Origin of the sequence: Corynebacterium sp. NML140438, from assembly GCF_001875725.1 — a bacterium.
Classification (GTDB): domain Bacteria; phylum Actinomycetota; class Actinomycetes; order Mycobacteriales; family Mycobacteriaceae; genus Corynebacterium.
Genome location: NZ_MLCQ01000003.1, coordinates 1 through 114,699, shown reverse-complemented (window position 1 = coordinate 114,699; position 114,699 = coordinate 1). Strand labels below are relative to the sequence as shown.

The 114,699-nt window shown below is 63.7% G+C and carries 107 protein-coding genes and 3 tRNA genes (1 of these 110 only partly in view); 44 read left to right on the top strand and 66 right to left on the bottom strand.

The features are described 5' to 3' along the window. Positions 1–608: the 5' portion of a DNA primase gene (dnaG, locus tag BJP08_RS00790; RefSeq protein ID WP_071567742.1), read on the bottom strand. Its footprint begins 1,306 nt before the window's first position; 608 of the gene's 1,914 nt are visible here — the first part of the coding sequence; the start codon lies at positions 606–608; its stop codon lies beyond the left edge, outside the window. A 36-nt stretch (positions 609–644) separates the two neighbouring features. On the opposite strand from dnaG, the gene BJP08_RS00785 reads away from it, so the two are divergent. From BJP08_RS00785 to BJP08_RS00765, 5 genes are all read left to right on the top strand, one after another. Beyond that, on the top strand, positions 645–1,040 hold the full coding sequence (locus BJP08_RS00785; protein ID WP_071567740.1) for a ribonuclease domain-containing protein: 396 nt from the start codon (positions 645–647) through the stop codon (positions 1,038–1,040). A gap of 77 nt (positions 1,041–1,117) precedes the next feature. Then, complete coding sequence (locus tag BJP08_RS00780; protein ID WP_143109959.1) at positions 1,118–2,119, top strand: hypothetical protein; 1,002 nt, start codon at positions 1,118–1,120, stop codon at positions 2,117–2,119. 241 nt (positions 2,120–2,360) lie between these two features. Continuing rightward, on the top strand, positions 2,361–4,055 hold the full coding sequence (locus BJP08_RS00775; RefSeq protein WP_071567737.1) for a carbon starvation protein A: 1,695 nt from the start codon (positions 2,361–2,363) through the stop codon (positions 4,053–4,055). Then, a complete protein-coding gene (locus BJP08_RS00770) occupies positions 4,039–4,302 on the top strand; it encodes a cory-CC-star protein (protein WP_071567736.1) in 264 nt (87 codons plus the stop codon). The genes BJP08_RS00775 and BJP08_RS00770 overlap by 17 nt, the downstream gene beginning before the upstream one ends. Further along, positions 4,293–5,234, top strand: a complete 942-nt coding sequence (locus BJP08_RS00765; protein WP_177221690.1) for an ArsA family ATPase — start codon at positions 4,293–4,295, stop codon at positions 5,232–5,234. Before BJP08_RS00770 ends, BJP08_RS00765 begins: the two co-directional genes overlap by 10 nt. A 119-nt stretch (positions 5,235–5,353) precedes the next feature. Here the strand turns inward: BJP08_RS00765 and BJP08_RS00760 are convergent, their stop codons facing one another. Further along, positions 5,354–6,667 carry a deoxyguanosinetriphosphate triphosphohydrolase gene (locus BJP08_RS00760; protein ID WP_071567763.1) on the bottom strand — a complete coding sequence of 438 codons (1,314 nt, stop codon included), beginning with the start codon at positions 6,665–6,667 and terminating at the stop codon, positions 5,354–5,356. Between the two features lie 4 nt (positions 6,668–6,671). On the opposite strand from BJP08_RS00760, the gene BJP08_RS00755 reads away from it, so the two are divergent. Beyond that, complete coding sequence (locus tag BJP08_RS00755; RefSeq protein WP_071567734.1) at positions 6,672–8,696, top strand: TPM domain-containing protein; 2,025 nt, start codon at positions 6,672–6,674, stop codon at positions 8,694–8,696. A 25-nt stretch (positions 8,697–8,721) separates the two neighbouring features. Here BJP08_RS00755 and BJP08_RS00750 read toward each other — a convergent pair whose 3' ends face one another. Genes BJP08_RS00750 through BJP08_RS00740 form a run of 3 tightly spaced genes read right to left on the bottom strand, consistent with a single transcriptional unit; the run spans position 8,722 to position 11,048 of the window. Then, on the bottom strand, positions 8,722–9,147 hold the full coding sequence (locus BJP08_RS00750; RefSeq protein WP_071567733.1) for a hypothetical protein: 426 nt from the start codon (positions 9,145–9,147) through the stop codon (positions 8,722–8,724). Beyond that, entirely contained in the window at positions 9,147–9,653 is a 507-nt protein-coding gene (locus BJP08_RS00745) for a hypothetical protein (RefSeq protein WP_071567731.1), read from the bottom strand. The genes BJP08_RS00750 and BJP08_RS00745 overlap by 1 nt, the downstream gene beginning before the upstream one ends. 12 nt (positions 9,654–9,665) lie before the next feature. Next, positions 9,666–11,048, bottom strand: coding sequence for a glycine--tRNA ligase (locus BJP08_RS00740; RefSeq protein ID WP_071567730.1), 1,383 nt, complete (start codon positions 11,046–11,048; stop codon positions 9,666–9,668). Between the two features lie 114 nt (positions 11,049–11,162). On the opposite strand from BJP08_RS00740, the gene BJP08_RS00735 reads away from it, so the two are divergent. Beyond that, the gene (locus BJP08_RS00735; protein WP_071567729.1) at positions 11,163–11,579 is read left to right on the top strand and encodes a Fur family transcriptional regulator; all 417 of its coding nucleotides are present in this window, start codon (positions 11,163–11,165) and stop codon (positions 11,577–11,579) included. Between the two features lie 7 nt (positions 11,580–11,586). Here the strand turns inward: BJP08_RS00735 and BJP08_RS00730 are convergent, their stop codons facing one another. Genes BJP08_RS00730 through era form a run of 3 tightly spaced genes read right to left on the bottom strand, consistent with a single transcriptional unit; the run spans position 11,587 to position 14,060 of the window. Continuing rightward, positions 11,587–12,327: an isoprenyl transferase gene (locus tag BJP08_RS00730; protein WP_071567727.1), complete on the bottom strand. Its 741-nt coding sequence runs from the start codon at positions 12,325–12,327 to the stop codon at positions 11,587–11,589. Between the two features lie 7 nt (positions 12,328–12,334). After that, on the bottom strand, positions 12,335–13,072 hold the full coding sequence (recO, locus tag BJP08_RS00725; RefSeq protein ID WP_071567725.1) for a DNA repair protein RecO: 738 nt from the start codon (positions 13,070–13,072) through the stop codon (positions 12,335–12,337). Next, positions 13,062–14,060: a GTPase Era gene (era, locus tag BJP08_RS00720; protein ID WP_083428321.1), complete on the bottom strand. Its 999-nt coding sequence runs from the start codon at positions 14,058–14,060 to the stop codon at positions 13,062–13,064. Before era ends, recO begins: the two co-directional genes overlap by 11 nt. Positions 14,061–14,182: 122 nt before the next feature. Here era and BJP08_RS00715 point away from each other — a divergent pair, with 122 nt between their 5' ends. Beyond that, positions 14,183–15,367 (top strand): ATP-binding protein, encoded by a 1,185-nt coding sequence (locus tag BJP08_RS00715; RefSeq protein ID WP_071567724.1) that lies wholly within the window; start codon positions 14,183–14,185, stop codon positions 15,365–15,367. Between the two features lie 46 nt (positions 15,368–15,413). On the opposite strand, the gene pdxY is transcribed toward BJP08_RS00715, so the two are convergent. From pdxY to BJP08_RS00665, 10 genes are all read right to left on the bottom strand, one after another. Beyond that, positions 15,414–16,265 carry a pyridoxal kinase PdxY gene (pdxY, locus tag BJP08_RS00710; protein WP_071567722.1) on the bottom strand — a complete coding sequence of 284 codons (852 nt, stop codon included), beginning with the start codon at positions 16,263–16,265 and terminating at the stop codon, positions 15,414–15,416. A gap of 25 nt (positions 16,266–16,290) precedes the next feature. Beyond that, complete coding sequence (locus BJP08_RS00705) at positions 16,291–17,631, bottom strand: hemolysin family protein (RefSeq protein WP_071567720.1); 1,341 nt, start codon at positions 17,629–17,631, stop codon at positions 16,291–16,293. Next, positions 17,632–18,198, bottom strand: coding sequence for an rRNA maturation RNase YbeY (gene ybeY / locus BJP08_RS00700; RefSeq protein ID WP_070478011.1), 567 nt, complete (start codon positions 18,196–18,198; stop codon positions 17,632–17,634). Further along, complete coding sequence (locus BJP08_RS00695) at positions 18,195–19,199, bottom strand: PhoH family protein (protein WP_071567718.1); 1,005 nt, start codon at positions 19,197–19,199, stop codon at positions 18,195–18,197. The genes ybeY and BJP08_RS00695 overlap by 4 nt, the downstream gene beginning before the upstream one ends. 11 nt (positions 19,200–19,210) lie before the next feature. Beyond that, positions 19,211–19,930, bottom strand: a complete 720-nt coding sequence (locus BJP08_RS00690; protein WP_071567716.1) for a 16S rRNA (uracil(1498)-N(3))-methyltransferase — start codon at positions 19,928–19,930, stop codon at positions 19,211–19,213. Next, on the bottom strand, positions 19,931–21,061 hold the full coding sequence (dnaJ, locus tag BJP08_RS00685; RefSeq protein WP_071567714.1) for a molecular chaperone DnaJ: 1,131 nt from the start codon (positions 21,059–21,061) through the stop codon (positions 19,931–19,933). It lies immediately after the preceding gene. A gap of 28 nt (positions 21,062–21,089) precedes the next feature. Next, the gene (hrcA, locus tag BJP08_RS00680; protein WP_071567712.1) at positions 21,090–22,106 is read right to left on the bottom strand and encodes a heat-inducible transcriptional repressor HrcA; all 1,017 of its coding nucleotides are present in this window, start codon (positions 22,104–22,106) and stop codon (positions 21,090–21,092) included. A 32-nt stretch (positions 22,107–22,138) separates the two neighbouring features. Further along, positions 22,139–23,290 (bottom strand): radical SAM family heme chaperone HemW, encoded by a 1,152-nt coding sequence (gene hemW / locus BJP08_RS00675; protein ID WP_071567759.1) that lies wholly within the window; start codon positions 23,288–23,290, stop codon positions 22,139–22,141. 244 nt (positions 23,291–23,534) lie between these two features. Continuing rightward, positions 23,535–24,203, bottom strand: coding sequence for a hypothetical protein (locus BJP08_RS00670; RefSeq protein WP_071567710.1), 669 nt, complete (start codon positions 24,201–24,203; stop codon positions 23,535–23,537). 96 nt (positions 24,204–24,299) lie between these two features. Beyond that, on the bottom strand, positions 24,300–26,138 hold the full coding sequence (locus tag BJP08_RS00665) for a long-chain fatty acid--CoA ligase (RefSeq protein WP_071567708.1): 1,839 nt from the start codon (positions 26,136–26,138) through the stop codon (positions 24,300–24,302). Positions 26,139–26,222: 84 nt separating this feature from the next. Between BJP08_RS00665 and malQ the strand changes: the two genes are divergently transcribed. Then, complete coding sequence (malQ, locus tag BJP08_RS00660; protein WP_177221689.1) at positions 26,223–28,361, top strand: 4-alpha-glucanotransferase; 2,139 nt, start codon at positions 26,223–26,225, stop codon at positions 28,359–28,361. A gap of 4 nt (positions 28,362–28,365) precedes the next feature. On the opposite strand, the gene BJP08_RS11275 is transcribed toward malQ, so the two are convergent. Genes BJP08_RS11275 through BJP08_RS00650 form a run of 4 tightly spaced genes read right to left on the bottom strand, consistent with a single transcriptional unit; the run spans position 28,366 to position 31,383 of the window. Next, positions 28,366–28,506: a hypothetical protein gene (locus BJP08_RS11275; protein ID WP_143109958.1), complete on the bottom strand. Its 141-nt coding sequence runs from the start codon at positions 28,504–28,506 to the stop codon at positions 28,366–28,368. 11 nt (positions 28,507–28,517) lie between these two features. Continuing rightward, positions 28,518–28,646 (bottom strand): hypothetical protein, encoded by a 129-nt coding sequence (locus BJP08_RS11805; RefSeq protein ID WP_255364707.1) that lies wholly within the window; start codon positions 28,644–28,646, stop codon positions 28,518–28,520. Next, the gene (locus tag BJP08_RS00655) at positions 28,639–30,615 is read right to left on the bottom strand and encodes a M3 family metallopeptidase (RefSeq protein WP_071567706.1); all 1,977 of its coding nucleotides are present in this window, start codon (positions 30,613–30,615) and stop codon (positions 28,639–28,641) included. The genes BJP08_RS11805 and BJP08_RS00655 overlap by 8 nt, the downstream gene beginning before the upstream one ends. Before the next feature lie 27 nt (positions 30,616–30,642). After that, on the bottom strand, positions 30,643–31,383 hold the full coding sequence (locus BJP08_RS00650) for a class I SAM-dependent methyltransferase (RefSeq protein WP_071567704.1): 741 nt from the start codon (positions 31,381–31,383) through the stop codon (positions 30,643–30,645). Between the two features lie 107 nt (positions 31,384–31,490). On the opposite strand from BJP08_RS00650, the gene BJP08_RS00645 reads away from it, so the two are divergent. Then, entirely contained in the window at positions 31,491–32,735 is a 1,245-nt protein-coding gene (locus BJP08_RS00645; protein WP_071567702.1) for an alpha/beta fold hydrolase, read from the top strand. Between the two features lies 1 nt (position 32,736). Here the strand turns inward: BJP08_RS00645 and idi are convergent, their stop codons facing one another. Then, entirely contained in the window at positions 32,737–33,294 is a 558-nt protein-coding gene (idi, locus tag BJP08_RS00640; RefSeq protein ID WP_071567700.1) for an isopentenyl-diphosphate Delta-isomerase, read from the bottom strand. Then, on the bottom strand, positions 33,294–33,764 hold the full coding sequence (locus tag BJP08_RS00635; RefSeq protein ID WP_143109957.1) for a hypothetical protein: 471 nt from the start codon (positions 33,762–33,764) through the stop codon (positions 33,294–33,296). The genes idi and BJP08_RS00635 overlap by 1 nt, the downstream gene beginning before the upstream one ends. A 149-nt stretch (positions 33,765–33,913) precedes the next feature. On the opposite strand from BJP08_RS00635, the gene BJP08_RS00630 reads away from it, so the two are divergent. The 10 genes from BJP08_RS00630 (at position 33,914) to BJP08_RS00585 (ending at position 46,540) form a co-directional block, all read left to right on the top strand. Beyond that, positions 33,914–35,776: an ABC transporter ATP-binding protein gene (locus tag BJP08_RS00630; RefSeq protein WP_071567697.1), complete on the top strand. Its 1,863-nt coding sequence runs from the start codon at positions 33,914–33,916 to the stop codon at positions 35,774–35,776. Between the two features lie 113 nt (positions 35,777–35,889). Next, complete coding sequence (gene treS, locus BJP08_RS00625; protein WP_071567696.1) at positions 35,890–37,599, top strand: maltose alpha-D-glucosyltransferase; 1,710 nt, start codon at positions 35,890–35,892, stop codon at positions 37,597–37,599. A 10-nt stretch (positions 37,600–37,609) separates the two neighbouring features. Beyond that, on the top strand, positions 37,610–38,740 hold the full coding sequence (locus BJP08_RS00620; RefSeq protein WP_071567695.1) for a phosphotransferase: 1,131 nt from the start codon (positions 37,610–37,612) through the stop codon (positions 38,738–38,740). A 59-nt stretch (positions 38,741–38,799) separates the two neighbouring features. After that, positions 38,800–40,164: a branched-chain amino acid transport system II carrier protein gene (brnQ, locus tag BJP08_RS00615; protein ID WP_071567694.1), complete on the top strand. Its 1,365-nt coding sequence runs from the start codon at positions 38,800–38,802 to the stop codon at positions 40,162–40,164. 9 nt (positions 40,165–40,173) lie between these two features. After that, complete coding sequence (locus BJP08_RS00610; protein ID WP_071567693.1) at positions 40,174–41,160, top strand: LLM class flavin-dependent oxidoreductase; 987 nt, start codon at positions 40,174–40,176, stop codon at positions 41,158–41,160. Positions 41,161–41,171: 11 nt separating this feature from the next. Further along, the gene (locus BJP08_RS00605) at positions 41,172–42,617 is read left to right on the top strand and encodes an ABC transporter substrate-binding protein (protein WP_071567692.1); all 1,446 of its coding nucleotides are present in this window, start codon (positions 41,172–41,174) and stop codon (positions 42,615–42,617) included. Further along, positions 42,614–43,522: an ABC transporter permease gene (locus BJP08_RS00600; RefSeq protein ID WP_071567691.1), complete on the top strand. Its 909-nt coding sequence runs from the start codon at positions 42,614–42,616 to the stop codon at positions 43,520–43,522. The genes BJP08_RS00605 and BJP08_RS00600 overlap by 4 nt, the downstream gene beginning before the upstream one ends. Next, complete coding sequence (locus BJP08_RS00595) at positions 43,519–44,304, top strand: ABC transporter permease (RefSeq protein WP_071567690.1); 786 nt, start codon at positions 43,519–43,521, stop codon at positions 44,302–44,304. Before BJP08_RS00600 ends, BJP08_RS00595 begins: the two co-directional genes overlap by 4 nt. Continuing rightward, entirely contained in the window at positions 44,288–45,613 is a 1,326-nt protein-coding gene (locus BJP08_RS00590) for an ABC transporter ATP-binding protein (RefSeq protein ID WP_071567689.1), read from the top strand. The genes BJP08_RS00595 and BJP08_RS00590 overlap by 17 nt, the downstream gene beginning before the upstream one ends. An 18-nt stretch (positions 45,614–45,631) precedes the next feature. Continuing rightward, positions 45,632–46,540 carry a ribokinase gene (locus BJP08_RS00585; RefSeq protein WP_071567688.1) on the top strand — a complete coding sequence of 303 codons (909 nt, stop codon included), beginning with the start codon at positions 45,632–45,634 and terminating at the stop codon, positions 46,538–46,540. On the opposite strand, the gene BJP08_RS00580 is transcribed toward BJP08_RS00585, so the two are convergent. Further along, positions 46,520–47,734 (bottom strand): alpha/beta fold hydrolase, encoded by a 1,215-nt coding sequence (locus BJP08_RS00580; protein WP_143109956.1) that lies wholly within the window; start codon positions 47,732–47,734, stop codon positions 46,520–46,522. The two genes, BJP08_RS00585 and BJP08_RS00580, sit on opposite strands and share 21 nt — an antisense overlap. Positions 47,735–47,770: 36 nt before the next feature. On the opposite strand from BJP08_RS00580, the gene BJP08_RS00575 reads away from it, so the two are divergent. Genes BJP08_RS00575 through BJP08_RS00565 form a run of 3 tightly spaced genes read left to right on the top strand, consistent with a single transcriptional unit; the run spans position 47,771 to position 51,077 of the window. After that, on the top strand, positions 47,771–48,430 hold the full coding sequence (locus tag BJP08_RS00575) for a hypothetical protein (protein WP_071567686.1): 660 nt from the start codon (positions 47,771–47,773) through the stop codon (positions 48,428–48,430). Then, positions 48,414–49,187, top strand: coding sequence for a CPBP family intramembrane glutamic endopeptidase (locus BJP08_RS00570; RefSeq protein ID WP_071567685.1), 774 nt, complete (start codon positions 48,414–48,416; stop codon positions 49,185–49,187). Before BJP08_RS00575 ends, BJP08_RS00570 begins: the two co-directional genes overlap by 17 nt. Before the next feature lie 27 nt (positions 49,188–49,214). After that, on the top strand, positions 49,215–51,077 hold the full coding sequence (locus BJP08_RS00565; protein WP_071567684.1) for a BCCT family transporter: 1,863 nt from the start codon (positions 49,215–49,217) through the stop codon (positions 51,075–51,077). A gap of 153 nt (positions 51,078–51,230) precedes the next feature. On the opposite strand, the gene BJP08_RS00560 is transcribed toward BJP08_RS00565, so the two are convergent. Both BJP08_RS00560 and lepA read right to left on the bottom strand, forming a co-directional pair. Continuing rightward, positions 51,231–53,942: a Rib/alpha-like domain-containing protein gene (locus BJP08_RS00560; protein ID WP_071567683.1), complete on the bottom strand. Its 2,712-nt coding sequence runs from the start codon at positions 53,940–53,942 to the stop codon at positions 51,231–51,233. Between the two features lie 342 nt (positions 53,943–54,284). Next, the gene (gene lepA / locus BJP08_RS00555) at positions 54,285–56,141 is read right to left on the bottom strand and encodes a translation elongation factor 4 (protein WP_071567682.1); all 1,857 of its coding nucleotides are present in this window, start codon (positions 56,139–56,141) and stop codon (positions 54,285–54,287) included. 81 nt (positions 56,142–56,222) lie between these two features. Here lepA and BJP08_RS00550 point away from each other — a divergent pair, with 81 nt between their 5' ends. The 3 genes from BJP08_RS00550 to BJP08_RS00540 all read left to right on the top strand — a co-directional run bounded on the left by BJP08_RS00550 (position 56,223) and on the right by BJP08_RS00540 (position 58,319). Continuing rightward, entirely contained in the window at positions 56,223–56,738 is a 516-nt protein-coding gene (locus tag BJP08_RS00550) for a type II toxin-antitoxin system PemK/MazF family toxin (RefSeq protein ID WP_071567681.1), read from the top strand. A 199-nt stretch (positions 56,739–56,937) separates the two neighbouring features. Further along, entirely contained in the window at positions 56,938–57,201 is a 264-nt protein-coding gene (rpsT, locus tag BJP08_RS00545) for a 30S ribosomal protein S20 (protein WP_070362056.1), read from the top strand. A gap of 98 nt (positions 57,202–57,299) precedes the next feature. Then, positions 57,300–58,319 carry a PHB depolymerase family esterase gene (locus BJP08_RS00540; RefSeq protein WP_143109954.1) on the top strand — a complete coding sequence of 340 codons (1,020 nt, stop codon included), beginning with the start codon at positions 57,300–57,302 and terminating at the stop codon, positions 58,317–58,319. On the opposite strand, the gene BJP08_RS00535 is transcribed toward BJP08_RS00540, so the two are convergent. From BJP08_RS00535 to ndk, 19 genes are all read right to left on the bottom strand, one after another. After that, positions 58,306–58,950, bottom strand: a complete 645-nt coding sequence (locus BJP08_RS00535; protein WP_071567755.1) for a LysE family translocator — start codon at positions 58,948–58,950, stop codon at positions 58,306–58,308. The genes BJP08_RS00540 and BJP08_RS00535 overlap by 14 nt on opposite strands. After that, positions 58,950–59,357: an ankyrin repeat domain-containing protein gene (locus tag BJP08_RS00530; protein ID WP_071567679.1), complete on the bottom strand. Its 408-nt coding sequence runs from the start codon at positions 59,355–59,357 to the stop codon at positions 58,950–58,952. Before BJP08_RS00530 ends, BJP08_RS00535 begins: the two co-directional genes overlap by 1 nt. 15 nt (positions 59,358–59,372) lie before the next feature. After that, on the bottom strand, positions 59,373–60,299 hold the full coding sequence (gene holA / locus BJP08_RS00525) for a DNA polymerase III subunit delta (protein WP_071567678.1): 927 nt from the start codon (positions 60,297–60,299) through the stop codon (positions 59,373–59,375). Positions 60,300–60,304: 5 nt separating this feature from the next. Further along, entirely contained in the window at positions 60,305–61,939 is a 1,635-nt protein-coding gene (locus BJP08_RS00520) for a ComEC/Rec2 family competence protein (protein ID WP_071567677.1), read from the bottom strand. Positions 61,940–61,942: 3 nt separating this feature from the next. Continuing rightward, entirely contained in the window at positions 61,943–62,614 is a 672-nt protein-coding gene (locus tag BJP08_RS00515) for a ComEA family DNA-binding protein (RefSeq protein ID WP_177221688.1), read from the bottom strand. A 140-nt stretch (positions 62,615–62,754) separates the two neighbouring features. Continuing rightward, positions 62,755–63,552: a DegV family protein gene (locus BJP08_RS00510; RefSeq protein WP_071567675.1), complete on the bottom strand. Its 798-nt coding sequence runs from the start codon at positions 63,550–63,552 to the stop codon at positions 62,755–62,757. Beyond that, positions 63,553–64,191 (bottom strand): histidine phosphatase family protein, encoded by a 639-nt coding sequence (locus BJP08_RS00505; protein WP_071567674.1) that lies wholly within the window; start codon positions 64,189–64,191, stop codon positions 63,553–63,555. A 4-nt stretch (positions 64,192–64,195) separates the two neighbouring features. Next, a complete protein-coding gene (gene rsfS / locus BJP08_RS00500) occupies positions 64,196–64,666 on the bottom strand; it encodes a ribosome silencing factor (RefSeq protein WP_071567673.1) in 471 nt (156 codons plus the stop codon). A gap of 56 nt (positions 64,667–64,722) precedes the next feature. Further along, positions 64,723–65,364 (bottom strand): nicotinate-nucleotide adenylyltransferase, encoded by a 642-nt coding sequence (nadD, locus tag BJP08_RS00495; protein WP_369816361.1) that lies wholly within the window; start codon positions 65,362–65,364, stop codon positions 64,723–64,725. Positions 65,365–65,368: 4 nt separating this feature from the next. Continuing rightward, positions 65,369–65,785 (bottom strand): hypothetical protein, encoded by a 417-nt coding sequence (locus tag BJP08_RS00490; protein WP_071567671.1) that lies wholly within the window; start codon positions 65,783–65,785, stop codon positions 65,369–65,371. Between the two features lie 27 nt (positions 65,786–65,812). Next, the gene (locus BJP08_RS00485; protein WP_071567751.1) at positions 65,813–66,742 is read right to left on the bottom strand and encodes a cutinase family protein; all 930 of its coding nucleotides are present in this window, start codon (positions 66,740–66,742) and stop codon (positions 65,813–65,815) included. 97 nt (positions 66,743–66,839) lie between these two features. Continuing rightward, positions 66,840–68,105, bottom strand: coding sequence for a glutamate-5-semialdehyde dehydrogenase (locus tag BJP08_RS00480; protein WP_071567670.1), 1,266 nt, complete (start codon positions 68,103–68,105; stop codon positions 66,840–66,842). Next, positions 68,105–69,013, bottom strand: coding sequence for a D-isomer specific 2-hydroxyacid dehydrogenase family protein (locus BJP08_RS00475; protein WP_071567669.1), 909 nt, complete (start codon positions 69,011–69,013; stop codon positions 68,105–68,107). The genes BJP08_RS00480 and BJP08_RS00475 overlap by 1 nt, the downstream gene beginning before the upstream one ends. 21 nt (positions 69,014–69,034) lie before the next feature. Continuing rightward, positions 69,035–70,171, bottom strand: a complete 1,137-nt coding sequence (gene proB, locus BJP08_RS00470; RefSeq protein ID WP_071567668.1) for a glutamate 5-kinase — start codon at positions 70,169–70,171, stop codon at positions 69,035–69,037. 17 nt (positions 70,172–70,188) lie between these two features. Beyond that, positions 70,189–71,709 (bottom strand): GTPase ObgE, encoded by a 1,521-nt coding sequence (obgE, locus tag BJP08_RS00465; protein ID WP_071567667.1) that lies wholly within the window; start codon positions 71,707–71,709, stop codon positions 70,189–70,191. Between the two features lie 112 nt (positions 71,710–71,821). Continuing rightward, entirely contained in the window at positions 71,822–72,142 is a 321-nt protein-coding gene (gene rpmA, locus BJP08_RS00460) for a 50S ribosomal protein L27 (protein WP_071567666.1), read from the bottom strand. A 25-nt stretch (positions 72,143–72,167) separates the two neighbouring features. Continuing rightward, positions 72,168–72,473 (bottom strand): 50S ribosomal protein L21, encoded by a 306-nt coding sequence (gene rplU, locus BJP08_RS00455; RefSeq protein WP_071567665.1) that lies wholly within the window; start codon positions 72,471–72,473, stop codon positions 72,168–72,170. A 198-nt stretch (positions 72,474–72,671) separates the two neighbouring features. Next, on the bottom strand, positions 72,672–75,368 hold the full coding sequence (locus BJP08_RS00450; protein WP_255364709.1) for a translation initiation factor IF-2 N-terminal domain-containing protein: 2,697 nt from the start codon (positions 75,366–75,368) through the stop codon (positions 72,672–72,674). A gap of 464 nt (positions 75,369–75,832) precedes the next feature. Further along, positions 75,833–76,243: a nucleoside-diphosphate kinase gene (ndk, locus tag BJP08_RS00445; RefSeq protein WP_071566515.1), complete on the bottom strand. Its 411-nt coding sequence runs from the start codon at positions 76,241–76,243 to the stop codon at positions 75,833–75,835. A gap of 72 nt (positions 76,244–76,315) precedes the next feature. Here ndk and BJP08_RS00440 point away from each other — a divergent pair, with 72 nt between their 5' ends. After that, entirely contained in the window at positions 76,316–77,782 is a 1,467-nt protein-coding gene (locus tag BJP08_RS00440; protein WP_071567663.1) for an AMP-binding protein, read from the top strand. On the opposite strand, the gene BJP08_RS00435 is transcribed toward BJP08_RS00440, so the two are convergent. Genes BJP08_RS00435 through BJP08_RS00420 form a run of 4 tightly spaced genes read right to left on the bottom strand, consistent with a single transcriptional unit; the run spans position 77,779 to position 83,444 of the window. Beyond that, a complete protein-coding gene (locus BJP08_RS00435) occupies positions 77,779–78,213 on the bottom strand; it encodes a DUF4233 domain-containing protein (protein ID WP_071567662.1) in 435 nt (144 codons plus the stop codon). The genes BJP08_RS00440 and BJP08_RS00435 overlap by 4 nt on opposite strands. Further along, on the bottom strand, positions 78,210–79,706 hold the full coding sequence (locus tag BJP08_RS00430) for a folylpolyglutamate synthase/dihydrofolate synthase family protein (protein WP_071567661.1): 1,497 nt from the start codon (positions 79,704–79,706) through the stop codon (positions 78,210–78,212). The genes BJP08_RS00435 and BJP08_RS00430 overlap by 4 nt, the downstream gene beginning before the upstream one ends. Beyond that, complete coding sequence (locus BJP08_RS00425; protein ID WP_071567660.1) at positions 79,707–82,415, bottom strand: valine--tRNA ligase; 2,709 nt, start codon at positions 82,413–82,415, stop codon at positions 79,707–79,709. It lies immediately after the preceding gene. Positions 82,416–82,457: 42 nt separating this feature from the next. Next, positions 82,458–83,444: a malate dehydrogenase gene (locus BJP08_RS00420; protein WP_071567659.1), complete on the bottom strand. Its 987-nt coding sequence runs from the start codon at positions 83,442–83,444 to the stop codon at positions 82,458–82,460. Between the two features lie 241 nt (positions 83,445–83,685). On the opposite strand from BJP08_RS00420, the gene BJP08_RS00415 reads away from it, so the two are divergent. Continuing rightward, on the top strand, positions 83,686–84,435 hold the full coding sequence (locus BJP08_RS00415) for a TetR/AcrR family transcriptional regulator (RefSeq protein ID WP_071567658.1): 750 nt from the start codon (positions 83,686–83,688) through the stop codon (positions 84,433–84,435). Between the two features lie 16 nt (positions 84,436–84,451). Here the strand turns inward: BJP08_RS00415 and clpX are convergent, their stop codons facing one another. Further along, positions 84,452–85,729: an ATP-dependent Clp protease ATP-binding subunit ClpX gene (clpX, locus tag BJP08_RS00410; protein ID WP_071567657.1), complete on the bottom strand. Its 1,278-nt coding sequence runs from the start codon at positions 85,727–85,729 to the stop codon at positions 84,452–84,454. 116 nt (positions 85,730–85,845) lie between these two features. On the opposite strand from clpX, the gene BJP08_RS00405 reads away from it, so the two are divergent. Together BJP08_RS00405 and BJP08_RS00400 are read left to right on the top strand one after the other, a co-directional pair. After that, positions 85,846–86,616: an alpha/beta fold hydrolase gene (locus BJP08_RS00405; protein ID WP_071567656.1), complete on the top strand. Its 771-nt coding sequence runs from the start codon at positions 85,846–85,848 to the stop codon at positions 86,614–86,616. Positions 86,617–86,667: 51 nt separating this feature from the next. Further along, positions 86,668–87,246 (top strand): hypothetical protein, encoded by a 579-nt coding sequence (locus BJP08_RS00400; protein WP_071567655.1) that lies wholly within the window; start codon positions 86,668–86,670, stop codon positions 87,244–87,246. Here the strand turns inward: BJP08_RS00400 and BJP08_RS00395 are convergent. From BJP08_RS00395 to BJP08_RS00370, 7 genes are all read right to left on the bottom strand, one after another. Then, positions 87,243–88,319, bottom strand: coding sequence for an MFS transporter (locus BJP08_RS00395; protein ID WP_255364706.1), 1,077 nt, complete (start codon positions 88,317–88,319; stop codon positions 87,243–87,245). The genes BJP08_RS00400 and BJP08_RS00395 overlap by 4 nt on opposite strands. Further along, a complete protein-coding gene (locus tag BJP08_RS11800) occupies positions 88,294–88,572 on the bottom strand; it encodes a hypothetical protein (protein WP_255364705.1) in 279 nt (92 codons plus the stop codon). The genes BJP08_RS00395 and BJP08_RS11800 overlap by 26 nt, the downstream gene beginning before the upstream one ends. Positions 88,573–88,729: 157 nt before the next feature. Continuing rightward, positions 88,730–89,350 (bottom strand): ATP-dependent Clp protease proteolytic subunit, encoded by a 621-nt coding sequence (locus BJP08_RS00390; protein WP_070362028.1) that lies wholly within the window; start codon positions 89,348–89,350, stop codon positions 88,730–88,732. A 20-nt stretch (positions 89,351–89,370) separates the two neighbouring features. Continuing rightward, positions 89,371–89,952, bottom strand: a complete 582-nt coding sequence (locus tag BJP08_RS00385) for an ATP-dependent Clp protease proteolytic subunit (protein ID WP_071567654.1) — start codon at positions 89,950–89,952, stop codon at positions 89,371–89,373. A gap of 191 nt (positions 89,953–90,143) precedes the next feature. After that, a complete protein-coding gene (gene tig / locus BJP08_RS00380) occupies positions 90,144–91,496 on the bottom strand; it encodes a trigger factor (RefSeq protein ID WP_071567653.1) in 1,353 nt (450 codons plus the stop codon). A gap of 77 nt (positions 91,497–91,573) precedes the next feature. Then, positions 91,574–91,647 (bottom strand) — tRNA-Pro (locus BJP08_RS00375). 149 nt (positions 91,648–91,796) lie between these two features. After that, positions 91,797–91,871 (bottom strand) — tRNA-Gly (locus BJP08_RS00370). Between the two features lie 153 nt (positions 91,872–92,024). On the opposite strand from BJP08_RS00370, the gene BJP08_RS00365 reads away from it, so the two are divergent. From BJP08_RS00365 to BJP08_RS00345, 5 genes are read left to right on the top strand one after another with little or no spacing between them, the layout of a single operon-like run. Further along, complete coding sequence (locus tag BJP08_RS00365; RefSeq protein WP_071567652.1) at positions 92,025–92,834, top strand: hypothetical protein; 810 nt, start codon at positions 92,025–92,027, stop codon at positions 92,832–92,834. A gap of 60 nt (positions 92,835–92,894) precedes the next feature. Further along, positions 92,895–93,674, top strand: a complete 780-nt coding sequence (locus BJP08_RS00360; RefSeq protein WP_071567651.1) for an electron transfer flavoprotein subunit beta/FixA family protein — start codon at positions 92,895–92,897, stop codon at positions 93,672–93,674. Positions 93,675–93,720: 46 nt separating this feature from the next. Beyond that, the gene (locus BJP08_RS00355; protein WP_071567650.1) at positions 93,721–94,701 is read left to right on the top strand and encodes an electron transfer flavoprotein subunit alpha/FixB family protein; all 981 of its coding nucleotides are present in this window, start codon (positions 93,721–93,723) and stop codon (positions 94,699–94,701) included. Then, a complete protein-coding gene (locus BJP08_RS00350; RefSeq protein ID WP_071567649.1) occupies positions 94,701–96,143 on the top strand; it encodes a cytochrome b/b6 domain-containing protein in 1,443 nt (480 codons plus the stop codon). Before BJP08_RS00355 ends, BJP08_RS00350 begins: the two co-directional genes overlap by 1 nt. A gap of 10 nt (positions 96,144–96,153) precedes the next feature. Beyond that, the gene (locus tag BJP08_RS00345; RefSeq protein WP_071567746.1) at positions 96,154–96,987 is read left to right on the top strand and encodes an aldo/keto reductase; all 834 of its coding nucleotides are present in this window, start codon (positions 96,154–96,156) and stop codon (positions 96,985–96,987) included. On the opposite strand, the gene BJP08_RS00340 is transcribed toward BJP08_RS00345, so the two are convergent. Next, on the bottom strand, positions 96,984–97,448 hold the full coding sequence (locus BJP08_RS00340) for a ribose-5-phosphate isomerase (RefSeq protein ID WP_071567648.1): 465 nt from the start codon (positions 97,446–97,448) through the stop codon (positions 96,984–96,986). The two genes, BJP08_RS00345 and BJP08_RS00340, sit on opposite strands and share 4 nt — an antisense overlap. 21 nt (positions 97,449–97,469) lie before the next feature. Further along, entirely contained in the window at positions 97,470–98,087 is a 618-nt protein-coding gene (locus BJP08_RS00335) for a DsbA family protein (protein WP_071567647.1), read from the bottom strand. An 82-nt stretch (positions 98,088–98,169) separates the two neighbouring features. Here BJP08_RS00335 and pepN point away from each other — a divergent pair, with 82 nt between their 5' ends. Then, positions 98,170–100,578: an aminopeptidase N gene (pepN, locus tag BJP08_RS00330; RefSeq protein WP_071567745.1), complete on the top strand. Its 2,409-nt coding sequence runs from the start codon at positions 98,170–98,172 to the stop codon at positions 100,576–100,578. A gap of 3 nt (positions 100,579–100,581) precedes the next feature. Here the strand turns inward: pepN and BJP08_RS11535 are convergent, their stop codons facing one another. Further along, positions 100,582–101,295 (bottom strand): GntR family transcriptional regulator, encoded by a 714-nt coding sequence (locus tag BJP08_RS11535; RefSeq protein WP_071567646.1) that lies wholly within the window; start codon positions 101,293–101,295, stop codon positions 100,582–100,584. Positions 101,296–101,630: 335 nt separating this feature from the next. Here BJP08_RS11535 and BJP08_RS00320 point away from each other — a divergent pair, with 335 nt between their 5' ends. Further along, entirely contained in the window at positions 101,631–102,659 is a 1,029-nt protein-coding gene (locus BJP08_RS00320; protein ID WP_071567645.1) for a mechanosensitive ion channel family protein, read from the top strand. Then, positions 102,643–103,065: a globin gene (locus BJP08_RS00315; RefSeq protein ID WP_071567644.1), complete on the top strand. Its 423-nt coding sequence runs from the start codon at positions 102,643–102,645 to the stop codon at positions 103,063–103,065. Before BJP08_RS00320 ends, BJP08_RS00315 begins: the two co-directional genes overlap by 17 nt. On the opposite strand, the gene BJP08_RS00310 is transcribed toward BJP08_RS00315, so the two are convergent. The 5 genes from BJP08_RS00310 to BJP08_RS00290 form a co-directional block, all read right to left on the bottom strand. Then, positions 103,054–103,701, bottom strand: a complete 648-nt coding sequence (locus BJP08_RS00310) for a hypothetical protein (protein WP_071567643.1) — start codon at positions 103,699–103,701, stop codon at positions 103,054–103,056. The genes BJP08_RS00315 and BJP08_RS00310 overlap by 12 nt on opposite strands. Next, positions 103,702–104,154 (bottom strand): thioesterase family protein, encoded by a 453-nt coding sequence (locus tag BJP08_RS00305; protein WP_071567642.1) that lies wholly within the window; start codon positions 104,152–104,154, stop codon positions 103,702–103,704. Positions 104,155–104,178: 24 nt separating this feature from the next. Beyond that, positions 104,179–105,849 carry an energy-dependent translational throttle protein EttA gene (gene ettA, locus BJP08_RS00300; RefSeq protein WP_071567641.1) on the bottom strand — a complete coding sequence of 557 codons (1,671 nt, stop codon included), beginning with the start codon at positions 105,847–105,849 and terminating at the stop codon, positions 104,179–104,181. 104 nt (positions 105,850–105,953) lie between these two features. Next, entirely contained in the window at positions 105,954–106,580 is a 627-nt protein-coding gene (locus BJP08_RS00295) for a single-stranded DNA-binding protein (protein ID WP_083428318.1), read from the bottom strand. A 134-nt stretch (positions 106,581–106,714) separates the two neighbouring features. Then, complete coding sequence (locus tag BJP08_RS00290) at positions 106,715–108,733, bottom strand: cytochrome c oxidase assembly protein (protein ID WP_071567639.1); 2,019 nt, start codon at positions 108,731–108,733, stop codon at positions 106,715–106,717. 150 nt (positions 108,734–108,883) lie between these two features. On the opposite strand from BJP08_RS00290, the gene BJP08_RS00285 reads away from it, so the two are divergent. The 6 genes from BJP08_RS00285 (at position 108,884) to BJP08_RS00260 (ending at position 114,570) form a co-directional block, all read left to right on the top strand. Further along, positions 108,884–109,828 carry a sugar-binding transcriptional regulator gene (locus BJP08_RS00285; protein ID WP_071567638.1) on the top strand — a complete coding sequence of 315 codons (945 nt, stop codon included), beginning with the start codon at positions 108,884–108,886 and terminating at the stop codon, positions 109,826–109,828. Positions 109,829–109,967: 139 nt separating this feature from the next. Then, positions 109,968–110,687 (top strand): purine-nucleoside phosphorylase, encoded by a 720-nt coding sequence (gene deoD / locus BJP08_RS00280; protein ID WP_071567637.1) that lies wholly within the window; start codon positions 109,968–109,970, stop codon positions 110,685–110,687. A gap of 36 nt (positions 110,688–110,723) precedes the next feature. After that, complete coding sequence (locus BJP08_RS00275; protein WP_071567636.1) at positions 110,724–112,088, top strand: MFS transporter; 1,365 nt, start codon at positions 110,724–110,726, stop codon at positions 112,086–112,088. A 36-nt stretch (positions 112,089–112,124) separates the two neighbouring features. Next, positions 112,125–112,775 (top strand): deoxyribose-phosphate aldolase, encoded by a 651-nt coding sequence (gene deoC, locus BJP08_RS00270; RefSeq protein ID WP_071567635.1) that lies wholly within the window; start codon positions 112,125–112,127, stop codon positions 112,773–112,775. A gap of 2 nt (positions 112,776–112,777) precedes the next feature. Continuing rightward, positions 112,778–114,445, top strand: coding sequence for a phospho-sugar mutase (locus BJP08_RS00265; RefSeq protein ID WP_071567634.1), 1,668 nt, complete (start codon positions 112,778–112,780; stop codon positions 114,443–114,445). Positions 114,446–114,496: 51 nt separating this feature from the next. Continuing rightward, a tRNA-Arg gene (locus tag BJP08_RS00260) sits at positions 114,497–114,570 on the top strand. Positions 114,571–114,699 lie beyond the last annotated feature (129 nt).

Below are 114,699 nucleotides of genomic sequence, written 5' to 3'. Positions count from 1 at the left end.
CGAAACTTATCAATCGGCCCGCGACGCCCCATACTCGAAATTCCGGCGTCCTGGAGCTCCTGGGCGTCGAAACCCTTGCGAAGCAAGTGCTTCGTCAACGTGTCCCAACCATCCGGGGCGTACCCGCACTCGAAGTGATAAATCAGCTCCTTCGAAAACCCTCGCTCCAGCAAGAAATTCCTACCGACCTCCGCCTCCGGGGTCTCCAACTGCTCACGGTAAAACTCGTGCGCCGCCTTATTCGCCGCCAACAAGCGCGCACGAGTCCCCGGCTTCACATCACGCCCACCAGTCGTCCCACCCTGGTAATTGATGTGGTAGCCAATCTCCTGAGCAACCGCCTCCACCGCCTCCGGGAAGGACATCTGCTCCATCTCCATCAGGAACGAAAAAACATCCCCGCCCTTACCCGTCGAAAAGCAGTGGTAGTAGCCGCGCGCTGGACGCACGTGGAACGACGGCGTCTTCTCGTCCTTAAACGGGCTCAAGCCCTTCAGCGAGTCGTACCCAGCCGGTTTCAGCTGCACATACTCGCCAACGATGTCCTCGATCGCCGCGCGCTCACGAATAGCCTCAATGTCACTATCCGGAATTCTGCCCCTAGCCATACGCACATCGTAGCGCCTGTGCCACAATGACTCAGCGTGAGCCGAAGATCGAAGAACACCGCCGTCGGCGCCGTCGTTGTCGCCGCGGCGCTCCTCCTCAACACGTTCCTGCCCGACAATGACAAGGGCGCCACGTCGGAGGACCCCGCCTCCTGCCCCAACCTCCCCGCAGAGGCCTGGGAGACCATCGACCTCATCGAATCCGGCGGGCCCTACCGGCACCCAGAGGACGATTCGCGCTTCGGCAACTACGAAGGCACCCTTCCAGAGGAACCGCTCGGCTACTACCGCGAATACACCGTAGATACGCCGGGCGTGCACCACCGGGGCCTGCGGCGCATCGTCACCGGCGGCGGCGCCGACGGCGTCGTCGACGAGTGGTACTACACCGACAACCACTACGAATCCTTCTGCGAAGTCCAACCGCGGTAGCTTCCTAGGCTCGAGGAGAAGGTGTCGCCTCGAGCGGAGTCGGGAATTTGTGAACAGAATTGCTACACTCACCGCACATGGGGGAATTCGCAGCGCTTCGCGCACACATTCACAGTCTTCGGGGACGCACAGCACAAGCACAACGGCACAAACAGGCCGTTGCCGACGGCAGCATGTTGCGGATTGGGAGGTATGGGGCCGTCGAAAAGCGGTGGTGGGGCACGCTTGACCCCGACACCCGCCGCATCGTGCGGGCCCTCGTCCACGGCCGCGAAAACCGCAAAGCCGTCATCGTTGGTCGCACCGCCGCGCGCCTCCACCGCCTCCCCGTGCCGCACCTCGGCCGCCAGCCCGAACTCACCGAAGTAGCGCTGCCCAACGGCACCTCCATCACCCGCAGCAAATGGCGCCCCGGCCTCCACTATCGACGCCAAACCCTCCACACCACCGACACCATCGCGGGAGTACGCGTCGCACCCCTGCCCGAAACCATCGCGGGCATCTTCAAATGGGAACCGCGCGCGCAGCTCTACCCCGTCCTCAACCACCTCAAACACGTTGGCGACCACGACGACACCCTCACCAAAGCCATCTGGGCCCTGCCCCGCCAACGCGACCGCAACGCCCTCCAACTCTGCTGGGAACACGCCACCCACCACCCAATCGCGCCCGAGCTCAGCTACCTCGCCACCGCGCTCATCTCGCACCCTGCACTCCCCGCGCACTACTGGCACATCCAGCCACACCGCGTCATGTACGGCACCCACTTCGCCCTCGCGCTCACCGACGCCCCACTTTTCGACGACCACTGCGCCCCAACCGAAACCAGCTGGGTCCGCACATTGCGCATCCCCGTGGAGGCACTCCACCGCGACCTGCAGGGCACGATGAACTTCATCGCCGACACCGTGCGCGCCACCTACCGCGGCCGTCCACATTGCGACATCTGCCGGGGACCGCGCGAGCCACTGCAATACGCTGACGACCTCGTTTGCGACACGAGCATTGAAGCCTTCATCGCGCAATTGACCCGATTCCCCGACGATGAGCGGCCCGAAGGCTTTCTTCCCGCGTGGTGATTTTTTGGGGGGTGGCATGTGTGATCTCGAGCGGAGTCGGGAATTTGTGAACAGAATTGCTTGTGTGTGGAGTCACAAAATGCGCAATTCTGTTCACGATTTCTCTAAGCGAATTTTTCAAGACATATCCCAACCCCCGCGGGCCTGACAACGCGAACTTTATAAAACCCTAGAAATACGCTGTGAGTTGTGGCATACTTTCCGAAGTTGTGACTCAAAACACGGAAAGAGAGGCGACCGCATGAACTCGCTCTTCCTGGTACTCCTCGGACTGGCGATGCTGGTTACTGGGTACCTGCTGTACTCAAAGTTCCTCGCGCAGCGGGTCTATAAGCTATCGGAAAGCTACGAGACCCCGGCGCACACCATGGAGGACGGTGTGGACTACGTCCCCACTAACAAGTACGTGCTGTGGGGCCACCACTTCACCTCCGTGGCGGGTGCCGCGCCGATTATCGGCCCGGCGGTCGCTGTGATTTGGGGTTGGCTCCCGGCGTTCTTGTGGGTGACCCTCGGTACCGTTTTCTTTGCTGGGATGCACGACTTGGGGGCGTTGTGGGCGTCGCAAAGGCATAGGGGCCAGTCGATTGGCACGTTGTCGGGGCGCTACATCGGCGCGCGGGGGCGCAACCTCTTCCTCGTGGTAATTTTCCTGCTGCTGCTGATGGTGAATACTGCGTTCGCGGTGGTGATTTCGAACCTGCTGATCGCGACGCCATCAGCGGTGATTCCGACGTGGGGCGCGATCCTGGTCGCCGTGCTGATTGGTCAGGCGATTTACCGTTTGAAGTGGAATCTGCCGCTGGTGTCGGTGGTTGGCGTCGTGGCGCTGTACGCGCTGATGGTGCTTGGCGACCGCGTGCCGCTCGCACTACCGGAAACCGTGATGGGCATTCCAGACCGTGGCATCTGGATTATTTTGCTGTTCGTGTACGCCTTCATCGCGTCGATGCTGCCGGTGTGGGTGCTGCTACAGCCGCGTGATTACATCAATGGTCTGCAACTGTTCGTTGGCCTGATTATTCTGTACGCTTCGTTCTTCATCGTGCGTCCGGAGGTTGTAGCGCCGACGCTGAATGAGTCTGTACCGGAGGGTACGCCGAGCATCTTCCCGCTGCTCTTCGTGACAATTGCGTGTGGTGCGGTGTCTGGCTTCCACGGCATTGTTGCTTCAGGTACGTCGGCCAAGCAGTTGGACAAGGAGACGGACGCGCGCTTCGTTGGGTACTTCGGCGCGGTTGGTGAGGGCCTGCTGGCGCTCGGCACGATTGTGGCGACGACCGGTGGCTACAAGACCGTCGCAGACTGGGAGAACGTGTACAACGAGTGGAACGCCGGCGGCGTCAACGCCTTCGTAGAGGGCGGCGGCTCCCTGATGAACCAGGGCCTGGGTATCCCGACGTCCCTGTCGGCCACCATCCTGGCCACCATGGCAGTCCTCTTCGCGGCTACCACAATGGACTCTGGTGTGCGTCTGCAGCGCATGGTCGTCGGCGAGATCGGCCAGATTATGGGTGTCAAGCTCTCCGGCCTGGTGGCTACGCTCATCGCGGTTGGCGCTGCGCTTGGCTTGACCTTCTCGACGGGCCTGGACGGCTCCGGCGGCATGATCATTTGGCCGCTGTTCGGTACTACGAACCAGCTGATGGCCGGGCTGACCCTGGCAGTCCTGGTGGTCATCCTGACGAAGCTGCGCCGCCCGACCCTGCCGTTGCTGATCCCGCTGGCGTTCGTCACGCTGATGTCGCTGTGGGCGGCGGTGCTGCAGCTGCGCACCCTGTACGCTGCGGGCAACTGGCTGCTGCTGGTGATCGACGTCGTCATTATTATCTGCGCGATCTGGGTCACCGTCGAGGCGATCACCGCGATCAACAAGGCGCGCCGCGAGCCAGCCATGCAGTGGGAGGACACCCCAGCCCATGAGCCTGCGCAGTAGGTTGGCCGCGCTCGGCGCGGGCCTCAACGAGTTCTACCAGGCTCCCTACCGGCGCGAATTCGCCCGCGCCGCGCGCGAGGAGGACGACCTGTTCACCCTGCTAGTCGCCTCCGAAATGCTCGGCATCCCCAACCCCGCCAGCTACTACACGCTCGAACTCCTGCCCCTGCTGTACGACGACTTCCACGCCTGGCACACCCGCATGGGCATGGAGCGCTCACCACTCGATGGGATCTCATGTTGCTAGACGCCCCAGTCATGTTCTTCGGCGGGAAAGGTGGCGTCGGCAAGACGACGATCTCCGCCGCCACGGCCGTGCGCCTCGCCGCGCGCGGCGGCCGCGTCCTGTTGGTCTCGACGGACCCCGCGCACAACCTCGGGCACATTTGGGGCACCACGCTTGACGACGCCCCCATCGCCCTCGAACCGAACCTCCACGCCATCGAGCTCGACCCGGCAACCATTACGTCACAGCACCTGCGAGCGGTCGGCGAATCAATGCGCGCCATGATGCCCGAGCGACTCCACCGCGAAGTGGACCGCCACCTGGAGATGTCGCGGCACTCCCCCGGCATGCACGAGGCCGCACTCCTCGAGCGCATCGCCGACCTTGTCGCCGACCGCGGCGACTACGACCACATCATCTTCGACACCGCCCCCTCCGGCCACACCTCCCGCCTCATGGCGCTCCCCGAGGTCATGGCCGCCTACACCGACGGCCTCTTGGCCCGGCGCGACAAGTCCGACAAGTTCAGCGAACTCATCCGAGGGATGGGCGGCACTTCCGGGAACAGCGGCTCCCCCGTCGACCGCCGCAACCAGCAGATCCGCTCCACGCTGCTGAAGCGCCGCCGCAAGTTCGAGCACCTCCGCGCCGTGCTCACCGATCCCGCCCAGTGCGTCTTCCACATCGTGCTGACCGCCGAACGCCTGCCGGTCATGGAGTCGATGGAGTTCTACGAGGAGCTCACCTCCCACGGCGTGCACGTCGGCGGGGCCGTGGTGAACCGCCGCACGCCAGATGAGGCCGGCTCATTTTTGGCGGGACGGCGCGAGGTGGAAGCGCGAGCGCTGGAGCTACTGGACCTGCCAGTGCCGATCCTTGAGCTTCCGTGGCTTCCTGGCGAAATTGGCACGCGGGATGCGCTCGAGCAGATCGCTGGATTCCTCTCCTCGTGATGGTGGGAGTACTGCTCTCAAGTTGAGTCGGGATTTTGTGAACAGATTTGCTTGTGTGCTGAGTCACAAAAACTGCACTTTTGTTCACGATTTCCCGAATAATCTCGCGAGGCATACCTCTAGTAGAAGCCGTCGAATGCGGCGGCCTTCTTCGCGGTGCGCTCGAGGCGCGACTCCGTCATCGAAGCGATCTGGTCCACGATGACGCGCTCGCGCTCCAGATCTGTCTCGGCGGCCTCGAACCACTGCTGGAACATCGTGTCCAGGGTGCCCGGCGCGCCGGCGCGCAGGTACTCGTGGACGTGGAAGATGCGGTCGCGTTGCCGGTCCTGGCGAGCGAGGTGCGCGGGCTCGTCCATCACATAGAGCACGGCGACGGTCTTGAGAAGACGGACCTCTGCCTCCACGTCAGGCGGGACCACGAGGTTGCCGTGCTGTCTGCCCAGCACGTTGTTTGCTTCGTCGGTGAGCGTGGCCTGCGTGACCCCACCGACGTAACGGCCCACCAGCTCCGAGGTCAGCGCTTTGAGTTGGGTCCAGGACTGGAGAGTGAAGTCGAAGTCGGCGGCTGCGGCGATGGCTGGCAAGGCGCGGAGGCGGTCGGCGGCGTCGATGAGGGAGTCGGCGGTGCCGCCAAACGCGGCGGCACCTTTCTCGGCGAGGGCGGCGAGCTCGACGAAGTCCCAAAGGACCTGCAGTGACACGCGCGAGGAGACGATGCCGTCCTCGACGTCGTGGACGGAGTAGGCGATGTCGTCGGAAAAGTCCATGACTTGGGCTTCCATGGGTGGGCGCGAATCGGTGTGTCCGGCGCGTGCCCAGGCGAGTATGTCGGCGTCTTCGTCGTAGGCGGAGTATTTGCGGTTGACTGTGCCGTCGGGGTTGGTGCGGGTCCACGGGTATTTGGTGGCGGCGTCGAGGCTGGCGCGGGTGAGGTTGAGGCCGTAGGTGGTGGCGTCGATAATTATTTTTGGTTCGAGGCGCGCGAGGATGCGCAGGGTTTGCGCGTTGCCTTCGAAGCCGCAGGGGGCGGCTTCGTTGAGGGCGTTTTCGCCGTTGTGGCCGTAGGGCGGGTGGCCGATGTCGTGGGTGAGGCCGGCCATTTCGCATAGGTCGGGGTGGAGGCCGAGTCCGGTGCCGATGCCACGCGCGATCTGCGCGACTTCCAGCGAGTGGGTGAGGCGTGTGCGTGGTGTGTCGCCGTCGCGGGGGCCGACGACTTGGGTTTTGTCGGCGAGGCGTCGTAGCGCCGCGGAGTGGAGGACGCGGGCGCGGTCGCGGGCGAAGGCGTCGCGGGTGTCTGCGTGGGGCGCGGTTTGGGCCCCTTTGGGGGCTTCGGGGGCGCGGCGTTCGACGTCTGCGGCGTTATAGGTGTACACGCCTTCTGAGCGTAAACGGTTCCGGCACGTTTCTGTGTGAGCGACTACCCTCATTGGCATGACTAAGCGCAACTACCGTCTCTTGGCTGCTGCCCCGTTGTTCGTTGGGGGCGCGTTGCTGGCCGTCGCCCCGGTGGCGCAGGCTGCAGCGCCGTCCGTGTCTGTGCAGGCACTTCAGCCCAGCTTATTGACGACGCCAGTCACCGACGAAGCCGGCGTCCTGACCGCTGGGGAAATTTCCCAGGTTGAGGACGCTATCGCTCAGGTCAGCGCGCAGAAGGGCCGTTCGGTGCGGGTGGTGTTCCTGGATTCTTTTGCGGGCACACCGCCGTCGGAGTGGACGGAGGATGCGGTGCGGGCCAACGGGCCGAATACGGCCGTCATCGCGATTTCGCCGAATGAGCGCGCCTACAGCGTGACTACTGGCGAGCAGTGGTCGTCAGCGGAGGCGGACGCGATTGACCAGGCGGCGTACGCGAGGTTGGTGCAGTCTGACTGGGCGGGTGCCGCGCTGGCCGCGGTTGAGGCGGCCGGCAGCGCTAGTGCTGGTTCGGGTGGCACGGGTTCGGGCTCAGGCGGCGGCGAGGCAACTGGCCTGATTGCCGGCGGTGCCGGGCTCGCCGCGGTTGCCGGTGGCGGGTACTGGGCTGTGTCACGCCGAAAGAATAAGCAGCACCGGGAGGCCCAGGTGGCGTCGGCACGCGAGCTTGCACCCGGCGATGCGGATTCACTGAACCGCCTGCCTACCACCACCCTGGACGCGGTGGCGCAGGAGGCGCTCGTCGCTGCCGATGAGTCAGTACAGCAGGGCCAGGAGGAGCTGCGCTTGGCCACCTCTGAGTTCGGCGCAGACCGCGTGCGCCCGTTTACCGCCGCGATGAACTCGGCGACCACTGCCCTGCAGCGCGCGTTTCGCACCCAGCAGGCGCTGCACGACGCCATCCCGGAGACCGAGCCGGAGCGCCGCGCCATGCTCATCGACATCATTACGTCTGCCCGCACCGCCGAGGCGTCGCTGCGCGCGAAGACGGAGGAGTTCAACTCGATGCGCGGTGTGCTAATGCGCGCGCCGGAGGAGATCGAGAAGGTCATGCAGCGCACCGTGGATCTGCGCTCGCGGCTGGAGCCTGCGAAGCAGCAGCTGGTGGCGCTGCGGGAGCAGTACCCCGCCCAGATGCTGCACTCCATCGACGGCAACGTGGAGCTCGCCGCCGAGTCTCTCGACGAGGCCGAGGCGCAGTTGGACAAGTCCCGCGGTCTTGCCGCGCGCCCGGCCGGTGAGCAAGGCCCGCTTCTCGACGTCCTCTCCGCCGCCACCCGCGCCGTCGAACTTTCCGACCACAACTTGTCCGCCATCGAGCACGCCGACGCGAACATCCGCACGGCGAAGGAGAACCTCTCCTCGCTGATCCAGGAAATCCGCGACGAGATCGAGCAGATTACGCAGCTCAAGAGTGCACGCGCGCAGGGCGCCGACATCGACGTGGCTGCCCTCGATCGGGTTTCCGCGACCGCCCGCGATGCCATCGCCAACATCGGCGACCGCGACACCACCGACCCACTGAGCCTGTACGCCGACTTGAGCGACGTGGACGCCCAGCTCGACGCCGAGATCGAACGCGCCGAGGGCGCCGCCCACGACCAGTCGCGGGCGCTGACCATGTTCGACCAGCAGATGCAGGTGGCGACCACCCAGATCCAGTCCGCCGAGGACATGATTCGTTCCCGCGGCAGGATTATCAGCTCGCAGCCACGCACCCTGCTGGCCCAGGCGCAGCGCGAGTACGCGGAAGCCCAACAGCGTCGCACCAGCAACACCCGCGAGGCAATCGAGTACGCCCGCCAGGCGACCACCACCGCGCGCCGCGCGATCCAGGCCGCCAAGGACGACTTGGATCAGTACCGCCGCGCCCAAGCCCGCGATACTGCGAACTCCATGGCGCAGGCCGTGCTGTGGGGCTCGATCCTGTCCGGCGGCGGCAACCGCGGGGGCGGCTTCGGGGGTGGCGGCTTCGGTGGAGGCGGCGGCTTCTCCGGTGGCGGGGGTGGCGGCGGGATGACCACCCGCGGCGGTACCTTCTAGCCTCGCCCTAACCGCGCGAACTGCCCTAGTAGCGCAGCCTACGCGTGGGCGTATCCACGTACGTGAGCGCCCACGTTATAAACAACAGATCCCCCACGAGCGCCTCGGAGGCGCAGTCCCCTAGAACGGTCACCTCCAACTCACCGTTGAGGTGGCCGTTTGTCGTTGCGACGGTGGTGCCGCGGGCGTCGATAATGTCGCGGCGACGCCCCCGGGTCCTGCGCACCGTGTATGGCCTGCCGCCGCATTCGGCGGTGTAGCGCGCCACGGTCAGGCTGGTCTTGCGCAGCAGATAGCGCTGGCCGAGCTCGTCGACCCCGCGCAGGGACGCGGGGGACGTCGACACCATCGTGATGCGGTGGCCGTCCGCGGTGATCGTGGCGCCCTCCACGGTTGCCACCGCCGCATCGGTTCCTTCGAGCGCCGCACCGCGCCACCACAACGTGGTCATTAGAGCAACGTCACCAGCACGATAACTGCCGAGAACAACAACAGCGTGCCGATCAGCGCATTCGAAATCCCGAGCTTCTTCGCCTCCAGGACCTCGCGGCTCACCCACGCCAGCCCGGCCACGTCGGTGGCAGGCAGGGTGGTTTCGCCCTCGAACTCGAGGATTGCTTTGCGCACCCCGTTGTGGTCCTGGGTGAACTGCGCGACCTTCTCGCCGGCGGCGTCGTTGACCACCCAGTTCTTGCCCCACTCGTTGACCAGCACGTAGGAGCGCTCCCCGATGTGCACAGGGATCTCCTTCGCGCGTGCCAAGGAAGCGGTGGCTTCCACCACTGTCTCACCGTTACACTTCGCCACCGCGCCGGACTCAGGGGCGACCAGTAGGTCCCACTGCTGCCCGCCCACCGTTGCGGACTCGTGCGTGAACTCGCCGAGTACCTCCGGGCCGGCCTCAGCCAACAGCTTCGGGGCGTCGCGCTGCGTGCGGTCCCAGCTTACGTAATGCATGGCGAGTGCCTCCTAGCAGCCGATCAGGCGGGTCGCCAGGTATGCCTCGAGCTCGTCGATCTTGACGCGCTCCTGCTCCATCGTGTCGCGCTCACGGACGGTCACGGCGCCGTCCTCGAGCGAGTCGAAGTCGAAGGTCACGCAGAACGGCGTACCGGTCTCGTCCTGGCGACGGTAGCGACGGCCAATCGCGCCGGAGGTGTCGTAGTCCACGTTCCAGTGCTGGCGCAGCTTCGCGGCGAGCTCCTCAGCGGGCTCGGCAAGCTCGGCCTTCTTGGACAGTGGCAGCACGGCAACCTTCACCGGCGCGAGGCGACGATCCAGCTTCAGCACCACACGGGTATCCGTGCCACCCTTGGCGTTCGGGGCCTCTTCCTCGTGGTAGGCGTCGACAAGGAAGGCCATCAGTGCGCGACCAAGGCCAGCAGCTGGCTCGATGCAGTACGGCGTCCAGCGCTCGTTTGCTGCCTGGTCGAAGTAGGACAGGTCCTCGCCGGACTTCTCGGAGTGCGTGCGCAGGTCGTAATCCGTGCGGTTCGCGATGCCCTCGAGCTCGCCCCACTTGGAGCCGGTGAAGTTGTAGGCGTACTCGATGTCGACGGTGCGCTTCGAGTAGTGCGACAGCTTCTCCTTCGGGTGCTCGTACAGGCGCAGGTTGTCCGGGTTCACACCCAGGTCGATGTACCACTGCAGACGGTTATCGATCCAGTACTGGTGCCACTCTTCGTCCTCACCCGGCTTGACGAAGAACTCCATCTCCATCTGCTCAAACTCACGGGTACGGAAAATGAAGTTGCCCGGCGTGATCTCGTTACGGAAGGACTTACCGATGTTCGCGATACCGAACGGCGGCTTCAGACGCGCCGACGTCATCACGTTCTTGAAGTTCACGAAGATGCCCTGCGCCGTCTCCGGGCGCATGTAGTGCAAGCCTTCCTTGTCGTCGACCGGGCCAAGGTACGTCTTCATCAGACCCGAGAACTCACGCGGCTCAGTCCAGTTGCCCGGCTGGCCGGTCTCGGGGTCCTTGATGTCAGCCAAGCCGTTTACCGGCGGGTGGCCGTGCTTCTCTTCGTAGGCCTCCAGCAGGTGGTCGGCACGGTAACGCTTGTTGGTGTACAGCGACTCCACCAGCGGGTCCGTGAACACCTCCACGTGGCCCGACGCCTCCCACACCTGGCGTGGCAGAATAATCGACGTATCCACGCCGACCGTGTCCTTACGGGACTGCACCATGTGCTTCCACCACTGGCGCTTAATGTTTTCCTTCAGCTCGACGCCGAGCGGGCCGTAATCCCATGCAGAACGCGTACCGCCGTAAATTTCACCGGCCGGGTACACAAGGCCACGGCGCTTGCAAAGGTTAACAACGGTATCGATCTTGCTGGCTGACATGAACACTCCTCATAGATGGGTGATGCAAAAACTACCCGCTTAGTGTAGCCAATCACCCAGACACTTAGCACCTGGCCCACCACATCGGCGCAGTCGGCTAGTCTGGTACGCACTATGCCAAGCTCGAAGAACCCCGTCAGGAAACTCGGCCCGCGCATGACACGCCAGCGCCAGGCCGTCGTGGATACGCTGCAGGCCATCGACAAGTTCAGCCCCGCCAAGGACATCCACGCGGCGCTACTCGCCCGCGATGAGCAAGTCGGGCTTACCACCGTCTACCGCACGTTGCAGGGGCTCGCGGAGATCGGCGCCGTCGACGTTATCCAAAGCCCAGATGGCGAAACCCTCTACCGGCACTGCCTCACTGAGCACCACCACCATCACCTCGTGTGCGTCAAGTGCGGCACCAGCGAGGAGATCGAGGGTGGCCCCGTCGAGTCCTGGGCTGAGGCCACCGCCAAGGAGCACGGCTTCACGCTCGTCGCCCACGAGGCAGAAATCTACGGCGTCTGCCGCGACTGCCAGGCCTAATCAGGGCCTAGTCAAACTTATCGACGGCCCCTCCGAACCTCCTGTCACGCTTCGCGTACTCGTAGACGGCGTCGAACATATCGTCCTTGGTGAAGTCCGGGAAGAGCTTGTCCTGGTAGACCATCTCCGCGTACGCCGACTGCCACAGCAGGAAGTTCGACGTCCGCTTCTCCCCACTTGGCCGCAAGAACAGGTCCACGTCCGGCATATCCGGGCGATACATATACTTCGCGAACGTTTTCTCCGTAATATCCCCAGGCGCAATCTTGCCGTCCCGAGCGTCCTTGGCGAGCTGGCGGGCACCGTCGATAATTTCGGCGCGACCACCGTAATTAATACACATCGCCAGCGTCAGCCCCGTGTTGTCCTGCGTGAGCTCCTCGGCGGCCTCAAGCTCGCGAAGCACCGAGCGCCACAGGCGCGGGCGGCGACCCGCCCACACAATGCGCACGTTCTTCTCGTGCAGCTCCTCGCGCTGTCGGTGCAGCACATCGCGCGAAAAGCCCATGATGAACCGCACCTCTGAGGCCGCGCGGCGCCAGTTCTCCGTCGAAAACGCGTACGCCGACAGCCACTCCACCGTCCCCATCTCGATGCAGGCGTCCACGCAGTCCAGCAGCACCGCCTCGCCACGCTTGTGGCCCTCCGTGCGCTTCATGCCGCGCTCCTGCGCCCACCTGCCGTTGCCGTCCATCACCAACGCGATATGACGAGGAATAAACTCCGGGGAAATCTGCGGTCTGCTCATGGCATCATTATGCCTGTTTCATCACGCGCAGACTCGTTAACCCCGCCCCCAAATAAAACTGCAGGTGAGCAGACGTCGCCCGGTGCACCTGCTCCGCGAACTCCTCCGAACACACATGATCGTGCTCCAACAGCCACATCGAATGCAGCACCTCCGGGTCCACATCCATCGCCCCCGGCGGGCGACACAGCGTGCACACCGCGCCACCTGCCGCCGCATGAAACGCCTTATGTGGCCCCGGCGCCTGGCAGTTCGCGCAGTGAAACAGGCTCATCTTCCAGCCCGCGTGCGCCGCCGCCTTCAACAAAAACGCGTCCAGCACAAGGGTCGGGTGCGTCGGCGCCTGCAAACGCTCAAAGCCCTCCTGCAGCAGCGCAAACAACTCCGGATCCCCCTGGTCAAAGGACAGCTTCTCCGCAGCCTCCAACATCGCGCAGCCCGCCGCATACCTATCGAAGTCATCAATGATCACGTGCCCGTAAAACGCGACGGTGTCGGCGCTAGTGATCGTCGATAAGCCTCTGCCCGGGTAGACCTGCACATCCACCTCAACGAACGGCTGCAACCGCGACCCAAACCGCGACCTCGCCTTGCGCACCCCCTTCGCCACACCGCGCACCAGGCCATGATCGCGCGTCAACAACACAACAACGCGATCCGCCTCCCCAAAATCGTACGTACGCACCACAAACGCACGATCCCGCCACGACGGCCTCCCCGCCCCACGGCCCCGCCTAGAAGCCAAGACGCCCCAACGCCTTCGGATCCTCCTGCCAGTTCTTCAACACCTTCAAACGCACATCCAGGTACACATTCTGGCCCACAAGCTCCATAATCTGCTTCCGCGATCGGTGCACAATCCCACTCAAACGACGCCCACCAGGCCCCTCAATAATCCGCTTCTGGCCAGGACGCTCCAAAAACATCACCGCATAAATCATCATCCGATCCGGGCGCTCCGGATCCGGATGCATCTCATCAATCTGCACCGCCACCGAGTGTGGCAACTCCTCACGCAAACCACTCAGCGCCTCCTCACGGATCAACTCCTCAATCCGAGCCTCCACGCCCTCATCCGTCACCTGATCAACCGGATAAAAACGCGGCCCCTCCGGAAGCTTGCTCACCAGCACATCCAGCAACACGTCCAACTGCACCCGGTCCTTCGCAGACACCGGCACCAACTCCACGTCCTGCCCCAAGTACTCGTGCATCTCCAACAAACGCTCCCCCACCACGTCCTTCGGCACCTTGTCCAACTTCGTCACGATGCCCACAATCGGCGTCTTCGGCTTCGCCGCCCGAATCTCCTCCAAAATGAAGCGATCCCCCGGCCCCAACTTCTCATCCGCAGGCACCGTGAACCCAATCACGTCCACATCCTGGTACGTATCCTTCACGATCTCATTCAGCCGCTGCCCCAACAACGTCCGCGGCCGGTGCACCCCCGGCGTATCCACCACAATCACCTGCGCATCTTCCCGATTCACCACCCCGCGAATCGGACGACGCGTGGTCTCTGGCTGATCCGCCATAATCGCGATCTTCTCCCCCACCAACGCGTTCATCAGCGTCGACTTGCCCGTATTCGGCCTGCCCACAAAGCTCACAAAGCCGGAACGGAACCCCTCCGGGGTCTGCGTGAAGCCCGCGTAATCGGTGGTGCTCGCGTTTGCGTCTGTTTCTGCTGGTGCGTTGGACAGGTCCGGGAACTCCGGGAAGTTTTCGCTCATGGTGCAGAAGTCTACCCTGTGCGGTTGGCAGTGCCGTGTTGTCGCTGTTCAAACTTCAAAACAATTCACAAACTTCATAACTTTCAAAAGAATTCACAAGTTCCCTCGGCTACAGTGTGTGCATGGCCCTCAAACAAACCAATCCCTTTAAAGCCACCCTCGGAGCCACCCCGCCTCTCCTCGTTGGACGAAGCGACGCAATCGATGACTTCGGATTTGCCCTCGACGAAGGCCCCGGCGCCCACGAACGAATCTCCCTCATTATTGGGCCTCGCGGTATCGGCAAAACGGTCCTCCTCAATGCCTTCGAAGATGAAGCACTCGAGCGAGGCTGGCTCACCCTCAGCGAAACCGCAACAGCCGGCTTCGTTGAACGTCTGCGCAGCGATATCATCCAACGCCTTTCGCAAGACAGAAAGCAGCTTCAGGGCCTGAACGTGTCCATCCTTGGTGTAGGAGGTGGACTGAACTGGGACACGCAAGCAATCGCAGAGTCCACATACTCACTCCGCAATGCACTCAAAGACCTTCTCGCGTACAAACGCGAACTCGACCGACGCGCCCTTCAGGCACCAGGTGGAGTGCTCATAACGCTTGATGAAATGCACCACCAACACAGTCAGGAACTCATTGAATTCGGCGCTACAGTACAACACCTCGTTCGAGAGGGTGAGGACATTTCAGTCGTCATGGCGGGGATCCCTTCGTCCATTCGACCACTGCTTTCTGGCAAGCTCAGCGGTAGCGGTGATGCAAACCCAGTCACGTTCCTGCGCCGCGCGAATCGGATTGAACTAGGAAGAGTTTCAGATTCTGACGTACGAGAGGCCCTCGAAGAGCCCCTCCGTAACACCGCAACACCCTGGGAAGAAGATGCGCTGGATATCGCTGTGGAGGCCTGCCACGGTTACCCTTTTATGATTCAGCTCGTCGGCCAATGCTCGTTTCGGGAGAACGCTCGCGCAACAAACACCAGCGCCGCTATCTCGACCGACGCTGCCCAGCGCGGAGTCGCAACCGCTCAACGCAAGCTCGGGCAACTCGTTCACGAGCCCGCGCTGTCCGATCTGTCCAACGTTGATAGGACATTCCTGGTTCACATGGCTCAAGACGACGGCCCATCCAAAATGTCGGATCTTAAAGCTCGATTCAACCAGACCGATTCCTACGTTGGCAATTATCGACGCCGCCTCCTCGACGCCGAAATGATTATGACTACTGGCCACGGTGAAGTCGACTTCGCTCTGCCATATTTGCGGGATTACCTCCGCGAACACGCGGCTAGCCTCATTGCTGAGGGCTTCTAGCCGCGAGCCAACACCCAAATGTCCGCGCTCCCATTTGCGCAAACGGCTAGAGCGCCTCGACCTCGAACTGCAGCTGCGGGTTGGCGTAGGCGTCCTGGGACTCGACGAGCAGGAGCTCGGCGGAGTCGGCGTCGTAGGTGCGCTTGAGCAGGTCGTAGACGGAGCTGGCGGTCTTGGCCAGGGCGTCGGCGGCGTTGCCGCCGCGCAGGTAGTGGCCGGTGAACAGGGCCGCGGTGACGTCGCCGGAGCCGTTGCGCTTGAATGGCAGGCGTGGGGTGCGCACGATCCACTTGCCGTGGTTGTCGACGGCGATCATTTCGATGGTGTCGGCGGGGGCGTCGGCGCGCTCAACCGAGGTGACCAGGACGGTAGACGGGCCCATTTCGCGGGCGGCGTCGACGGCGCGGAGTGTGGAGTCCAGATCGGTGACGTCTTGTTCTACCAGGTAGCCAAGTTCGAACTGGTTGGGGGTGATGAGGTCGGCGACGGGGACGACGCGATCGCGCAGGAGGGGCGGGATGTTGTCGGAGACGAAGCAGCCGGACTTGGCGCTGCCCATGACTGGGTCGCAGGCGTAGATGGCGTCGGGGTTGACGGCTTTGACGCGGGCGACGGTGTCGATGATGACGTCGGCGATGTCGTCGCCGCCTTGGTAGCCGGAGAGGATGGCGTCGACACGCGGGAGGGCCCCGCGCTCCTCGATGCCGTCGATGATGGCCGCAACCTCCGTGGCTGGGATCATTGGGCCTTTCCAGGAGCCGTACCCGGTGTGGTTGGAGTAGTTGACGGTGTATACGGGCCACACTTCGTGGCCGATGCGCTGCAGTGGGAAGACGGCGGCGGAGTTGCCTACGTGGCCGTAGGAGACGGCGGACTGGATCGACAAGATATTGCTCATGAGGATAAGCGTACAAACCTGTCGGCTACTTGTCTTCAGAACCCCCGTCTGAATCTTCCATGGGTGCTTCGGCGGGTTCGGGGACCTCGATGAGCACGCTGCGGGTCTTGATGCGTCCGCGCCGGTCGCGGCCGCCTTCCGCGGTGTAGCGTAGGCCGTCGTGAACGATTGCGGAGCCCGGTAGCGGCACGCGGCCCAGCTCGTAGGACAGCAGGCCTGCCACGGTGTCGACGGAGTCGGTGACGTCCTCCTCGAAGGCGAGCTCGTAGTCGAGGTTGTCGGCGAGGAAGTCGACGAGGTCGTCGAGAGGCAGGCGTGCCTGGGCGCGCAGGGTGCGCGCGGCGACGAACTCGATTGGGGCGTCTTCGTCGTCGTCGTATTCGTCGGTGATTTCGCCGACGATTTCCTCGAGGAGGTCCTCCATCGTGAGCAGGCCGGCGACGTTGCCGAACTCGTCGATCACGATGGCGATGTGCGTGTTCACCCGCTGCATCTCTTGCAGCAGCACGTCGAGTGGCTTGGAGTCCGGGATGAACAGCGGGTCGCGCATCAGGGTGGACAGCACGGTGTCCGGCGCCACTGGGGTACCGCTGGGCCCGAACATGTCCTTCAAATATGCGACGCCCACAATCTCATCGACGTTCTCCCCGATCACGGGCACGCGGGAGTGCCCGGAGCGCACCATCAGCGTGGTTGCCTGGCGGGCCGTCTTCTCCCCTTCAATCCAGATCATTTCGGGGCGCGGCACCATGATTTGACGGGCGTGGGTGGAGGCAAGGTCGAAGATGTTTTGGATCATGCGGCCCTCGGCGGTTTCCACCACGCCTTTCTCCTGGGCGATGTCGACCATCTCGCGCAGCTCCACTTCGGTGGAGTACGGGCCGTCGCGGAAGTCTTCGCCGGGGTGGAACAGGTTGCCCACCCAGATGAGCAGGCGCGATACCGGCCCGAGGACACGGTTGACGATGACCAGCCACGGCGCCGCCTTCAACGAGATCGTGTAGGGGTTGCGACGCCCAGCGGTGCGGGCGAACACACCGATGATGCTGAACTGCAGCAGCGTCACCGACGCGACTGCGGCGATGATCGCCCACGCGTCGGAGGAGAGCAGGTCCATCGCCAGCATGGCGGCGAACACGGCTGCGACGGCGTCAAGGATGGTGCGCAACATGACCAGCATGTTGATCTGGTTCGCGCGGGCCTCGACAACTCGGGAGAGCGCCTTAGCCCCGGAAACCTCATCCTTGACCATGGTCTCGACACGCGCGCGCGAAATCGGCGTCAGCGCGGACTCCAGCGTGCCGAACAGACCGGAAAGCAGCAGCGCAATCACGGCGACGACGCCGTAGGCGATGGTGAACTCCATTTAGTCGCGGCCCTTCATCATGCGATCAAGTTCCTCGCGGTCAGCAGCGGAGGGGAACGCATGGGCGCCGGTCGGCTTGGGCTGATACTCGATGCCGCGTGCCGCCAGCGAGTCGTACCAGTCCGCGAGCAGCTCGTTTTGCAGCGAGAACATCTCGCGTTCCTCGTCCGGCATGACGTGGTCGTAGCCGAGCAGGTGCAGCACACCGTGGACGGTGAGCAGGGCGAGCTCGTGGCCGAGGTCGTGGCCTGCCATCTCCGCCTGCTTGCGGTCGAAGGCCGGGCACAGGATGATGTCGCCGAGCATCGCCGCGCCGAACGGGGACGCGTCCGGGCGCCCGCCGCCTGGGGTGAGCTCGTCCATCGGGAAGCTCATGACGTCCGTGGGCCCTTCCAGATCCATCCACCGGACGTGGAGGTCAGCCATGGTGGCTTCGTCGACAAGCGTGATGGTTGCCTCCGTGTCTGGGTGCACATCCATGGCTTGCAGGGCGAAGGAGCAGACATCGACGAGCATTTCCTCGTTGACGTCCGCCTCCCCCGATTCGTTGAGGACTTCAATACTCACTGTCTTGCCTCTTCTTCGCGTTGTTTTCGTTCGTAGCGTGCGGCGTTGCGCGCGTCGTGCTCGTCGTAGGCCGCGACGATCCGGGAGATCAGGTGGTGGCGCACGACGTCTTCTGCGCGCAGGTCCTGGAAGGAAATGCCCTCAATGTCGCCGAGGATGCGGCGGGCGACGCGCAGGCCGGAGACCGTGCCTCGTGGAAGGTCAACCTGGGAAATATCGCCAGTGACCACCATCTTCGACCCAAAGCCCAGGCGGGTGAGGAACATCTTCATCTGGGAGCCAGAGGTGTTCTGGGCCTCGTCGAGGATGACGAACGCGTCCGAGAGGGTGCGCCCGCGCATGTACGCCAGCGGGGCGACTTCGATAATGCCGGCCTCGATGAGCTTCGGGATGGCTTCCGGGTCCATCATGTCGCGCAGCGCGTCGTAGAGCGGGCGCAGGTAGGGGTCGATCTTGTCGCTGAGTGTGCCCGGCAGGAAGCCGAGCTTCTCTCCTGCCTCGACGGCGGGGCGGGTCAAAATGATGCGCTTGACCTCTTTATTGTGCAGCGCCTGCACCGCCTTCGCCACGGCCAGGTACGTCTTGCCGGAGCCCGCAGGCCCAATGCCGAACGTGATGGTGTTGTCGTCGATCGCGTCGACGTAGGCCCGCTGGCCTGCCGTCTTCGGACGGATGACCTTGCCGCGCCGCGAGATGATCTCCGCGCCGAGCAGCTCCGCCACCGACTCCGGTGACTCCACCTCCATCAGCGAAATCGCGTGCGTGACGGTATCCGCGGTAATGGGAACGCCGCGCCGCGCCATCGACTCGAGCTCGTCGAGCACCCGCAGCGCGTGCGCGACCACCACGGCCGGGCCCCGCACGGTCACCGCGTTGCCGCGGGCGTGCACGTCGGCGCCGAGGTGTTGGTTGAGCACCCGCAGGTTCGTGTCATTAATACCGAGCACGTCCTGCGTGTACGCGGAGTCAAGCTCAATGTTGCGCGTGACCAAAGGTTCCATGTCGCCTAACCCTACCAGCGCGTCGTCAGCGCGCCGATTGCGCATAGTGCAGCAAAACCGGCGCTGGCGGTGCGTAACACTTCCGGCCCGAGGGTGACAGCGCGGGCGCCGATGAGCTCGAGCTCATCCTCGCCGATGCCGCCTTCCGGCCCCACGATGAGCCAGATGTCCCGCCCGAACTCGACGGTGGTCAGCGGCACGGCCGCGTCTTCGTGAAGCACCAACGCCTGCTTTTCGACGCCCCCTTCGCCCACCTCGGCAAGCAGGTCCTTCAGCTGGTTCGTGGTCACCGGATCTGCGACCTGCGGCACCCAGGCCCGGCGCGCCTGCTTCGCGGACGCGATCGCCTGGTGCTGCCACTTCTCCACCTGCTTGGCCTGCTTGGCGGCGGGCCAGCGCGCGATGGTGCGGTGCGAGATCCAGGGGACGATGGCGTCGACACCTCCTTGCACGGCGAGGTCGACGGCGAGCTCCGCGCGTTCCGACTTCGGCACTGCCTGCACCAGAGTGACGCGCTGCTCGGGCGCGGGCACGGTGCGGACTTCGGTGACGTCGCCGCGCAGCTGCTGCTTGTCGCTGTGGCGGACAATGACGTCCGCGACGGTGCCGGAGCCGTCGGTCAGCGCGATGCGCTCGCCGGGCTCGATGCGTTTGACGAAGGCGTGCTTCGCCTCGTCGCCGTCGAGGGTGCCGCTGGCGGGGTTCGGGGTGAGGAAGTACGGGACGCTCATTTAGCGGCGGAACCTGTCGCGCATGCGGGAGAAGAAGCCTTCGTCGCGCTCGTCGTCGTGGTGGACGCCGGTGGCGTCGCCGCGGGCGTCGCGAAGCTGCTCGAGGCTGCGGCGCTCCTCGCCACTGAGGTGCGTCGGCACGACGACCTGGATGTGGGCGATCATGTCGCCGTGTCCCTCGGCGCGCAGGCGTGGCATGCCCTCGCCCTCGAGGCGGACCTCGTCGCCCGGCTGGGTGCCCGCCGGGATCTCGATGGTGGTCGTGTCACCGGCAAGGTTTTCGACGTCGATGCTGGTGCCCAGCGCGGCGTCGTACATCGGCACGTTCAGGCGCAGGTGCAAGTCGTTGCCGTCGCGCACGAAAATCTTGTGTGGCGCGGTCTGTACCTCCACGTAGAGGTCACCGGCGGGACCGCCACCGTGGCCGACCTCGCCCTGCCCCGCCATGCGGATGCGCATCCCGTTGGCGATACCCGCCGGGATCTTTACCTTCAGGTCGCGGGTGGCGCGCACCCGACCGTCGCCGGCGCACTGGCGGCACGGATCCTGGATCACTTCGCCGTAGCCGTGGCACTTCGGGCAGTCGTGCGTGGTCATCACGTTGCCCAGGAAGGACTGCTGCACTTCCTGCACCACGCCCTGGCCCGCGCAGTAGTCACACTGCACGGCCTTCGCCTCAGACTCGGAGCCGGTGCCGTGGCACTTCTGGCACAGCACCGCGGTATCCACGGTGACCTCCTTGGTCACGCCCGCATAGGCGTCCTCCAGGGTGATCTGGGTGCGCAGCAGGGCGTCGTTGCCCGGCTGGACGCGCGAGCGCGGCTCGTGGCTGCGCCCGCCACCGCCGAAGAAGGCGTCGAAAATGTCGCCGAAGCCGCCGAAGCCACCGCCACCGGCGCCGCCCATGCCGCCTTGCTCCATCGGGTCGCCACCGCGGTCCACGATGCTGCGCTTCGCCGGATCAAGCAGCACCTCCTGCGCCAACGAGATCTCGGCGAACTTCTCAGCCGCCTCATCAGACGGGTTCACATCCGGGTGATACTTTCGGGCGAGCTTCCGGTACGCCCTCTTAATTTCCTGCTCGGTCGCCTCTCGGTCAACGCCGAGGATGCCGTAATAATCACGAGCCACTAGTTAGTTCCCTTTCAACACTTCGAAGTTATTCGCCCCGCAAAATGCGACTGATGTACTGAGCCACGGTGGCAACCTTTTGCATGGTACCCGGATAGTCCATATGTGTCGGACCGACCACCCCAAGGCCACCCAGCGCTTCATCGCCAGCTCCATATGCAGTACTAACAATGGAGGCCTGAGAAAATTCCTTCTCCTCATTCTCGTTGCCAATACTGACCGAGACGTGCTCCAACTGTTGCGCGTTCGCCAACAGCTTCAGCACAATCACCTGCTGCTCCAGCGCCTCAATCACGCTGTGCAGATCCACCATCCGGTTCACGCTCAAGTTGCCGGCACCCGCGATGAGCAGCCGATCGGTCGTGGTCTCCACCAACGTCTCGATGAGCACCGCCGTCGCCCGCTCCACCGCATCCGCAATGACCGGCGGCGCCTGCGCGTGCAGCATCTTCAACACGGCGGAGGCATCACGCATCGTCTTGCCCACCAACACCGTATTGAGCAGGTCCCGCAGCAGGAACACCCCATCGGTGCCCAACGGCGCGGCGAGCTCCACGTTGCGCTGGTCCACACGCCCCGTATCCGTGATCAGCACCAGCAGCAGCCGCGTGGGGGCCAGCGCCACCACCTCGCAGTGTTTCACGCGAGACACGTTCAGTGTCGGCAGCTGCACCACCGCGGCCTGGTTCGTCAGCTGGGCCAGCAGCTGCACGCTGCGGCGCAGCACGTCCTCCATGTCCACGCCGTGTTCGAGGAAGTCCAAAATGGCGTGGCGTTCAGCGGTGGACAGCGGTTTGACGTCATGGAGGGCGTCGACAAACGCGCGGTACCCCGCCTCCGTCGGGATGCGCCCCGAGGACGCATGCGTCTGCGTGATGTAGCCCTCGCGCTCCAGTACGCTCATGTCGTTGCGGATGGTCGCCGAGCTCACTTTCAGCCCGTGGCGCTCCACCAACACCTTCGATCCGACGGGTTCCTGCCGCGCAATATAGTCGGCGACGATTGCGCGCAGCACCCGCTGTCTGCGATCATTCGCTGCACTCATTAGCACTCTCCTTCGTCGACTGCTAACTCATACTACTCTGCTTCCTCGGCAGCCAAAATGTCCGTCACAATCCCGTCCGCCAACAAGCGCCCGGCATCAGTCACGGTCACGCGCTCGCCCGCGGTCAAAAGACCCGCCGCCACATACTTCTCGACGACCCCCTCCGCCCCCTCACCAATCATCCCCCGAGGCACGCCTTCCTTCAGCCGCAGCCCCAGCATCACCTGCTCCTCGTGCCGCTCCTGAGGTGTGAGCGTCTCCCCACCGTCAATCGGCAGCGTGCCTTCGGCGAGCAACTGACTGTAGCGCTCCGGCCGCTTCACGTTCCAGAACCGGCGGTCCCCAATAAACGAGTGCGCCCCCGGACCCGCGCCCCACCAGTGCGCACCACGCCAGTACAGCAGATTGTGCTGGCACTCTCCACCCGGCCGCGCCCAGTTCGACACCTCATACCAACCGAAGCCGGCCGCCTCCAGGGTGGCGGCGATCATCTCGTAGCGGTCCGCGTACACGTCCTCCTGCGGGGCGGGCAGCTCACCACGACGGACCTTGCGCGCCATGGCGGTACCATCCTCCACAATCAGCGAATAGGCGCTCACATGGTCGACGCCCGTCGACAGGATGGCATCCAGGGTGCGGCGTACGTCGTCGTCAGTTTCCGTCGGCGTGCCATAAATCATGTCCAGGTTTACGTGCTCAAACCCGGCGTCGAGCGCCTCTTTGGCCGCCGCGACCACCCTCCCCGGCGTGTGCTTCCGGTCCAACACCTTGAGCACCGACGCCGACGCCGACTGCATCCCCAACGACACCCTCGTAAACCCGTGCTCCAGCAGCCCCGCGAAGTACGCCGGATCCGTCGACTCCGGATTCGATTCCGTCGTCACCTCCGCCCCTGCCCGGATACCGAAGGTCCCCCGCACCATCGACAACACCCTGCCAAGCCCATCCGCCCCCAACAACGACGGCGTCCCTCCCCCAATAAACACCGTGGACACCTCCCCCACGCCCGGCTGCTGCGCCGCCAGCTCCAGCTCCCTTTCCAGCGCCACCAGGTACTCCGCGTGGGAGCTCTCCACCTCCGACGGCGTATAGGTATTGAAGTCACAGTACCCACACCGCGTTGCGCAGAACGGCACGTGGATATAGACGCCGAAGTCGGGCTGTGATTGCTGCGCTGTGTTCATACCTCGCAATTGCAGCAGACCCGGGCCCAGTTTGCGAATTCCGCACGGCCGCAGCTGAAATTGTTCCCGAGCCCGGGAACGATTTTGCGTTCGGGGGCGGTTCCGGTCGACCAGCACTTGCATTCCCCCAGCTCGCGACGTGTGTCAACGAAGAACGTTCCTGCGATCACCATTGTGCCGGGAACTTTTTGCGTGCAGGAGGCGGCAGGAGGGGCTTCAGGGTTCCGGCTCCGTCCATTTGAACCTACGCTCCGCGGCGGCGGCGCTTCGCGGCCACCTTCGCCACGATGGCATCCACCCGGGCGCGCTCCTCGAGGAACTGCGGCGGGGCGACACCGCGCATCGTGCGCACGAACGCCGGGTGGTCGATGCAGACGGTTTCCATCCAGCCGTCGACGGCGGCCTCCACAAGCTCGCCGACCCTCGCGTAGAGGTGTGGCAGGCTCACGGCGCCCAGTTCCCTGGCAACCATCTCGGTCTGCTCGAGCGTGTACTGCACGATTTCGCCGAGGTGCTGCACCGTCAGGTCCGTGCGGCCGACAAGGGCGTCCTGCATGGTCTGCACAGAAAACGGTGCCTGGAGCGGGAAGAGGTCTTCGAGGCCGGCGGCGTCGAGAAACTCGGGCTCGGGGATCTTCTCCTCCGGCCGGTAGGAGGCGGAGAGTACCCCGGCGCGCATCCCGGTCGTCAGCGCCTGGCGAAGCCCGATGAGTTCGCCGACGATGCGGCGGGCATCGTTGCGGGCATCGTCGACGATTTCGACGAATTCGGCGAGGCAGTCGTCGGTAAGTTCGCCGTCATAGTCTGCGACTGCTTCGGCGAGGTGCTCCGTGTATTCAGCGACTTCGTCGCCGATGTTGTAAATCTCCTGTGTCAGCTCACGGTGGCGTAGCATCGCTGCAGTTTTATGCACGAATAGCCCCCTTCTGGCTCACAGGAAGTACGGATCAAAAGTCGATGGAAATGTTAAGCCATGGGCGCGCCCCACGGGTTGAGGCGCGCCGGGGGCTTAGCGCTCGTAGAGCTTGTCGATGTCCTCACGGAAGCGCTCGAACACCACATTGCGCTTCACCTTGAGGGTTGGCGTCATCTCGTTTGCCTGCTCGCTCAGGTCACGGTCGAGGATGCGGAACTTCTTGATCGCCTCGGCGTGCGAGACGGTCCCGTTGGCAACGTTGATGGCGTCTTGCACCTCGGCACGCAGGACGGGGTCGCCGGCGAGGTCGCTGAGTTTGCGGTTCTCCGGGATGTTGTGGGTGGACTTCCAGCGCTGCAGCTCCTCCTCGTCGAGCGTGACCAGCACGCCGACGAACGGCTTGCCGTCGCCGACGACGAGCGCGTTGGAGATCAGCGGGTCCTGGCGGATGATGTCCTCCATCGGCCCCGGTGAGATGTTTTTGCCGCCGGCAGTGACGATGAGGTCTTTCTTGCGGCCGGTGATGCGCACGTAGCCTTCGTCGTCAACCTCGCCAAGGTCGCCGGTGTTGAACCAGCCTTCGGTGAAGGCTTCTTCGGTGGCGGCTTTGTTATTCCAGTAGCGGTCGAAGACGCCGGGGCCCTTGAATTCGATTTCGCCGTCGTCGTTGGTGCGGACTTGGTAGCCGTTGACCGGGCGCCCGACGGTGCCAATCTTGTTGGCGTTCTTGTTATTGACACAGGATGCGGCGCAGGTTTCGGTGAGCCCGTAGCCCTCGTAGATTGGGATGCCGATGCCGCGGAAGAAGTGCAGCAAGTCGGCGCTCATGGCGGAGCCGCCGGTGATGCCGTACTTCACGGAGCCGCCGATGGCCTCCTTGATCTTGGAGTAGACGACGCGCTCGAAGACGCGGCGCTTCGCCTTGAGTATCCGGCTCGGCCCCTCGGGGGTGTCCATGGCCTTGGAGTACTCGATGGCGGTCTTCTCCGCCTCAAGGAACGCAGCCTTGCCGATGGCGGAACCGTCCGCGGCCTTGTTATAGGCCGCATTGCGGACCTTCTCGAAGACGCGCGGCACGCCGAGCACCATGTTCGGCTGGGCGCGTTGCAGCTCCACGGTCAGGGTGTGGGTATCGGCCCAGTGGGACTGGGTAGCGCCCGCCATCGTCAGCGCGAGGCTGACTGCGCGCTGCAGCACGTGCGCCAGCGGCAAGAAAGTAACGACGCGCTTGCCGGGGCGGGCCACCTCACCGATGTCGTTCTTGATCAGCGCCCAGGTCTGGTGCGCCCAGTTGCCGTGGGTTAAGGCCACGCCCTTCGGGCGGCCGGTGGTGCCGGAGGTATACACGATGGACCCGAGGTCGTCGTGGGTGAGGGAGGCGGAGCGGGCGTCGACAAGCGATTGCTCGACGTCCCTGCCCTCGAACTTGATGGTTTCGACCCCGGCGGCATTGAATTCGTAGATCTTGCGCAGCTTCGAGCTCGAGTCCTTCAGGCGCGGCTTGCCGTCTTCCTGGAGGAGGAAGGCGCTCAACAGCTGGGTGTGGTCGCGCGACTCGGTGAAGGCGATCTCGGCGCCGGAGTCCTCGAGGATCCACTGGATCTGGTGCATGGAGCTCGACGGGTAGATCGGGACGCTGACCGCTCCCGCTGCCCAGATGGCGAAGTCAACGAGGGACCACTCATAACGGGTGGAGGAAAGCACCGCGATGCGGTCGCCCGGCTCGACGCCGTTTGCGATGAGCCCCTTGGCCGTTTCGTAGACCTCTTCGAGGAACTCCCCCGCCGTCACGTTGACCCAGTCGTAATTACGTGGGCGGGAAAACAGCACGATGTGAGGCTTTTTCGTGCAGATATCCACGAGCGCCGACAGGCAGGTGTCAGTGGAACTCAGCTTGAATCCGAGCGGAGTTGTGTACGTTTCTGAAGCCATGGTTGGCAAGGTTACCTGACAGAAACTACCTTTTGCGTGAGCTCCACTCTGCAAAACATCAGTTCTTTGGCACAATGGGTTGATGTGACCAACGTAGAACTACTCCATTCGTTAGCTTCCGCGTACGGGTTCGGCACAAGCTACCGCGCTTCCAACGGTGCGATGACCACCCCGCCGCCGGAATCGTTCATCTCTCTGCTGCAGGCCCTGGGCGTCAACATTAGCGACGCCCCCTCCGACGAGGAGCTGCACCACCTCATTCACGCCAGGCACCAGTACTGGGCAACCCGCCCGCTGCCGCCCTGCGTTGTGGCCACGGCCGGGCAGGAGCGCCACTTCAACGTCCACGTGCACGACGGCCACCCAGCCCACACTTGGATCCAGCTTGAGGACGGCACCCCGCGCGAGACCTACCAGGACGAAAACTGGGCGCCACCAACTGCCGACGTCGCCGGCGTGGTCTGGGGCGAGGCCACCTTCCACGTGCCGGGCAACCTGCCCCCGGGCTACCACACGCTGCACCTGGAGTCCGACAACTTTAAGGACTCCTGCCCGCTGCTGGTCGTTCCGGCCCGTCTAGAGAGCAACCAGCGCTACATCGACAATCCGGTCTTCGGCGTGATGGCGCAGCTGTACTCGGTGCGCTCCGAGCAGTCCTGGGGCATCGGCGACTTCGAAGACCTCGGTACGCTCGCGGTGCTGCTGGCTGAGCAGGGCGCTGATTACCTGCTGATCAACCCGGTGCACGCCGCGCAGCCAATCCCGCCGATCGAGGACTCCCCGTACCTGCCGACGTCGCGCCGCTTCGTCAACCCCATCTACATCTCTGTTGAAGCGGTTGATGAGTACTACAAGTTGGACAAGGACGCGAAGGCCCAGATTGAGCGCATGGTCGCTCCACTGAAGGCGCGCAACCGTAGTGCGGAGCCGCTGCGTCGCAACGAAATCTTCGAGACGAAGCTCGCCGTACTTCGCGAGCTGTTCTTCATCGCCTGCGCCGATGAGCGCCGCACCCACGACTTCGAGCTCTTCTGCCTCGACGAGGGCGAAGGCCTCGAGGAGTTCGCCCGCTGGTGCGCAGTGGAGGCGATGGAGACCGCGCCGTCGCGCCACGAGCTCGACGAGGAACTCGAGGAACTCACACGCTTCTACATGTGGCTGCAGTTCATCGCCGACGAGCAGCGTCGCCGCGCCCAGGACAAAGCGCTGGCAGCGGGCATGAAGGTCGGCATCATGACCGACCTCGCCGTGGGTATCCACCCCGATGGTGCCGACGCCAACACGCTCGCCAACGTGCTCGTCCCCGAGGCGTCCGTCGGTGCCCCGCCGGACCAGTACTCCCAGCAGGGCCAGGACTGGTCGCAGCCGCCATGGCACCCGCAGGCGCTCGCCGAGGCCGGCTACGAGCCGTGGCGTGAGCTGCTGCGCACTGTGCTGCGCCACTCCGGCGGTATCCGCGTCGACCACATCCTTGGTCTCTTCCGCCTGTTCTGGATGCCACGAAACGTCTCCCCGATGTTCGGCACCTACATGAATTACGACCACGAGGCCATGGTGGGCACCCTGGTGCTCGAGGCGCAGCGTGCGAACGCCGTGGTGGTAGGCGAAGACCTGGGCACGTTTGAGCCGTGGGTCCAGGACGTCCTGCAGGACAAGGGCATCCTTGGCACGACGGTGCTGTGGTTCGAGTCGTACGACGACGGCTCCCCGCTCCACACCTGGGATTACCGCCGCTTGGCGTTGTCGGCCGTCGGCACGCATGACCTGCCGCCGACCGCTGGCTACCTGCGGTTCGCGCACAACATTCTGCGCGACGAGCTCGGCCTGATCGAAGAGCCCCTCGAAGAGCTCAACGAGAACGACCACCAGTGGCAGGCCCGCGTGCTTGACCGCGTGCGCGAGGACGGCCACTTCCACGGCACCTCCCTCGAGCACACCGAGTTCACGCACCTGAGCGCAGAGGAATTCGCGCGCGACGTCGACGTGGAGGACCTGCTCGTCGGCCTTACCCGCTTCATCGCCGCTACCCCATCGGCGATGACGGTGACGAACCTGGTGGATATGGTCGGCGATACCCGCATCCAGAACCAGCCGGGTACCAACGCGGAGCAGTACTCCAACTGGTGCATCCCGCTGACGGACAACAACGGCAAGGCGGTCCTCATCGAGGACCTGCCGAGTATCGAGCTGTTCGGTCGGGTCGCGGAGGCGTCGAAACGCTAGAGCGCTAGAACAGCCCGGCCAGGGCCGCGACGACGACCAGCGCAATCATCACCCACAGTGCCTGTGTAACGCGGGACTGTGGGTATTTGCGTTTCTGCTTCGGAAGCTGCTGATCGCGTCTGCGGAGTTCTTCAGGGTTGGCCATAGTTGACCACCTTACTTCTTCGAAATTTTGTACGCGATCCAGTCACTCAAACGCAGCATCGCCCACGAGGCCACCCCCGCGAGCGGCAGCGCCACCAGCAGGATCAGTGGCGTCTGCAGCCACGGCGACAGATCAAACATCGCTGCCCTCGAGCCCGCGGCGGACCAGCAGGGCGCGGGTGTCCTTGTCGCGGCCGCGGAAGGCGCGGTAGGCCTCGGCGTAGTCGCGCGCGGCACCAACCGAGAGCACCGTGTCGCGGAAGCGCTGGCCGCTGTCCCGGTTGATACCGGATTCCTCGATGAACTGGTAGCCGTCGGCGTCCAACGCCTCCGCCCACAGGTAGGAGTAGTAGCCCGCCGAGTACCCGCCCGCGAAGATGTGGTTAAACCACGTTGAGCGGTAGCGCGGCTCGAGACCCTCGACGTCTAGGCCAACCTTCTCGAGTGCGCGCTGCTCGAAGGCGTCAATGTCCTCGGGCACCTCGCCGTCGAGTGAGTGCCAGGCCAGGTCAATCGCGCAGGCCGCCAGGTATTCCGCGGTGGCGAAGCCTTGCCCGAAAGTCCGGGACTGGCGCACGGCCTCCAACAGAGCGTCGGGGATGACTTCCCCGGTGTCCACGTGGCGCGCGTAATTACGGATAATCTCGGGCGCGAACGCGTAGTTCTCATTGATCTGGGAGGGGAACTCCACCCAGTCGCGCGGCACGTTGGTGCCGGAGAGCGTCGGGTAGCGCACGTTGGACAGCAGCCCGTGCAGCGCGTGGCCGAACTCGTGGAAGACGGTCGTGACCTCGTCGATCGTGAGCAGGTCGGAAGTCAGCGACATCACGTTGACCACTACTGGCTTCGTGCCGGTCAGCGTCGATTGGTCCACAAAGGAGCTCATCCACGCTCCCCCGCGTTTCGACGTCCGCGCCCTGTAATCCGTCAGCAGCAGGCCAATGCCGGTGCCGTCTTCCTCTTTGACCTCCCACACCTGGACGTCGTCGCGGTAGCCGTGCAGGTCTTCGCGCTGCGTCACCGTGATACCGTAGAGCAAGTTTGCGGCGTAGAAGACGCCGTCGCGCAGCACCTGCTGCAGCGGGAAGTACTTGCGCAGCTCCGCGTCGTTGACGGAGAAGGCCTCTTCCCTGCGGCGCGCTTCCCAGTATGGCCAGTCGGCGCCGTCGAGCTCCATGCCTGCCAGCTCGCCTGCGAGCTTGCGTTCCGCGGCGGCGTTTGACGCGGCGGCCGGTGCGAGGTCGCTGATAAGTTTGCGGGCCGCGGCGGCGCTGCCCGCGGTTTCCTCCGCGATGACGTAATCGGCATGCGTGGCGAAGCCGAGCAGCTTCGCGCGCTCCTGGCGCAGCCGCACCGACTCGATCACGAGCGCACTGTTGGTGTCGCGGCCGCGCTGGCGGGAGGCGTCGAACAGCTTGTGGCGCGCGCTGCTGGACTCAAGCTCGGCCTGCAGCGACTGGGTCGTCGGCAGCTCGATCGGCACGACGTAGGCGTCTGGGTTGCCTGGGTCCTCTGCGTCGCGGTAGGCGGCGAGCTGCTCTTCGCTCAGGCCCGCCAGCTCGTCGCGGGTCATGCGCACCGCGAGCTTCGTCGTGTCCGCGAGCAGGTTGCGGCCGAACTGCTCGGAAAGCTCTGAAAGGCGCTGATTCAGCTCGCGCAGGCGCTGTTTGCCTGCCTCGTCGAGCTCCGCGCCACGGCGGGTGAACCGGCGCAGCAGCAGGTCGTAGAGGCGGCGCGACTCCTCGTCCGCCGGGGCCTCCACCGCACGCAGGCGGCCATAAAGTTCTTGGTTCTGGTAGATCGCGTCCGTATGCGCGGACAGGCGCGGCACGATCGCGTCCGCGACCTGGTCAAACTCAGGCGAACCGTCGGTGCCCTGCAGGTTGAAAAACCATGCCAAGACTCGCTCTAAGTCGCTGCCCGCGCGCTCCAGCGCCTCGACGGTGTTCTCCCACGTCGGGGTGTCCTCGGCGCAAATGCGGGCAATTTCTTCTTCATGCAGCACGAGCGCCCGCTCGAAAGCGGGCAGTACGTGTTCAAGGCGGATCGCCTGGAAATCAGGCAGCCCATAAGGCAGTTCGGACGGGTGCAACAACGGATTGTCAGTCATGGCACCCCATCCTACTTGGAGTGCGAGTTAGGCCGACTTGCGGCCAATCACCAGGAAGGTCGGGCGCGACTCATGTCCCTGCGGCGCGCCGAACTCCTCGTCGATCTTGGCAATCTCCGGCAGCTCAACAACCTCGACGTCCTCCAGGCCAGCAACGCGGAAGACCTCTGCGTATGCCTCCGGGGAGTCGGCCGTCGCCAACGGCAGCTCCTCGAGTACGTCCTCGGTGTAGGTCAGCACGAAGGAGTCCGGTCCATTATCGGAAATGACCTGCGTGTCCTTCGAGATCCCGTTCGGGAACCAGGTCGCGTCCGCTGCGATGACCAGACCGCCGGGCTTCAGTGCCTCGGTCCAACCGCGGATCGCTTCCGTCGGCTCGCGCAGGGTCCACAGCAGGTAGCGGCTGACAACGACGTCGAAGTCGTAGAAGGACGGGGGCAGGTCCGTCACGTCGACCTCGGCAAACAGTGGGGTGTTGATGCCTTCCTCCTGGCGGAGCTCCGCTTCGTCGCGGGCCTCATCGAGCATTGGTTCGCACGCATCCACGCCGACGACCGCGTAGCCGAGCTCCGCAATGATGTGCGCAATGTAGCCGTCACCCGTGCCCATGTCCAACACGCGAACCGCGTCCTGCGGCATGTAGCGCTTGAAGATGTCAGTCCACGCTGCGCGGTCTGCCTTGGCGCGCTCTGCTGTCCTGTGTTCGCGATGGTATGCCTCAGCCCGGCCTGCCCAGTACTCGGTGATGCGTGCTTGGGTATCTGTCATTTGGGACAACTCATTCCTACAGAAGAAAGACAATAATCACTCACTAGCATAAGTCACCTTCGGCAGCTCGTCGAGGAACTTGGCGGAAGCGTTTAGACTGGCCTGTCATGGACGTCACCATCACCTGCCCCGCCGGCGCGATCACCGGCACCGCCACCACAGCCACCCGCGAGTTCTACTCCATCCCCTACTCGCGTATCGACGTCCCCTTCGATCCCCCACGCCCCGCCCCCGAGGGTCATCTCATCGACGCCACCACGCCGCACCCAGACACCATCGGACTGAGCATCACCACCCCGGCGACGGCGCGGGCCCTCGACGACTACCCGGTGATGGTCTATCTGCACGGCGGCCGCTTCGAGGAAGGCAACCACTGCGAGACCACCTCCCAGCCGGAGGCGTTTGCGCAGCAGGGCGTCGTGCAGGTGCGGGTGGGGTATCGTCGAAAATTCCCTGGGCTGCTCCCCTTCCCTAACGACACGTCGTTCCGTGCGGTGGAAGACTGCCAGGAGGCGCTGCGGTGGGTGCTGCGCAACATCGAGCACTTCGGCGGCGATCCAACCAACGTCACCCTGGTCGGGCACTCGGCGGGGGCGGCGCTGGCGCTCTGGCTGGCGCGCCGCGACCACTTCCAGGGAGCGTTCCGGCGCGTGCTGGCGCTGTCCCCCGCGTTTCCGCGCGTGCCCTTTGCTAAGCGCAAGTGGGCGGCGCGCGGGGCGCTCGGCACGCCGCTGACGCGCCTCGACCTCAACTGGTTGGCCGAGCGCCGCCCGGACGCCATTGAGCGCGCCTACCAGCGCTTCCGCACCCAGTACTTCCACGACATCGCCCTTGGCCCGGCACCCTTCGAGCCTGCGGAGCTCGCCGACGTACCAATCGTGGTCACCTCCACCCGCGAGGAGTTCCACCAGTCCGGCGAGGGCTTCAACGCCTTTGGTGCCACGTTCATCCGCTGCTTCGGCCGATTCTTCGGCGCCAAAAGCGCGGCGGCCCGGCGCAACTACATCGAGGCCGCACGAACCACGGACCCCGGCAAACTCGCGGGCAGGTTCCTATCGGACGCACTGATCCGTCGCTGGGTCGACGACGCCTGCGAGCACGGCCCCGCCGACATCCGCCAGATCGAGTTCTGCGCGGACACCCCGCTCGGCCACAGCTACGAGCTCGAGGCACTCTTCGGGGAGCCCACGACCTACATCGGCCAGCTCATCTACGGCTACATCTGCAGCGGGCAGGCCGACTGGCCCACCTACCGGCCGGATCGCCAGGTCCTGCGCGCCTCGCTCAGCGCCGACACGACGACGGTTGTGGAGGATCCGCTGCGCCACGTGCGGGCGGCGTTCAACCAGTAGGTTAGCGCCCGGCGCGCTCCAGCACAGCGCGCAGCCGCTTATCCGCCAGCTCTTCGACCAGCCACGGCGAAAACGCGAACGGGGTGGCGTCCGCCGCGCGGACAACGTCGGCGGGGTCCGCCCAGTGCCACGAGTCCACCTCGTCCGGGTTCGGGTCCAAGGCCTCGTGCCCCGGCGCCAGGCACGCTGAGTAGACCGGGCAGACCTCGTACTCGACGATGCCGGAAGAGTCCACCGCGCGGTAGCGGAACTCCGGGAGCACCGGCGTCACGTCCAGCACGGCGCCCTCCGGAAGGCGCAGCTCCTCTATGGAGCGGCGCAGGATCGCCGCCGGCACGTCCTCGCCGGGGCCGGGATGGCCGCAAAACGAGTTCGTCCACACCCCTGGCCACGTCTTCTTTCCTAATGCGCGCCGGGTGAGCAGCAGCTGACCAGCCTCGTTAAACAGCCAGCAAGAAAACGCCAGGTGCAGCGGGGTGTCTCCAGTGTGGACTTCGGCCTTGTCCGCGGCCCCGATCGGAGCCCCGTCGTCGCCGAGCAGGATTACTTCTTCGCGCATTAGTTATTCAGGTTCCCCTTGAACGTGACGTTACCGATCGTGAACTCCGCGTCCCAGAGGCCGTCCGGGGTCACGTCGAAGGCGTACTTCGCGTTCGTGGTCGCCCCCGGACCCAACGGGCGGTCGACGCCGAGGATGTCGACCCCGGCCTGCTCGGCGCTGATGGGGTTGGCGTCGACAAACTTGTTGTTGCCGGTGTTGTAGCGCAGCTTCGGCTTGAGCACATCAACTGGCATTGGAACGTCGCTCTTGTTCGTCACCGCAACGACAATGATGCCGCCGGAGCCGGCGCCGTAGCTGCTGCCCTGCCACTTGTAGGACAGCTTCATCTTCGGGTCATCGACGCGCTTGCCGGTGATCTCCTTGGACACCACCGGGTCCACGAATTCTTGGTGAAACTCGGGTTGTGGGGCGCCAGTGGGCGTCGTCACCTCGATGTCAGTGGGGGTTGCAGTGTCATCCTCTGACACGCACCCGCCCAGCGTGAGAGTAGTAACGAGCAGCAAGGCCGCAGCTGACAGTGTGTGGTGGCGCATCAGTGCCCTTTCGTATGGTTCAAGCGAAAACAATTGGTCACTATTGTACGAGTATCTCCCGGTCGCGCTACGCTGGGCCACCTATGCAATCTCTCACCCGTGTGTTAAAAAGCGCTTCTGCCCTGTGGCCGTTCTACCTCGCCATCGTTGTGATCTCGACGATTGTGGCAGGCCTCGGGCTCATTTCGCCATTCATCGTGCGCGAGGCCACCGACACCATTGTCGACGCCATCAACGAGTCAGCCGCCGCTCCCGCCGACCCAGTGCGCACCGTCCTGTGGCTCGCGTTCGCGCTGTTCATCGCAACCTCGCTCAGCGAGCTGGCGAAGAACGTCTCCGGCTACCTCGGCGACGTCATGGCGGCGAGGATCCGGCAGATCCTGTCCACCCGCTACTTCGCCAAGCTGCTTTCGCTGCCACAGCGCTACTTCGACACCCAGGTCACCGGCACCATCATTGCCAGGCTGGACCGCTCGATTGCTACGGTGACGCAGTTCATACAGTCCTTCTCCAACAACTTCCTGCCGATGATCATCCAGATCATCGCCATCCTCATCATCACGTCCTTCTACTACTGGCCGCTGACCCTGCTGTTGCTGGCACTCTTCCCCATCTACACGTGGCTGACGGCGCTGACCTCGAAGCGGTGGCAGAAGTGGGAAGCAGAAAAGAACGCGCAGATCGACGAAGCGAACGGGCGCTTCGCGGAGGTCGTCGGCCAGGTCAAGGTCACAAAGTCGTACGTGGCCGAGGTGCGCGAGCTGGACAAATTCGGCAACCACTACAACAACACGGTGAGCATCACCCGCCCGCAGTCGCGCTGGTGGCACTCCATGGACGCCCTGCGCGGGCTGGCGATGTCGCTGATCTTCATGGGGATCTACATGATCCTGTTCGTGCGCACCATCCAGGGCCACTTCAGTATCGGTGACATGGTCATGCTCATCCAACTGGTCACGATGGCCCGCCAGCCGGTGATGATGCTGAGCTGGATCGTCGACAGCGCGCAGCGCGCCGTCGCAGGTTCCCGCGACTACTTCCAGGTCATGGACGAGCTGGTGGAGCCGACCGCGAACCGCGAGCTCGTCGCCGCAACCCAGACCTCAGGTGTGCCGGAGCTTACCGTTGAGGAGCACCGCCCGCTGCCGGTCCGCGAACCTGTCGTGGAGTTCGACTCGGTCATCTTCGAGTACGAGCCCGGCGAGACCGTCATCCACGACATGAGTTTCAGCGCCCACGCCGGGGAGAAGATCGCCCTGGTCGGCGAGTCCGGCGGCGGCAAGTCCACCATCGTCAACCTGCTGCTGGGCCTCTACCCCATCCAGGAGGGCACGCTGAAGGTGTGTGGGAAGGACTTGGCGGAGCTGGGCGTCGAAAAGCTACGCGCGACCACGGGCGTGGTGTTCCAGGAGGCAGCGCTGTTCTCTGGCACCGTGTTTGAAAACATCGCCTACGGCAAGCCGGACGCGACGATGGACGAGGTAGTCGCGGTGGCCAAACGTGCCAACGCGCACGGCTTCATCATGAAGTTCACCGACGGCTACGACACCGTCATCGGCGAGCGCGGCCTGCGTTTGTCCGGCGGGCAGCGCCAGCGCGTCGCCGTCGCACGGGCAATGCTCAAGGACGCCCCAATCTTGATTCTCGACGAAGCCACCTCCGCCCTCGACACGAAGGCGGAGCGCGCCGTGCAAGCCGGACTCGACGCGTTGATGGAGAACCGCACCACCATCATGATCGCGCACCGGCTGTCCACCATCGCGGACGTCGATACCATTATCACGTTGCGCGACGGCCGCATCGACGAAATTGGAACCCCTGCGGAGCTCGCGGTCTCTGGCGGTATTTATTCAGAGCTGCTACAGCTCACCGCTTCCTCGTCTGCGGCGGATCGCGCCAGGTTACAGGCGTTCGGCTTCCACTCCGACGACAACGAGGAGGAGTAGCAACCCTGCGAGCCTGTGGCGAGTGAGGGCAGCCTGACTTCGCCACCTCGCCCGAGATCCTGCAGGAGGCCGTCCGGCGCATGGCTGAGGCAATCAAGCTACTGTGAGGAGGCATGGACGAAAACGCGAAACTCCCTACCCCGCAAGCCACCGACTTCTCCACGCCGACCCCTGCCGCCGAGCCGTGGGAGCGCCCTGACCCAGAGTGGTACAAGGACGCGGTGTTCTACGAGGTGCTGGTCCGCGCCTTCTTCGACCCGAACGGCACCGGCTCCGGCACGCTGCAGGGCCTCGAGTCCAAGCTGGACTACCTGCAGTGGCTCGGCGTCGACTGCCTCTGGATCCCACCGTTCTACGACTCACCGCTGAAGGACGGCGGCTACGACATCCGGGACTTCCGCAAGGTGTTGCCGGAGTTCGGCACGGTGGAAGACTTCGTCTCCCTGATCGACGCCGCCCACCGCCGCGGCATCCGCATCATCACCGACTTTCCGATCAACCACACCTCCGACCAGCACCCCTGGTTCCAAGAGTCCCGCCGCGACCCCTCCGGCCCGTACGGGGACTACTACGTGTGGTCGGATGACCCGGAGAAGTACGCCGGCACCCGCATCATCTTCATCGACACCGAGGAGTCCAACTGGACCTTCGACCCGGTGCGCAAGCAGTACTTCTGGCACCGCTTCTTCTCCCACCAGCCGGACCTAAACTACGACAACCCGGCGGTCCAGGAAGAGATTTTGGACGTCATCCGCTTCTGGCTGGACTTGGGGATGGACGGTATCCGCCTCGACGCTATCCCGTATCTCTTCGAGCGCGAGGGCACGTCGTCGGAGAACCTGCCGGAGACGCACGGGTTCATTAAGAAGGTCCGCGCGATGTTTGATGAGGAGTACCCGGGGCGCTTCCTGCTTGCGGAGGCAAACCAGCTCCCGGAGGAGGTCGTCGCCTACTTCGGTGAGGGCGAGGGTGACGAGTGCCAGATGGCGTTCCACTTCCCAGTCATGCCGCGCATCTTCATGGGGATCCGCCAGGAGTTGGCGCAGCCGATCGTCGATATCCTGCGTGAGACGCCTCCGATTCCGGAGTCCGCGCAGTGGGGTATGTTCTTGCGCAACCACGACGAGCTCACGCTCGAGATGGTGTCGGACCAGGAGCGCGAGTTCATGTACCAAAACTATGCGTTCGAGCCACGGATGCGGGCGAACGTGGGTATCCGCAGGCGGCTTGCGCCGTTGCTGGGTGGGCACCGCGGCCGTCTGGAGCTTGCGCACGCGCTGCTGCTGTCCCTGCCTGGGTCGCCGTTTTTGTACTACGGCGACGAGATCGGGATGGGCGACAACATCTGGCTGCCGGACCGCGACGGTGTGCGTACCCCGATGCAGTGGTCGAACGACCGCAACGGTGGCTTTTCCAAGGCGGACCCGGAGCGTCTCTACCTGCCGCCGGTGCGCAACGACCAGTACGGCTACGACATCGTCAACGTAGAGTCCCAGATGAAGCTGGAGAACTCGCTGCTGCAGTGGGTGCGCCAGATGATCATGATCCGCAAACAGTACCGCGCGTTCGGGCGCGGCTCCTACATCGAGGTTGATCACGAGAACCCGCAGGTGTTGGCGTTTATCCGCGAGTACGAGGGAGAGCGGATCCTGTGCGTGCACAACATGTCCTCGCGCCCGCAGGCCGTCGAGATGGATCTGTCGCGCTACAACGGTGTGGTGCCCCGCGAGCTGACCGGCGGCGAGGAGTTCCCGGCCATCGGCGAGTTACCGTGGCTGAGCACACTCGCGCCTCATGGCTTCTTCTGGTTCGATATCTCCTAACATTGGTCACATGATTGATATTGCTGCGCAGCGCTTCTACGGCGCGAAGTCCGAGCCGGTTGACGCCATCGATGTCGTCGCCGCGGAAGATGTCACCTCCCCCACAACCGGGGAACGCTTCACCTGGCAGATTCTCGCGGTGCACCACGGCGGCACGGTCGACCACTACCAAGTGTTTGTCGACGCCACCGGCACCCGCGACGTCCTGCACACCCCAGAGGGCGCCGAGGCCTACCTGGCCAACGTCGCAAAGTTTGGCGCGGTGGAGGGCGCCATCGACTCCGCCGGAGCCCGTCCGCTCGGTGCCGAGCAGTCAAACACCTCGCTGGTGGTTGGCGAGCACATTGTGAAGGTGTTCCGCCGCCTCGAGGACGGACTCAACCCGGATGTGGAGCTTTTGAGCCAGATCGCGGACTGCCCTGCCGTCGCCGCAGTGCGCGGCTACGCGACCCGCGATGGCCAAACCCTGGCGATGCAGCAGGACTGCATCGTAGGCGGCACTGACGGGTTCGTGCTTGCTACGGAAGGCAAGCTCGACGCACACGATACGAAGGCGCTCGGTACCGCGATCCGCCAGGTACACACCGCGCTCGCCGACGCCTTCCCCACCGAGACTGCCAGCCCGTCGGCGCTGCGCACGCGGCTCACGCGGCACCTTGACTCCTACATTCAGCGCGCCCCGGTGCTCGAGCAGTACCGCGAGCGCATCCTGAAGCTCTACTCGCTTCTCGACGCCAGCTCCGCCAGCACCGCCGCTACATCCCTGACCACGCAGCGCGTCCACGGCGACCTCCACCTTGGGCAGACACTGAAGACGGACTCGCAGTGGTTCCTCATCGACTTCGAGGGCGAGCCCGCGCGTCCCCTGCAGGAGCGCCGCCTGCCCGATCACCCGCTGCGCGATGTCGCCGGGATGATCCGCTCCTACGGGTATGCCGCGGCTGTGGGCAACTTTGACGCTGCCTGGGAGCGGGAGCACGTCGAAAAGCTGCTGGAAGGCTACGGCACTGCCCCCGCGAGTGAGGATCCAGTTCTCGCTGCGTACGTGGTGGACAAGGCGGCGTACGAGGTGGTGTACGAGGCGAACAACCGCCCTGATTGGGTGGAGATTCCGCTAAGGGCGATCGAAACACTCGTATAAACGTCTCACAGAATGGAAAAGATTTCCCATTTTTTCGCTGTGTGTTGTACTGTGTGGCAATGGACCACACACAGAACGCTCACACGGGCACGAAACAGGGGAACTCCACCCAGGCGGTCATCGTCACCGCGCTGGCGCTGTTCTCCATGTTCTTCGGAGCCGGCAACCTGATTTTCCCACCAACCCTGGCCGTACTGGCAGGCGATAACTTCTGGCCTGCTATCCTCGGCTTCCTCAGCACCGGCGCGCTGCTGCCGGTGCTGGCGGTCATCGCGATTGCGCTGTCCGGCGCGAACGTGCGCGACCTCGCGCAGCGCGCCGGCAGCATCTTCGGCGTCGCATTCCCTGTGCTCGCCTACTTGTCCATCGGTGCGTTCTACGCGCTGCCACGTACCGGCGCGGTCTCGATGGAAACGGCCATCACCCCGTTGTTCAACGTCTCTGGGCTCTTCGCCTCCGGCGTGTTTAACGTCATCTTCTTCGGCATCGCCCTGGCGCTGAGCTGGAACCCGAACACCATTATGGAAAAGCTCGGCAAGTTCCTCACCCCGGCGCTGGTCATCCTGCTGGTCGTGATGATCGCCGTCTCCCTGTCACGCTGGAGCGCTGAGCCATCCGCCCCTTCGGAGCAGTACCAGTCCGGCCCGTACCCGACCGGCCTGCTGGAGGGCTACCTGACGATGGACTCCATCGCCGCGCTGGCCTTTTCCATTGTCGTAATTTCCACACTGCGCTCGAAGGGCTTCCCTGAGGGCAAGAAGCTGGTCAACGGTACGATCGCAGCGGGCGTCGGCGCAGGCGCGCTGCTGGCGGTGATTTATGTCGGCCTGGGCATGATCGGCCGCATCATGCCGGATGCCACCCGGTTCGACAATGGTGCCGGCTTATTGGCAGAGGCGGCTCACTTAACAATGGGCCAGGCAGGCCAGGTCATCTTCTCGCTGATCGTGTTGCTGGCATGCCTGACTACCGCGGTTGGCCTGATTACTGCGACGGCGGAGTACTTCTCTACTGAGTTTGGCGGTGCCTACCGCACGTGGGCGGTAATCTTCACTATCACCTCGATGGTCATCGCGACCCAGGGTCTGGACTTCGTGATGACGATCGCAGCCCCAGTCATCGGCTTCCTGTATCCGCCGGCCATCGCCCTGATCTTTGTCACCCTGGTCGAGCCAGCGTTCAAGCGCCGCATGGCCTTCCGTTGGGCGTTTTTCCTGCCGATCTGGGTTGCTGTGGTCTGGTCCGCAATCGAGACGTTCATTTCCCTGGGCTGGGGTGCCGACGCCCTGCGACCGCTGGTGAGCTGGGCTCCACTCGACGCGGTAGGCCTTGGCTGGGTCCTGCCGGTGGCGATCGCGTTCGTAATTGGTCTAGTAGTGGACCTGGCCCGTCCGAAAAAACACGCGGAGACCATCAGCGCGTAGTGTGGGGCCATGCCTCTTCCACTCTCACTGATTGATTTTTGCACCCGATACTCCGGCGAGTCCGTCGCCGACGCAATGCAGCGCTCCGTTGCATTCGCACAGAAGGCGGAATCGCTGGAGTATTCGCGTATTTGGTACTCCGAGCACCACAACATGCACAGCATTGTCTCTTCGGTGCCCTCGGTCCTCATCGCCCACATCGGGGCGAAAACCGAGCGCATCCGGCTCGGCGCGGGCGGCGTGATGCTGCCGAACCACTCGCCGTACGTGGTTGCAGAGCAGTTCGGGATGCTCGAGGAGCTCTACCCCAACCGCATCGACCTCGGCCTTGGCCGCGCCCCGGGCACCGACCAGCAAACGCTCGGCCGCGCCCTGCGGCGCGACCCGCGGGCGGCCGAGCACTTCCCGGAGGACGTGCTGGAGCTGCAGGCCTGGCTCAGCGACAACTCCCCGCTCGCCGGGGTGAACGCGGTACCGGGCGCAGGCACCAACGTGCCGCTGTATATCCTCGGCTCCTCCATGTTCGGCGCCTCGCTGGCAGCGAAGCTCGGCCTGCCGTACTCCTTTGCCTCCCACTTCGCCCCCAACATGCTGGAGCAGGCCACGGCGTACTACAAGGAAAACTACGAGCCGTCCGAGCGCTACCCGGAGCCCTACTGCATCGCGGCCGTCAACGTCACCGCGGCAGACACCGCCGAGGACGCCGAGCGCCAGACCCACCTGGTGCACCGCAACCGAGTGCGCGCCATGATCGGGCGCCGTGGCACCATGCTCAACGACGAGCAACTCGACGAGGTGATGCGTTCCCCGCAGGGCCAGCAGATTATCGGCATGCTGCGCTACACCGCGGCTGGCACCAGTGAGCAGGTCCGCGGCTACCTCACCGACTTCGCCGCCACCGCGCACGCGGACGAACTGATGATTTCCCTGCAGGCCCCGACGCACGAAGAGGCGCTGCGTTCGATGGAAATTCTCGCAGGAGTCTGGGACCGCTAGACTCTACACCCATGCATTTCAGCACCCTGTCGCGCGGGCTGGTGGCGTCGACGCTCGGCGCCGCGCTTGGGATGAGCCTCGCCGCGTGCGGTCCTGCGGCGCCGCGGGAGGATGTGGTCGTCGCAACGCAAGGGCCCCCTGCGGGTCTCGACTTCACCTCCATCGGCGGTGCCGCGGCACCCCAGGCGCTGATGGGCAATATCTATGAGACGCTCGTGCGTATCGACGCCCACGGCCAGCCCCAGCCGTGGTTGGCGACCTCGTGGCGCGTAAGCGACGACGGCACCGTCTACACCTTCGACCTGCGCGACGGCGTAACATTTTCCGACGGCTCCCCCTTCGACGCCAGCGACGCCGTCTTCTCCATCAACTACGTGAAAGACTCCTGGGTCAACGGCATCAAGGAAAACATGGACCCGGTCGCATCCGCGCGTGCCGTAGACCCGCTCACGCTCGAAGTGACGCTAAAGGCGCCGAGCGAGCAGTGGCTGTGGTCCATGGGCACGATGACAGGCGCGATGATGACGCCCGACTCCGTGGGAAGGCTTGCGCGCGACCCGCTGGGCACCGGGCCGTACACGCTGCGCGCCTTTGAGCTCGGCCACTCGATTGCCTTCGACCCACGGCCCGATTACTGGGGCACCCAGCCGGAAAGCGGCGCGATGATCCGCTACTTCGGCGACGCCATCGCCGCGGTCAACGCGCTGCGCGTCGGCGATGTGGACGTCGTGTGGGCGATGCAGGCGCCACAGCTCCTCGACGCCCTGCCAGACGACATCACCACCGCAGTCGGCACCACCAACGGCGAGGTGATCTTCAGCATGAACAACAAGGCCGCACCCTTCGACGACGTCACCGTGCGGCAGGCCGCTGCCTACGCCATCGACCGCGATGCACTGAACGCCGTGGTCTACAACGGGCTGGCCACCGACACCGGCGGCGCGCCCGTTCCACCGACCGACCCATGGTTTAACGGTACCAACTACTACCCCTTCGACCACGACAAAGCCCGCGAGCTGCTCGCTGGGCGCACCCCTGAGGTCACCATCGAGGTGCCCAGCCTGCCGTACGCGCAGACCGCCAGCGAGCTCATCTACTCCCAGCTCCGCAGCGTCGGCTTCCGCGTCACACTGCACACCGTGGAGTTCCCGGCGGTGTGGCTGAACAAGGTGCACAAGCAGCACGACTATCAGGCGTCGATTATCTCGCACGTGGAGCCGCGCGACATGGTGCACATGTTCGGCAACCCGGACTACTACTTCGGCTACGACTCGGCGCACGCCCGCGAGCTCATGGCCCAGGGCGACCTGCGGGCCACGGTGGACACCATCATGGCCGACGCCGGGGCGCTCACCCTGGTCAACGCGCCGAACATCGTGCTCTACGCGCCGGGCGTGCACGGGCTCGACCCGAACGTAGTCACCGACTCCCTGCCACTCAACGAGGTGCGCCGATGAAACACGTTGCATCAACGCTGCTGCGGCTGCTCGCGCTGCTGGCCGCCGCCAGCGTGGTGATCTTCCTGCTGCTGCGAGCCATCCCGGGCGACCCGGCGCGCATCGCGCTCGGTCTGAACGCCTCGGATGAGGCGGTGGCGGAGCTGTCGCACACGTTGGGGACGGACCGCCCGCTGGTGGCCCAGTACGTGAGCTGGATGGTCGCGATGCTGCGCGGTGATTTCGGGGTGTCGCTGGCAAGCGGCGCGGACTTGGGCCCGGTGATCTGGCAGCGCGCTGGGGTCTCACTGGTGTTGGCGGTCGCCGCGATGGCGCTCTCGCTTGCTCTCGCGCTCCCGGCCGGGATCTGGTTGGCGCGGCGAAACAGTACAGTGCTGTCCGGACTGACGCAGCTGGGCATAGCGGTGCCGAGCTTCGTTGTCGGCATTGTGGCCGTGGCGGTGTTTTCTGTGCACTTGGGCTGGTTGCCAGCCAACGGGTGGGGCACGGTCGCGCACGCGGTGCTGCCGGTGCTGTCGCTGACCGCAGTGCAAACCGCGATTCTGGCGAGGTATATCCGCACCGCGGTGTCCGAGGAGCTCGGGCGCGACTACGTGCGCACGGCCCGTGCGACGGGCGCGAGCATGCCACAGGTGGTGCGCGAGCACGTGCTTCGCAACGCCGCGCTGCCGGTGCTCACCGTTGTGGGCATCCAGCTGTCCGCGCTGGTGGTCAGCGCCGTGGTGGTTGAGCAGGTCTTCGCCATCCCCGGCCTGGGCTCTTTCCTGCTGGACTCGGTGCGCAACCGCGATATCACGGCGGTGCAGTCCACGATGATGCTGCTGGTGGCGTTCACGCTGCTGGTCAACGCGCTTGTTGACATCGCCTACGGGGTCGTTGACCCGCGTGTCAGGAGGGCGAAGTGAACCCGAAACGAATAGCTGGGTGGGCGACGCTGGGGGCGATCGCGTTCGTGGCGGTGCTCTCACTGGTGTGGACGCCCTACGACCCGCTGCAGGCGATGCCCGCCGACCGCCTCGCCGCGCCGAGCGCCACGCACCTGCTCGGCACCGACGAGCTGGGCCGCGACCTACTCTCGCGCATCATGATGGGCGCGCGCTACACCGTTGCTGCGAGCGCAGGTGCCGCGGCGCTCTCCCTGCTTGTGGGCGTACCACTCGGGGTGCTCGCGGGCATGCGCCGCTCCTGGACGGAGCGCGCGGTCATGGGCGGCAGCGACGTGCTCATGGCGTTTCCGGCGCTGCTGCTGGCCATCGCGTTGACCGCTGCGTTCGGCGCCAGCATGTGGATCGTGGTGCTCGCCCTTGGCATCGCGGGTATCCCCGGGTTCGTCCGGGTCTCGCGGGTGGCCACGCTTCGCGTGATGTCCCAGGACTACATCCTGGCCGCGCGCCTGAACAAGGTACCTGGGATTATGGTGGCGTGGCGCCACGTGCTGCCGAACATCCTGCCGGTGGTCATCACCCAGATCGCGGTCGCGTTTTCCATGGCGGTGCTGGCCGAGTCGGGCCTGTCCTTCCTCGGCTTCGGCGTGCAGGCGCCCTACGCGTCCTGGGGCCGGATGCTGCAGGCCAGCCAGCCCTACCTGGCCACCGCCCCGCACCTTGCGCTGTGGCCGGCGCTGGCCATCGCGCTGACGATTCTCGCGTGCAACGTAGCAGGAGGCCACCGTGATCAACGTTTCTAACCTCCGCATCGAGGGCCTGCTGCACGGCATCAGTTTCACGCTCGAGCGCGGCCAGCGCCTCGGCATCATCGGCGAGTCCGGCTCCGGCAAGTCACTCACGGCGCTGTCCATCATGGGGCTCACGGGCCTCCCGGCCGAAGGTTCCATCACCGTCGACGGCGTCGAAATGGTCGGCACCTCCGAGCGGACCCGCCGCCGCGTGCGCGGTTCCCGCGTCGCGATGGTCTTCCAAGAGCCCATGACGGCACTCGACCCGCTGACAAAAATCGGCAAGGTCGTGCCGCGGCACCTGCTGCAGGAAGTCGGCGTCGACCGCCCCGAGGCCTACCCGCACGAACTCTCCGGCGGGCAGCGCCAACGCGTGCTCATCGCTCTCGCCCTCGCCGGCGACCCCGACTTCTTACTTTGCGACGAGCCCACCACCGCCCTCGACGTCACCGTCCAACGCCAAATCCTGGACCTCATCGACACCGTGGTACGCCGCCGCGACATGGGCCTGCTGTTCATCTCCCACGACATGCCCGTGGTCAACCACATGACGCAGGAAGTCCTGGTGTTTCGCGCCGGGGCGATCGAACCGGCGGACAGTGCCTACTCGCGCGCGCTACTCAACCCGGCGCTGCCCACGCTCGCGACTGCGCCGCGCGAGGTGGGCGTGCCCGTGGTCACGCTTTGCGACGTCTCCGTCACCCGCGGCACCACTCAAGCCCTTCGCAACGTGAACCTGGAGGTCCGCCGGGGCGAGCGTATCGGCATCGTGGGCGGTTCTGGCTCCGGAAAGACCACCCTCCTGCACGTCATCGCTGGCCTGCGCGACGTCGACTCCGGGGAGGTGCGCGTTGGCGGCGGCTGCCAGATGGTGTTCCAGGACCCTTATTCCTCACTCGACCCACGGATGCGGGTCGGGGCGTCAGTCGAGGAGGCGGGCGTCGATACGCGGCGGGCCAGCGAGATGCTTGCCGCGGTCGGTCTCGAGGGCACCGAGCGGCGCTTGCCCCGCGAGTTCTCCGGCGGGCAGCGCCAACGTATCTCCATTGCGCGCGCCACCGCCGCCACCCCCGAAATCCTGCTTGCGGACGAGCCCGTCTCCGCCCTCGACGCCACCCTGCGCAACCAGGTGATCACCCTGCTCGACGAGCTTTCCTCCACCCTCGTGTTCGTCTCCCACGATCTTGGCGTGGTGCGCGCGCTGTGCCCCCGCACCGTCGTGATGCACGAAGGGCGCATCGTGGAGGAGGGCCGCACCCAGGACGTCCTGCACAATCCGCAGCACGAATACACGCGGCGCCTCATCGACAGCATGTTTTAGGCGCTACTGTGGGTGGGTATGAAGATCGTAGTAGTTGGTTCCATTAACGCAGACCTCACCGTCAACGTTGCCCGCCACCCTAACCCGGGCGAAACCCTACTGGGCGAAGGCGGCGGGCTCACCGCCGGCGGCAAGGGCGCCAACCAGGCGTGCGCAGCCGCGAAGCTGGGCGCGCATGTGGCGCTGGTCGGCGCGGTTGGTAAGGACTCGAACGCGGCGCCGGCGCTCGCGCTCCTGGAGGTCGCGGGCGTGGACCTCACCCACGTCGAGCAGAAAGAGGAGGTCACCGGCCTGGCCGTGATCACCGTGGCGGCCGACGGCGAGAACACCGTCCTGGTCGTGCCCGGCGCGAACGCCGAGGTGGACGCGAACCACGTTGAGCGCCACGTCGCTGCCATCGAGGACGCCTCGCTCGTGTTGCTGCAGGGCGAGATCCCCGCGGACGGCTTCGCCAAGGCGGTCGAGTTGGCACAGGCCCACGGTGCGCGCGTCGTCATCAATCTGGCACCAGTCGTGGAGGTGGATCGGGAGGCGTTGCTCGCCGCCGACCCGCTGCTCGCCAACGAGCACGAGGCCGGCCTCATCCTCGAGCAGCTCAGCGTCTCCCCGCAGGAGACCCCGGAGCAGCTGGCCCAGCAGCTTCTCGACGCCGGCTTCGCCTCCGTCGTGCTCACCCTCGGCGCGGCCGGGGCGCTCATCGCCGACGCGGAGGGCTTGCGCCCGGTGGATACGCCGCGTGTGGAGGCCGTCGACACCGTCGGCGCTGGCGACGCGTTCGCCGGCGCGCTGTGCCACCGCCTGGTTGAGGGCGACACCCTGGATGAGGCCGCGAAGGTCGCGGCGAAGGTTGGCGCGATCGCTGTGACGAAGCCCGGCGCGCAGCCCTCCTACCCGAGCGCCGCCGAGCTAGACGCCTACGATTTCTAGCAACTTGCCCAGCACGGCCTCGCCGTGTTTACGCAGCCCGTCGTGCTGCATGTGCTCGTTTTCCCACACGTTGATGCCGAGTGCCTCGGCGGTCTCGAGGGAGAACTGGCGCGGCACGTACATGTCCTGCGTATAGACGGCCGCCGCGGTCCGAATCCCGTGGTCGACTGCGTTGAACCCCGCAGCGCCTGCGTAGAGGTTGGGCCAGTCGTCCTTGGCCGCCAGCTCGTGCGCCGCCTCCTTGAAGGGGCGCAGTGCCGGGTCCTCGTCGAATTGGAACGGGAAGACGTGCTCACCGGTGAGCAGCCCTTCGTCGGCGCCGAAGCCGGGAGTGCGCTCGGCGACGCGCTGCGCCGACCACGCGGTCGCGCCCGGTACGGTACCGCCGTAGATGGATTCGTGGATCACCCCGTAGAGCGGGCCGGACTCGTAGCTGACCAGCGCGCCGATCTGCGCCAGCACGTCCGTGCGCATCGCACCGTTCGGGTGGAAGGGGTCCTCGAGCAGCGCCGCGATCGTGCCTGCGCCGCCCTCCTGCCCCAGTAGCGTGCCGATGGTCCGGAAACGCCGCGCGCTCAGCCGCTCCCCGGTTGGCAGGAACTCCTCGCGCTGCTCGAGGTGCTCGCACACCTCCGCGATGCGCTCCTGCGCCCACGGCACTGCGTTGAAGAGCTCCTCGTGGCGGGCCCGCACGGTGGCGAACGTTGCCTCGTACACCTCGTCCACTCCCCTGCTGATCGAGGGCAACCCACCCGTAAACAGCGCCGCACGCAGCGACTCCGGGTAGCGCAGCATGTAGTGCACCAGGCAGAACCCGCCGAAGGACTGGCCCAGCGCGTCCCACTTCGCCAGCCCCAGCGTGCGGCGCAGCGCTTCCGCGTCGTCCACGATGGCGTCGGCGCGCAGGCGGGTGAAGTCGATGGTGGCGTCGCCAAGCATGGCGCGATCGATGCGGGAGGAGCGGCCCGTGCCACGCTGATCCAGCAGCACCACTTGGTAGCCGCGCTTGGTGGCGTACTCGATCCACTCGAAGCGCTCGCGCGGGCTCGGGAAGCCCGGGCCTCCCTGGAGGAAGAGCAGCGCCGACGCGTCCTTCGCGGTTGTGGCGCCGCGCACGATGCGCGCGAACAGCTGCACCCCCTCGCGCTCGAAGGGAACATCAACGCAGTGGAGAGAGGAAGCAAACAGAGACATGGCCCTCATGCTATACCCCCACTAGCATTGGGAGCCGTGACACAACCACTGTTTTTTCATTCCCAGCACAATCCGGCCCACGGAGGCATCCCAGTTGTCGCCCCGTGGTTCGCACAGACCCTCGGCGAGCAGATGCACGGCTGGGCAACCAGCCTCGAGTGGCAACACGACGGCGACACGATGCGCGTGAGCCACGACAACTTCCACCTCGTCTTCCGCACCCAGCTTGACGACGCCCGCTCGCGCTTCGAACTGACCATCACCAACGGCGCGTCCACCCCGCGGCCCGTCCAGATCGCACTGCACCCCTACTGGGCCTGCGACGCGGCGACAGCGGAACTCTCGGGTGTCGACGGCTCCCGCTTCCTCGACAAAACCGACGGCGAGTTGAAGACGGTGGAGGGATCGCTACGCTTTGGCAAGGAGACCGACGCCGTGATTGCCGGGGCGACCAGCGCCGTCCTCCGCGACGCCACCCGCGAGCTCACGTTTACCTGCACCGGCACCGACCACCTCGTGGTGTGGAACCCGAGCCCCGACGTCTGCCGCGTAGCCGAGGACCTCGGCGACGACGACTGGGCGCACTTCGTGTGCGTGGAGCCAGCGCTGCTCGGCGAAGACCGCCGCGGCGTGACCCTGATCCCGGGTGCTTCCGCGAGCATCGCGCTGGAGGTCGCCGTTGCAGCCCTACCCTGAGTACCACCTCCTCGCCGCTGAACGGCCGTGGTGGCGCGGGCTCGTGGAGGCGCTGCTACTCGTCGCGTTCTTCCTCGCGTTCACCCTTGCAGCCGTCGCGTTTCTGGACGTAACCGGCGACATGGACTCCCAGCTGGCCATCGTGCTCAGCCTCGCGCTGACACTACCGGCGGCGTTTCTCGCAGCTCGAGCGGCCGGGCGCGATCCGGCGGTGCTCGTCAGCGTGGCGGGCCGCGTACGCTGGCCAATCGTGTTTCGCAGCAGCCTCGTCATGCTGGTGCTGTTCGGCCTGACCACGCCGTGGGAAGACATCGACCTCACGCCAATCCTGCTGATGTACGTGCTCATCACGCCGTTTCAGGCGGCTTCGGAAGAGTTCATATTCCGCGGCGCTATCCCCCAAATCGTCGGCACGTGGGTGCGCTCGCCGTGGGTGGCGTACGCGGTACCCGTCATCCCCTTCGTCGCTTTGCACGAATACAACTGGATCGGGCTCACCGACATCCTCGTATTCGCCCTCTGCGTCTCAGTCCTGGTCTGGTACACCGGCGGACTCGAAGCCGCAGTAGTGATGCACGCGTTTAATAATATCTCTGTCTTCTTCATCGAACCCGACGCCAGCCCCACCGACATTGGGTGGGTTGACCTGGCGTTTTCCTCCGCGTTCACCATCGGCACAACGTTGCTCCTCCTCGCCGTGAACCGTCGAAAACGTCCGGACCCAACTAGCCATATCGTCCAGGATGCGGTTAACTAAGAGACTCACAATCTCAAGGAGAACCTCATGTCCAGCACCAATGCTGCACCCGCCTACCCCGACGACATGCACCCCGGACTCGTCCCGGGAATCAGCGTAGAAGAACAACGCAACCGATTCGGGGTGGACAAACTCGTCTTCGGTGTCACAGCGGTGCTCATCGTCGCGTTCATCATTTGGGGCATCAGCGCCCCGGACACCGTCGGCGAGGTCGCCGGCAGCGCATTGAACTGGGGCATGTACAACTTCGGTTGGCTGTTTAACATCATCATGTCCGGCTGCGTCGTCCTGATGCTCGTCATCGCGTTCTCGCGCTTCGGCACCATCAAGCTCGGCAAGGACGACGAGGAGCCGGAGTACTCCTTCTTCTCGTGGATCGCCATGATGTTCGCCGCAGGTATTGGCGTCGGTATCTTCTTCTTCGGCCCCTCCGAACCCCTCAACCACTACATCACCCCACCACCACTAACTGTCGACGCCGAAACCCCCGAAGCCCTGCACCAAGCCATGGCGCAGTCCCACTTCCACTGGGGCGTTTCACCATGGTCGGCCTACGCGCTCGTCGGCGGCGCACTCGCCTACTCAACGTATCGACGCGGCCGAGTCTCCCTCCTGTCCTCCATCTTCACCCCACTGACCAAGGGTGGGGCGACATGGACCAGTAAGATCGTTGACATCCTCGCGATTGTCGCCACCCTCTTCGGCACCGCAGCATCCCTCGGCATTGCCGCGCTGCAAATCACCGAAGGCGTTTCCATCGTCGGCGGCATCGAAGTATCCACCGGCGTGCTCATCGCCATCGTCATGCTGCTGTCCACCGGCTTCATGATCTCCGCCGTCTCCGGCGTGTCCAAGGGCGTGCGCATCCTCTCCAACATCAACATCACGCTGACACTCGGCGCGATCTTCTTCGTCTTCGTCACCGGCCCGACCCTGTTCCTCACGAACCTGATCCCATCCGGCACCATCGCGTACGTCGACAAGTACATGGACATGGCGTCCCGCTCCCTGACCTGGGGCACGGAAACCCTCGACTTCCAAGCAGCGTGGACAGCCTTCTACTGGGCATGGTGGATCGCCTGGACCCCATTCGTCGGCATGTTCATCGCCCGCATCTCCCGCGGTCGCACGCTCCGCCAGTTCGTCATCGTCACCATCGTCGTACCGACGACCGTGCTCATCCTCGCGTTCACCATCTTCGGCGGCACCGCCATCTCCTTCAACCGGGACAACATCCTAGGTTTCGACGGCACCAGCTCCACCGAAAGCGTCCTCTACGCCATGTTCGAGCAACTGCCCTTCTACGGCCTGACGTCCGCCCTCCTGATCGTCATCCTGTCCATCTTCTTCATCACCTCAGCCGACTCCGCCTCCGTCGTCATGGGCACCATGTCCTCCAAGGGCGACCCTGCACCGAAGAAGCTGATCGTGCTGTTCTGGGGCGCGTGCATGATGGGCATCGCCGTCGTCATGCTCCTGACCGGCGGCGAAGACGCCCTCTCCGGCCTGCAGTCCCTGACGATCCTCTCCGCGCTGCCCTTCTCCGTCATCCTGATCTTCATCGGCGTCGCATTCCTCCGAGACCTGTCCACCGACCCACTCGCGATCCGCAACACCTACGCGCGCTCCGCCATGCGCGCCGCCGTCATCAAGGGCCTCGAAGAATACGGCGACGACTTCGAACTCACCGTCAACCAAGCCGACGAAGGCAAAGGCGCCGGCGCCGACTTCGACTCCACCGCCGCCCACGTCACCGATTGGTACCAGCGCACCAACGAAGACGGCGAAAACGTCGGCTACGACTACGAAACCGGCACCTGGGCCGACGGCTACGAGCCAGAGACCGACGACGCCGATTCGGAGTCTGGTTCAGATTCCAAGAAGGACTAGTTGAGCGGGGTGATCAACGGCGTGGGTGGCGCCCCAACACCTCAGAAGCGCAAATGGTAGTAACAGGATGGTAGTAATCCGAAAAATGTCCCCCTAAATCCGGATTGCTACCATCCTGTTACTACCTTTTAGGTTTTATCGCCGAGTCTCACCTCATCGGTGCAGCACCCCGGGCAGCTTCAACATACCCGTGTGCAGTCCAAACGCGACCGCACCACCGATCAGCACCGCCAAAATTCCGAGCACGATGCCCACAATGCTGCCCGCTGAAGAACCTGGTGCAGGTTCTGTGGTCGGTTTCGCCTGAACAGTCGTTTTCGTTTCGTTGCCCGCAGCATCACGAACCTTCACGACGTCCCCCGCGCGCAGTGGCTGCGCTAACTGCACACTCCAGCGACGGTTCTTGTCGCTTCGCACCGTAACTTCCTTCTGCCCAGTTACCGATACTGTCAGCGTTTGGTTCACACCATCGGCGCTGCCACGAAGCATTGTTTCGCCTTCGATGAGTGCTTCCAGGGTCGGCGCCTTCGCCTTGCGCGGAGTAGTCGAAGGTTTCTCCGAGGTGGATGGCTTCGCCGACGGGCTCGGCTTCACCGACGGGTTCGGCTTCACCGACGGGCTTGGCTTCTTCGCCGAAGTCGATGGCTTCACCGGCGGGTTCGGCTTCACCGACGGGTTCGGCTTCACCGGTGGACTTGGCTTCTTCGCCGAAGTCGATGGCTTGGCCGACGGACTCGGCTTCACCGGCGGGTTCGGCTTCACCGACGGGCTCGGCTTCTTCGCCGAAGTCGATGGTTTCGCCGACGGGCTCGGCTTCACCGGCGGGTTCGGCTTCTTCGCCGACGGGCTTGGCTTCGCCGGGACCGAAGGTTTGTCCGAAGGCGATGGCTTCACCGGCGGGTTCGGCTTCTTCGCCGACGTTGACGGCTTAGCCGAGGTGGACGGCACCACGCTTGGCGGCGCCGTGACCGTTACGGCAACGTTCACGGTCTCCGTCGACGTATCTGGGTACGTCACGTTCACGGGGACGCTGTGCTTCCCTGGTTTCGTTCCGGCTGGCGGGTTGACGGTCAGCGAACCGTCCTCGGCGATGGTGACCCAGTCTGGAGTTTTCGCATCGCGGGCGAATGCTACGTCCTGACTTGGGGTGAGGCGCTCGTTGATCTTGGAGCGGGCGTCGTCAAGTGTAGGTGCAGGAGCGGTGGCTTGCTTGCCTGCTTCAACCGTGATGTTGTCCCATTGTGGTTGGTAGTCTTCTGCGAGTGTGTTCGTGCCAACTTCGAACTGCGCCGAGGCCACAATCTGTGCCTCAACCATCAGTCTGGCTTGGAACATGTCGCCGTCTTTGGCGTCTTCGGGGACGGTGAAGGAGCAAGCGTTCAAGTTGTCCTCGTTGCATCTGGCGTAGGTGACACCATCGGCGTTGGTCCATTCGATGTCTGCGGATTGGCCGAGCGCTGCCACCATTTCGATGAATGGGTGAACCACGTCGCCGGGTTTCGCGCGGTGCGTGCCAACGGAAGCGCTGATGCTCAGCATGGGGTCCGTGGCGTCGGGGACGAGGGCGAAGTCTACACCGTCGGCTGCGTAGGTACCAGTTGTATGGTACCTAGCTGCTGGAAGCACGGAGTGTTCACCGGCGGGGCCGAATTCCGGCACAGCCCAGCCGGAGAACGCAGGAAGTACTTGCTGTGTCGGGCCGGAGTTCTTTGTACCTGCGACAACGAATCCATAGAGCGAGTCTTCGGTTACGCGTCCTTTGAAGCGCAGGGTGTAATTACCGTCTACGACTTTGCCAATCACAGTCTCGGCAATAGTTTCCGGGTGTTCCTTCAGGTAGGCAGCCTGAGCCTGGGAGCGCTGAACAGGGTCCACGATCTGCCCGACGGCTTCTTTCAGCTTTTCGACGCCCTCTTCGCTCAACCGGCTCATTACTACGTAGTTGCCGTCACCATCCTGTCCTTCAGTTTTCTGTGGGAACCCGCCAAGGTGGTCGATGCTGGACCAGTACACCTTGCCCGAAACTGAGTACTGTGGTCGCTCAGTGGATGGGCCTTGTTCGTCGAGACGCCATTCGTTGCGTGGTCGAGTAAATGGGAAGGGCGTGTCGGTGGCCAGGGGCTGTTCTGCTGCGTAAATGGTAGCGTGTGTGAGAGCGGAGCCCTCAATCACCTTGGAGCCGCCTGGCCCATCAAAGTCGGGGTTCATAAACCCGACCCCGGAGCCGGGTGCTTGGCGCAGCGTGACTAGGGGGTTGCCAGCGGGACCTTGCTGGTTGGGACGCAACCACATCTTGTAGCGGGTGTGTTCACCATCCGACTCCGGGTTGAAGTGGTGCAGGGTGCCCTTCGCGTCAATCCAGTTGAGGTTGTCGAACGCGAAATAGCCTTCACCGGGAGGGGTGCCGTCTGCAAGGGTGTGAGTTTTGGCCGAGAAGATAGGCGACGCAGGCGATGTGTTGTCCATCCATTGCAGGTACACGGTGTAGCCGTTACCAAGCTCGCGCTGTGCTGCACTGAGTGAGTGCGCATCGGTAGCTAGCACGACACGGCCCTGTACAACGCCTTTGGCGTGTCCCTCTTCGATTTGTTCGAGGGAAGTGACGCGCCCGGCTGCGATTGCGTCGCGTTCAATGACTTGGCGTGCGTCTTCCGTGTCTTCGGGGCTGACTGCGGGGGTGACGGTGCCTTTACTGTCACGCCAGTTCTGGTTTTCACCGAGTTGCTCAGCGGCTCGCTCGGGATTGGTCGCGTAGTGCGGGGTGGTTGCATTCGCGTGCACTGTGTTGAGTGCGAGCGAGCAGATGATCGTTCCGGCGATAAGCGCACGGCGGTGCGCAGCGGGAACCGGTCCAACGTTTCGCATCAGGGGTGTCCTTTCGGAGGTAACTAATTCACCCTGATGCTACGACAGAGTTTCCCGCAAATTAACACCGTACTTTGCGAAACAAAAATATACGACACGCGATAGACAATTCTCCTACCTGCACGTTTGCCAGATACAGAAGTTTTAGAAACCGCATATTTACGCTCCTTTTATCTCTTCTATTCCTACTGGAGTTGTTTGAGTATTTTTCTTCCGCCCAACAATCGGAAGGAAAACTACAAGGTCATAAAAAAATCCACCGCACACACGCGCGGTGGATTTTCTTGCGGAATTCATTCCCTAAAAACATGCGGTGATTTCCACCACATACAGGGGTAAAAGCTACGCCTCGTCGGTCGACAGCGCCGCCACGAACGCCTCCTGTGGCACGGTAACCGAGCCAATCGCCTTCATACGCTTCTTACCGGCCTTCTGCTTCTCAAGCAGCTTGCGCTTACGCGAAATGTCACCGCCGTAGCACTTGGACAGCACGTCCTTGCGCAGCGCACGGATGTTTTCGCGCGAGATGATCTTCGAGCCGATCGCCGCCTGGACGGGGACCTCGAACTGCTGGCGTGGGATGAGTTCCTTGAGCTTCTTAGTCATCTTGTTGCCGTACCACTGCGCGGAGTCCTTGTGCACGATCGCGGAGAACGCGTCCACGGGGTCGCCCTGCAGCAGGATGTCCACCTTGACCAGGTCCGCTTCCTGCTCGCCGGCGTCCTCGTAGTTCAGCGAGGCGTAGCCCTTGGTGCGAGACTTCAGCATGTCGAAGAAATCGAAGATGATCTCACCGAGCGGCATGTGGTAGCGCAGCTCCACGCGGTCCTCCGAGAGGTACTCCATGTTCTTCATGGTGCCGCGCTTCGACTGGCACAGCTCCATCGTGGAGCCGACGAACTCCTGCGGGACGATGATCGTCATGTTGACGATCGGCTCGTACACCGCCTGCAGCTTACCACCTGGCCAGTCGGATGGGTTGTGCACCATCTGCTCCGTGCCGTCCTCGGCGATCACGCGGTAGGTGACCGACGGCGCGGTGGAAATCAGGTCCAGGTCAAACTCACGCTCGAGACGGTCGCGGGTGATCTCCATGTGCAACAGGCCCAGGAAGCCACAGCGGAAACCGAAACCCAGCGCCACGGAGGTCTCGGGCTCCCAGGTCAGGGAGGCGTCGTTGAGCTGCAGCTTCTCCAGCGACTCGCGCAGCGCCGGGAAGTCCTCCTGGGAGACCGGGAACAGGCCCGAGTACACCATCGGCTTGACCTCTTCGAAGCCGTCGAGCGGCTCCGTAGCACCCTTGTTCGCCCAGGTTACGGTGTCTCCGACGCGGGTTTCGCGCACATCCTTCACACCGGTAATCAGGTAGCCGACCTCACCGGGGCCGAGCCCCTTGGTCTTCTTCATAGTTGGCGAGACCACGCCGATCTCAAGGATCTCGTGCCGCACACCGGTGTTCATCATCTGCACCTGCTGGTTCGGCAGCAGCTTGCCGTCCATCATGCGGATGTACGTCACGACGCCACGGTAGGTGTCGTAGACGGAGTCGAAGATCAGGGCGCGGGCTGGCGCGTCGGCGTCGTATTCGGACGACGGCGCCGGGACCAACTCCACGACCTTATCCAAAAGCTCCGGCACACCCACGCCCGTCTTGCCCGAAACGCGCAGCACATCCTCCGGCTCGCAGCCAATAATGTTCGCGATTTCCAGTGCGTACTTTTCCGGGTCGGCTGCCGGCAGGTCGATCTTGTTCAGGACCGGGATGATTTCCAGGTCGTTGTCCATCGCCATGTACAGGTTCGCGAGGGTTTGGGCTTCGATGCCCTGGGCGGCGTCGACAAGCAAGATTGCGCCCTCACACGCCTCGAGCGCGCGCGAGACCTCGTAAGAGAAGTCGACGTGACCCGGCGTGTCGATCATCTGCAGGACCATCTCCTGGCCCTCGAACTCTCCGGAGCGTGGTGTCCATGGCAGGCGGACGTTCTGGGCCTTAATGGTAATGCCGCGTTCGCGCTCAATATCCATATTGTCCAGGTACTGATCACGCATCTCACGCGCCTCAACAACGTCAGACAGCTGCAAAATGCGGTCCGCGAGCGTGGATTTTCCGTGGTCAATGTGGGCAATAATGCAGAAGTTCCGGATCCGCTCCGGGTCCGTGAACGTCGTTTCCGCGAAATTTCGTTTTTGGGCAGCCATAATTGTGTCACTCTACCTGCCGATGTCCCATTTCGAAACACACCCTTGCCCAGGCCAGGCAAAACACTTAGAGTTTGCACCATGGTCATCTGGCGCAAGCTTCAACAGCAACGACGTGCCTCCCTCGAGGAGGGGCTTGCGCTGCTCAACGAGCGTCTTGGGCTCGCCCCCGGCACGAAGACCCGCACCACCGCCACGCGTATCGACGTCCAACCTACAGAGCAGCACGCCCGGAACCTGTACTACGGCCCGGACATGGACGGCAACGCCGAGCCCGGCGAGGTCGTATGGGCCCTCGTGCCGTCGACTCCCCCGGAAGAACGCGCCATGCTTGTGGTAGGCCGTGACCACCACGACGTACTCGCGCTGCTCATCCACTGCGGCGAGGAGCCGGTACCGAACCCAGAGTCCGCGACCGAGGAGTGGCTCAGCATCGGCACCGGCGACTGGGATGCCTCCGGCGAGCCCGGCTGGCTGCGCCTCGACCTACTGCTTGTGGTACCGGAGGCGAGCATCCACCGGCGTGGCGCCACACTACCCGCGCGGCGCTTCGAGCGCGTCGCCAACCGGCTGCGCGACACCTACCACTGGACCTAGCAGGCCACCCCGACCGAGCACTTGCCCCGTTTCGCGTGGTGGGGTATCTTAGTCGAGTTGTTTGTATCCGGCTTCGGGCGCGTGATCTACGCGGGCAGGACCTTGGGTTCGCGTCAAGTTCAAAGCATCACGCAGTAACTGCCCGTCGTTGGAACTTCGACATTGCAATCGATACCAACTTATGTAAGAGGTGCACATTATGGCTAACATCAAGCAGCAGAAGAAGCGCGTGCTCACCAACGAGAAGCGTCGCGTCCGCAACAAGTCCGTCCGTTCCGCGGTCCGCACGGAGATCCGTAAATTCCGCGAGGCTGTCGAGTCCGGTGACAAGGCTGCCGCTGAGAAGCAGCTGCGTTTCGCTTCCCGCAAGCTGGACAAGGCTGTGTCCAAGGGTGTGTTCCACCGCAACAACGCGGCGAACAAGAAGTCGAACATGGCTCGCGCCCTGAACAAGATGGCTTAAGCTTTTCGCGCATAGCAATCCTGTGCCCCGGTTCCGTCCGGTGCGCAGGATTTTTTGTATTCGTAACATTGTTGAAACTGCTCTACGATACTGAATTTGTGAAGAATTATCGTCGTGCGCTTTGCGCAGCAGTAACAGCTACAACTCTGACGTTGGGCGCCGTCGCGGTGGCCCCGGAGCAGTCCGCCGTCACCCCTACCGCGCAGGCGCAGCAGGTGCCTGACCTGCGCCAGCTCCAGAAGATGCTGAACCCGCAGAATATTCGGCTCGACAGGCTGGCGCTGTTGGTCGGCATCGTGGCAGCAATTGTGATTTTGGGTCCGGTCACCGGCACGATCGGCTCCTCGCATGAGGCAGGTCGTCGCGGTTCTCAGGAGCGCCGCACCGTCAACGTGGACGGTCGCTCACGCTCCTACAATGTGGTGCTTCCCTCGGGCTATGAGGAGGGCAAGCACTACCCCGTCATCATCGGCTACGGCGGGTGGCAGCACACTGCCGACCAGATGCAGGGCTACGCCAACCTCGAGTCCGCGGCAGCCGGTCGCGCCATCGTCGTCTACGCCGAGGGCGAGTCCCAGGCCTGGGCGGGTGCGCCGTACGCACGCACGTCGACGCGCGAGGACATCGCGTACACCCGCGCGATTATCGACGACCTCGTCGAGCACTACGGCGCCAACCGCGACCGCGTAAGCGCCGTCGGTCTGTCCAACGGTGGTGGCATGGTGGCGTCGCTTGCCTGCCACGCCCCAGAGCTGGTCAACGGTATCGCATCGGTGGCGGGTGCCTACTACAACCCAACCGTCGAGGGCTGCAAGAGCGGCTATGTCCCAACGCTGATCATGCACGGCACCAACGACAACGTCGTGGGCTATAACGGCGGCACCCGCCACGGAGCCGCGTTCCGCTCGGTCACCGACGTGTTCAACCTATTCATGAACAAGAACGGCTGCACTGCTGACGCGGTAACCGAATCGCAGCTGGGCAATGTTACCCGTTTCACGCCTGCATCATGTGCTGTGCCTACAGAGCTGCAGCGCGTCGAAGGCGGGATCCACCACTGGTTCACGGACCCTTCGGCAAGCAACACCACCGTGGACTTCCTGCTCAGCCAGCGCTAAGCAAGCCGCGTGCCACGAGGAGCACGCCAACGACGCAGAAGAAGCCGCCGGAGCCCATATCGATCGCGGGCCCGGCGGCTAGTAGTTTGCGCCGCACCCGGTTCGTCGACACGACCTGCGTGAGCACGCCGAACAGGATGAACGAACTGGCCCACAGTGACAGGATCACCACGATCTGCGTTGCCCACGAGGGACTAGCTGGCAGCAACGGCGCAATCATGGCGGAAAGCGCCACAACAATCTTTGGGTTCGCCAGGTTCGTCGACAGGCCCCGAACAAAGCTGGCGCGCAGGCTGCCTAGTCGCTGCTCGGCTTCCTCAAGGGACGCCGGTGGGTTGCGCCGGTCGCGCCAGCCTTGGCGCACCGCGTGGATACCCATCCATACCAGGTACGCGCCGCCGATCACCTGCACTACCTGCAGCGCGTGCGGCACCGCGGTCAGCAGCGCCGCCGCCCCGAACACGGTCAGGGAGCACCACCACAGCACCCCAAGCTGGATGCCACACGTCGTGGCCCATGCGTGTGGCCGTGAACGCGTCGCGGTACGGGTCACCAGAATAACGTCGGGACCCGGCGCGGCCGCACCAACTAGGTTCAGGCCGACAATGACCGCGAGGTCTGCTGGGGCGATCACCGCTGGCTGCCCTTGAGTAGGCCGACGAGGTCCTCGCGGCCGAACATGCTCGCTGTGTCGATGGCGTTCGGGGTGCCGATGGTGGCGTCGGCACCCGCGCTGATGAGCACGCGGGCGATGTCGTCTTCCTTCTTGAAGATTGCCCCGGCAAGCGGGCTTTGCCCGCGCGAGTTCAGGGCGTCGACGTCTGCGCCGCGCGCGATGAGCCCTTCAGTCAGGGCCAGGTGCCCGGAGTAGCTGGCGAGCATCAACAACGAGTTGCCGTCCTGGTTGGCCAGGTTGACGTCGACGCCCTGGTCAACGTAGTCGAGCAGGCTCGTGTCGCCGTCGCGCGCCATCTGGAACAGGCGGGTGGCGAAAGCTTGCACGTCTTCGGGGATCTCGTTCGGTTGTTGCTGCGTCATAGTTTTCTTACGCTATCACGCGAGTTGCGCGATTCTGCGGACGGCTTCTTCCACCGCGTACTCCGGTTCCCCACCGTTGCCCTTCACTGTGGACTCCAGCTCAGCGACGATGATGACGGCCTGGGAGACCGCATCGCCCGACCACTGGCGTGCAACGTTCATGGTCTTCTTCACCACGAATGGGTGCATCCCGATGGTGCGCGCGAGCTGGTCCGGGTTGCCCCGCACCCCGTACAGCTTGGCGATGTCCCCGACCTTGTGCGCAAGCGCCGCCGCGATCGCCACCGGACTCGTGCCCAGCTGCAGTGCCCGGCGCGTGGAGGCGAGCGCACGGTCGGCGCGCCCGGCGATGGCTTGCTCCGCGATGTCGAAGCCTGCGACTTCCGCCACGCCCGTGTAGTAGTTGCGCACGGCAGTCACGTCGACTTCCCCGTCGGTGTCCGCCACGAGCTGGCTCACAGCACTGGCGAGTTCCCGCAGGTCAGAGCCGACTGACTCGAGTAGCGCCGCGACGGTGTCCGGCGTTGGGCGCTGCCCGTAGCGCCGGAACTCTTGGGTGAGCCACGAGTGGCGGTCGCGGTCTCGCAGAAGGTCCGCTCGGTGGACCTCGGCGATCTTCTCGAACTTCTTCACATAGGCTTTTTGACGCCCACCTCCGGAGTGCTCGATGATCAGCGTCATGCCTGGCGCCGGGTCCACGCAGGCGCGCAGCAGAATCTCGAGCGGTTCTTTGCCTGCCATCTCGGTGTTTTTGATCAGCACGATACGTTCCTCGGCGAACAGGGACGGGCTGGTCGCCATGGCCAGTTCGCCCTCAGTGACGTCGCCTGCGCGCAGGGTGGTGCGCTCCGCAGCCGGGCTGAGCTGGGCGATGATGGCTTTGGTGGCGCGTTCGGCGAGGAACTCGTCTTCCCCGAGGACCAGGTGCACTGGGTTGAGCATGTTTCTTAGCGTAGCTGTTGCCTCCCATCTGCGTAGAGGATGGGCACGGGTCCCCGGTTAGGGAAGATGACGGGGATGCCGTCTGCCGTGGCCACTGGCCGCTGGAGCGCGCTGCCCTCCTCGAGTACCACGACGAGCTCGGTGCCGGGCGGGACTGGGAAAATGTCCTCTTTCGCGGCCACGACGTGGCTTCGCAGTGTCGCCGGGTCCATGACGGTACCGCAGGGCCACGCAATGCAGACACTGGCGGCCACCACGCAGGCCAGGCTCAGCGCAAAGGTGCGGCCCCGCCACGATACGAGCAGCAGCACGGCGACCACCCACCCGTACCCGATGAGCACCGTCACCGGGTTGGCTGCGACCGTCGCGGCAGACAGCGCGGCGCCGCGCTCAGCCACGGTGTGGACCCACCAGGTCAGCGGGGAGATCACCCACAGCAGGACCGCTTCGAGTCCGCCCGGAAGCACTGCGAGCACCACCGCGCACAGCCCCAGCACCGTTACCGCAGGTGTCACCGGGGCCACCAACACGTTCGCCCCCACCGAGACCAGCGAGACCTGCCCCGCCATCGCGGCCACGAGCGGCATCGTCGCAACGTCGGCGGCAATGGCAACTGCGACCGCGCGCACGAAGATATCCGGCAGCGCAGTCGGTGCCAGCGCCCTATAGAACAGCGGGAAGAGCACCACGATGCCGGCTGTCGCCGCCACCGACAGCGCGAACCCGTAGTGCAGCGCCAGGTCGGTATCGAAGAAGATGAGCGCGATCACCGCCAAGCACAATGCGTGGATCACCTCCGTCTGGCTCGACGCCACCACTGCAACGAGCCCCACCAGCCCCATCACAGATGCGCGGAGCACGCTCGGCTCCGGGCCAACCAACAGGGCAAACACCGCCAGCGCCGCCCCCGCGGCGACAAGCCTGCCATACAGCCCGATACGAAGCGCTGCCGCGACCATCACGGCGAACGTGGTCACGATGGCGACGTTCGCCCCAGATACCGCCGAGAGGTGCGACAGCCCAGTGGCGATGTACGCCTGCTGCTCTGTCGCGTCCTGCATCGAGGTATCGCCAAGTACCATGCCCGGGATGAGCCCCTGCGAGTGCTCGCCAACATGATCGCGCACCGCATCAGCAAAGGTAGCGCGCACGTGCTGCGCCCACCCAGACGCACCCATCGGAGCCGCTACGGGATCGATCTCCCCGTTGACCGTCCACGGGTTCACGCCAGCCCGCGAGGACTCCGACACCGTGCCATCCATCCGCACCGTCGCACCGCTGACCACGCCATCAGGGACATCGCCTCGGACAAACACCGGCAGCTCCCCGCCACCGGCCCTCGTGCGCACCCGAACCAGGACCCCGCCGGAGGCAAGCTCCTTCGGCGCCGCAGTCACGGTGGCCTCCACAGGCAGACGCAACGTGCCCGCACGAGCCACCGCCACGCGAACCCACGCCACTACAACAGCTGCCGCACCACTGGCACCGACCAACAGCGCCTGTCCCGTCGCACGCGCGCACCCACACAGCACCACCGCCGCAGCAACCACCACGAACCCCGCCCAGGGTGCCACTGCAACGGCCACGATCGTCGCTACCCAGACACACAGCGCCGTGGGCACCAGCCGAAGCTCCTGCACCGCTTACAACCCCACCAGCGGCGCAATCGCCTCAAACTTCGCAGGCCCAATGCCCTTGACCTGCATGAGGTCCTCGACCTTCTGAAATGGCCCGTTCGCCTCCCGGTGCGCGATAATCGCCGCCGCGGTCGCCTCCCCCACCCCGGGCAGCGTGACCAGATCCGCGGCCGAGGCACTGTTGAGCGAGATCTGGCCCGCCGCCCCGCCTGCACCCGTAAGCGCCCCATCCCCAGCGGGCGCGGCCGGGCCTTCACCGATAGCGACGACGTGGAGTTGTTGGCCGTCGACAAGCACTTGAGCAAGGTTTAATTGCAACAAGTCCGCGTGCTCAAGCGGCTGGGCAATATCCAACGCATCTGCGACGCGGGAGCCCTGGTTCAACGTCACCAGACCAGGGTTGGCGACCTCCCCCACCACCGCCACGACCACGCGCTCAGGCACATCGGTCGCCGTGGCGACGTTTTCCCAGACAGGCGTGTCCTCCTCCGCGGGGTCGGGGCCACGAATCTGCAGCAACGCCCACACAACCAGCAGGCACACAACAACCCCGGCCACCGCCGCAGCCGGCTTCGCCGGAACATGCACCCGCGGGGTCGGGTACTTCACCTGCAGCAGCGCCTCCTCACCAGTCGGGCGCGTAAGCTCTTGAATCCGTTCACTGACCTGCATAACCACAGGCTAAGACCGGCACCCCCGCCCCAACAGTGCGCACTCACCTACTGTGGATAACCCCCGAACCGCGCGCCCCGCGCAGGCCACCTATCCACAGCCACAAGGAATCCCCCTTGACAACGCCGACAACGCCGACAACGCCGCTAGGTCCGCGACCCGAACACAACCGACAGCCCGATCGCGCCGGGCCCGGTGTGCGCCGCAAGCACGTCAACCATCGGTTCCACCAGCACTCGCGAGTGCCTTGGCAGGACCTCTCCAAGCATGCCCGCTAGCTGTTGTGCAGACTCTTCAGCGTCCGCGTGCTGCACCGCTGCGAACACCGGTTGTGAGTCGGCACGCTCCAGGACAAGCTCAGCAAGCTTGGAAAACGCCTTCGTCTGGGTGCGCGTCTTGCCTGCCAACTCCAGCTTGCCGTTGTGCATCCGCAAGATCGGCTTCGTTGCCAGCAACGCCGCCGAGAGCACCGCAGTGCCCGTCGAGATCCTGCCAGACTTTCGCAGCCAGTCCAGCTGGTGCAGGTAGCACCACGTCTCCGAGCGCTTCAGCGTGGAGGACGCCATCGCCTCCACATCTTCGAGGCTCGCCCCCTCGCGTGCTACGGTCGCCGCCGCCATCGCGGCCGCTCCAACCGCCATGCCGACAGTGCTGGTGTCGAGCACCCGCACGTTCCCCGGGAACACCCCCGAAGCAGAGACCGCCGCAGACCAGGTGGAGGAAAAGTGCTTCGACAGGTGCAGCGCCACCACACCGTCGTCGCCGGAGCGCTCGAGTAGGCGCCCGTAGGCCGCTGCGAGTTCCAAGGCCGACAGCCCGCTCGTCGATACTTCGTCGTCTTCGGCATGCTCCGTGACGTGGAGCGGGAGCACCGTGATGTCGAGCTCACTGGCAATATCGTCAGGCAGGCCCGCCGAGGAATCAACAACTACCCGTACCGCCATCTAGACCGTCAACCCCTGGTTCCACGCCTCGAGGTACCACTGCATACCGGCATCCGGCTCGCCATAGCGGGGCAACGCCTGCAGCTGCGCGAAGTTCGCGTTACGCAGGCTCTTCATCATCGGGTACTGCGAAATTTCCAGGTCTAGCAGGCTCGACGTCAACGCCGCGATCGTGCCGCCGTGGGCGACGAGCAGCACCGCCGCGTCCTCCCACTCATCAAAGTTCTCGAGCAGCTCATCAACCACCGGGCGTGCGCGCTGCGCAACGTCAATTCGGCTCTCGCCCTCCGGCGGCGCCCACGTCGGGGTGTTGCGCCAGTGGGCGCGAAGGCTGCCGTCGACACCATCGACCTCAGCGTGAGTCTTGCCCTGCCACTGCCCGAGGTGCGTCTCGCGCAGGCGTTCATCATAGGTCACCGGGAGCTCAAGCTGCTCCGCGACGATCTGCGCCGTGTCCGCGGCCCTGGTCAAGTCCGAAGCAACAATCTTTGCGACGCCCAACTCTGCCAACATCGGCGCAATATTGCGCGCCTGCTGCTTGCCTTCTTCCGACAACTCCGTGTCGAGTTGCCCCTGCATCCTCGACGTGGCGTTGTACGTGGTTTGGCCGTGCCGCAGCAAGATGAGTCGTCGTGCCATGGTGTTAGAACTCGTCCTCGTCCTCGGGGGCGTCGCCCGCCAGCGGAAGGTCCTCAATCTGCTGCGCCGAGCGCACGCTCTCGCCGTCTGCGAACGCACCGGGGCGTTCGTAGGCTGGAAGGCCCTCGACGTTGATTGCTGGGCAATCCGCGTACAGGCGGTCCAAGCCGTAAAAGTCGCGCTCCGGGCTGCGCTGCACGTGCACCACGATGTTGCCGTAGTCCAGCAGCACCCAGCGGTTTTCGCGAACGCCCTCGCGGCGCTTCGGCTCGAAGCCGGCGTCGGTCATGTCGTCTTCAATCTCTTGGACAATCGCGTTCACTTTGCGTTCGTTGTCTGCGGAGACAATCACAAAAATGTCGGTAATACCGATCACGTTCGACACGTCGATGACGCCGATGTTCTCGCCGAGCTTTTCGTCGGCAGCTTTCGCGGCGATCGCGGCCTGATCAAGAGAGATCTGCAGAGCAGTCAAGTACTCAGTCCTTCGTCAGTAATGAAAAATAGCAGTAACGCGCCTATTGTCCCACGCTACGCATGGTGTTCGCCACTTGGACGGTAAAGATCGTTTTTCGCGATGTACTGCACCACGCCGTCCGGCACCAGGTACCACACCGGGCGGCCCTCCCGTGCGCGCTCGCGGCAGCCGGTGGAAGAGATCGCCATCGCGGGAATCTCGATGAGGTGCACCTTTTCCTGCACCTCTTCGGGCAGGAAGGATTCGCTCAGCTCGTAGCCCGGCCGGGTCACCCCGACGAACTGCGCCAGGTCAAACATCAGGTCCCAGTCACGCCACGACATTATCGACGCCAACGCATCCGCACCCGTGATAAAAAACAGTTCCGCCTGTGGCAACAGGGCTCGTAGGTCCCGCAGCGTATCCAAGGTGTAGGTCGGCCCTGCACGGTCAATGTCCACCCGGGAGACCGAGAACCGCGGGTTCGACGCCGTCGCGATAACCGCCATCAAGTAGCGGTCCTCGGAGTCGGTGATCTGGCGGTCGGCTTTCTGCCAGGGCTCGCCCGTCGGGACGAACACGACCTCGTCGAGGTCGAAGCGGTCGGCGACCTCGCTCGCGGCCACGAGGTGGCCGTTGTGGATCGGGTCGAAGGTGCCGCCCATGACTCCCACTCGTCGCGCGCCACGCAACGACGCCGCTACAGCCTCTGCCACGCGCTTACCCGATCCAGACGCTGGCCTGCTCGAACGTCAGCCAAAACGCCGTGAGGCCTACGCCCACGATCGAGCCAAGCACGATGAGCAGAATTCCCCACCACGGCAGCTTCTCTTTGCCTTCGGAGGTTGAATCTTGATTCTGCTTCATCGACGACATCGAGCTGGCGTCGAGGTCCTCGCACACCGGCTTGCCGTTCTGATCAAGCACCGGGATGCGGTGACCTTGGGCGTCAACAAGCGCGTTTCCCTTGCCATCCGTGCGGAACTGGCACCGCTGCGACTTGATGTACACGCCATGCGACGGCGTCGACGCTGACACCCCGGCTTCAGTCTCTTGCGCCTGCGCAACCGACACCCCACCGGTCATCAGCGTTGCTGCCACAAGAGCACTGCACGCGGTTTGCTTCCACGAAACCATGACTGCGTCCCTGTCCTTTCTCAGCTCTTAGCGGTAGCGCACCTGATCGACGAAGCGGCCAAAGGAGTCCGCCACCTGGTCATCCCAACGGTTCCACCGCAGGAAGTACTGTCCGTGAGTGCCACCCGTGGGTGCTGCCGCACGCAGCACTGGCACGGAAAGGTCGCACACAGCGTCCAGCGGCAGGCAGTAATTGACTTTGTTCGGTGTTGCACCCGCGGTACGGGTGTTGAACGGCAGAAAGCCCAGCATGCCACCGGCGCCGCCGTTCGCAACACCCACCGTGCCACCATCGCGTGCCGCGGTCATCGGGTTGCCGAAGTAGACAACACCAGCCAGCTTGCCGCGGCGCGCCAGCTCGCGCTCGTGCTCGAGCAGGATCATCGCGCCCTGCGAGTAGCCGGACAGCACGTACTTCGGGTGGCAGCCACTGGAACGCTCGTAGTCGTTGACCAGTGCCATCACGCCGGTGCGCCCGATATTGACGGAATTCATAAAGTCCGTGCCAGCCTGGTGCGCCATGGTAAACAGCGGCACCGCGTACTGCACCGCCAGGCCCAGCGCCTGCATCAAGGTAGCCGGAACCGCAACGGCGGGGACATCATAGTCTGGATACACCGCCGGGTAATAACGCGGCTCCATCCCGAGGACTTCCACGTCCTTCATCAGGGAATTCCCGCCGTGGGTCGCCCGGTAGCGCGACTCCGAGTAGCGCAGGAACGCGCGAATGGTCTCCCCTTCCCACCCATTCGAGGTCCACGGCGCTTCGCCTGCGTAGCGGGTGCGGTAGATCTGGTTGTTTTGTCCCGAACCCCGTGCGGCGATCACAGCGACAGACGGGCAACGCTGCTGCGCATCCGCCTCCTGCGTCGGCAGCACCGGAGTGACCACCGCCGCTGCTGCGGCGGTGAACGCAACTGCAGTCACGGGCAGCCGACGACGGAAAAACGTACGCATTTTGCGGAACACTGTGCACCTTCTTAATACATGAATCACACCTGGGAGTTTGGGCGTGAAGAACTGCGCATTAGTGTAGCCCGCTTACACCATTTTCCTAACTTCGAGTATGCCCGCTGCCTTCAAGGATCCACTTCGTACTCGTCAGCTCAGGCAGTGCCATCGGCCCACGCGCATGCAGCTTCTGGGTCGAGATTCCGATCTCCGCGCCCATGCCGTATTGCTCGCCGTCCGTAAACGCTGTCGACGCATTCAGCATGACAGCCGCGGCATCCACGTGGTCCGCGAAGTACTGCAGCACGCGCGCGTCGCTCGCCACCACGGCTTCCGTATGCCCAGAAGAGTAATGCGCGATGTGCTCTACGGCCCCTTCGACCCCATCGACGACGGCGACAGCCACGTCCATCGAGAGGTACTCCTCTGACCAGTCGTGCTCGTCAGCTTCGATCACATCACGAGCACCAAACGCACCCAGCACCGCCGGGTCACCGTGGACGGTGACGCCAGCCTCCTGCAGCGCACTGACGACAGCCCTCTTGTCCGCATCCGGCAACGCCGCATCAAGCAGCACCGTCTCAGTCGCGTTGCACACCGACACCCGGCGCGTCTTGCCGTTGACCACGATGTCAATCGCCTGCTGAAGGTCCGCGGAAGCATCCACGTAGGCATGGCAGTTACCAGTGCCGGTCTCGATGGTGGGCACGGTTGCTTGGGTAACGACGGCGTCGATAAGCCGGGCGCTGCCGCGCGGAATGACGACATCGACGAGCCCACGCGCCGTGATGAGCGCGGTGACGGAATCGTGCGACTCGCTCGGCAGCAGCTGGACAGCCTCGACCGGCATCCCCTCCTCCGCAAGCACATCCTGCAGCACCGCGACCAGCACCGCGTTCGAGTGCGCCGCAGACTTCGAACCGCGCAGCAGCGCCACGTTGCCCGACTTCAGCGCCAATCCGAACGCGTCCACCGTGACGTTCGGGCGGGCCTCATACACCATGCCCATCACGCCGAGCGGCACGCGGACCTGGCGCATCCGGATCCCGTTGTACATTGTGCCGCCGCGCACCACATCCCCCACCGGGTCGTGCAGTGCTGTGACCAGGCGCAGCCCGTCCGCGATACCCGCGATGCGCTGCTCGTCCAGAGCGAGCCTGTCCACCAGCGCCTCGTCCATGCCTGCCTCGCGACCCTCCGCAATGTCTCGGGCGTTCGCCTGCAGGATCTCCGCAGCGCGCGCCTCCAGTGCCTCCGCTGCACGCTGCAGCACGGCATTCTTGCGGGCAGTCGGCAGCATCGCGATCACCGGCGCTACCTTCTTCGCAGCCGTCGCGAGCTGGAGCACCTGAGCTTCGATAGTCGTCATTAGTAACCTTCCTCCACGTCGATCTGCGTTGGCATCGGGCGGCCCTCCTGCAGCGCTTCCCAGTTGCGGCGTGTCAGCTCGCCCAGGCGTGCCTGCATGTAGCGCGGAATGTTCGCGGTATGTGGAGTAATGAGGCAGCGGTCCATCTGCCACAGTGGGTGATCCTCCGGCAGCGGCTCCGGGTCAGTGACGTCAAGGCCAGCGCCGGCGATCGTGCCTTCCTGCAGCGCCTTGGTCAGCGCCTGAGTATCAATCAGCGGGCCGCGGCCCACATTGATCACCACCGCGTTCGGCTTCATCGCGCGCAGCACCTCCTCGTTGACCATGTGGTGTGTCTGCTTCGTCAACGGTGCGATGAGCACGAAGTAGTCCGCTTGCGACCACACGTCCTGCGCGTCATTCATGGCGACGGTGCGCGTTGCCCCCGGCACCGAGTTGCCAGAACGGTTCACCGCGATAATCTCCGGCCCAAACGGCTCGAGAAAGCGAATCAGCTTCTTGCCGATGCCACCCGCCCCAATGACAGCAACCTTCTTGTTGTCGAACAGGTAGTCCTTCTCTTCGTGCATCTGCCGGTCGTTCCATTGCGGTGTCACCGCCTTGTGCCGCTGCAATACGCCCAGCAGCAACGCCAACGCAGACTCCGCCACCGTGTCGTCGTAAATCCCGGCGGCGTTCGCGGTCGGCACTCCCGGGTCAAACACCCCTGCCTCCACCAGCTTTTCGACGCCCGCATACGCCACCTGCACAAGCTTTACGCTCGGCGGCAGCTCCTCCGGGAAATCTTCCGGGCCCCCGCGAAACACCAACACGTCCGGCGACTCGTCCAGGCCCACAAACGTGTGGCCGTGCTCGGTCAGATCATCGACGACTGCGTCCCAAGGCTTCGGTAAGAATGCAAATTTCATGCACCCCAACCTAGCGTGGATTTACAGACGAGTGGCGTAATTCGATAAATAGTCGGCGTGCACGACGGGTTTGCGCTGGCCTTCCGGCAGTTCGTCAGTGTGCTTGCCCAGCATGTTTGCAAGCTCCGTGGCGTCGTAGGCGACCTCGCCGCGTCCAACGGCTTCCGAGTCCGGCCCCAGGATCTCAACGATGTCGCCCGCGTGGAAGTCTCCTTCAATATCGGTGATGCCGACCGCGAGCAGACTGGTGCCGCCACTGGTGACTGCTTCCACAGCACCCCTGTCGAGGCGCACCACGCCCTCCGCGTCCGCGGCGTAGAGCGCCCAGAACTTCCACGCTCGCAACGTCGACTGCTCCCGGGTGTGGAAGACGGTCCCGCAACTCGCGTCCTGGAGCGCTTGCGAAATCTTCGTCGCACTGGTCAGCAGCACCGGCACGCCGCCGCGGGCAGCCAGGCGCGCGGCGGATACCTTCGCCGCCATTCCACCAGTCCCGAGCGCACCACCATCACCGGCCACGACGCCTTCCAGGTCAGCGCCGGTACGGACTTCGGAAACGAACTGCGCCTCCGGGTCAGCGGGGTTGCGGTCGTAGAGGCCGTCGACGTCTGAAAGCAGCACGAGTACATCCGCCCCGATCAGCGTCGCCACGATCGCCGAGAGTCTGTCGTTATCGCCGAAGCGCATCTCGGAGGTCGCCACAGTGTCGTTCTCGTTGACGATCGGCACCGTGCCCAACTGCCGCAGCCGGTCGATCGTGCGCTGCGCGTTTCGCGCGCGCTCGCGCACACCGGCATCAGCTTGCGTGAGCAGCACCTGCCCCACTGTGCGACCATGCCTGGCGAAGGAGGCGCCCCACTCCTGCGCGAGGTGCACCTGCCCCACCGCCGCAGCGGCCTGCTTCGTGGCAAGATCCCGCGGGCGAGTCCGCAGCCCCAACGGGCTCATTCCCGCTGCAATCGCGCCGGAGGACACCACCACAATGTCGGTGCCGACATCCATGCGATCCACCAGCGCATCCACGAGACGGTCGATCTTGACCCTGCTCACCGAGGAGTCCTCATTGACGAGTGAGGAGGTACCAAGCTTGACGACGACCCGCTTCGCACCAGCAATGCGTTCGCGGAGCTTCGCCTCCGTAGTTGTTGCTGCGTTCATAGCAGCTCAGTGTAGCGCTAACCCTGCCAACGTTCCCGGTCGGCTGTCTCTCCATCCCCGTAATCGAACTCGTCGATGAGTCCGCGGCGCGCCTGCGACGCGCGCTTGCGTTCCGCAGCGGAAGCGCGCGTGGTGTCGTAGAGGCGCGCGTCCTGGCCGCGTCCAGCCAAGGTGGGATCACCAGCTCGCGACGGCTCCCACTCGAACGAGATGTCACCGATGGTGACGGTGTCGCCCTCCATGGCGCCGATCTTGCGCAGCTCGTCCTCCACTCCGGCCTTGTTCAGGCGGTCCGAGAGGTAACCGACGGCCTCATCGTTCTCGAAGTCGGTTTGGCGGATCCAGCGCTCCGCCTTCTCCCCGGTGACCAGCCAGCCGCCCGGCCACATCGGATCCGCGACGACCTCGATGCCACCCTCCTGCGCGTGACCGCGTCGCTTCGGCGCTACTGCCTTCGGGCGGATCACCTCAGCCGGAGCCGCCTTCGTGGCCTTCACGCGGCGCTTCCTAGCGCGTTCCACGATGTTCCACAGCGCCCACTTCAGTGGGTCAAGCCCCTCACGGGTCGCGGTGGAAATCATGTACACATCCCAGCCGAACTTTTCCTTAATATCGTCTTCCAAGAACTCGGCGAGCTCCCGGGCCTCCGGGACGTCCATCTTGTTCAAAACAACGATGCGCGGGCGCTCCCGCAGGTCACCGAGCCCAGAATCTAGGTCGAGCTCCTCCGCGTAGCTATCCAGCTCATGCTCAAGCGCCTCAATGTCAGAGATCGGGTCGCGGCCCGGCTCCATCGTGGCGACGTCAACGATGTGCGCCAGCACAGCCGTGCGCTCGATGTGGCGCAGGAAGTCCAGCCCCAGCCCCTTGCCCTGGCTCGCCCCCGGGATAAGGCCTGGCACGTCCGCAATGGTGTACGTGTCATCGCCGACGTTGACGACGCCAAGGTTCGGAGCGAGCGTCGTAAAGGGGTAATCCGCGATCTTCGGCTTCGCAGCCGAAAGCACCGAGATCAGCGACGACTTCCCCGCCGATGGGAAACCAACCAGCCCCACATCCGCCATAGATTTCAACTCGAGGATCAGGTCGTGGGCCTCCCCCGGCTCACCCTTCAGCGCGAAACCTGGAGCCTTCCGCTTCGCAGTGGCCAGCGCCGCGTTGCCCAAACCACCGAAGCCGCCCTCCGCGGCAAGGAAGCGGGTGCCCGGGACTGTCAGGTCGGCAAGGATCTCGCCGTCCTCACTGCGCACCACGGTGCCCACGGGAACCTCGAGGATGAGGTCTTCCCCTCGAGCGCCGTTGCGGTGGTCGCCCTCGCCATTGCCGCCGCGCTTCGCTTTGACGTGCGGGCGGTACTGGAAGTCCAGCAGCGTGTGCACCTGGTTGGACACCTCCAGCACGATGTCACCGCCGTGGCCGCCGTTGCCGCCATCCGGCCCGCCGAGGGGTTTGAATTTTTCGCGGTGGACAGAGACACAGCCATGTCCGCCGTCACCGGCCTGGAGGTGCAGCACCGCGCGGTCAACAAATTGGGCCATTATTTCCGCCTTCCTTGCAACAGAGTTCTAGTAGTGGAGGGTACCGGGTTGTGGGAAAGAAAAACACCGCGCACCCAGTCGGGGTGTGCGGTGTTTCAAGTATTGCTACGGGTTACGCAGTTTCTTGTGCGACGCCAGCTGCCTCTGCAGCCTCGAGCACCTCTGCCGAAACGCCCTCGCCGTCCGCTGGGACGATGTTGACGATGCGACGGTTGCGCTTAATGCCGAACTGGACTGCGCCAGCTGCAAGTGCGAACAGCGTGTCGTCGCCACCGCGGCCGACGTTGTCGCCTGGGTGGAACTTGGTGCCGCGCTGACGAACGAGGATCTCGCCCGCCTTTACCTGCTGACCACCGAAACGCTTCACACCGAGGCGCTTCGACTCTGAGTCACGACCGTTCGAGGAGCTTGATGCACCCTTCTTCGTTGCCATTGTCTATTTCTCCTTAGTGCAAGTCTTACTTGATAGCAGTGATCTTGATGGTTGTCTGTGGCTGACGGTGGCCCTGGCGGACCTTGTAGCCGGTCTTGTTCTTGTACTTCAGAATGTCGACCTTCTTACCTTTACCGTGCTCGACAATCTCAGCCTCAACAGAAACCTTGGACAAAGCATCAGGGCCTGCGGTGACATCCGCGCCATCGACGAGCAGAACCGGGGTGAGAGCAACCTTGTCGCCCGCTTCACCCTCGATCTTCTCGACCTTGACGAGGTCGCCTTCGGCAACCTTGTACTGCTTGCCGCCAGTCTTGACGATCGCGTACATAGAGGGTTACCCCTTATCTAAACTCGTTGTGTCTCCCCGCATGCTCAGAAGACAGTTGGTACAGTTCTCTAGCGCTTTGTGGCCTTTCGCGTTCCACCGTGCCTGCATGCGTAAACGGCGCGGCTTCACAGCCCAAAACAGCGACTGTCAAATACTACACAGAAGCGGGTGCGATTATCAAACCGCACCCGCTTCCCTCTACTTCGAAGAGGTTCGGCGTGTCGCCCGTCGACGCCTGCGCCGCGCGCTCGCCTTCGACTCCTGTTTCTTGCCCATCGGCTTGGACGTCTTTGGCTCTGCTTCCTTCACCTTGGACACCTTCGGCTGCTCCTGCTGCGGCTGGGAGGTCTTCCGCACTGCGCGGCGACGCCCACGTCGACGGGGAGAATCCGTCACCTTCACTGCAGGCGTGTCCGGTGCTTCCTCGCGAGACGCTTGCTTCTCAGCCTCCTGTACCGACTCCTTGGTGTCGAAGTCCTCACGCTTCGGCTTGTAGTCGGAACGGGAGTTGCCACGAGTCGCCCGCTTGCGGCGCGGAGAACGCTCGAAGACCTCGAGCGCTTCCTCGTACGTCTGCTCAGGCTTCGGCGTCTCCTGGTCCTGCTGGCGCTCCTGCTGGTTTTCCGGCTGCTCCTGTTGTTCCTGCGCGCGCCCACGGCCACGCCCAGTGCCCCGGCGGCCACGGCGGCGAGAACCGGACTCGCGCTTCGCCGACCCGCCTACCGCAGGCGGCCTCGGCTCATTGTTCTCCTCGTGGCCCTCCTGGTCGTCATGGTCCTCGGAAACCACCGATCCCACCAGCTCGTCGATAGCCTTCTCATCCAGCTTGTTGCGGCGCTTTTCCTCCGCCTTCTTGTTAGAACGCTCACCGTTCGACTTCCCGCGCTTCTTACCGCGCCCACCGCGGTGCTGCAGGTCGTCCTCCTCCGGGTTGTACGTCGCGTGCTCGACGGGTTCCTCGGTGATGATCACACCTCGGCCGCCGCAGCACTCGCACGGCTTTGAGTAGGTCTCCAGCAGTCCTTCACCGAGCTTCTTGCGCGTCAGCTGCACCAGGCCAAGCGACGTCACCTCGGACACCTGGTGGCGCGAACGGTCGCGGCCCAGCGTTTCCTTCAGGCGACGCAGCACCAGCTCCTTGTTCTCGTCCAGGATCATGTCGATGAAGTCGATGACCACCATGCCGCCAATATCGCGCAGGCGCAGCTGGCGAACCACTTCTTCGGCGGCCTCCAAGTTGTTCGCGGTGACTGTCTCCTCGAGGTTGCCGCCGGAACCAGTGAACTTTCCGGTATTGACGTCGATCACCGTCATGGCCTCAGTGCGTTCGATGACGAGCGTGCCGCCAGACGGCAGCCACACCACGCGGGCAAGTGCCTTCTGCACCTGCTCGTCGATGCGGTGCTCCGCGAAGGCGTCGGCACCGTCGTGTTCGGAACGGTCAAACTTGGTCACGCGGTCCAGCAAGTCAGGTGCGACGGACTGCAGGTAGGCGTGCGCAATGTTGTAGGACTTCTTGCCATCGATGATCAGCTCGGAGAAGTCTTCGTTGAAGACGTCGCGGACCACACGGACGATCAGGCGTGGCTCCTCGTAGAGCTGCACCGGGCGCGAGCCCTTACCGGACTTCGCGGCTTGCGCCTTCTCCTGCACCATCTCCCACTGCTTATGCAGGCGCTGGACGTCCTCGGCAATCGCTTCCTTCGACATACCCTCGGCCGCCGTGCGAATAATCGCACCACCCTTACCAGGCACGACCTCGTTGAGAATCCCCTTGAGGCGCTTGCGCTCGGTGACAGGCAGCTTGCGGGAAATCCCAGCGTTACGGCCCCCCGGCACGTAGACCAGGAAGCGTCCGGCCAGCGAAATGTGGGTGGTCAGGCGAGCACCCTTGTGCCCGTTGATGTCCTTCGAGACCTGCACCATGACCTGGTCGCCGGACTTCAGCGCGTGCTCGATCCTGCGCTTCTTACCCCCAAGCTTCGCCGCCTTCCAGTCGACCTCGCTGGCGTAGAGCACTGCGTTGCGCCCAGTTCCGATGTCGATGAACGCCGCCTCCATTCCCGGCAGCACGTTCTGGACGCGGCCCATGTAAATGTTGCCAATGATCGACGCGTTGTCGTCCGTCGACACAAAGTGCTCCGCAAGCAGCCCATCTTCCAAGACCGCTACCTGCGTGATGCGGCCCGGGCCATCGTTACGCTCACGCTCGCGCACCACCATAGTGCGGTGCACCGACTCGCGGCGAGCAAGGAACTCCGCCTCAGAGACAATGCGGGAGCGCTGGCGCTCCGCTTCTCGACGCTCACTCCGCCGACGACGCTGCGCCTCCAGACGGGCGGAACCGCTGATCCCCTTCGGCTCATCGATGACCTCAACCTTAGGCTCCTCGGGCTTCGGCGCCTCGTCCTCTCCGCTGCTCTCGGGTGCGGTATCGGCCTCCGCTTCCCTCGGCTCGGATGTACGGACTGCGCGGCGGCGCTTCTGCCGCGTCGGAGCCTTGAAGATCGGCGCGTACTCGACCGTCGCATCTTCCTCTGGTTCTGCTTCTTCCTCAGCTTCCGGCTCTGGTTCCGGTTCCGATGCTGGTTCCTGCCCCGGCTCGTCGGCCTCCTCATCAGCGGACTCGAAGGTAGCATCCACCTTCTCCTCGATCTGGTGGATTTCGTTCTCCACGTCCTTGCGCACCCGCTCGCGGATCTTTTCGTCGCTATTGTCTTTCGACTTCTTCGACTCAGCCTTATCCGTTGGCTGCTGCAGCGCATCGATGACCTTTTCGGCTTCCTCCCGCGTAATCGAGGACTGCGCAACCTTTGTAATTCCCATCTCGGTCAGCGCGACTACAACGTCCTTCGACGCCACCCCCAACGCCTTCGCGAGCTGAAATACCCGCATCTTGTCTTTCAGGGTGGATCGATCAAAGTCCTGAATTTCGGTATGAGATTTTTTCGCCACGTACGTGCTCCTATATTTTCGCATCTGCAAGCGGGGTCAACCGGGCGCGAAGCCGTTGCCGCTGCCACACGGCTGACACACATTCCTACAGAAAGTTGTAAAAAGCTTGCCCCCATTGTGACACACCACGCCGACTGTGCCTATTTCAGCACCGCCGCGCGTGACCATCCAACCGTTCGGCGCACCACAATGAAATAGTTCCCAAGCTCGGGAACTATTTTGCGTTTTGGGCCTGCTCCCGTCGACCAACGCATCTGTATCCCCAAGTCACAACACTTGTCTACGAAAATCGTTCCCACCATCCAGGAAATCGCGGGAACTTTTCGGCAGGAGGGGAGAGCGGCAACACAACAAAACCGCCCACCCTGCCATACGCAGCAGAATGGGCGGCCGAAGTGTGGTTCTTACTTGTTCGGGAACCAGATAGCGATCTCGCGCTCGGCGGACTCTGGAGAGTCGGAGCCGTGGACGACGTTCTCGCCGACGGTGAGGGCGAAGTCACCGCGGATGGTGCCTGGGGTCGCCTTGGCGACCGGGTCGGTGCCGCCTGCGAGCTGGCGCCACGCCTCGATGGCACGCTCGCCCTCGACGATGCCAGCGACCAGCGGAGCGGAGGTGATGAACTCGACGAGCTCACCGAAGAACGGCTTGTCCTTGTGCTCTGCGTAGTGCTTCTCGGCGGTCTCGCGGTCTGCGGTGCGCAGGTCCATCTCGACCAGCTTGAGGCCCTTGCGCTCGATGCGGGAGATGATCTCTCCGACGTGGCCATTTGCAACGCCATCTGGCTTAATCAAAATGAGTGTACGTTCAGTCATGGTTTCCTACCCTACTAAACAACAACCACCGGGTGTGAACATCTTGTTACGGGGGTGATTAAAGTTTGCCCCATGGCATATGACAGTCCCCTGCCACCGATTCCGGATGTCGGCACGCGAGCGAGTTCCATCACCGAGTTGTTGTTCGGCGATCTTGGCGAGTACGGGTCCGCGCCTGCGCTCACGGAGGTTGAGACGGGGCGCAGCGTGACCTACGCGCAGCTTCACCAGGACGTGTTGGCGCTCGCCGCGACGTTGCGCCGCCGCGGCATCGGGCCCGGGGATTGTGTGGGGGTGCAGCTGTCGAACGGTATCGACTTTGCTGTTACTTTTCTCGCGGTGGTGCACGTGGGGGCGTCGGCAAGTTTGTTGGGCACGAGTCTCACCGCTGCCGAGCGCGACCACCTCTGCGCACTCGCCGATGCCTCAGCGCTTATCGACGCCCCCATCGCCCCCACCGAACCTCTCGAACCCAGCGACTCTCCCGCCAGGCCCGAGAATGTCGCCGCCGTGGCGTTTTCCTCTGGCACCACCGGCCTGCCGAAGGCCGTCGAGCTCACCCACCGCAACCTGTGCGCGAACATGCTGCAGTTCTCGACCGCGCTGCGTGCAAGCGGCATCGGCGCTGGCACACCGACGCTGGCGCCGCTGCCCTTCGCCCACATTTATGGTTTGAACACGCTGTTGTTGTCGTCGTTGTACGCGCGCCACCACATTCACACGATGGCGGCGTTTGACCTGAACGTGTTCATTGCGGCGCAGCGCAAGCACCGTATTGAGTTAGGCTTTATTGCGCCACCCATTGCGCTTGCGCTCTCCCGCCACCCGGAGGCAACCGCGGAGGCGTTTGCGGATTCCCGGTTCATGGTGTGCGGCGCCGCCCCGCTGGATGCCGCGCTGGCGGACACCGTTGAGAAGCGCCTCGGCACGGTGATTCTGCAGGGCTACGGCACCACGGAGACTTCGCCGGTGACCCATGTGGGCATCGCCGGGAAGTCGAAGCCGGGCTCGATTGGGTTCGCGGTGCCGAACACACAGTTCCGCATCGTCGACCTTCGCGACGGCCACGACGTCGCCCCTGGCGAACCCGGCGAATTGCTCATCCGGGGACCACAGGTGATGCGAGGCTACCGCAACGACCCTGAGGCAACCCGTGCGACGCTGACTGATGGGTGGCTGCACACTGGGGACATCGTCACGCTGGCTGAGGACGGTACCGTCTACATCGTCGACCGGGCAAAAGAAGTGATTAAATACAAGGGGTTCCACGTCGCCCCCGCCGAGCTCGAGGCGCTGCTGCGCACTCACCCCGCGGTTGCCGACGCCGCCGTCGTCCGCCATATCGTGCGCACCCACGGCGTCGATTGCGAGGTCCCGCGCGCCTGCCTCGTCGTCGCTGACGGCGCAACGCTGGGCCGCGAGGAGATCATGGCGTGGGTCGCCGAGCGGGTAGCCGGATATAAAAAGATCCATGAAGTCACCTTCACGGATCACATCCCCCGCAACGCGGCGGGCAAGATCTTACGGCGTGAGCTCTAGTCGGCGTCCAGGTGCTGCGTGGTCAGGTAGCCACCGCGCATGCGCTGGACGATCTCCGAGCGCAGTTTCACGATGAAGAACCACACCAGGCCGAACATCAGGCCCACCACCGTGACCGACCAGTGGACGAAGAACCCGAAGATAAGCGGAACCTGCAGAGCCAGGTTGATCCACATCGCGCCCGGCACCTTCTGCGCGAACGCCATCACCGCGTGCGCAACGCCAATGACCGTGATGTAGACCCAGTTGAACGTGGTCCAGTAGGCGCCACCGTCGACTTTAAGAATCACGAGCAGGATGAGCAGCACGGTGATCGACTCCATGAGCAGCGTGCCGGAGAGCACCCCGCGCAATCCAGCGATCGGATCCTTGACCGGCTCGTGCCCGAGCCCGAGCGGGCTGATCGGCGTTTGGCGTTTCTCTCTGCTCACTCTGGGTCCTTTCCAAACATGGTGCGGGCCTCCCCCGCGGTCACGACCGAACCGGTGATGATCACGCCGGAACCCGACTGCACGCCAACCTCCGCCAGTGCGTCCTCGGCCAGCTCCACGGCCAGCTCATAGGCCGACGGCAAGTGCGGCTGCACGTGTACGCGCTCGTCACCGAAGATGGAGCGGGCGATCTCGGCGAGATCCTCGGCCTCCATCGCGCGCGGCGAGGAGTTCTGCGCGATGACCACTTCCGTCAGCGCCGGTTCCAGCGCCTGGAAGATGCCGGCGGCGTCCTTGTCGCCAAGGATGCCCAGTACGCCGATGAGGCGGGTGAAGTCGAAGTCGTGCTGCAGCGCCTCCGCGAGGGCAGTTGCGCCGTGTGGATTGTGGGTGGCATCGATAAACGTGGTGGGCGTTGCGCGCACTCGCTCAAGCCTGCCTGGCGAGCGCACTGCCGCGAAGCCTTCTCGCACCGCATCTATGTTGAGTGGGTGCTCCGCGTGCGCGCCGTGGAACGCCTCAACAGCCGCGAGCGCAACGGCCGCGTTGCGCGCCTGGTGCGGGCCGGACAGCGGCAGGAAGACGTCCTCGTAGCTGCCAGCAAGCCCGCGCAGACGCAGCTGCTGTCCGCCGACGGCCACCCCGGCTTCCTCGACGCCGAACTCGGAGCCAAGGCGCGCCACCGCGCTACCGACCTTCACGGTCTGCTCCAGCACCACCCGCATGGCTTCCGGCTGCTGGTCCGCAATCACCGTGACGGAGTTCGGGTTCGTGATGATGCCAGCCTTCTCGCCCGCAATCTGCTCGATCGTGTCGCCGAGGTACTGCGTGTGGTCAATGCCGATCGGCATGATGACGTTGACGTCTGCCTCAATCACGTTGGTCGCGTCCCAGCGGCCACCCATGCCGACTTCCACCACGGCGATGTCCACCGGGGCGTCGGCAAACGCGGCGTACGCGATACACACCATGGCTTCGAAGAAGCTCAGTGGCTGGCCGAAGTGATCGTCGGCCATCGCGAGGTAGGGCTGGATCTCCTCGTAGATGCGTACGAAGTCCGCGGGGTGGATCGGCTGGCCGTCGATCCCGATCCGCTCGGTGATCAGCTGCAGGTGAGGGCTCGTCGTACGCCCTACCCGGTGCCCGAGGCTGCGCAGCAGCGACTCGATCATCCGGGTTGTCGACGTCTTCCCGTTCGTCCCCGCGACGTGAATCGCCTTGAAGGAACGTTGCGGGGAGCCCAGCAGGTCCATCACATAGTCGACGCGCTCCAGCGTCGGGTCGATCTGGGTTTCGCCCCAGCGTTCCTCGAGCTCCCGCTGGACTTCGCGCAGCGCTGCAAGATCTTCGGGCATGACCTCGCGCGCGACGGTGTCTTCCGTGTCCTCCGTCTGCGGCGCGCCCAGGTTTAGGCGCAGCCCGGACTCCTCAACGGAGATGTCGAACTGCTCTGGCAGCTCCGGAAGCTCCGGCAGGTCAGCATTGTCCGCCATCTACGCCTCCGGCAGCTGTTCCAGGCGCGCCGTCACACGTGCGAATTCTTCCTTCGCGACCTGCTGGCGCACCTTAATCTTCTCGACAACCTGCTCCGGCGCGTTGGCCAGGAACTGCTCGTTGCCGAGCTGACGGCCAGTGGTGTCGAGCTCCTTCTGCGCCGCCGCGAGTTCTTTCTCCAGGCGCTTGCGCTCGGCAGCAACATCGACAGTGCCGGAGGTATCCAGCGCCACGTCAAGCGTCGCCTGGCTCAGGCGCATCTCAATGCTTGCCGACGCCGCAAAGCCCTCAGCAGGCGCCTCTACCCGCGCGATATCGCGGATGACGTTCTCAAGGCCAGCCAGGTCCGCCTTGGCAAAGTCGAGCTTCGCCGGCACCTTCTGGTTCGGCTTCACGCCCTGGTCCGCGCGGAAGCGGCGCAGCTCGGTGATGAGCTTGATGGAGTCCTGGATCCTGCGGCGCGCCACATCATCCGTATCGACGCCACCGTTGGTGTCCTCCGCAGTCGGCCACGGGGCCTGCGTAATCGAAGGCTGCTGCGTCAACGCGGTCCACAGGACCTCGGTGATGAACGGCATGGTCGGGTGCAGCAGGCGCAGCACCACGTCGAGCACGCGGCCGAGCACGATCTGCGTGTTCCGGCCCTGCGCAGTCTCGCCCTCGCGCGGGATCTGGGTTTTTGCGATCTCCAGGTACCAGTCGCACAGTTCGTCCCACGCGAAGTGGTAGAGGTCCTCGTTTGCCTTCGCGAACTGGTAGTCGTCTAGGTAGGCGTCAACCTTCGCCCGGACTTCCTCGGCGCGGTCCAGGATCCAGCGGTCGGCATCCGTGAGCTCTTCGCGTGCCGGGAGCGGGCCGACGGCCGCGCCGTTCATCAGGGCGAAGCGCGTCGCGTTGTACAGCTTGGTGGCGAAGTTGCGTGCGGAGGTTGCGTTGTCCTCACCAATCGGCAGGTCCACGCCCGGGTTCGCGCCACGAGCAAGTGCGAAGCGCAGCGCGTCAGCACCGTAGCGCTCCACCCAATCCATCGGGTCGATACCGTTGCCCAGGGACTTCGACATCTTGCGGCCCTTCTCGTCGCGAACCAGGCCGTGCAGGTACAGGTCCGTGAACGGGATGATCGGGCGGCCATCGTTGCCCTCGCCGAGAATCTCCGGGGTGTTCTTCCCAGCAAAAGTGCCGAACATCATCATGCGTGCGACCCAGAAGAACAAGATGTCGTAGGCCGTCACCAGCACGGACGTCGGATAGAACTTCTCCAGATCCGGGGTCTTCTCCGGCCAGCCGAGCGTCGAGAACGGCCACAGCGCAGAGGAGAACCAGGTGTCCAACACGTCCGGATCCTGCGTGTAGCCAGTCGGCGGCTCCTCGTCGGGGCCGACGCAGACCACTTCGTCATTCGGCCCGTACCAGATCGGAATACGGTGGCCCCACCACAGCTGGCGCGAAATCGTCCAGTCGTGCATGTTGTCCACCCAGTCGAAGTAGCGCTTCTCCATCGATGCCGGGTGAATCTTCGTATCGCCGTTGCGGATCGCATCGCCGGACATCTTCGCCAGCTCTTCAACCTTGACGAACCACTGCAGGCTCAGGCGTGGCTCAATCGGTTCACCGGAGCGCTCCGAGTGGCCCACCGAGTGCACGTACGGGCGCACCTCCTTGACGATGCGCCCCTGCTCCGCCAGCGCCTCGCGCACCGCCACGCGCGCCTCTTCGCGGCTCATACCGTCAAACTTGGTGCCGGTATCGGCGATGTGGCCGGTCTCGTCCATGATGATCGGCATGTCCAGGTTGTGACGCAAGCCCATCTCGTAGTCGTTCGGGTCGTGCGCAGGCGTGATCTTCACCGCGCCGGTGCCCAGTTCCATATCGACGTAATCGTCGGCAATCACCTGAATCTTCAGGTCATCGCGGAACGGGTGGTCGAACTCCTGGCCAACCAGGTCCGTGTAGCGCTCGTCGTCCGGGTGGACGGCAATAGCGACGTCGCCAAGCATGGTCTCAACACGGGTCGTGGCAACGACCAGGTGCGGCTCGTCGTCGTTGAGCGAGCCGTAACGGATGGAGACGAACTCGCCCTCAACGTCCTTATAAACGACCTCAATGTCGGACACCGCGGTCTCTAGGACCGGCGACCAGTTCACCAGGCGGTAGTCGCGGTAGATCATTCCGGCGTCATACAGCTGCTTAAAGATGGTCTGCACTGCGCGCGAGAGGCCGTCGTCAAGGGTGAAGCGCTCACGCGACCAGTCGACGGAGTCACCGATAGCCCGCATCTGCGTGGTAATCGTGCCGCCGTACTGGTGCTTCCACTCCCACACCTTGTCCACGAACTCTTCGCGGCCATAGTCGTAGCGGTCCTTGCCTTCCTCGGCCTTCAGCTTCGCCTCGACCTTCGTCTGCGTAGCGATGCCCGCGTGGTCCATACCCGGCAACCACAACACCTCGTAGCCCTGCATGCGCTTGCGGCGCACCATAACATCAATGAGCGTGTGGTCCAGGGCGTGGCCCATGTGCAGCTGCCCCGTCACATTCGGCGGGGGCAGCACCACAGAATAAGCAGGCTTGTCCGAGGAAGCGTCGGCGGTGAAGTATCCCTTCTCCACCCAGCCCTCGTACAAAGCCTGCTCGTGTTCGCCGGGCTCCCAAGACTTCGGGAGCGCATCGGCTCGGTTCTTGCCTACCAAATGTTCAGTCGCGTCAGTCACGGTTGACTATCTTAGCCATCAACCTCCGGTAGGCGCGACCGGTTAGAAAAGCTTGGAGGCAATCTCCCACTCGCCGCGCATCGCTTCGACGTTCTTGTCGATGCGCTCGCGCTGGAAGTCGCTGATCTCCAGCCCCTCGACGACCTCCCACTTGCCATCGCGGCCAATCACCGGGAAGCCGAAAAGCAACCCCTCCTCGACACCGTACTGGCCGGTGGAAGGCAGCGCTGCCGTCGTCCACTTGCCGTCGGTGCCGTTGACCCAGTCACGCATGTGGTCAACTGCCGCAGACGCAGCCGAGGCCGCCGAGGACTTACCGCGAACCTCGATGATTTCGCCACCGCGCTTGGCAACGCGCGGGATGAACTCGTCGACGTACCAATCGCGGTCCAGCTTGTCGGCAATCTTCTCGCCGCCGACCTCCGCGTAAGTCACGTCCGGGAACTGGGTATCCGAGTGGTTGCCCCACACCACCATCTTCTCGATGGTCGACGACGGCACCCCAAGCTTCTGTCCCAGCATGGACAGCGCACGGTTCTGGTCCAGGCGCATCAAGGCGTTGAAACGCTCAGCCGGGACATCTGCAGCGGCCTTCGCAGCAATGCGCGCGTTCGTGTTCGCCGGGTTACCAACGACGAGCACACGGATATCGTCCGCGGCACCAGCGTTGATGGCTTTGCCCTGCTCGACGAAGATCTTGCCGTTTGCGGTAAGCATGTCCGCGCGGGACTCGCCCTTACCGCGCGGCTTCGCGCCGACCAGAAACGCAGCGTTCGCGCCCTCGAACGCCTTGTACTGGTCATCCGAAACGTTGATGCCGGTCACGAGCGGGAAGGCAGAGTCGTGCAGCTCCATTGCGGTGCCTTCCGCCGCGCGGACCGCTGCCGGGATCTCAAGCAGCGTCAGCTCAACCGGCTGATCCGCACCGAAGACGTCGCCGGAGGCAATACGCCACAGCAGTGAGTACGCAATGTTGCCTGCTGCGCCGGTGACAACGACTTTAACGGGAGTGGAAGAATGGTGTGTCATAGAAAAACCTCGGGTCTATAGAGTGCGGTATCTGACATTCAAAGTATAGGTAGTACAAGTGACACACTACCCCCGAAATCGTGCATACCCTCCCCCTTTTAGGTCTAAAACGCATGTTGCGCCAGACAAATCCCCGTTTTACGGCGTACGAGTTCATAAATGGTGGCATCATAGTGGAAAGTAGATGACACCAATAGGCCAGTAGTCACGCACTTCCAGCGAATCAGGAGCGGATACAACGATGGACTTCCCCACCGACCCCACCTCGGCGAGCATCAAAACGCCGGAGCCTGATATCAACGCGGAAATCGACAGTGTCGTCGACATCGCGCTCGACATGTTCGCGCGTGGTGGCTTCTCCCAAACCAAACTGGGCGCCATCGCGAAGGAAACGGGGATGTCGAAGCGGATGATCCATTACCATTTCGGCGATAAGAAGGGCCTCTACGCAAAAGCGATCAGGCGCGCACTCGAGCGCTTGGCACTCCCCGAGGAAGTACTGCAGCGTTCGTATGCCGTCCCGGTTGACGGCATGCGCCGCTTCGTGGACGCCATGTTCCACTCATTCCAGGACAACCCCGAAGCCGTCCAGCTGTTAATTCGTGAACAGCTGGAGCCGGTCATCGAGGATGCCTCGGCAGACATTGTGCACGGTCGCAGCGAGATCACGCTCCACGTTGAGCGCCTCCTACTCGTGGGCCAAGACGCCGGCGCGTTCCGCCCTGGCATCTCAGCAGACGACGTCCTCGCGCTGCTCACCGCGCTGAGCACGCTGCGGATGTCGGGCAACGCGGCGTCGATAATCACTTCTCACTTAGACCTCGACGAGCCTCGTAACGTCGAGGGGATGCGGCGCATGGTGATCGATAGTGTGCTGGCGTTTTTGACGTCCAACCTGGCGCCGTCGGGCTACGAAAGCTACCTCGAGGCCGCCGCACCGCTAGCCAGCGAAGGCACCGGCACCAGCGACGACCTCTACGACATCTACTAGCTGCGACGAGGCGAACCTACGCCGAGCGCTGCCCCTCTTCTTCCACGAACTGTGGCTCAGCGGTGCCACGCACCACGTCGCCGTTAATGACGACTTCGCTGACGTTCTCGCGATCAGGCAGGTCGTACATGATGGGTACGAGCACTTCCTCCATGATGGCGCGCAGGCCGCGGGCGCCGGTGTTGCGCTCGGCGGCGCGGTCCGCGATCTCCTTGAGCGCGTCCTCGGTGAGCGTGAGCTCGGCGCCGTCCATCAAAAAGAGGCGACTGTACTGCTTGACCAGGGAGTTCTTCGGCTCGGTAAGCACGCGCACCATCGCCTCGCGGTCAAGGTTTTCAACGTTCGCGATGATCGGCAGGCGCCCAATGAACTCAGGAATCAGGCCGAACTTCACCAGGTCCCCCGGCTGCACCTTTGCCAGCATGTTAGCCTCGTCGCGTTCCTGCTTCGAGTCGATTTCCGCCCCGAAGCCGATGCCCTTCTTGCCGACGCGCTCCGCGATCACCTTATCCAGCCCCGCGAACGCACCGGCGACGATGAACAGGATGTTCGTCGTATCGATCTGGATGAACTCCTGGTTCGGGTGCTTCCGCCCTCCCTGCGGTGGCACGGACGCGACGGTGCCCTCCAGGATTTTCAGTAGCGCTTGTTGCACGCCCTCGCCGGAAACATCGCGGGTAATCGACGGGTTCTCGGACTTGCGCGAAATCTTGTCCACCTCGTCGACGTAGATAATGCCGTGCTGCGCCCGGTTGACGTCGAAGTCGGCCGCCTGCAGCAGCTTCAGCAGAATGTTTTCGACGTCCTCTCCGACATATCCGGCCTCGGTGAGGCTGGTGGCGTCGGCAATGGCGAACGGCACGTTGAGCATCCTGGCGAGCGACTGTGCCAGGTACGTCTTGCCCGAGCCCGTCGGGCCAAGCAGCAAGATGTTCGACTTGGCGATCTCTACTTCTTCATCGCGCTTCCGGTTCGTCACATTCTCGGACTCGGCGCGGATGCGCTTGTAGTGGTTGTACACCGCCACCGCGAGCGTGCGCTTCGCCGCATCCTGCCCGATGACGTACTGGTCCAGGAACGTGGTGATCTCGCTCGGCTTCGGCAGGCGATCCGCCGCTACATCCTGCTCAGACTGCGCCCCGCCGAGCTCCTCCTCAATAATTTCGTTGCACAGCTCGATGCACTCATCGCAGATGTAGACTCCGCCACCAGCAATGAGTTTGCGAACCTGCTTCTGCGTCTTGCCACAAAAGGAGCACTTCAACAGGTTTGAGGTGTTTTGGGATGTTGCCATAGATGCGTTGGACTCCAACTTCTTCGTCTCGCCTAAGGGTTGATCTTAGAGCTTAGCTGGTACGTCAAACTCGCACACTCTCGCACATGTTCGCTGTTCGAGGCACAATGGGGTGCATGACGCATATACATACAGTGGAATACGGCAATAAAGACAACACCAGCACCGTCGTGCTGCTCTCTTCCATCGCGACGACGCACGAGTCCTGGTCGAAGCAGATCCCTGAGCTGGCGAAGCACCACCGGGTCATCGCCGTCGATCACCGCGGCCACGGCGGCTCCGAGGTAGCTGAGGCAGCGCCCGGCACCGCGACCGTGAAACTGCTCGCACAAGACATTCTGCAGGCACTCAACCGCGAAGGCGTTGACCGCTTCAGCGTGGTCGGGCTTTCGCTCGGCGGCGCCATCGCACAGTGGCTCGCGGCGTATAGCGGGCGCGTCGACAAGGCGGTCTTCGCCTGCACCGCAACCTACCTCGGCGGAAACGACCAGTGGGACGAGCGCACCCGCATCGCGCGCGAGGAAGGCATGGGTCCCATCGCCGACATGCTGATCCCGAACTGGTTCACCCCCGAATTTATCGACGCCCACCCAGGGGAAGTCCAGCGCATCCACGACATGGTCAGCGCCATCGACCCCGAGGGATACGCCCAAAACGGCGACGCCCTGGCGAAGTGGGACTTCGCCTCCCACCTTGACCAGATCACCTGCCCGGTACTGACCATCGCGGCCACCGGTGACGCCGGCACCGGCCCGGACAAGCTCGCCGAAATCGCCGACGGTGTTGCCGGTCCTGTGGAGTCCGTGGTCATCGAACCAGGCTCGCACCAGGTGCCCATTGAGAACCCCGCGCCCTTCAATGCAGCGCTGCTGAAGTTTTTGGGCTAAGATTTGTCGGCTACGCTAGACGCAGAAGTCTGTCAGAAAGGATCCCCAGTGATGAACACCCGGCCCAAACTTGTGCTTGCCGCACTTTTGACGTGCACGACGCTGCTGGCCGGATGTAATTCGTCGCCGGAGGATCGCTTGGCGGAGCCGCACGTGACGTTCCCGGCGAAGGAGACGTCGACAAGCCCGACGCCCGACGAGGACGATGACGAGGACGCGACCGAAACCGAGACCTCCACTTCGACGAAGACCTCAACGAGCACGTCGAAGAAGAGCTCCAGCTCATCGAGCTCATCAAGCTCCTCGAAGAAGACGAGCTCCTCGGATAGCAGCCGCGATGATGAGCCCGCAGCGGCACAGCCTGCGGAGCCTGCCCCGCAACACGGCGCGGCGTGTGCGTGGCCGAAGCAGGGCCAGCAGTCCGCGAGCGACGAGTACAGTACCTTCTGCGACGGCGACTGGGCCCGCACGGTGATGCCGAACGGCCAGGAGTATTTCTGGGCCTCCAACGGCAACTCGTGGGCCTCCGTCGACCCCGTCGGCGAGCACGAGGGTAACGCCTGCTGGGACCGCAAGGACTTCGCCTCCGCACCGGCCGCAGTTCGCGACGCGGTCCCGTACTGCCCTTAAGCGCGTACCGCCTCCACCGGCTCCTTCACGACGACTGGCTTCGCCGCCGGGGCACGCAACCCCACCAGGGCAACCGCGCTCAGCACGAACACGGACGCCGCGACGATGAAGAGCCCACGTGGCCCCAAGCCGTCTTCGGCGAGGTAACCAATCAACAGCGGGCCGCACACAGACCCAACCCGGCCAACAGCCAGCGCCACGCCGACGCCGGTAGCCCGCAGGTGCGTCGGGTAGGACGCAGGGGTCACCGTGTACATGCCGGTGACGCACGCGTTCAGCAACATGCCGACCAGCACCCCGAACGGGAACGCAACAAATGATGCGCCCGCGGAGAAAATGAAGGCTACCAAGGCACCCGCCCCACCAATTGCGAAGGCGATGAGCAGCACGCGAGCATCTACGCGCGTGGTGAACAGGCCGAAGATCAACGAACCGATCGTGCCGCCGAACGCAATCATGATGCCGCCGAAGATACCCTGCTGCGCTGACAGCCCGAGCTCGTTGAGCAACTTGGGGGTCCAACTGTTCGCAAAGGCGAAACCGAAGCTGATCAGGGAGAATGCGATCCAGATTCGAACGGTCGTCGGCAGCCATACCTTGGAGACAATCGTTCGAAGGGCGCCTGCTGCGGACGTCGGGGCGCTCGTCTGGGTTGGGAGCACCGCTCCCCCATGCCCGATGCGGAGCGCGATGCGCTCGACGCTCGTGGCATCCCCGCGGCTCGCAAGCACATCCACCGACTCAGGCAGCAGCGCGGTGGCCAGCGCCAGCGCTACAGCAGACAGCGTCGCGCCTGCGAAGAAGATCCACTGCCACCCGTGTGTGTCCACAACCTTGGATGCGAGCACGCCACACAGTGTCGCACCGATGCCGTAGCCTGACGCGTAGATAGCCATCGCCAAGCCACGGAAGCGGTCGTTTGCGTATTCGCTGACCAACACGGTCACGCACGCGAGCACACCGCCCACGCCCACGCCGGTGACGAAACGCCACACAATGAACGCCGCGGTGCTCCCCGCGAAGCCCGACAGCACCAGGCCCACGGTGTCAATCAGCAGCGCCACAAGAATCACGTTTCGACGCCCCCATCGGTCGCCAGCCGGTCCGAAGATCGCCGCAGAGAGCACCCACGCCGAGCAGCGCCGCAGAGAGCACCCACCCCAGCAGGGAGGAGCCAATGGCGAACTCCTCCGCCAGGTGCGGTGCCGCGAATGCGGTTGCGACAAGGTCATAGCCGTCAAGGGCGTTCAAATAGGTAATGACGGCAATGATGAGCCACTGGTAGGGGCTCATCCGCCGAGTATTAATGGAGGTTCTAATGTCCACTGTGCTCTTTCCTTTATCTTCACGTCTCGTGTTTTCGCAGATGTGTGAAGAATGTACCGCACGGTCTGTCTATTTGTGCCCTTTTAATCACACTTCTCAGGCGCACAAAAAGACGCCACCCCGGTTACCCGTGGTGGCGTCGATAAACTGAGTCGCTCTAGCCGTTCAGCTTGCGGTAATCAAAGACCTGATCGATGATGCCGTACTCGACAGCTTCCTGCGCAGTAAGGATCTTGTCGCGGTCTGTATCGATGCGAACCTGCTCCGCAGTGCGACCAGTGTGGTGCGCGAGCGTGTCCTCCATCAGGCGGCGCATGCGCTCGATCTCGTTGGCCTGGATCTCAAGGTCAGAAACCTGGCCCTGGGTGCCCTGCGTGGCGGGCTGGTGAATCAGCACCCGCGAGTTCGGCAGCGCTGCGCGCTTGCCCGGAGCACCCGCGGCAAGAATGACCGCCGCAGCGGACGCAGCCTGGCCAAGGCACACTGTCTGAACATCAGGACGGACGTACTGCATGGTGTCGTAAATCGCCATGAGCGCGGTGAACGAGCCACCTGGCGAGTTGATGTACATCGTGATGTCGCGATCCGGGTCCTGGGACTCCAGCACGAGCAGCTGCGCCATGATGTCGTTCGCGGAGGTGTCATCGACCTGGGTGCCAAGGAAGACGATGCGCTCCTCGAAGAGCTTGCCGTACGGATCGATCTGCTTCGTGCCGAAGGAGGTCTCCTCCAAGAACTGTGGCAGCACGTAGCGGGAGGAAGGCATTTGGAAAGACATACGTATATTCTCCTGTCTACTTAGTTGCTGATCGAGCCCTGGGCGCTCTCAATAACGTGGTCCACGATGCCGTACTCCATTGCTTCGTGGGCCGTGAACCAACGGTCACGGTCGGAGTCCTTCGTGATCTGCTCGAAGGTCTGGCCGGTGTGCTCAGCGATAAGCTGCGCCATCTCGCGCTTCGTTGCGGCGAACTGCTCAGCCTGGATAGCAATGTCAGCAGCGGTACCGCCGACGCCTGCGGACGGCTGGTGCATCATAATCCGTGCGTGCGGCAGCGCGTAACGTTTACCCTTCGTGCCGCCGGAAAGCAGGAACTGGCCCATCGATGCCGCCAAGCCCATGCCGTAGGTCGCGATGTCGCACGGGGAGTACTTCATCGTGTCGTAAATCGCCATGCCTGCGGTTACAGAACCACCCGGGGAGTTGATGTACAGCGAAATGTCGCGAGTCGGGTCCTCCGCGGACAGCAGCAGGATCTGCGCGCACAGCTTATTCGCAATCTCGTCGTCAACCTGCTGGCCCAGGAAAATAATGCGCTCGCGCAGCAGGCGCTCATAGACAGAATCACCCAAGTTCATGCCCTGCGATGGGGATGTCATAAAAATGGCTCCTTCGTGGTTCAAACTCTTTTATGTAGCGTCAACAATGCCACCACCCTACTCCGATAGTCCACTTTGCACGGGGTTGTTCGCTGATGGCGTACACATGCATTCTGGCTTCGTGGCGGAGAATAAAATGCCCCGGCGAACGCACAGCATGTGTGCATCACCGGGGCGTTTTGCCAAACGATTTAGCCTTCGGAAGCCTCTGCCTCTTCCTCTTCAACCTCACCGAAGTAGTCATTCGGGTCGACGGTCTCACCCTTGTCGTCCTTGACGGAGACACGGCAGATAGCGGTTGCAAGTGCCTTACCGCGGCGGACGTCCGCGAACAGGTTGCCGATCTGGCCTGCCTGCTGCAGCTGCGCCACGAACTGGTTCGGATCCATGCCGTAGGACTGCGCAGTGAACAGGATGTGGTCGGTCATCTCCTGCTGGGAAACCTCAGGCTCCTCCTGGTCAGCGACAGCGTCCAGGAACAGCTGGGTGCGGACAGCGGACTCGGCCTGCTCATGGTTCTTCTTGTCGAACTCCTCGCGGGTCATGCCCTGAGCCTCGAGGAACTGTGCAACAGCTGCCTCGTCGTGCGCCAGCTGGCCGAGCATCTGGTGGAGCATGTTGTGCTCCTGCTCCTCGACGATGGACTTCGGAAGCTCAAACTTGGTCTCCTCGAGCGCGGCCTTCAGCACCTCGTCGCGGATGTCAGCTGCCTGCTGGGTCTTCTTGTCCTCAGCGAGCTGCTCCTTGGTGGACTCGCGAAGCTCCTCAGCGGTGTCGAATTCAGATGCCATCTGCGCGAACTCATCATCGAAGTCAGGGAGCTTGCGCTCCTTCGACTGCTGGACGTGCACCTTGATGGTGGCTTCCTTGCCCTTGTGCTCGCCGAATTCGATGGTGGCGGTGAACTCGTTGTCCTCGCCGGTCTTCATACCGCGCAGCGCGGTGTCGAGGCCCTTAATCAGGTCGTCCGAACCGATCTGGTAGGTCAGACCCTCGGTGGAGGCCTCCTCAACCTTCTCGCCGTCGACCTCAGCGTGCAGGTCGATGACTGCGAAGTCGTCGGTCTTCATCTTGCGCTTGGTGTCCTTCAACTCACCGAAGCGCTCGCGGAGCTGGTCGATCTCCTTGTCGACGTCCTCGTCGCTGACCTCGAGGGCCGGAACGGTGACGTCAATCTTGGAGAAGTCAGGGACAGTAATCTCTGGACGGACGTCGACCTCTGCGGTGAACTCGACGACGTCGTTGTCCTCGATCTTCGTGATGTCGATTTCCGGCTGACCGATCGGATTCAGACCGTTTTCCAGGACAGCCTTCTCGTAGCGGGTTGGCAGCATGTCGTTGACAACCTGCTCCAGGATCGGGCCACGGCCGAAGCGGGCGTCGATCAGCTGGCGGGGAGCCTTACCGCGACGGAAGCCAGGAATGTTGACCTGCTGCGCAATTGTCTTGTACGCCTGGTCGATTTCCTTGCCGAGCTCATCGAAAGGAACGCTGACGTCCAACTTGACACGAGTCTCACTGAGCTTGTCGACGGAAGTCTTCACGGATTACTCCTGTATTTAATCGGGTAAATGGTACGAATATGTAAACAAGCCCGCTATTTCTAGCGGGCTTGTTGATGTCGGGGCGACAGGATTTGAACCTGCGACCCCCTGCTCCCAAAGCAGGTGCGCTACCAAACTGCGCCACGCCCCGCGAATGATTGCTCATTGCGACGTTGGCAACTATAACCATTCGCTCACGCAATACGCAAATCCACAGTTCATCACAGCTATTGGGCTGCACTTGAACAAACAAAAACGCGGCCACACATCTCGTGCAACCGCGTTCATTCGTATTGTATTTGGAGGGAATGACGGGAATCGAACCCGCGTCTTCAGCTTGGAAGGCTGAGGTATTAGCCACTATACGACATTCCCACTCCACCAAAAGGCGTTGGGCGCAAGTGTAACCCACGGCCTACTTCCAGACAAAACCATGCGCTTAGCGTGGAACTTTCTTCCCTGCGTATGCGTTGCACCTTGTAAGTACCGATTCTTTCATGGCCGATCCCGAAGGAGCTTTCTACAGCTATGAACCTCATTTTGATCCTCGCCATCGTTGGCGCTGCCGTATACCTGATCAAGAGTCGCCAGAGCAGCTCAAACAACCAGCGGGAGCAACTCCAGCTTGAGGACGCCCTCGCGGACGCGCGTCGCTGGACGGAGCGTCTAGGCTCGCAGGTCCTGAGCATCTCCGGTACCGACGCCGCATCGACCCAGGCGATGGCGGACGCTTCCGAGCGCTATAACGCCGCAAGTGGCGCGCTTGGCCAGGCGACGACGCCGAAGCAAGCGATGCTTGCCCGCGAGTCTGCGTTGGAGGGCCTGCACTACGTCAAGGCAGCTCGCGAGATCATGGGCCTGCCAGCCGGCCCTGAGCTTCCAGAACTGGAGGGTCAGCGCCGCGCAGGCCGAGTCACTGAGGAGCGGACGATCCGCCAGGAAGACGGCACCACAGTCACTGCCTCCCCGTACGCGTCGGAGCGAACGCCGAACTACTACCCCGGGGGTGTGGTCGCCGGCCGCCCGGTGCCCGCGGGCTGGTACTCCACCGCGTGGTGGGCGCCCGCGATGATGACCGGCATGTGGGCCGCAAGCTCGATGATGTTCTACTCGGCGATGTTCGCCGGCATGGCTGGCACGCCGTCACCCGAAGCGTTTGAGGCCGGAGACTTCGGTGACGCCGGTGCAGGAGATCTCGGCGATATGGGTGACGCAGGAGCGATCGGCGACGCCGGCGAGATGGGCGACATGGGCGATGCCGGTGGCGAGGGCTTGTTCGGTGACGGCGGTCTCTTTGGCGACGGCGGCAGCTTCGACTTCGGGGGATTTGACTTTTAATCCAGGCCAGTGCGCTAGAATGCCTACCGTTTAGCACCCCACCGTAATAAGGAGCGTTTCGTGAACATTGCTGTGTTGCTGAAAGAGGTCCCGGACACCTACGGCGACCGCGACCTGAATCTGGAAACCGGCCTGACCGACCGCTCCGGTGACGTTGTCGCTGACGAAGTCTGCGAGCGTGCCGTCGAAGCCGCGATGCGGCTAAAGGAAGCCCACGGCGACGAAGAAACAACCGTTGACCTCATTACAGTGGGACCAGAAACGGCGCACGCCAGCGTGCGTAAAGGTATCGCGATGGGCGCTGACGATGCCTACATCATTGCCGACGACGCGCTGCTCGGCGCGGACGTGACACTGACGGCAGAGGTGCTCGCAGCGGCCCTGCGTAAGCAGGATTATGACCTGGTGGTGCTCGGTACAGCTTCCTCGGATGGTGGTGGCGCCGTCATGGCCGGGCTGCTCGCTGAGCTGCTCGGGTGGCCAGCAATTGCGAATGCCACCGACGTCACGCTTGATAGCGAGACGGTGACAGCCACGCAGGTCAGCGATCACGCCACGTTGACCCTCGAGGCGCAGCTCCCGGCGCTGGTGGCGGTCTCAGACGAATACCCGGATGCGCGCTTCCCCAACTTCAAGGGCCTGATGGCGGCAAAGAAGAAGGAACTCCACACACTGACGTTGGCGGAGCTCGGCGTCGACGCGGAAGATTTCGCACGGCCGCGGGCGATCATGGTGGACGTCGAAAAGCGTCCTGCGCGCGAGCGCGGCGAAATCATCGACTATGGCCCGAACGCTGTTGCCCAGCTGGTCGACTTCCTCGCAGAGAAGCACTACATCTAACCGCCGAACGAACGCACACGCTTGAAGGACCTTGAAGGATACTGACATGGCAACCTCTCCCCGCACAGTTTTGGTCGTGCTCGATGCAACGCACGACGACCAGCTTGACCCCACCGCCGCCGAACTCATCGGTGCGGCCACGCCTCTAGGGACTCCGGTCGTGCTCACCACCAGCCCGGCGCACACCGAGGCGCTCGGCGAGCTCGGCGCAGCAGTGGTGCTCACGGCGAACATCGACACACAGCAGCAGGCTGTCCCCCTTGTCGACGCCGCCGAGGCCGCGTTCAACGCCACTGATCCGGCGGCCATCATCCTCGCCCACTCCGTCCGAGGCCGCGACGTGGCGTCCCGTCTGGCGGTGCGCAAGGGCAAGGCGCTCCTGACCGACGCAATCGATGTTCGCCGCGACGACCAGGGCATTGTGACGGACCACGAAAACTACGGTGGTGCCTACACCGCCACAGCCGCGGCCACCCACTCGGCGCCGATTATTACGGTGCGCGTCGGCGCGATCGATCGCCGCGCGACTGCCACGTCGCCCGAGGTCCACGAACTGGACGTCACTGCGTCCGGCACGCGCGCAGCAACGGTGACGTCGGTGACGCCGGTGGTACGCACGTCGACGCGCCCTGAGCTGCTCACCGCAGACCGTGTTGTCGCAGGCGGCGTCGCCTTGGGCGATGCGGACATGTTTGAGCAGCTTGTGGGCGGGCTCGCCGACGAGCTCGGCGCTGCAGTCGGCGCGACGCGCTCCGCCGCGGACGAGGACCAGATCAGCCACGATGCCCAGATCGGTCAGACCGGTGTCGTGGTCAGCCCGAAGCTCTACATCGGCATCGGTATTTCCGGCGCGGTGCAGCACCTCGTAGGCATGCAGACGGCCGACACCATCATCGCGATCAACAACGATGAGGACGCCCCACTGTTTGATATTGCGGACTTCGGCATCATCGGCGATCTCTTCGACGTTGTGCCGGAGCTCATCGAGCAAATCGCCGCTCGCCGCGGCTCGGAGGCGTCTGAGTAATGCAGGTGCACCTTCGTCGCGGCCTGCCCCGTGGAGCGGACGAGCAGCCCTGGCCACCAGTTGATACCGTCACGGTCGATCCCGACCCGGATGTGACGGGCGCTCTCGCAGGCGCCTCAGCGGTCCCTACCGCCGAGCCCGCCGACAACGTATCGACGCCCCTTCGTCGCGGCCTGCCTCGAGTCCCAAACGGCCAATCGTGGCCACCCGCGGACTCGGTCGCAGTCGCCACGGACCCGAACGTGCAGCAGGTCTTCCCGGCGGTAACAGAACGCACCGCCCCTAAGCAGCTGGCAGCAGAGCAGCCAACTGAGACACTGACGACAGTCGCGGTGCGCCAGGGTCTGCCTCGCACGACTGGCGCCGACCCATTCCCGCCTGTCACCAGTGTGGACGTCCCAGAGGACGCCGCGGTGGCGGTTCCACCGCTGTACGGTGCATCGAGTCAGCCTGCGCAGCAGGCTCCCGAGCCCGCAGCCGCGTCCGCGCCGCAGCCAACCCAGCCCATGCCCCCAAAGTCGGCCACGCAGCCTGCGCCTGCGCCGACTCAAACTCGAATGCGTCGCTGGTGGGTGTACGGCGGCGTCGCGTTGCTTGCTGCGTTCGTGGTGGCAATCCTGGTTGCACGGTGGTTCGTCGACACGCCGACGGGCAGTAGCTTCATCGAGCGCTACACCGGCCAGCAGCCTCTACCGGAAGGCGCGCCCGTCGGACTGCCGGCATGGCTGGGGTGGTCGCACTTCTTCAATATGCTCTTCATGGCGCTCATCATCAAGACTGGTATGACCGTGCGCCACGAGCGCAAACCCGAGGCATACTGGGCGCCGCGCAAGAACCCCAAGAAGAAGATTTCGCTCACCCTGTGGTTGCACCTCACGATTGACGTGCTGTGGGTGGCGCTTGGCGTGGCGTTCTACATCGTCCTGTTCGCCACCGGCCAGTGGATGCGCATCGTGCCCACGAGCTGGGAGGTCATCCCGCAGGCAATTTCCGCTGGCATCCAGTACCTCAGCCTGGACTGGCCGACGGAGAACCCGTGGGTGCACTACAACGCGCTGCAGGAGCTTTCATATTTCGCGGTGGTATTCATCGCTGCTCCGCTAGCAATCCTCTCCGGCGCTCGCATGAGCGAGTGGTGGCCGAAGTCCTGGACGTTCTTCCCATTGAAGGCGGCGCGTGCCATCCACTTCCCCACCATGCTGTTCTTCGTGCTGTTCACCGTCGTACACGTCTTCCTGGTGCTCACCACGGGCCTGCGAAGGAATATGAACGCGATGTTCGCCGCGTCCGGCGACGTCAACCCAGATGTGTACGGCACGAGCTGGACCGGCGTGATCCTGTTCCTCGTTGCAGCGGCCGTTATCGCGGTGGTGTGCAAGCTAGCACGTCCCGCGCTGGTTGCCCCGGTGGCGCAAGCGACTGGCAAGGTGACGAGCCGCTAGAGTGAAGCGCATGGTACCCATGTTTGCGCTTCACGACGGCACATCAATCCCCCAACTCGGCTACGGCCTCCACCGCGTAGACCCGCAGGAGGCCGAGCGACTAGTCAGCGAAGCGTTGGAGGCCGGTTACCGGCACTTCGACACAGCCCACATTTATGGGAACGAAGAGGGCGTCGGCAAGGCAATCGCGAAGTCGGGCATCCCGCGCGACGAGCTGTACATCACCACGAAGCTGTGGAACAACCGCCACCACGACGCTCCGGCGGCGCTCGAGGAGTCGCTGGAGAAGCTCGGGCTTGACCACGTGGACCTCTACCTCATTCATTGGCCGCTACCAGGCCAGGGTGCCTACGTGGATGCTTGGAAGTCCCTCATCAAACTCCGGGAGGCCAAACTCACCACCTCAATCGGCGTCTCGAACTTCCTGCCTGAGCACATCGAGCAAATCGAGATGCACACCGACGTCACCCCCGTGGTCAACCAGGTAGAGCTGCACCCGCTGTTTCAGAATTGGAAAGAGCTCGACGCGATGCGCGTGCACAACATCGCCATCGAGGGGTGGGCACCGCTCGGCGGCGGCGCCTACGACCTGACGGACTTCCCCGAGATCACCGATGCCGCCGAGGCACACGGCAAAACGCCAGCGCAGGTGGTACTGCGCTGGCACTTACAAAACGACGTGATCGTGTTCCCCAAGACCACGTCTGTGGAGCGGATGCGTGAAAACATGGATATCTTCGACTTCACGCTCAGCCCCGAAGAAATGTCCGCCATCGTCGCGCTCGACGAGGAGGAGTTCGGGCGCCACGGCCCGCACCCCGCGGACTACGAAGAGCTGGGTTAGAGAGCTGGGGCTTCGCCAGTCTCCTCGTACTTGGACAGGATGTCGATGCGGCGCTGGTGACGCTCCTCGTTGCTCCACTCCTGGCCGATGAACGCGTCGACGATCTTCAGCGCTTCTTCCTCGGTGTGCATGCGCCCACCGATACCGATGAGCTGCGCGTTGTTGTGCTCGCGTGCCAGGCGCGCGGTCTCCTCAGACCACGCCAAGGCGCAGCGAGCGCCCTTCACCTTGTTCGCGGCGATCTGCTCACCATTGCCAGAGCCGCCCAACACGATGCCGAGGGAGCCTTCGTCCGCTACCGTCCGCTCAGCTGCGGCGATGCAAAACGCCGGGTAGTCGTCGAGGGCGTCATACTCGTGCGCACCACAGTCGATGACTTCGTGGCCCTGCTCCTCCAGGTGGGCCTTAATCTGATTCTTTCGTTCGAAACCGGCATGATCTGCCCCAAGGTAAATACGCATGCGCTCTACCCTACCTTCCTGCTAGCTCACCTGCGGCGGTTCCGTGCGGGAACGCTTCAGTTCGAAGAAGTAGGGGTATTCGCTCAGTGCCAGGGAGGCGTCGAAAAGCTTGCCTGCCTCCTCACCGGTTGGGACGCGGGTGATGACCGGCCCAAAGAATGCGGTGTCTCCGAGCTTGACCACCGGGGTGCCCACCTCGTCACCGACGGCGTCCATCGCACCCTGGTGGTAGGTGCCCAGCAGCTCCTCCATCTCGTTCGTGTTGGCGACGTCGGCGTAGCTGGCGTCGAGACCTACCTCTTCGAGTGCTGCCGCGATGATCTCGTCGTAGGCGCCGTAGCCCTTCTTTCCGCCCTGCTCCCCGGCGTGAATGGCGGTGCCCATCGCGGTGTAGAGCGCGTCGATCTTCTCTGGGTGGTCGCGCTTCACCGCTGCGAACACGCGCGCGGGACCCCAGTTGGCCTCCATCATCTTGGCGTAGTCGGCGGGGATGTCGCGGCCGTCGTTAAGAATGGACAGTGACATCGGCACCCACTCGACCGTGATGTCACGGACCTTTTCTACTTCCTTCATCCAGCGCGAAGTGAGCCAGCAAAATGGGCAGCTTACGTCGAACCAAAAGGTAACTGGTGCAGTCACAGAATCATTCCTCCATTCGTTCCGGAAATTATGCAGCCACCATAGCGAAAAACACACAGGTACGGCGAGTATGTTGGAGGACATGAAGACAAACCTCAAGCGCAGCGACGCACAATTTCGCGCACAACTTATCTCAGATGTCCATTACGATATTGCGCTCGATGTCAACGGAGCAGAGCAGTTCACGTCGACGACCAAGGTCACGTTCCGCTCGGGCGCAGGCGAGACGTTCTTCGATCTGGTCGCCGACGAGTTCTCCGCAACGCTCGACGGCCGCCCCGTCGACGGCCGCACCCTCACGCTCACCGAGGGCGAGCACACGTTAGTTGTCGACGCCACCATTACCTACAACCACACCGGAGAAGGCCTGCACAAGTTCGTCGACCCGGTGGACAACAAGGATTACCTCTACACCCAGTTCGAACCCGCGATGGCGATGAAGGTGTTTGCCTGCTTCGACCAGCCAGATATCAAGGCCACGTATAAGATTGCCGTCGACGCGCCAGAGGCCTACACGGTCGTACTCAACGAGGAGGCGACCCGTGAGGGCAACGTGTGGTCCTGCACCATTGATTACCCACTGTCGACGTACCTGGTGGCAATCTGCGCCGGCGAGTACGAGTTCGTCGAAGACGAGTACGTCGACGATCTGAAGCGTATCCCGCTTCGCATCTTTGCCCGCGCCTCACTCATGGAGCACCTCGACGCAGAACGCTTGTTCCGCCAGACGAAAGACGGCTTCGCGTACTACCACAAGAATTTTGCGATTGCGTACCCGTTCGGCAAGTACGACCAGATTTTCTGCCCCGAGTACAACATGGGCGCAATGGAGAACGCCGGCGCGGTGACGTTCCGCGATGAGTACGTCTTTACTTCCGAGCCAACCCCGTATCGCCTCGAGCGCCGCAACGACACGATCCTGCACGAGATGGCGCACATGTGGTTCGGCGACCTCGTCACGATGCAGTGGTGGGACGACTTGTGGCTCAACGAGTCCTTCGCGACCTGGTCCGCAGCCATTGCCCAGACCGAGATCGGCGAGTACCCGAATGCGTGGACGACGTTCGCGGCCGTCGAGAAGGCATGGGCCTACCAGCAAGATCAGCTGCCGACGACCCACCCAATCGCCGCTGACGCCCCGGACATCGAGACCGCCGAGCAGAACTTCGACGGGATCACCTACGCCAAGGGCGCGTCCGTGCTGAAGCAGCTGCAGGCATACGTTGGCCGCGACGAGTTCTTCGCGGGCGTGCGCGATCACTTCAACAACCACAAGTTCAGCAACGCTTCCTTCGACGATCTTCTGGGCGCGTTGGAGAAGTCGTCGGGCCGCGATTTGAGCGAGTGGTCCCAGCAGTGGCTGCGCACCACCGGTGTGTCCACCCTTCGCCCCGAAATCACTGAGGATTCCTTCGCAGTCGTGCAGGAATCCGATGTGCTGCGCACCCACCGGGTCGGCATCGGGCTGTACAAGCTTGACGGCGACAAGGTCGTGCGCACCCACCACGTAAAGGTGGACATCGAGGGGGCTCGCACTGAGGTTCCCGAGCTCGTCGGCATCGACCACGACCTCGCGCTGGTCAACGACGAAGACCTCACGTACTGCAAGATGCGCCTCACGCCGGAACACACTGAGTTCGTGCTGGAGCACATCGGGCAGATCGAGGACCCACTTGCGCGCACCCTGTGCTGGTCATCCCTGTGGGAGGCCGTCCGCGACACGCTGCTGCCAGCGCGCAAGTTTGTGATGGCCGTGGCCAACTTCAGCCGCCTCGAAGACCAACCGAGTGTGCAGGAGCGCCTCCTCGCGCAGGCGACGCTGGCGGTCAAGCAGTACGTGGCATGGTCCTGGCAGCGCACCGGCTTCTACATGCTCAGCGAGGCATTCCGCGGCCAGGAGCCTGCAGGTATCTACCAGCGCGCGCTCGCCCGCCTGCAGCCTTCGAAGCAGAACACGACGTACTTCCACGAACTCCTACAGTCGCTGGATAACCAGGAGATTCGCTGGCTCGTGCTCACGAACCTTGTCGCAGGCGGCGCCATGCTGGCCAAGACCGCCAAGAACGAGGAGGATCCGTCCTCCGAGGGTGCGCTGTCGCGCCTGCGCATCGACGCCGTCACGAACAAACAGTGGGCGTGGGATGAGATCGTCAGCGGTACACGCACAAACCTTGAGGTGCGCTTCCTTATCGACGGCCTCACCTTCACCTCCGAAGGCATGGACGGCTTGGCCGAGCGCTACTTCGAGATCGCGCCAGAGCTGTGGGACAAACTGACCAACGAGATGGCTCAGAACACGCTCGAGGGCCTGTTCCCGCTGTGGGATATTTCGATTGCTACAGTCGAGCGCGCCGAGGCGCTCCTTGCGCGGGAGGACATTCCGGCGGGCCTGCGCCGCATCGTTTCGGAGGGTAAGGCCCGCGTGGAGCGCGCGCTGCGCAACCGTGTTGGTGACGCAGGCGCGGAAGGCGCAGCGAAAACGCTGCGCTAGAGGCTAGAGCTCCTCGACGATGCGGATCTGCGCCGCATCCGTGCGAGCCACGATAGAGGCGAACATGACCAGCGTGTCACCCTCAAAGAGCTTGCGCGTGATGCGGTGCACCGGGGTGTTCGCCGCCAAGGAGAGGCTCTCGCGCTCCTTATCGGTCGGGTTGGCCGGGAACAGGATGTCCTCGCGGCGCAGGTGAGGAGTCACGCCACCCAGGTCGGTACGCTGGCCACGTGCGTAGTCGTCGGAGCTACGGCTGTACTTGGACTCATAACCGGGGCGAACGTACGTGGTTTCAGCGAACACCGGGTTACCGTTGGCAAAGTGAACGAGCTCGCTGGTGAGCAACTTATCGCGGGAGTCTACGCCGAATGCAGAGACGACGATCTGCGGTGCGGGCGCAGCGGTCTCCGAAATCAGTTCGGAAGAGACGTCCAGACCATGCGCGATAAGCTGCTCCGTCAGCGATACCTTGCCCGTCAAGTCGATGATCGGAGGCAGCGCGCGAACGAATGTGCCACCGGTGCGGCCACGCTTACGCTCAATAATTCCTTCGAGCTGCAATAGGTCCAGTGCATGGCGCACGGTCATGCGTGCCACCCCGTACATGTCTACAAGTTCGCGTTCTGGCGGTAGCTTGTCGCCGGGTTCGAGCTCGCGCGATTCGATCTGGCTCCGCAGAGCATCAGCAATCGCTACATACGCTGGCTTTTTCGCCATAAATTCCTCCTCTTTTTGCGGTCGCCCTTAGGTACACCGTCTTCCGCCCAAAATGCCTGGCGCCACACGATAAGGTCCAACACCGAAATCTTAGTTCTTTTTAATATAGTTCATTGGACCATAAAAGTACTTAACAATAAATTTGAGCAGCAAGCGCTGAACTGAACGTGTACACAAATCAACATCTCCTACTTTCAGTTGAACCCCCTCACCGTGCTGAATTCAGGAATCTCCAACCCTAAATACAACATCATCCAAGCTCGGCAAGATACCCCCGTTTGCGGTAAGTAGAGCGACCTGCGAGCTCTCCAAGAGAGCGCGTAGACTCGTGCGCGATGTTTTCTCTCACGCAATTTTCTCTGTCAGCCTCAGCCAGATCCGTAAGCGTTCCCGATGTCGACGAAGCCGTTGACTCCGTCACCTCCTGGTGGAACGACCCCACCACGCGGGACATCTTTGTCACGCGCCCCCTCTGGATCCTCCTCATCCTCATCATCGCGCTCGTGCTGCACCTCGTGGTGCGCAGGATCATCACGAAGGCAGCAAACAATGCCATCAACTCCCCGGGAGGTGCCTTACCTTTGCGCCGCCGCGTCGGCGCTGCAAAGCCAGACACTGCCCACTCCCGCTCCCAGGAACAACGCCGCCAGCAGCGCATCCTCACACTGGCGAATGTGGGGCGCTCTGCGGCAGCCATTGTCATCTGGGTGTGGGCCGTCCTTGCGGTGCTTGACCAGATCGGGGTCAACGTCGCACCGCTCGTGGCCTCTGCCGGCGTTGTGGGCGTCGCCCTCGGCTTCGGTGCGCAGTCCCTTGTGAAGGACTTTCTCAGTGGCATCTTCATGCTGCTGGAAAACCAGTACGGGGTTGGTGACGTGATTGCCGTCAACGATATCGAGGGCACCGTCGAACACGTCACGATGCGCATCACCACCGTGCGAGATATTGACGGCACACTGTGGTACGTCCGAAACGGCGATATTGACTTGCTCGGCAACCAGAGTGACGTCTACTCCGTTGCCCGACTCGAGATCCCGGTTTCCATCCAGGCAGACCCGGAGCAGGCGGCCAGCGTCGTCGAGGCCGCAATGCAGGATGCGGTCACGCGCCCTGAGATCGCAGACAAGCTCGTCGGCGAGGCAACGATGCTTGGCATTTCCAAGTTCGACCCGGAGTGCGCAACGCTGCGCGTGATGGTCAATACGCTGCCCGGTGAGCAGTGGGGCGTCTCCCGTTTTATGACTGCGGTTATCCTCGAGGCGCTCCACACACACGGTGTGCCGCTACCTGGCACGGAGCCGACCTACATCCGACACCTGGACCACACCCCCGGAGGCGAGAACACCGATGCAGATCAGCAATAAGAGTGAAGCGCAACACACGCTCTACGAGGCCGTCGGTGGCGACGAGTTCTTTCACACACTCGTGCACCGCTTCTACGCCCAGGTGAGGGAAGACGACCTCATCGGCCCCATGTACCCCGAGGACGACTGGGAAGGTGCCGAATCGCGCCTGCGCTGGTTCCTCACCCAGTACTGGGGCGGGCCACGCACTTATCAGGAGCGCCGCGGCAACCCGATGCTGCGCCGCCGCCACTTCTCGTTCGCAATCGGGGAGGCTGAGGCGGACCGCTGGCTCGAGCTGATGGGCAAGGCCGTCGCCGAATTTGACGACGCCGCCCTGGCCCAGCCATACCGCGATGCCCTGTGGAATCACATGCAGCGGGTCGCGTACATGATGATCAACCAAGGCCCGCGATCATACGAATAGGCTCAGCGACTTGCTGTGGTAGACGGTGCCGAAGGGGGCGTCGATACGCACCCACCGGCCTGCGCTTGAAATCCGCAGGTAGCGAGGCACCTCGACCGGGGCTTCGAACCCCGGAATGAGCGCGAGCGAGGTGCAGGTAAACACTGCGCGCATGGGGATTTCGAGTTTCGGGCCCCGCTCATCTGCGTCGACGGTGATGACAACGCCGTCCAGTAGTGAGACCGGCGGGCCGAGCGGGCCCGCAAACTGGCGCGCAAGGTTGCGTCCTTCGTCAGCGAGCTGTCGCGCGGTAGCTATCGGTACCTCTTCGCGCAGCGTGAACCCCTCCACGGGCGGCAACGCCCCCGGCCAGTTCTGATCCTGCGACACACCAAGCTCCCCTGGCTCGCCCGGCAGCGTATCGAGTGCCTCGAGCACCCGACGCGCGGGCACCACCGTGCCGTCGCGGGAGACGGTGCCCCGGACCCGGCGCGAGGCGACGCAATCGAACGGGGTGGTGACGAAGACGTCGACGTCGTGCTCCCCGACTCGTTGGAATCGTGCGTAGGCGTCGTCCTGGAGGCCGAGGGCGCGCTGCAGCAGGGCGCGCAGGCCGCGCTCCCCCTGCTGAACGACAAGCGTTTCGGTGGTAGACAACTACGCCTGCCCGATCTCGTCGTCGCCGTCAAGCGTTGTGTAGGCGCGGGCAAGGATGCCGAGCTCCTGCGAGGTGATTGCTCGCGGGCTCGCCGTCCGCTTATCCACGGTGACCTGTACACAATCAATCACGCAACAGACGCTGCCCTGCGCGTCCTTGATTTCCTGACGCGTCGTAAACGACGTGTTGCCGAGGTGGATCACCTGCGTATCTACGGTCACCACCTGTGTGTTCGGCAGCACCGGGCGAACGTAGTCCGCTTCGATGCGCCGAACGAACACTACAAACTCGTGCCCCTGAGTCTCGAAAAACTCCTGGGCAAACGCGAGGCGCGCTTGCTGCGCGATCTCGATGTAGGCCGAGTTTGTCACATGGCCGTACCGGTCAAAATCGTTCCACCGCAGTGAGATGGCGTGCGTGTGAATCCTGCCGCGCACATCCTGTTCCGACATAGCCAATTCCTACCTTTTCCGCTATTAGCGGCTGAGCTTGCGGTGGGTGACGCGCGACGGCTTCGCTGCTTCCTCACCAAGGCGCTCAACCTTGTTCTTCTCGTAGTCGCCGAAGTTACCCTCGAACCAGTACCACTTGCCTTCCTCGACGTTGCCTTCCCAGGCGAGGATGTGGGTACAGGTGCGGTCCAGGAACCAGCGGTCGTGCGAAATCACGACGGCGCAGCCTGGGAACTTCTGCAGCGCGTTTTCCAGCGAGCCGAGGGTTTCGACGTCCAGGTCGTTGGTCGGCTCGTCGAGCAGGATCAGGTTGCCGCCCTGCTTCAGCGTCAGTGCCAGGTTCAGGCGGTTGCGCTCACCACCGGAGAGCACCTTGGACGGCTTCTGCTGGTCAGCACCCTTGAATCCGAACGCGGAGAGGTAGGCGCGCGACGGCATTTCGTTCTGGCCGACCACGATGTAGTCGAGCCCGTCAGACACGACTTCCCACACCGTCTTTTCCGGGTCGATGTTTTCGCGATTCTGGTCGACGTACGACAGCTTCACGGTGTCACCGACCACGACGGTGCCAGCGTCTGGCTCTTCCAGCCCAACGATGGTCTTGAACAGGGTGGACTTACCCACACCATTCGGGCCGATGACGCCCACGATGCCGTTGCGCGGCAGCGTGAAGGACAGGTCCTTGATCAGGACGCGGCCGTCGAAGCCCTTGTCCAGGTGCTCGACCTCGACCACCTTATTGCCCAGGCGTGGAGGTGTCGGGATCTGGATTTCTTCGAAGTCCAGCTTCTTGTACTGCTCTGCCTCGGCAGCCATTTCTTCGTAGCGCTCCAGACGCGCCTTGTTCTTTGCCTGGCGTGCCTTCGGCGAGGAACGCACCCACTCGAGCTCGTTCTTCAGGCGCTTCTGCAGCTTCTGGTCCTTCTTGCCAGCAACCTCGAGGCGCTCGGCCTTCTTCTCCAGGTAGGTGGAGTAGTTGCCCTCGTATGGGTAGAGCTTGCCTCGGTCGACCTCACAGATCCACTCGGCAACGTTGTCCAGGAAGTAGCGGTCGTGGGTAATTGCCAGGACGGCGCCCGGGTAGTTCTGCAGGTGCTTCTCCAGCCACAGAACGGACTCGGCGTCGAGGTGGTTCGTCGGCTCGTCGAGCAGCAGCAGGTCCGGCTCGGACAGCAGCAGCTTCGCCAGCGCGACGCGACGACGCTCACCACCGGAAAGCTTGGTCACCGGGCTGTCGGATGGTGGGCAGCGCAGCGCTTCCATCGCCTGCTCAATCTTGGAGTCGACCTCCCAGGCGTCGGCGGCGTCGAGCTCCTCCTGGAGCTTGCCCATTTCTTCCATGAGCTCGTCGGTGTAGTTCGTCGCCATCTCTTCGGCGATTTCTTCGAAGCGCTGCTTCTTCTCGAAGATGTCGCCGAGGCCCTCTTCGACGTTCTCGCGAACAGTCTTCTCCTCGTTCAGCGGCGGCTCCTGCAGGAGGATGCCAACCGTTGCGCCAGGATCCAGGAATGCTTCGCCGTTGTTTGGCTGGTCAATCCCCGCCATGATCTTGAGCAGCGAGGACTTACCCGCGCCGTTTGGCCCAACGACACCAATCTTGGCGCCGGGATAAAAGGCCATGGTGACATTGTCCAAAATGACTTTGTCACCGATGGCCCTGCGAACGTTTTTCATCGTGTAGATGAACTCAGCCACGTAAAAACCCCTTTAACTGAAGCGGACATACATCGTTTCACAGGGTACATCAGCGAAAGGCGAACGTGCGCTTCCCGGCGCCAAGCGGTGGCACCATCGGAGCGCTAAAAGGGGGCGGGTCCGCCGTCACTTTCAGCGCTGCCAACGCCCGCACCTACCGCAACGGGCTCGAGCTCAGGCGACTGCGGTTGTGGGTCGGTGGCTGACCCAGAGTCCGATGACGACGCCGACGCCTGCATCTTCATTTGCTCGAAGTAGAACTCGCGCTCCTCCTCCGTCATGAAGTCGACCGCCGTCTTGATCTTTACCGCAGGCTGGCCCTCGAGCGTGTGGCCGGTCTCGGTGATCTTCCAGGAGGAAATCTGGTGCATGCCGAGCTCAAACGCGACCTTATCCGCCTTCAGTACAGTGCGGTACCTGTTAAGTTTCTCCCCCGCGTCGTTGGTTTCCACCCAGGTCTCCGTAACCAACCGGCCGGAAACCATCACCGGCGCACCGCGGAACAGCGAGGTGCGCGCGTTGATGGCGAGCTGGTTCCAACACTCGACGTCGATGTAGAGCTGGTCCGTGTCCTCCCAAATGTCACGGCCCTGATTGTCCTGCTCGCCCGTGCGCCGCCTGCGGGATGACGCGATGCGCATCTTGCACACCGAGTTTCCCGACGCCGGGAACCACTTAAAGTACGGTGATGCCGTCAAGTTTCCGCATACGGTGACGTTCATCTGGCTCATTGTTGTGTCCTTTCAAATGTTTGCTGAACTGGTACAACTTGGAGCTTTCCAGTGCAGAAACGGAAAAGAAAGGGTGCGGTCCCGCAGCCTGTGGATTGATTTTTGGAATTCCACAGTTCTCAACAGATCTTCGGCTAGCCCTTGTGCTGCGGGGTATCCGACGTGTACTGTGCGAGCATTTCGTTGTAGGCGCGCCACTCGGCGTCGTCAGTCTCGTCCGCGATGCGGTCGACCTCTGCGGTTTCTTCGCGATCCTCGCGCCACCATAGGATGAACAGCACACCGAACACGATGACCAGCGGGAACGAACCTGACGCCCACGCGATACCGCCGCCCACCTTTTGGTCCGCGAGCAGATCCGGGTCCCACGGCAGGAGCAGCGAACGGTAGAACTCTTCGCCCATCACGGTGTTGAGCTGCATGAGGTACACGCCCATGAACAGGTGCACCGGCATGGAGATCCACAGCCACAGCAGGCGCGTCTTCGCCGTCACGCGCCCCTCGATATAGTCCGGGCCGATGAGCTCCCAGAAGTAGAAGTAGCCCGACACCAGGAACACCGCGTTCATGATGACGTGGCCCGCGTGCTCCGAAATCATCAGCTCGTAGAGATCAGTGAACACGTACATGACGTAGAAGAACACTAGGAACTGCACCGCGGACACCGGCGGGTACGTCACGATACGCAGGAACTTACTGCGCTGGAAGGACTCAGCCCACAGCCGGGGGTTGAACTCCCCGGACGGGTAGGCGTCGATAATGAGCGAAAGTGGCGCGCCCAACACGAGAAACACCGGCACACCCATCGACAGAATCATGTGGACCGTCATGTGCGCCGAGTAGGACGCCGGCATGTGCAGCCCAATGCCGGAGCACATCGTGACTACGACAGTCGCGCAACCCAGCAGCCACCACGCCGTGCGCCCCTTGGACCACCCGCTCACCCGGCGCGTCAGGTGCAGGTAGTAGACCGCCAGCAGGATCGCGATCACGCTGTAGAGCAGCTCGAAGCGCCACAGCCCCACCCAGTTCGACCAGGTCAGTGGGTCCTCGAGGTTGTAGCCCATCTGGATCTGCATCGGGGTGAGGTTCGGGTCCCGCGGTGGTGGCGGCGGAGTGCGCCCGAGCGTCACCGCAAGGCCAGTCACAGCAGCCATCACCAGCACTTCCACCGCGCCGAGCCGCACGAACGCCCTGCGTTGCGACGGCCCCTCCGCCTCAAGCGCCGGAATCGTCCGCTCGCGGTGCGCATACCCCATAAAGCCAAGCACCAGGATGCCGACCAGCTTGCCCACCAGCACCCAGCCGTAGGCGTAGCGAGTGATGTCGTCCAAGTGCACGCGGATCGCACCATTAATCACGCCCGACACGGCCATCGCCACGAACGCGAACAGCGCGATGCGCGAGTATCTGCGCACTGCCGGGGCTAAGTTCGGCCCCAACCTGAAACCGTGCGCCACCAGCGCCATCAGAGCGCCAACCCACACCAGCAGGAACACCAGGTGCCAGATGAAGGAGTTCGTACCGAAGTCGTGATCTCCACCGGTCGCCGAGTGGCCAGTCAGCGCCAGCGGCATAATCGCAAGCAGCGACCCGATGAACAACGCCACCTGCGACCACCAGCAGGACACCCGATACCCCGCCACGGACACACACGCCGCAATCGCAGCGACAATCAGCCAGACGCGGGCGTCAGCAACCTTGTCCAGCGCCAAGGCCCAGGCGTCGACCTCAAACATCACGGTGCTCAGCGGCTGGCCCGAGACGTCGGAAAGCACCAGCGGCACCATCACCACACCGATCAGCGCCAACCCCGCCGACGACGCCGCCCCCGTCCGCGACGCAATCACCCCGTCGACGGTCAGGCGCGCGCCGTTGAGGTCAGGGCCCGTCTGCTTCGGCGGCAGCAACCACGCAGAGAAGAGAAAGGACCCAGCTGCCAGCGCGGCCAGCACCCATGCCGCGCCGCGTAGGGCCGGCAGGCCGAACGTCGTCAACGCCCCCGGATCCGGGATCCCCAACGCCGCGAGCGAGGCTCCCGCGAACATCTCCGAAATCACCCCAGCGATGAGCGCCGCGACGAGTGCCGCCGCAAGATACAGTGGAAACGCCGCTTTCACCGCCGACTTTGAGGCAACCTGCGCATTTGACATGCTCACTACCCTACGTTTGCAATCTGCATGTTCCCAAGTTTTTCGACGCCCACTTCTCCGCCGCGCTCATGGTTCTCCCTTTCGCTTGGGCGTAGCCAAGATACTGTCACACTGCCGAGGGCAACACCCCTAGGCGCTACGCTGTAGTGCATGGACACACGTGATCGGGATGCGCTGACGGCTGCCAAGTTGTATTACCGCTCGGATCTGAGTCAGGCGGAGGTCGCTGCAGAGATGGGTTGCTCCCGTCCTACGGTGGCGAAGCTTCTGCAGCACGCGAAGGACCGCGGCTACGTCACCATCGAAGTACACGACCCACAAGAGGCAGACGAGATCCTGATCGAGGATCTCACTTCCCGGTACGCGCTGGAGGGTGTGCGGATTGTGCACCCGGCGAACACTTCCTCTGAGATTATGGACGACCTTGGGGTGGCTGGTGCGCGCTACCTGGAGTCGATGCCGCTGGATGGCCTTTCGGTGGGTGTGTCCTGGGGGAAGACGCTGCTCAACATTGCGCGGAACCTGCGGCCGACGAACATGCGGGCCCGCCAGATCGTGCAGTTGAAAGGTGGGTCGTCGCGCTCCAACCTGGCGACGAACGACTTTGAGACGATCACCGGTTTCTGCACCGCTTTGAACGCGCCCGCGTTGACGCTCCCACTACCTGTCATTTTTGAGCGGGTGGAGACTAAGGAGATCGTGGAGCAGGATTCCCATATCGCGGACGTGCTGCAGCAGGGGCGGGAGACGGACGTGGCGGTGTTCACGGTGGGCTCCGTGCGGAAGCAGAGCCTCCTGATGAATTTGGGGTACCTCTCTGAGGAGATGTCACGGGAGCTGCTCGGCGTTGCGGTGGGTGACGCTTGTTCGCGGTTCTACACGCGGGAGGGGGATGTGGCGTCGAAACGAATTGATGATCTGACGGTGGGCATTGAGCTCGACGAGCTGCGGGCAAGGCCGCGTCGAGTGCTGGTAGCTGGGGGTTTATACAAGGCCGAAGCGATCGAGACGGCACTGTGGATGGGGCTGGCAAGTGATCTGGTGATTGATCAGCCGACGGCGGTTCGGGTACTGGAGATCGCGAAGACCCGCTAATTGACGCCCCTTCTCCCCCATCCGGGGTGGATTACACCCCCAATCAGAACATTTGCAAACTCCGCTATTGCCATATGTTCCTAACGGTCTTAGAGTGGACAACGAAAGGTCAACCAGCTACCAAAAAAAGGAGTTGCACATGTCCACCCCGACCGTCTCCACACCGCACATCGTCCCAACCGGACCTATCGCCGAAACCGTCCTCATGCCGGGCGACCCACTGCGCGCGAAGTTCATCGCAGAGACCTACCTGGAAAACCCAGTCCAGTTCAACGCTGTGCGCAACATGCTCGGCTACACCGGCACCTACCAAGGCCACGAAGTTTCCGTGATGGGCTCCGGCATGGGCATTCCATCCATCAGCCTTTACGCCTACGAGCTCATTCACTTCTTCGGCGCGAAGAAGCTCATCCGCGTCGGTTCCTGCGCATGCTTCCAGCCGGACATGAAGCTTTTCGACATCATCGTCGCCTCCTCCGCATCCACGGACTCGCACTTCATCGAGCAGTACGACCTGCCTGGCACCTACGCCCCAACCGCGTCCTGGAAGCTCCTCGAGGCAACCTACAAGGAGTCGCAGAAGCAGGGCGTCGACATCCATGTGGGCAACATCTTGTCCTCCGACGTCTTCTACAACTTCAAGGACGACATCAACGACCGCTGGGCCAAGATGGGCGTGCTCGGCGTCGAGATGGAATCCGCCGGCCTCTACGCCGTCGCCGCCGAGGCAGGCGTTGACGCGATGGGCATCTTCACCGTGTCCGACGTCATCGGCTCCGGCGAGAAGGCCACCGCCGAGCAGCGCCAGAGCGCGTTTACCCAGATGATGGAGCTGGCGCTTCCACTGGCCGCCGTCTAACCCCAACCCGTCCCCACACGTTTGAAGGAACTCACCATGACATCTCAAACAGTTCAAAAGGCGCTCAGCCCGAAGCGGGCCGTGCCGATCATCCTGTTTACCTTCGTGTTCTCGCTGATCATCGATAACGGTTTCAAGTTCATGACCGACTCGATGGGTGAGGCGCTCAACCTTTCCCTCAATGAGGTCAGCTTGCAGGCCTCGCTCGCGGGCGTGATCATCGGCATCGGCGCGGTGGTGTACGCGGCATTGGCTGACGTGGTGAGTATCCGCAAGCTACTGATGGTCGGTATCACGCTGACGCTGGTCGGCTCGGTCATCGGCTACCTGGGTCAGAACGTGTGGGGGCTGGTCCTGGCCGGCCGCGTGGTGCAGACCACCGGCCTCGCTGCGGCGGAGACGCTCTACGTCATCTACGTGACCAAACACCTCAGCGAGAAGGATCAGAAGACCTACCTGGGCTTTTCCACGTCTGCTTTCCAGGGCGCGACGCTCTTCGGCGCGCTGACCTCGGGCTACATCGCCACCCATATCTCGTGGACCGCGATGTTCCTCATCCCGCTCATCCTGATCTTCGCCGTCCCCGTCATCATGAAGACGGTCCCGGAGGAGGCCTCCCTGGAGTCGGGCCATGTCGACTGGCTGGGCTTGTTCCTCATCGCCGTGCTCGCGACCAGCGCCATCATGTTCATGCAGGCCTTCCAGGTACTGTGGCTCATCCCGCTGGTTCTCGCGCTGGTCGCATTCATCGCCCACGTGAAGAAGGGCAAGCGCCCGCTGGTCAACCCGGAGTTCTTCCAGAACCGCGCCTACGTCACCGCCATCGTGCTCGTCGCGATTGTCTACTCGGTGCAGCTCGGCTACCTGGTGCTCTTCCCCGCAATGGCGAAGGCCGTCCACGGGCTCAGCGCTGACGACGCCTCCCTGCTGCTCATCCCGGGCTACACCGGCGCCGTCATCGTCGGCGCGCTCTCAGGCAAGATCGGCAAGTTCTTGCCGACGCGCCCCGCGATCTTCACCGCACTCGCCTCCATCACCATCGCGTTGCTGCTCCTCGCAGTCGGGATGGAAGCCAGCCCGTGGGTCTTCATGCTTTCCTCCCTGCTCTTCGCCTGCGGTTTCGCCCTGCTGTACGCGCCACTGGTCGCGACGGCAATCGGCAATATCCCCGCTGCGAAGTCGGGTATCGCAATCGGTTTCTACAACCTCACAATCAACGTCGCCGTCCCGCTCGGCATCGCGTACAGCGCGAAGCTGGTGGATCTCGGCCTTGGGGTGCCAGGCTTCCTGCCACAAAACTCGGGCAGCTACCCCACCGTCATGCTCATCCTGGCCATCATCGCAGTCGCCGGCACCGCGCTCTATGCAGCGCTCACTGCGCGCATGAAGCAACCGGCTTAACCTGCACACTTTCTACAACTCAAGGAGTTTTTCAACATGCTTACTCGCCAAAATGTCGCCCAGATGATCGACCACACGCTGCTCAAGCCGGAGGCCACCCACGAGGACGTCGCCAAGCTTATCGACGAAGCTTCGCACCTCGGCACGTACTCCGTCTGCGTCTCCCCATCCATGCTGCCCATCGAGACCCCAGCTGACCTGAAGGTCGCAGTGGTGTGCGGATTCCCGTCCGGCGCAGTCCCAACCGCGGCAAAGGCAGCCGACGCCGCGCACAGCGTCGCAAATGGCGCGAATGAAGTAGATATGGTCATCGACCTGGGTGCCGCCAAGGAAGGCAAGTGGGACGTCGTACGCGACGACATCGCCGCAGTAAAGAAGGCGTGCGGCGACAAGCTGCTCAAGGTCATCATCGAGTCCGCCGTCCTCACCGACGACGAGATCGTCGCAGCGTGCAAGGCTTCCATGGAGGCCGGTGCCGACTTCGTGAAGACCTCGACGGGCTTCCACCCAGCTGGTGGCGCTTCCGCGCACGCTGTAAAGCTGATGCGCGAAACCGTCGGCGACAAGCTCGGTGTGAAGGCTTCCGGTGGCATCCGCGACGCCGCCACCGCGAAGGAAATGATTGAGGCTGGCGCGTCCCGCCTGGGCCTGTCCAGCTCCGCAGCGGTGCTGGAGGGGTGGAACTAACAATGGCTACTGATCTTCGTGCACAGGCCGAGGCTTGGATCGTGCAAGATCCCGATCCCGCCACCCGCGAGGCGTTAACCGCCGTCCTCGACGACGAGGCCGAGCTTGCAAAAGCCTTCGCAGGCCCGCTCCAGTTCGGCACCGCCGGGCTGCGCGGCGAGATCGGCTTCGGCGAGTCCCGCATGAACCAGGCCGTGGTCATGCGCGCCACCGCCGGGCTCATGGAATGGCTCAAGCAGCAGGTAGACACCCCTCGCGTGGTCATTGGGTGCGACGCCCGCCACGGCTCCGCCAAGTTCGCGCAGGCCGCAGCTGAGGTCGTCGCCGGCGCGGGTGGGCACGCGATGCTGTTGCCGCTGGCCCAGCCGACCCCGCTGACCTCTTTCAGCGTGCGCGCACTCAACGCCGACGCCGGCATCATGGTCACCGCCTCCCACAACCCGAAGTGGGACAACGGCTACAAGGTCTACCTCGGCGGGCGCGTCGTCGACGCAGACAACGCCGCCGGCTGCCAGATCATCTCACCTGCCGACGCCGAGATCGCCGCCTGCATCGCCGCCGCACCTGGCGCGACGGACCTCCCGCTCGACACAAACATCGAGCAGGTGGACACCCGCGAGGACTACGTCGCCGCCACCAGCGCGCTTAGCGACCTCGACGGCACCCCACCGATCACGATCGTGCTCACACCAATGCACGGCGTCGGTGGCGAACTCGCACGCACCACCCTGGAGGCTGCGGGCTTTGGGGACGTAGTGGGCGTCGAGAAGCAGTGGAAGCCTGATCCTGACTTCCCCACCGTTGCCTTCCCCAACCCGGAGGAGGACGGTGCCCTCGACCTCGCAGTCGAGAAGGCGAACGAGGTCAACGCGGACGTCATCATCGCCCTCGACCCCGACGCCGACCGCTGCGCAGTCGCCGTCCCGGCGCGCACCACCCCAAGCGCGGGCACCCCGCTGGGCAACGGCTGGGTGAAACTCTCCGGCGACGAGACCGGAGCACTGATCGGCGAGTACATGGCGTCGCGCGCGCAGGGCGGTTCGACGGCGTGCTCGATTGTTTCGGGCAGGCTGCTCGGCAAAATCGCGGCAGCGCACGGGCTCGAGCACGCAACGACGCTCACCGGGTTCAAGTGGATCGGACGCACCCCGCAGCTTGTGTTCGGCTACGAAGAGGCGATCGGCTACTGCGTCGACCCGGCGCACGCCCGCGACAAGGACGGCATGTCCGCCGCGGTGATTGTCGGCTCGATCGTAGCGCAGCTCAAGGCCCGCAACATGAGTGTGCTCGAGCAGTTCGACGCCCTGGCCAACAAGTACGGCCTGTACCGTACCCAGCCGCTGACCTTCCGCGTCGAAGACCTCTCCATCATCAGCGACGCCATGGAGCGCCTCCGCGCGCACACACCGACCGAGCTCGCTGGCTCAGAGGTGGTCGAGTACGTCGACCTGAGCAACGGCTATGGCGCCACCCCAGGCACCAACGGCATCCTGATCCGCACCGCGGACAACGACCGCGTTGTCATCCGCCCGAGCGGCACCGAGCCGAAGCTGAAGTGCTACCTCGAGGTGGTCCTGCCAGTCGAAACGGGAGAGGCGCCTGACTGGGCCGCCGCCGATGCCCGCCTGGCCACCATCAGCGACGCCACCCGCGCGCTGTGCGGAATCTAACTGCGCTATACTATCGAAGGCTTGGGCGCCGATTTGTCGACGCCCAGCTCAGCCTCCATAGCTCAGTGGATTAGAGCAACCGGCTTCTACCCGGTGTGTCGCGGGTTCGAATCCTGCTGGGGGCGCAATTGTCCTCAGTCGCGACATAGTTGACAACTCAGTCGCGACATGGTGGACAAACCGGTGCCTTGGTTTTTATTTTTCCGAGGCACCGGTTTTGTGTTTAGGCCAGTGGAGGTTGGCCTTTTCGCCAG

Coding starts and splice junctions, on each gene's coding strand:
- BJP08_RS00620 (WP_071567695.1), top strand. CDS start 37,610: ATGATTGATATTGCTGCGCAGCGCTTCTACGGCGCGAAGTCCGAGCCG.
- BJP08_RS00530 (WP_071567679.1), bottom strand. CDS start 59,357: ATGACGCAGCAACAACCGAACGAGATCCCCGAAGACGTGCAAGCTTTC.
- BJP08_RS00450 (WP_255364709.1), bottom strand. CDS start 75,368: ATGCGGGTATTTCAGCTCGCGAAGGCGTTGGGGGTGGCGTCGAAGGAC.
- BJP08_RS00560 (WP_071567683.1), bottom strand. CDS start 53,942: ATGCGAAACGTTGGACCGGTTCCCGCTGCGCACCGCCGTGCGCTTATC.
- BJP08_RS00340 (WP_071567648.1), bottom strand. CDS start 97,448: ATGCGTATTTACCTTGGGGCAGATCATGCCGGTTTCGAACGAAAGAAT.
- rplU (WP_071567665.1), bottom strand. CDS start 72,473: ATGTACGCGATCGTCAAGACTGGCGGCAAGCAGTACAAGGTTGCCGAA.
- BJP08_RS00630 (WP_071567697.1), top strand. CDS start 33,914: ATGCAATCTCTCACCCGTGTGTTAAAAAGCGCTTCTGCCCTGTGGCCG.
- BJP08_RS00755 (WP_071567734.1), top strand. CDS start 6,672: ATGACTAAGCGCAACTACCGTCTCTTGGCTGCTGCCCCGTTGTTCGTT.
- lepA (WP_071567682.1), bottom strand. CDS start 56,141: ATGGCTGCCCAAAAACGAAATTTCGCGGAAACGACGTTCACGGACCCG.
- BJP08_RS00305 (WP_071567642.1), bottom strand. CDS start 104,154: ATGTCGGAACAGGATGTGCGCGGCAGGATTCACACGCACGCCATCTCA.
- BJP08_RS00430 (WP_071567661.1), bottom strand. CDS start 79,706: ATGGCGGACAATGCTGACCTGCCGGAGCTTCCGGAGCTGCCAGAGCAG.
- BJP08_RS00350 (WP_071567649.1), top strand. CDS start 94,701: ATGCAGGTGCACCTTCGTCGCGGCCTGCCCCGTGGAGCGGACGAGCAG.
- clpX (WP_071567657.1), bottom strand. CDS start 85,729: ATGGCAACATCCCAAAACACCTCAAACCTGTTGAAGTGCTCCTTTTGT.
- BJP08_RS00740 (WP_071567730.1), bottom strand. CDS start 11,048: ATGTCAGCCAGCAAGATCGATACCGTTGTTAACCTTTGCAAGCGCCGT.
- rpmA (WP_071567666.1), bottom strand. CDS start 72,142: ATGGCAACGAAGAAGGGTGCATCAAGCTCCTCGAACGGTCGTGACTCA.
- BJP08_RS00385 (WP_071567654.1), bottom strand. CDS start 89,952: ATGACATCCCCATCGCAGGGCATGAACTTGGGTGATTCTGTCTATGAG.
- BJP08_RS00405 (WP_071567656.1), top strand. CDS start 85,846: ATGACGCATATACATACAGTGGAATACGGCAATAAAGACAACACCAGC.
- BJP08_RS00475 (WP_071567669.1), bottom strand. CDS start 69,013: ATGAAATTTGCATTCTTACCGAAGCCTTGGGACGCAGTCGTCGATGAT.
- BJP08_RS00750 (WP_071567733.1), bottom strand. CDS start 9,147: ATGACCACGTTGTGGTGGCGCGGTGCGGCGCTCGAAGGAACCGATGCG.
- era (WP_083428321.1), bottom strand. CDS start 14,060: ATGAGCGAAAACTTCCCGGAGTTCCCGGACCTGTCCAACGCACCAGCA.
- pepN (WP_071567745.1), top strand. CDS start 98,170: ATGAAGACAAACCTCAAGCGCAGCGACGCACAATTTCGCGCACAACTT.
- hemW (WP_071567759.1), bottom strand. CDS start 23,290: ATGAACACAGCGCAGCAATCACAGCCCGACTTCGGCGTCTATATCCAC.
- rpsT (WP_070362056.1), top strand. CDS start 56,938: ATGGCTAACATCAAGCAGCAGAAGAAGCGCGTGCTCACCAACGAGAAG.
- BJP08_RS00665 (WP_071567708.1), bottom strand. CDS start 26,138: ATGGCTTCAGAAACGTACACAACTCCGCTCGGATTCAAGCTGAGTTCC.
- BJP08_RS00320 (WP_071567645.1), top strand. CDS start 101,631: ATGTTTTCTCTCACGCAATTTTCTCTGTCAGCCTCAGCCAGATCCGTA.
- BJP08_RS00775 (WP_071567737.1), top strand. CDS start 2,361: ATGAACTCGCTCTTCCTGGTACTCCTCGGACTGGCGATGCTGGTTACT.
- BJP08_RS00605 (WP_071567692.1), top strand. CDS start 41,172: ATGCATTTCAGCACCCTGTCGCGCGGGCTGGTGGCGTCGACGCTCGGC.
- BJP08_RS00610 (WP_071567693.1), top strand. CDS start 40,174: ATGCCTCTTCCACTCTCACTGATTGATTTTTGCACCCGATACTCCGGC.
- BJP08_RS00275 (WP_071567636.1), top strand. CDS start 110,724: ATGACATCTCAAACAGTTCAAAAGGCGCTCAGCCCGAAGCGGGCCGTG.
- pdxY (WP_071567722.1), bottom strand. CDS start 16,265: ATGAGCAATATCTTGTCGATCCAGTCCGCCGTCTCCTACGGCCACGTA.
- brnQ (WP_071567694.1), top strand. CDS start 38,800: ATGGACCACACACAGAACGCTCACACGGGCACGAAACAGGGGAACTCC.
- BJP08_RS00295 (WP_083428318.1), bottom strand. CDS start 106,580: ATGAGCCAGATGAACGTCACCGTATGCGGAAACTTGACGGCATCACCG.
- BJP08_RS00745 (WP_071567731.1), bottom strand. CDS start 9,653: ATGCATTACGTAAGCTGGGACCGCACGCAGCGCGACGCCCCGAAGCTG.
- BJP08_RS00355 (WP_071567650.1), top strand. CDS start 93,721: ATGGCAACCTCTCCCCGCACAGTTTTGGTCGTGCTCGATGCAACGCAC.
- BJP08_RS00315 (WP_071567644.1), top strand. CDS start 102,643: ATGCAGATCAGCAATAAGAGTGAAGCGCAACACACGCTCTACGAGGCC.
- BJP08_RS00485 (WP_071567751.1), bottom strand. CDS start 66,742: ATGCGTACGTTTTTCCGTCGTCGGCTGCCCGTGACTGCAGTTGCGTTC.
- BJP08_RS00505 (WP_071567674.1), bottom strand. CDS start 64,191: ATGGCACGACGACTCATCTTGCTGCGGCACGGCCAAACCACGTACAAC.
- BJP08_RS00285 (WP_071567638.1), top strand. CDS start 108,884: ATGGACACACGTGATCGGGATGCGCTGACGGCTGCCAAGTTGTATTAC.
- deoC (WP_071567635.1), top strand. CDS start 112,125: ATGCTTACTCGCCAAAATGTCGCCCAGATGATCGACCACACGCTGCTC.
- BJP08_RS11805 (WP_255364707.1), bottom strand. CDS start 28,646: ATGTTTGATCTGTCGCCGTGGCTGCAGACGCCACTGATCCTGCTGGTG.
- BJP08_RS00715 (WP_071567724.1), top strand. CDS start 14,183: ATGGCCCTCAAACAAACCAATCCCTTTAAAGCCACCCTCGGAGCCACC.
- BJP08_RS00400 (WP_071567655.1), top strand. CDS start 86,668: ATGAACACCCGGCCCAAACTTGTGCTTGCCGCACTTTTGACGTGCACG.
- BJP08_RS00650 (WP_071567704.1), bottom strand. CDS start 31,383: ATGACAGATACCCAAGCACGCATCACCGAGTACTGGGCAGGCCGGGCT.
- obgE (WP_071567667.1), bottom strand. CDS start 71,709: ATGGCCCAATTTGTTGACCGCGCGGTGCTGCACCTCCAGGCCGGTGAC.
- BJP08_RS00345 (WP_071567746.1), top strand. CDS start 96,154: ATGGTACCCATGTTTGCGCTTCACGACGGCACATCAATCCCCCAACTC.
- BJP08_RS00770 (WP_071567736.1), top strand. CDS start 4,039: ATGAGCCTGCGCAGTAGGTTGGCCGCGCTCGGCGCGGGCCTCAACGAG.
- BJP08_RS00600 (WP_071567691.1), top strand. CDS start 42,614: ATGAAACACGTTGCATCAACGCTGCTGCGGCTGCTCGCGCTGCTGGCC.
- deoD (WP_071567637.1), top strand. CDS start 109,968: ATGTCCACCCCGACCGTCTCCACACCGCACATCGTCCCAACCGGACCT.
- idi (WP_071567700.1), bottom strand. CDS start 33,294: ATGCGCGAAGAAGTAATCCTGCTCGGCGACGACGGGGCTCCGATCGGG.
- BJP08_RS00440 (WP_071567663.1), top strand. CDS start 76,316: ATGGCATATGACAGTCCCCTGCCACCGATTCCGGATGTCGGCACGCGA.
- BJP08_RS00760 (WP_071567763.1), bottom strand. CDS start 6,667: ATGAGGGTAGTCGCTCACACAGAAACGTGCCGGAACCGTTTACGCTCA.
- BJP08_RS00420 (WP_071567659.1), bottom strand. CDS start 83,444: ATGACACACCATTCTTCCACTCCCGTTAAAGTCGTTGTCACCGGCGCA.
- treS (WP_071567696.1), top strand. CDS start 35,890: ATGGACGAAAACGCGAAACTCCCTACCCCGCAAGCCACCGACTTCTCC.
- BJP08_RS00645 (WP_071567702.1), top strand. CDS start 31,491: ATGGACGTCACCATCACCTGCCCCGCCGGCGCGATCACCGGCACCGCC.
- BJP08_RS00655 (WP_071567706.1), bottom strand. CDS start 30,615: ATGACTGACAATCCGTTGTTGCACCCGTCCGAACTGCCTTATGGGCTG.
- BJP08_RS11535 (WP_071567646.1), bottom strand. CDS start 101,295: ATGGCGAAAAAGCCAGCGTATGTAGCGATTGCTGATGCTCTGCGGAGC.
- BJP08_RS00490 (WP_071567671.1), bottom strand. CDS start 65,785: ATGGTTTCGTGGAAGCAAACCGCGTGCAGTGCTCTTGTGGCAGCAACG.
- BJP08_RS00580 (WP_143109956.1), bottom strand. CDS start 47,734: ATGTCTCTGTTTGCTTCCTCTCTCCACTGCGTTGATGTTCCCTTCGAG.
- BJP08_RS00510 (WP_071567675.1), bottom strand. CDS start 63,552: ATGGCGGTACGGGTAGTTGTTGATTCCTCGGCGGGCCTGCCTGACGAT.
- hrcA (WP_071567712.1), bottom strand. CDS start 22,106: ATGAGTGCAGCGAATGATCGCAGACAGCGGGTGCTGCGCGCAATCGTC.
- BJP08_RS00480 (WP_071567670.1), bottom strand. CDS start 68,105: ATGACGACTATCGAAGCTCAGGTGCTCCAGCTCGCGACGGCTGCGAAG.
- BJP08_RS00705 (WP_071567720.1), bottom strand. CDS start 17,631: ATGGAGTTCACCATCGCCTACGGCGTCGTCGCCGTGATTGCGCTGCTG.
- BJP08_RS00290 (WP_071567639.1), bottom strand. CDS start 108,733: ATGTCAAATGCGCAGGTTGCCTCAAAGTCGGCGGTGAAAGCGGCGTTT.
- BJP08_RS00765 (WP_177221690.1), top strand. CDS start 4,293: ATGTTGCTAGACGCCCCAGTCATGTTCTTCGGCGGGAAAGGTGGCGTC.
- BJP08_RS00690 (WP_071567716.1), bottom strand. CDS start 19,930: ATGAGCGTCCCGTACTTCCTCACCCCGAACCCCGCCAGCGGCACCCTC.
- holA (WP_071567678.1), bottom strand. CDS start 60,299: ATGCTCAACCCAGTGCACCTGGTCCTCGGGGAAGACGAGTTCCTCGCC.
- BJP08_RS00730 (WP_071567727.1), bottom strand. CDS start 12,327: ATGAGCAGACCGCAGATTTCCCCGGAGTTTATTCCTCGTCATATCGCG.
- proB (WP_071567668.1), bottom strand. CDS start 70,171: ATGAACGCAGCAACAACTACGGAGGCGAAGCTCCGCGAACGCATTGCT.
- BJP08_RS00550 (WP_071567681.1), top strand. CDS start 56,223: ATGGTCATCTGGCGCAAGCTTCAACAGCAACGACGTGCCTCCCTCGAG.
- BJP08_RS00735 (WP_071567729.1), top strand. CDS start 11,163: ATGCCAAGCTCGAAGAACCCCGTCAGGAAACTCGGCCCGCGCATGACA.
- BJP08_RS00780 (WP_143109959.1), top strand. CDS start 1,118: ATGGGGGAATTCGCAGCGCTTCGCGCACACATTCACAGTCTTCGGGGA.
- BJP08_RS00565 (WP_071567684.1), top strand. CDS start 49,215: ATGTCCAGCACCAATGCTGCACCCGCCTACCCCGACGACATGCACCCC.
- BJP08_RS00390 (WP_070362028.1), bottom strand. CDS start 89,350: ATGTCTTTCCAAATGCCTTCCTCCCGCTACGTGCTGCCACAGTTCTTG.
- BJP08_RS00695 (WP_071567718.1), bottom strand. CDS start 19,199: ATGGAACCTTTGGTCACGCGCAACATTGAGCTTGACTCCGCGTACACG.
- BJP08_RS00365 (WP_071567652.1), top strand. CDS start 92,025: ATGAACCTCATTTTGATCCTCGCCATCGTTGGCGCTGCCGTATACCTG.
- BJP08_RS11275 (WP_143109958.1), bottom strand. CDS start 28,506: ATGGCCAACCCTGAAGAACTCCGCAGACGCGATCAGCAGCTTCCGAAG.
- BJP08_RS00265 (WP_071567634.1), top strand. CDS start 112,778: ATGGCTACTGATCTTCGTGCACAGGCCGAGGCTTGGATCGTGCAAGAT.
- BJP08_RS00415 (WP_071567658.1), top strand. CDS start 83,686: ATGGACTTCCCCACCGACCCCACCTCGGCGAGCATCAAAACGCCGGAG.
- ndk (WP_071566515.1), bottom strand. CDS start 76,243: ATGACTGAACGTACACTCATTTTGATTAAGCCAGATGGCGTTGCAAAT.
- BJP08_RS00585 (WP_071567688.1), top strand. CDS start 45,632: ATGAAGATCGTAGTAGTTGGTTCCATTAACGCAGACCTCACCGTCAAC.